This is a genomic window from Mycobacterium sp. P2_H7 (assembly GCF_056403275.1).
Genome location: NZ_JBFUFU010000006.1, coordinates 111,406 through 223,502 on the forward strand (window position 1 = coordinate 111,406; position 112,097 = coordinate 223,502).

General features: G+C 67.6%; 115 protein-coding genes, 2 tRNA genes, 1 other RNA gene and 1 pseudogene (2 of these 119 only partly in view). 61 read left to right on the forward strand and 58 right to left on the reverse strand.

Annotation, left to right across the window (positions count from 1 at the left end):
- Window positions 1-602: the 3' portion of an alpha/beta fold hydrolase gene (locus AC1DY7_RS09095; protein ID WP_477493345.1), read on the forward strand. 343 nt of this gene lie to the left of the window's left edge; 602 of the gene's 945 nt are visible here — the last part of the coding sequence; the start codon falls outside the window, past its left edge; the stop codon is at window positions 600-602.
- Here AC1DY7_RS09095 and marP read toward each other — a convergent pair.
- The 4 genes from marP to nth are packed head-to-tail and all read right to left on the reverse strand — an operon-like array spanning window position 599 to window position 3,865.
- A complete protein-coding gene (gene marP / locus AC1DY7_RS09100; RefSeq protein ID WP_477493346.1) occupies window positions 599-1,786 on the reverse strand; it encodes an acid resistance serine protease MarP in 1,188 nt (395 codons plus the stop codon). The two genes, AC1DY7_RS09095 and marP, sit on opposite strands and share 4 nt — an antisense overlap.
- Window positions 1,786-2,538 carry an NUDIX hydrolase gene (locus AC1DY7_RS09105; protein WP_477493347.1) on the reverse strand — a complete coding sequence of 251 codons (753 nt, stop codon included), beginning with the start codon at window positions 2,536-2,538 and terminating at the stop codon, window positions 1,786-1,788. The genes marP and AC1DY7_RS09105 overlap by 1 nt, the downstream gene beginning before the upstream one ends.
- Window positions 2,535-3,188, reverse strand: a complete 654-nt coding sequence (locus tag AC1DY7_RS09110; RefSeq protein ID WP_477493348.1) for a TlpA disulfide reductase family protein — start codon at window positions 3,186-3,188, stop codon at window positions 2,535-2,537. The genes AC1DY7_RS09105 and AC1DY7_RS09110 overlap by 4 nt, the downstream gene beginning before the upstream one ends.
- On the reverse strand, window positions 3,185-3,865 hold the full coding sequence (nth, locus tag AC1DY7_RS09115; RefSeq protein ID WP_477493502.1) for an endonuclease III: 681 nt from the start codon (window positions 3,863-3,865) through the stop codon (window positions 3,185-3,187). The genes AC1DY7_RS09110 and nth overlap by 4 nt, the downstream gene beginning before the upstream one ends.
- Before the next feature lie 202 nt (window positions 3,866-4,067).
- Between nth and AC1DY7_RS09120 the strand changes: the two genes are divergently transcribed.
- Complete coding sequence (locus tag AC1DY7_RS09120) at window positions 4,068-4,310, forward strand: hypothetical protein (RefSeq protein ID WP_477493349.1); 243 nt, start codon at window positions 4,068-4,070, stop codon at window positions 4,308-4,310.
- A 102-nt stretch (window positions 4,311-4,412) separates the two neighbouring features.
- Window positions 4,413-5,087, forward strand: a complete 675-nt coding sequence (gene crp, locus AC1DY7_RS09125) for a cAMP-activated global transcriptional regulator CRP (protein ID WP_019510750.1) — start codon at window positions 4,413-4,415, stop codon at window positions 5,085-5,087.
- Window positions 5,088-5,093: 6 nt separating this feature from the next.
- Here the strand turns inward: crp and AC1DY7_RS09130 are convergent, their stop codons facing one another.
- Genes AC1DY7_RS09130 through AC1DY7_RS09140 form a run of 3 tightly spaced genes read right to left on the reverse strand, consistent with a single transcriptional unit; the run spans window position 5,094 to window position 6,504 of the window.
- A complete protein-coding gene (locus tag AC1DY7_RS09130) occupies window positions 5,094-5,894 on the reverse strand; it encodes an MBL fold metallo-hydrolase (RefSeq protein ID WP_477493350.1) in 801 nt (266 codons plus the stop codon).
- Window positions 5,891-6,346: a RidA family protein gene (locus AC1DY7_RS09135; RefSeq protein ID WP_477493351.1), complete on the reverse strand. Its 456-nt coding sequence runs from the start codon at window positions 6,344-6,346 to the stop codon at window positions 5,891-5,893. Before AC1DY7_RS09135 ends, AC1DY7_RS09130 begins: the two co-directional genes overlap by 4 nt.
- Window positions 6,343-6,504: a DUF4177 domain-containing protein gene (locus AC1DY7_RS09140; protein ID WP_477493352.1), complete on the reverse strand. Its 162-nt coding sequence runs from the start codon at window positions 6,502-6,504 to the stop codon at window positions 6,343-6,345. Before AC1DY7_RS09140 ends, AC1DY7_RS09135 begins: the two co-directional genes overlap by 4 nt.
- Window positions 6,505-6,552: 48 nt before the next feature.
- Here AC1DY7_RS09140 and bagA point away from each other — a divergent pair, with 48 nt between their 5' ends.
- Window positions 6,553-7,572 (forward strand): ATPase BagA, encoded by a 1,020-nt coding sequence (gene bagA, locus AC1DY7_RS09145; RefSeq protein ID WP_477493353.1) that lies wholly within the window; start codon window positions 6,553-6,555, stop codon window positions 7,570-7,572.
- A 5-nt stretch (window positions 7,573-7,577) separates the two neighbouring features.
- Window positions 7,578-8,711 (forward strand): ATPase BagB, encoded by a 1,134-nt coding sequence (gene bagB, locus AC1DY7_RS09150; protein ID WP_477493354.1) that lies wholly within the window; start codon window positions 7,578-7,580, stop codon window positions 8,709-8,711.
- Window positions 8,712-8,766: 55 nt separating this feature from the next.
- On the opposite strand, the gene AC1DY7_RS09155 is transcribed toward bagB, so the two are convergent.
- Entirely contained in the window at window positions 8,767-9,093 is a 327-nt protein-coding gene (locus tag AC1DY7_RS09155) for a WhiB family transcriptional regulator (protein WP_477493355.1), read from the reverse strand.
- Between the two features lie 255 nt (window positions 9,094-9,348).
- Between AC1DY7_RS09155 and ponA2 the strand changes: the two genes are divergently transcribed.
- From ponA2 to AC1DY7_RS09200, 9 genes are all read left to right on the forward strand, one after another.
- Window positions 9,349-11,805 (forward strand): transglycosylase/D,D-transpeptidase PonA2, encoded by a 2,457-nt coding sequence (gene ponA2, locus AC1DY7_RS09160; protein ID WP_477493356.1) that lies wholly within the window; start codon window positions 9,349-9,351, stop codon window positions 11,803-11,805.
- A gap of 52 nt (window positions 11,806-11,857) precedes the next feature.
- Window positions 11,858-12,805, forward strand: a complete 948-nt coding sequence (locus tag AC1DY7_RS09165) for a metallophosphoesterase (RefSeq protein ID WP_477493357.1) — start codon at window positions 11,858-11,860, stop codon at window positions 12,803-12,805.
- Entirely contained in the window at window positions 12,802-13,905 is a 1,104-nt protein-coding gene (gene cds1 / locus AC1DY7_RS09170; protein ID WP_477493358.1) for an L-cysteine desulfhydrase Cds1, read from the forward strand. The genes AC1DY7_RS09165 and cds1 overlap by 4 nt, the downstream gene beginning before the upstream one ends.
- Before the next feature lie 274 nt (window positions 13,906-14,179).
- Window positions 14,180-14,253: transfer RNA gene (locus tag AC1DY7_RS09175), tRNA-Pro, on the forward strand.
- Window positions 14,254-14,363: 110 nt separating this feature from the next.
- A complete protein-coding gene (locus tag AC1DY7_RS09180) occupies window positions 14,364-14,519 on the forward strand; it encodes a hypothetical protein (RefSeq protein WP_477493359.1) in 156 nt (51 codons plus the stop codon).
- A 106-nt stretch (window positions 14,520-14,625) separates the two neighbouring features.
- Complete coding sequence (locus tag AC1DY7_RS09185) at window positions 14,626-15,519, forward strand: serine/threonine-protein kinase (protein ID WP_477493360.1); 894 nt, start codon at window positions 14,626-14,628, stop codon at window positions 15,517-15,519.
- Window positions 15,520-15,715: 196 nt separating this feature from the next.
- Window positions 15,716-17,197, forward strand: a complete 1,482-nt coding sequence (locus tag AC1DY7_RS09190) for an amino acid permease (protein ID WP_477493361.1) — start codon at window positions 15,716-15,718, stop codon at window positions 17,195-17,197.
- 44 nt (window positions 17,198-17,241) lie between these two features.
- Window positions 17,242-18,027: an acyl-CoA thioesterase gene (locus AC1DY7_RS09195; RefSeq protein ID WP_477493362.1), complete on the forward strand. Its 786-nt coding sequence runs from the start codon at window positions 17,242-17,244 to the stop codon at window positions 18,025-18,027.
- 74 nt (window positions 18,028-18,101) lie between these two features.
- Window positions 18,102-18,311, forward strand: coding sequence for a three-helix bundle dimerization domain-containing protein (locus AC1DY7_RS09200; protein WP_477493363.1), 210 nt, complete (start codon window positions 18,102-18,104; stop codon window positions 18,309-18,311).
- On the opposite strand, the gene AC1DY7_RS09205 is transcribed toward AC1DY7_RS09200, so the two are convergent.
- On the reverse strand, window positions 18,282-18,746 hold the full coding sequence (locus AC1DY7_RS09205; protein ID WP_477493364.1) for a GatB/YqeY domain-containing protein: 465 nt from the start codon (window positions 18,744-18,746) through the stop codon (window positions 18,282-18,284). The two genes, AC1DY7_RS09200 and AC1DY7_RS09205, sit on opposite strands and share 30 nt — an antisense overlap.
- A 73-nt stretch (window positions 18,747-18,819) precedes the next feature.
- Between AC1DY7_RS09205 and AC1DY7_RS09210 the strand changes: the two genes are divergently transcribed.
- Genes AC1DY7_RS09210 through AC1DY7_RS09230 form a run of 5 tightly spaced genes read left to right on the forward strand, consistent with a single transcriptional unit; the run spans window position 18,820 to window position 23,992 of the window.
- On the forward strand, window positions 18,820-19,962 hold the full coding sequence (locus tag AC1DY7_RS09210; RefSeq protein WP_477493503.1) for a hypothetical protein: 1,143 nt from the start codon (window positions 18,820-18,822) through the stop codon (window positions 19,960-19,962).
- A 1-nt stretch (window position 19,963) separates the two neighbouring features.
- On the forward strand, window positions 19,964-20,611 hold the full coding sequence (locus AC1DY7_RS09215) for a DUF4129 domain-containing protein (protein WP_477493365.1): 648 nt from the start codon (window positions 19,964-19,966) through the stop codon (window positions 20,609-20,611).
- Entirely contained in the window at window positions 20,608-21,711 is a 1,104-nt protein-coding gene (locus AC1DY7_RS09220) for a DUF4350 domain-containing protein (RefSeq protein ID WP_477493366.1), read from the forward strand. The genes AC1DY7_RS09215 and AC1DY7_RS09220 overlap by 4 nt, the downstream gene beginning before the upstream one ends.
- Window positions 21,708-22,670: an AAA family ATPase gene (locus AC1DY7_RS09225; RefSeq protein ID WP_477493367.1), complete on the forward strand. Its 963-nt coding sequence runs from the start codon at window positions 21,708-21,710 to the stop codon at window positions 22,668-22,670. Before AC1DY7_RS09220 ends, AC1DY7_RS09225 begins: the two co-directional genes overlap by 4 nt.
- Window positions 22,670-23,992: a DUF58 domain-containing protein gene (locus tag AC1DY7_RS09230; RefSeq protein WP_477493368.1), complete on the forward strand. Its 1,323-nt coding sequence runs from the start codon at window positions 22,670-22,672 to the stop codon at window positions 23,990-23,992. The genes AC1DY7_RS09225 and AC1DY7_RS09230 overlap by 1 nt, the downstream gene beginning before the upstream one ends.
- Here AC1DY7_RS09230 and AC1DY7_RS09235 read toward each other — a convergent pair.
- Window positions 23,989-24,981: a stage II sporulation protein M gene (locus AC1DY7_RS09235; RefSeq protein ID WP_477493369.1), complete on the reverse strand. Its 993-nt coding sequence runs from the start codon at window positions 24,979-24,981 to the stop codon at window positions 23,989-23,991. The two genes, AC1DY7_RS09230 and AC1DY7_RS09235, sit on opposite strands and share 4 nt — an antisense overlap.
- A 28-nt stretch (window positions 24,982-25,009) precedes the next feature.
- On the opposite strand from AC1DY7_RS09235, the gene AC1DY7_RS09240 reads away from it, so the two are divergent.
- The 3 genes from AC1DY7_RS09240 to lfrA are packed head-to-tail and all read left to right on the forward strand — an operon-like array spanning window position 25,010 to window position 28,053.
- The gene (locus AC1DY7_RS09240) at window positions 25,010-25,858 is read left to right on the forward strand and encodes an RDD family protein (protein ID WP_477493370.1); all 849 of its coding nucleotides are present in this window, start codon (window positions 25,010-25,012) and stop codon (window positions 25,856-25,858) included.
- Window positions 25,859-25,910: 52 nt separating this feature from the next.
- Window positions 25,911-26,492 carry a TetR/AcrR family transcriptional regulator gene (locus AC1DY7_RS09245; protein WP_477493371.1) on the forward strand — a complete coding sequence of 194 codons (582 nt, stop codon included), beginning with the start codon at window positions 25,911-25,913 and terminating at the stop codon, window positions 26,490-26,492.
- A gap of 10 nt (window positions 26,493-26,502) precedes the next feature.
- Window positions 26,503-28,053, forward strand: coding sequence for an efflux MFS transporter LfrA (gene lfrA, locus AC1DY7_RS09250; RefSeq protein WP_477493372.1), 1,551 nt, complete (start codon window positions 26,503-26,505; stop codon window positions 28,051-28,053).
- Here lfrA and AC1DY7_RS09255 read toward each other — a convergent pair.
- Together AC1DY7_RS09255 and AC1DY7_RS09260 are read right to left on the reverse strand one after the other, a co-directional pair.
- Entirely contained in the window at window positions 28,001-28,462 is a 462-nt protein-coding gene (locus AC1DY7_RS09255; RefSeq protein ID WP_477493373.1) for an anthrone oxygenase family protein, read from the reverse strand. The genes lfrA and AC1DY7_RS09255 overlap by 53 nt on opposite strands.
- A 123-nt stretch (window positions 28,463-28,585) precedes the next feature.
- Window positions 28,586-29,986, reverse strand: coding sequence for a hypothetical protein (locus AC1DY7_RS09260; protein WP_477493374.1), 1,401 nt, complete (start codon window positions 29,984-29,986; stop codon window positions 28,586-28,588).
- Window positions 29,987-30,483: 497 nt separating this feature from the next.
- Here AC1DY7_RS09260 and AC1DY7_RS09265 point away from each other — a divergent pair, with 497 nt between their 5' ends.
- Window positions 30,484-31,440: an AraC family transcriptional regulator gene (locus AC1DY7_RS09265; RefSeq protein ID WP_477493375.1), complete on the forward strand. Its 957-nt coding sequence runs from the start codon at window positions 30,484-30,486 to the stop codon at window positions 31,438-31,440.
- Here the strand turns inward: AC1DY7_RS09265 and AC1DY7_RS09270 are convergent.
- From AC1DY7_RS09270 to AC1DY7_RS09280, 3 genes are read right to left on the reverse strand one after another with little or no spacing between them, the layout of a single operon-like run.
- Window positions 31,413-32,567, reverse strand: coding sequence for a cation:proton antiporter (locus tag AC1DY7_RS09270; protein WP_477493376.1), 1,155 nt, complete (start codon window positions 32,565-32,567; stop codon window positions 31,413-31,415). The two genes, AC1DY7_RS09265 and AC1DY7_RS09270, sit on opposite strands and share 28 nt — an antisense overlap.
- 7 nt (window positions 32,568-32,574) lie before the next feature.
- Window positions 32,575-32,952, reverse strand: a complete 378-nt coding sequence (locus AC1DY7_RS09275) for a hypothetical protein (protein ID WP_477493377.1) — start codon at window positions 32,950-32,952, stop codon at window positions 32,575-32,577.
- 42 nt (window positions 32,953-32,994) lie between these two features.
- On the reverse strand, window positions 32,995-34,317 hold the full coding sequence (locus AC1DY7_RS09280) for a carotenoid oxygenase family protein (RefSeq protein WP_477493378.1): 1,323 nt from the start codon (window positions 34,315-34,317) through the stop codon (window positions 32,995-32,997).
- A 57-nt stretch (window positions 34,318-34,374) separates the two neighbouring features.
- Between AC1DY7_RS09280 and AC1DY7_RS09285 the strand changes: the two genes are divergently transcribed.
- The 7 genes from AC1DY7_RS09285 (at window position 34,375) to AC1DY7_RS09315 (ending at window position 40,269) form a co-directional block, all read left to right on the forward strand.
- Window positions 34,375-34,896: a PadR family transcriptional regulator gene (locus AC1DY7_RS09285; protein ID WP_477493379.1), complete on the forward strand. Its 522-nt coding sequence runs from the start codon at window positions 34,375-34,377 to the stop codon at window positions 34,894-34,896.
- 90 nt (window positions 34,897-34,986) lie between these two features.
- A complete protein-coding gene (locus tag AC1DY7_RS09290) occupies window positions 34,987-35,739 on the forward strand; it encodes a PadR family transcriptional regulator (protein ID WP_477493380.1) in 753 nt (250 codons plus the stop codon).
- 32 nt (window positions 35,740-35,771) lie between these two features.
- Window positions 35,772-36,656: an oxidoreductase gene (locus AC1DY7_RS09295; protein ID WP_477493381.1), complete on the forward strand. Its 885-nt coding sequence runs from the start codon at window positions 35,772-35,774 to the stop codon at window positions 36,654-36,656.
- Entirely contained in the window at window positions 36,653-37,330 is a 678-nt protein-coding gene (locus tag AC1DY7_RS09300; RefSeq protein ID WP_477493382.1) for a hypothetical protein, read from the forward strand. Before AC1DY7_RS09295 ends, AC1DY7_RS09300 begins: the two co-directional genes overlap by 4 nt.
- A gap of 38 nt (window positions 37,331-37,368) precedes the next feature.
- The gene (locus AC1DY7_RS09305) at window positions 37,369-38,085 is read left to right on the forward strand and encodes a class I SAM-dependent methyltransferase (RefSeq protein ID WP_477493504.1); all 717 of its coding nucleotides are present in this window, start codon (window positions 37,369-37,371) and stop codon (window positions 38,083-38,085) included.
- A 10-nt stretch (window positions 38,086-38,095) separates the two neighbouring features.
- On the forward strand, window positions 38,096-39,577 hold the full coding sequence (locus AC1DY7_RS09310; RefSeq protein ID WP_477493383.1) for a glutamate-cysteine ligase family protein: 1,482 nt from the start codon (window positions 38,096-38,098) through the stop codon (window positions 39,575-39,577).
- 20 nt (window positions 39,578-39,597) lie between these two features.
- Window positions 39,598-40,269 (forward strand): class I SAM-dependent methyltransferase, encoded by a 672-nt coding sequence (locus AC1DY7_RS09315; RefSeq protein WP_477493384.1) that lies wholly within the window; start codon window positions 39,598-39,600, stop codon window positions 40,267-40,269.
- A gap of 3 nt (window positions 40,270-40,272) precedes the next feature.
- On the opposite strand, the gene AC1DY7_RS09320 is transcribed toward AC1DY7_RS09315, so the two are convergent.
- From AC1DY7_RS09320 to AC1DY7_RS09380, 13 genes are all read right to left on the reverse strand, one after another.
- Entirely contained in the window at window positions 40,273-41,424 is a 1,152-nt protein-coding gene (locus tag AC1DY7_RS09320) for an acyl-CoA dehydrogenase family protein (RefSeq protein ID WP_477493385.1), read from the reverse strand.
- A gap of 9 nt (window positions 41,425-41,433) precedes the next feature.
- Window positions 41,434-42,513: an ergothioneine biosynthesis PLP-dependent enzyme EgtE gene (gene egtE / locus AC1DY7_RS09325; protein ID WP_477493386.1), complete on the reverse strand. Its 1,080-nt coding sequence runs from the start codon at window positions 42,511-42,513 to the stop codon at window positions 41,434-41,436.
- Window positions 42,510-43,448, reverse strand: a complete 939-nt coding sequence (egtD, locus tag AC1DY7_RS09330) for an L-histidine N(alpha)-methyltransferase (protein WP_477493387.1) — start codon at window positions 43,446-43,448, stop codon at window positions 42,510-42,512. The genes egtE and egtD overlap by 4 nt, the downstream gene beginning before the upstream one ends.
- Window positions 43,445-44,137, reverse strand: a complete 693-nt coding sequence (gene egtC, locus AC1DY7_RS09335) for an ergothioneine biosynthesis protein EgtC (RefSeq protein WP_477493388.1) — start codon at window positions 44,135-44,137, stop codon at window positions 43,445-43,447. The genes egtD and egtC overlap by 4 nt, the downstream gene beginning before the upstream one ends.
- Entirely contained in the window at window positions 44,130-45,416 is a 1,287-nt protein-coding gene (gene egtB / locus AC1DY7_RS09340; RefSeq protein ID WP_477493389.1) for an ergothioneine biosynthesis protein EgtB, read from the reverse strand. Before egtB ends, egtC begins: the two co-directional genes overlap by 8 nt.
- The gene (gene egtA, locus AC1DY7_RS09345) at window positions 45,413-46,666 is read right to left on the reverse strand and encodes an ergothioneine biosynthesis glutamate--cysteine ligase EgtA (protein WP_477493390.1); all 1,254 of its coding nucleotides are present in this window, start codon (window positions 46,664-46,666) and stop codon (window positions 45,413-45,415) included. The genes egtB and egtA overlap by 4 nt, the downstream gene beginning before the upstream one ends.
- Window positions 46,667-46,771: 105 nt before the next feature.
- On the reverse strand, window positions 46,772-47,410 hold the full coding sequence (locus tag AC1DY7_RS09350; protein ID WP_477493391.1) for a sensor domain-containing protein: 639 nt from the start codon (window positions 47,408-47,410) through the stop codon (window positions 46,772-46,774).
- 30 nt (window positions 47,411-47,440) lie between these two features.
- A complete protein-coding gene (locus AC1DY7_RS09355) occupies window positions 47,441-47,965 on the reverse strand; it encodes an LppU/SCO3897 family protein (protein WP_477493392.1) in 525 nt (174 codons plus the stop codon).
- A gap of 84 nt (window positions 47,966-48,049) precedes the next feature.
- Window positions 48,050-48,460 (reverse strand): hypothetical protein, encoded by a 411-nt coding sequence (locus tag AC1DY7_RS09360; RefSeq protein WP_477493393.1) that lies wholly within the window; start codon window positions 48,458-48,460, stop codon window positions 48,050-48,052.
- 53 nt (window positions 48,461-48,513) lie between these two features.
- Window positions 48,514-50,787, reverse strand: a complete 2,274-nt coding sequence (treS, locus tag AC1DY7_RS09365) for a maltose alpha-D-glucosyltransferase (RefSeq protein ID WP_477493394.1) — start codon at window positions 50,785-50,787, stop codon at window positions 48,514-48,516.
- A gap of 140 nt (window positions 50,788-50,927) precedes the next feature.
- A complete protein-coding gene (locus AC1DY7_RS09370) occupies window positions 50,928-52,007 on the reverse strand; it encodes a DUF4185 domain-containing protein (RefSeq protein ID WP_477493395.1) in 1,080 nt (359 codons plus the stop codon).
- 44 nt (window positions 52,008-52,051) lie between these two features.
- Entirely contained in the window at window positions 52,052-53,098 is a 1,047-nt protein-coding gene (locus AC1DY7_RS09375) for an aspartate-semialdehyde dehydrogenase (protein ID WP_477493396.1), read from the reverse strand.
- Window positions 53,099-54,364 carry an aspartate kinase gene (locus tag AC1DY7_RS09380; protein ID WP_477493397.1) on the reverse strand — a complete coding sequence of 422 codons (1,266 nt, stop codon included), beginning with the start codon at window positions 54,362-54,364 and terminating at the stop codon, window positions 53,099-53,101.
- A 93-nt stretch (window positions 54,365-54,457) separates the two neighbouring features.
- Between AC1DY7_RS09380 and AC1DY7_RS09385 the strand changes: the two genes are divergently transcribed.
- Window positions 54,458-55,036 (forward strand): nitroreductase family protein, encoded by a 579-nt coding sequence (locus AC1DY7_RS09385; RefSeq protein ID WP_477493398.1) that lies wholly within the window; start codon window positions 54,458-54,460, stop codon window positions 55,034-55,036.
- On the opposite strand, the gene AC1DY7_RS09390 is transcribed toward AC1DY7_RS09385, so the two are convergent.
- On the reverse strand, window positions 55,026-56,267 hold the full coding sequence (locus AC1DY7_RS09390; protein WP_477493399.1) for a glycosyl hydrolase family 28-related protein: 1,242 nt from the start codon (window positions 56,265-56,267) through the stop codon (window positions 55,026-55,028). The genes AC1DY7_RS09385 and AC1DY7_RS09390 overlap by 11 nt on opposite strands.
- A 123-nt stretch (window positions 56,268-56,390) precedes the next feature.
- Here AC1DY7_RS09390 and AC1DY7_RS09395 point away from each other — a divergent pair, with 123 nt between their 5' ends.
- The 7 genes from AC1DY7_RS09395 to AC1DY7_RS09425 all read left to right on the forward strand — a co-directional run bounded on the left by AC1DY7_RS09395 (window position 56,391) and on the right by AC1DY7_RS09425 (window position 63,794).
- Entirely contained in the window at window positions 56,391-57,644 is a 1,254-nt protein-coding gene (locus AC1DY7_RS09395) for an ammonium transporter (protein WP_477493400.1), read from the forward strand.
- 110 nt (window positions 57,645-57,754) lie between these two features.
- Window positions 57,755-59,068, forward strand: a complete 1,314-nt coding sequence (glnT, locus tag AC1DY7_RS09400; protein ID WP_477493401.1) for a type III glutamate--ammonia ligase — start codon at window positions 57,755-57,757, stop codon at window positions 59,066-59,068.
- 11 nt (window positions 59,069-59,079) lie between these two features.
- Window positions 59,080-59,949, forward strand: a complete 870-nt coding sequence (locus tag AC1DY7_RS09405; RefSeq protein WP_477493402.1) for a class II glutamine amidotransferase domain-containing protein — start codon at window positions 59,080-59,082, stop codon at window positions 59,947-59,949.
- A complete protein-coding gene (locus AC1DY7_RS09410; protein WP_477493403.1) occupies window positions 59,937-60,626 on the forward strand; it encodes a protein glxC in 690 nt (229 codons plus the stop codon). The genes AC1DY7_RS09405 and AC1DY7_RS09410 overlap by 13 nt, the downstream gene beginning before the upstream one ends.
- Before the next feature lies 1 nt (window position 60,627).
- Window positions 60,628-61,953: an FMN-binding glutamate synthase family protein gene (locus tag AC1DY7_RS09415; protein ID WP_477493404.1), complete on the forward strand. Its 1,326-nt coding sequence runs from the start codon at window positions 60,628-60,630 to the stop codon at window positions 61,951-61,953.
- A complete protein-coding gene (locus tag AC1DY7_RS09420; protein WP_477493405.1) occupies window positions 61,950-63,134 on the forward strand; it encodes an NAD(P)/FAD-dependent oxidoreductase in 1,185 nt (394 codons plus the stop codon). Before AC1DY7_RS09415 ends, AC1DY7_RS09420 begins: the two co-directional genes overlap by 4 nt.
- 15 nt (window positions 63,135-63,149) lie before the next feature.
- Window positions 63,150-63,794 carry a helix-turn-helix domain-containing protein gene (locus tag AC1DY7_RS09425; RefSeq protein WP_477493406.1) on the forward strand — a complete coding sequence of 215 codons (645 nt, stop codon included), beginning with the start codon at window positions 63,150-63,152 and terminating at the stop codon, window positions 63,792-63,794.
- On the opposite strand, the gene AC1DY7_RS09430 is transcribed toward AC1DY7_RS09425, so the two are convergent.
- Together AC1DY7_RS09430 and AC1DY7_RS09435 are read right to left on the reverse strand one after the other, a co-directional pair.
- Window positions 63,795-63,944, reverse strand: a complete 150-nt coding sequence (locus tag AC1DY7_RS09430) for a hypothetical protein (RefSeq protein WP_477493407.1) — start codon at window positions 63,942-63,944, stop codon at window positions 63,795-63,797. It abuts the gene before it with no gap.
- A 117-nt stretch (window positions 63,945-64,061) separates the two neighbouring features.
- Window positions 64,062-65,009: a hypothetical protein gene (locus AC1DY7_RS09435; RefSeq protein ID WP_477493408.1), complete on the reverse strand. Its 948-nt coding sequence runs from the start codon at window positions 65,007-65,009 to the stop codon at window positions 64,062-64,064.
- A 174-nt stretch (window positions 65,010-65,183) separates the two neighbouring features.
- Between AC1DY7_RS09435 and leuA the strand changes: the two genes are divergently transcribed.
- Complete coding sequence (gene leuA, locus AC1DY7_RS09440; protein ID WP_477493409.1) at window positions 65,184-66,980, forward strand: 2-isopropylmalate synthase; 1,797 nt, start codon at window positions 65,184-65,186, stop codon at window positions 66,978-66,980.
- Here the strand turns inward: leuA and AC1DY7_RS09445 are convergent.
- On the reverse strand, window positions 66,977-67,594 hold the full coding sequence (locus AC1DY7_RS09445; protein WP_477493410.1) for a class I SAM-dependent methyltransferase: 618 nt from the start codon (window positions 67,592-67,594) through the stop codon (window positions 66,977-66,979). The two genes, leuA and AC1DY7_RS09445, sit on opposite strands and share 4 nt — an antisense overlap.
- Before the next feature lie 72 nt (window positions 67,595-67,666).
- On the opposite strand from AC1DY7_RS09445, the gene AC1DY7_RS09450 reads away from it, so the two are divergent.
- The 3 genes from AC1DY7_RS09450 (at window position 67,667) to AC1DY7_RS09460 (ending at window position 71,143) form a co-directional block, all read left to right on the forward strand.
- A complete protein-coding gene (locus AC1DY7_RS09450) occupies window positions 67,667-68,533 on the forward strand; it encodes a helix-turn-helix transcriptional regulator (protein WP_477493411.1) in 867 nt (288 codons plus the stop codon).
- Window positions 68,534-68,892: 359 nt separating this feature from the next.
- Window positions 68,893-70,197, forward strand: a complete 1,305-nt coding sequence (locus AC1DY7_RS09455) for an AurF N-oxygenase family protein (protein WP_477493412.1) — start codon at window positions 68,893-68,895, stop codon at window positions 70,195-70,197.
- Window positions 70,198-70,237: 40 nt separating this feature from the next.
- Window positions 70,238-71,143, forward strand: a complete 906-nt coding sequence (locus AC1DY7_RS09460; protein WP_477493413.1) for a class I SAM-dependent methyltransferase — start codon at window positions 70,238-70,240, stop codon at window positions 71,141-71,143.
- A 6-nt stretch (window positions 71,144-71,149) separates the two neighbouring features.
- On the opposite strand, the gene AC1DY7_RS09465 is transcribed toward AC1DY7_RS09460, so the two are convergent.
- Window positions 71,150-72,139, reverse strand: a complete 990-nt coding sequence (locus AC1DY7_RS09465; protein WP_477493414.1) for a DEDDh family exonuclease — start codon at window positions 72,137-72,139, stop codon at window positions 71,150-71,152.
- Between the two features lie 74 nt (window positions 72,140-72,213).
- Between AC1DY7_RS09465 and AC1DY7_RS09470 the strand changes: the two genes are divergently transcribed.
- Window positions 72,214-73,500 carry a MurT ligase domain-containing protein gene (locus AC1DY7_RS09470; protein WP_477493415.1) on the forward strand — a complete coding sequence of 429 codons (1,287 nt, stop codon included), beginning with the start codon at window positions 72,214-72,216 and terminating at the stop codon, window positions 73,498-73,500.
- The gene (locus AC1DY7_RS09475; protein ID WP_477493416.1) at window positions 73,497-74,204 is read left to right on the forward strand and encodes a type 1 glutamine amidotransferase; all 708 of its coding nucleotides are present in this window, start codon (window positions 73,497-73,499) and stop codon (window positions 74,202-74,204) included. Before AC1DY7_RS09470 ends, AC1DY7_RS09475 begins: the two co-directional genes overlap by 4 nt.
- Before the next feature lie 10 nt (window positions 74,205-74,214).
- On the opposite strand, the gene recR is transcribed toward AC1DY7_RS09475, so the two are convergent.
- Both recR and AC1DY7_RS09485 read right to left on the reverse strand, forming a co-directional pair.
- Complete coding sequence (recR, locus tag AC1DY7_RS09480; protein ID WP_477493417.1) at window positions 74,215-74,826, reverse strand: recombination mediator RecR; 612 nt, start codon at window positions 74,824-74,826, stop codon at window positions 74,215-74,217.
- A gap of 1 nt (window position 74,827) precedes the next feature.
- Complete coding sequence (locus tag AC1DY7_RS09485; protein ID WP_477493418.1) at window positions 74,828-75,160, reverse strand: YbaB/EbfC family nucleoid-associated protein; 333 nt, start codon at window positions 75,158-75,160, stop codon at window positions 74,828-74,830.
- A 124-nt stretch (window positions 75,161-75,284) separates the two neighbouring features.
- Here AC1DY7_RS09485 and AC1DY7_RS09490 point away from each other — a divergent pair, with 124 nt between their 5' ends.
- On the forward strand, window positions 75,285-76,037 hold the full coding sequence (locus AC1DY7_RS09490) for an Rv3717 family N-acetylmuramoyl-L-alanine amidase (protein ID WP_477493419.1): 753 nt from the start codon (window positions 75,285-75,287) through the stop codon (window positions 76,035-76,037).
- On the opposite strand, the gene AC1DY7_RS09495 is transcribed toward AC1DY7_RS09490, so the two are convergent.
- Window positions 76,034-76,471 carry an SRPBCC family protein gene (locus tag AC1DY7_RS09495; protein ID WP_477493420.1) on the reverse strand — a complete coding sequence of 146 codons (438 nt, stop codon included), beginning with the start codon at window positions 76,469-76,471 and terminating at the stop codon, window positions 76,034-76,036. The genes AC1DY7_RS09490 and AC1DY7_RS09495 overlap by 4 nt on opposite strands.
- Window positions 76,472-76,554: 83 nt before the next feature.
- On the opposite strand from AC1DY7_RS09495, the gene AC1DY7_RS09500 reads away from it, so the two are divergent.
- Window positions 76,555-77,934 (forward strand): FAD-binding oxidoreductase, encoded by a 1,380-nt coding sequence (locus AC1DY7_RS09500; protein ID WP_477493421.1) that lies wholly within the window; start codon window positions 76,555-76,557, stop codon window positions 77,932-77,934.
- Complete coding sequence (locus AC1DY7_RS09505) at window positions 77,931-79,238, forward strand: class I SAM-dependent methyltransferase (protein ID WP_477493422.1); 1,308 nt, start codon at window positions 77,931-77,933, stop codon at window positions 79,236-79,238. The genes AC1DY7_RS09500 and AC1DY7_RS09505 overlap by 4 nt, the downstream gene beginning before the upstream one ends.
- On the opposite strand, the gene AC1DY7_RS09510 is transcribed toward AC1DY7_RS09505, so the two are convergent.
- The 4 genes from AC1DY7_RS09510 to ffs form a co-directional block, all read right to left on the reverse strand.
- Window positions 79,180-80,286: a GGDEF domain-containing protein gene (locus AC1DY7_RS09510; protein WP_477493423.1), complete on the reverse strand. Its 1,107-nt coding sequence runs from the start codon at window positions 80,284-80,286 to the stop codon at window positions 79,180-79,182. The two genes, AC1DY7_RS09505 and AC1DY7_RS09510, sit on opposite strands and share 59 nt — an antisense overlap.
- Window positions 80,287-80,407: 121 nt before the next feature.
- Window positions 80,408-82,315, reverse strand: a complete 1,908-nt coding sequence (locus tag AC1DY7_RS09515; RefSeq protein ID WP_477493424.1) for a DNA polymerase III subunits gamma/tau — start codon at window positions 82,313-82,315, stop codon at window positions 80,408-80,410.
- 27 nt (window positions 82,316-82,342) lie between these two features.
- On the reverse strand, window positions 82,343-83,623 hold the full coding sequence (locus AC1DY7_RS09520) for an aspartate aminotransferase type Ic (protein WP_477493425.1): 1,281 nt from the start codon (window positions 83,621-83,623) through the stop codon (window positions 82,343-82,345).
- A gap of 34 nt (window positions 83,624-83,657) precedes the next feature.
- Window positions 83,658-83,754, reverse strand: an RNA gene (gene ffs, locus AC1DY7_RS09525) — signal recognition particle sRNA small type.
- Between the two features lie 114 nt (window positions 83,755-83,868).
- Between ffs and AC1DY7_RS09530 the strand changes: the two genes are divergently transcribed.
- From AC1DY7_RS09530 to AC1DY7_RS09540, 3 genes are all read left to right on the forward strand, one after another.
- Window positions 83,869-83,954: transfer RNA gene (locus AC1DY7_RS09530), tRNA-Ser, on the forward strand.
- Window positions 83,955-84,036: 82 nt separating this feature from the next.
- The gene (gene lucA, locus AC1DY7_RS09535) at window positions 84,037-84,750 is read left to right on the forward strand and encodes a lipid uptake coordinator LucA (RefSeq protein ID WP_477493426.1); all 714 of its coding nucleotides are present in this window, start codon (window positions 84,037-84,039) and stop codon (window positions 84,748-84,750) included.
- A gap of 82 nt (window positions 84,751-84,832) precedes the next feature.
- Complete coding sequence (locus AC1DY7_RS09540; protein ID WP_477493427.1) at window positions 84,833-85,849, forward strand: S1C family serine protease; 1,017 nt, start codon at window positions 84,833-84,835, stop codon at window positions 85,847-85,849.
- Between the two features lie 353 nt (window positions 85,850-86,202).
- Here AC1DY7_RS09540 and AC1DY7_RS09545 read toward each other — a convergent pair whose 3' ends face one another.
- A complete protein-coding gene (locus AC1DY7_RS09545; RefSeq protein ID WP_477493428.1) occupies window positions 86,203-86,445 on the reverse strand; it encodes a hypothetical protein in 243 nt (80 codons plus the stop codon).
- A 357-nt stretch (window positions 86,446-86,802) separates the two neighbouring features.
- Between AC1DY7_RS09545 and AC1DY7_RS09550 the strand changes: the two genes are divergently transcribed.
- Window positions 86,803-87,075, forward strand: a complete 273-nt coding sequence (locus AC1DY7_RS09550; protein ID WP_477493429.1) for a hypothetical protein — start codon at window positions 86,803-86,805, stop codon at window positions 87,073-87,075.
- Here the strand turns inward: AC1DY7_RS09550 and ligD are convergent.
- From ligD to AC1DY7_RS09570, 4 genes are read right to left on the reverse strand one after another with little or no spacing between them, the layout of a single operon-like run.
- Window positions 87,072-88,121, reverse strand: coding sequence for a non-homologous end-joining DNA ligase (gene ligD, locus AC1DY7_RS09555; RefSeq protein ID WP_477493430.1), 1,050 nt, complete (start codon window positions 88,119-88,121; stop codon window positions 87,072-87,074). The genes AC1DY7_RS09550 and ligD overlap by 4 nt on opposite strands.
- Window positions 88,122-88,124: 3 nt before the next feature.
- Entirely contained in the window at window positions 88,125-89,207 is a 1,083-nt protein-coding gene (locus AC1DY7_RS09560) for an ATP-dependent DNA ligase (protein ID WP_477493505.1), read from the reverse strand.
- A 53-nt stretch (window positions 89,208-89,260) separates the two neighbouring features.
- Entirely contained in the window at window positions 89,261-92,158 is a 2,898-nt protein-coding gene (locus AC1DY7_RS09565) for an MMPL/RND family transporter (RefSeq protein ID WP_477493431.1), read from the reverse strand.
- Window positions 92,155-92,577 carry an MmpS family transport accessory protein gene (locus tag AC1DY7_RS09570; RefSeq protein ID WP_477493506.1) on the reverse strand — a complete coding sequence of 141 codons (423 nt, stop codon included), beginning with the start codon at window positions 92,575-92,577 and terminating at the stop codon, window positions 92,155-92,157. Before AC1DY7_RS09570 ends, AC1DY7_RS09565 begins: the two co-directional genes overlap by 4 nt.
- A gap of 129 nt (window positions 92,578-92,706) precedes the next feature.
- Here AC1DY7_RS09570 and AC1DY7_RS09575 point away from each other — a divergent pair, with 129 nt between their 5' ends.
- On the forward strand, window positions 92,707-93,363 hold the full coding sequence (locus AC1DY7_RS09575) for a TetR/AcrR family transcriptional regulator (protein ID WP_477493432.1): 657 nt from the start codon (window positions 92,707-92,709) through the stop codon (window positions 93,361-93,363).
- Here AC1DY7_RS09575 and AC1DY7_RS09580 read toward each other — a convergent pair.
- From AC1DY7_RS09580 to AC1DY7_RS09610, 7 genes are read right to left on the reverse strand one after another with little or no spacing between them, the layout of a single operon-like run.
- Window positions 93,360-94,430, reverse strand: coding sequence for an ATP-dependent DNA ligase (locus AC1DY7_RS09580; RefSeq protein ID WP_477493433.1), 1,071 nt, complete (start codon window positions 94,428-94,430; stop codon window positions 93,360-93,362). The genes AC1DY7_RS09575 and AC1DY7_RS09580 overlap by 4 nt on opposite strands.
- Before the next feature lie 10 nt (window positions 94,431-94,440).
- The gene (locus tag AC1DY7_RS09585; protein ID WP_477493434.1) at window positions 94,441-95,379 is read right to left on the reverse strand and encodes a TAXI family TRAP transporter solute-binding subunit; all 939 of its coding nucleotides are present in this window, start codon (window positions 95,377-95,379) and stop codon (window positions 94,441-94,443) included.
- On the reverse strand, window positions 95,376-96,470 hold the full coding sequence (locus AC1DY7_RS09590) for a sensor histidine kinase (RefSeq protein ID WP_477493435.1): 1,095 nt from the start codon (window positions 96,468-96,470) through the stop codon (window positions 95,376-95,378). The genes AC1DY7_RS09585 and AC1DY7_RS09590 overlap by 4 nt, the downstream gene beginning before the upstream one ends.
- Window positions 96,443-96,613, reverse strand: a complete 171-nt coding sequence (locus AC1DY7_RS09595; RefSeq protein ID WP_477493436.1) for a hypothetical protein — start codon at window positions 96,611-96,613, stop codon at window positions 96,443-96,445. The genes AC1DY7_RS09590 and AC1DY7_RS09595 overlap by 28 nt, the downstream gene beginning before the upstream one ends.
- Before the next feature lie 15 nt (window positions 96,614-96,628).
- Window positions 96,629-97,294, reverse strand: a complete 666-nt coding sequence (locus tag AC1DY7_RS09600) for a response regulator transcription factor (RefSeq protein WP_477493437.1) — start codon at window positions 97,292-97,294, stop codon at window positions 96,629-96,631.
- A gap of 22 nt (window positions 97,295-97,316) precedes the next feature.
- A complete protein-coding gene (locus AC1DY7_RS09605) occupies window positions 97,317-97,829 on the reverse strand; it encodes a glycine-rich domain-containing protein (RefSeq protein ID WP_477493507.1) in 513 nt (170 codons plus the stop codon).
- On the reverse strand, window positions 97,819-98,037 hold the full coding sequence (locus AC1DY7_RS09610) for a hypothetical protein (protein WP_477493438.1): 219 nt from the start codon (window positions 98,035-98,037) through the stop codon (window positions 97,819-97,821). The genes AC1DY7_RS09605 and AC1DY7_RS09610 overlap by 11 nt, the downstream gene beginning before the upstream one ends.
- A 182-nt stretch (window positions 98,038-98,219) precedes the next feature.
- On the opposite strand from AC1DY7_RS09610, the gene AC1DY7_RS09615 reads away from it, so the two are divergent.
- The 6 genes and pseudogenes from AC1DY7_RS09615 (at window position 98,220) to AC1DY7_RS09640 (ending at window position 103,708) form a co-directional block, all read left to right on the forward strand.
- Complete coding sequence (locus AC1DY7_RS09615; protein WP_477493439.1) at window positions 98,220-99,071, forward strand: aspartate/glutamate racemase family protein; 852 nt, start codon at window positions 98,220-98,222, stop codon at window positions 99,069-99,071.
- 98 nt (window positions 99,072-99,169) lie between these two features.
- The gene (locus AC1DY7_RS09620; RefSeq protein WP_477493440.1) at window positions 99,170-99,814 is read left to right on the forward strand and encodes an MBL fold metallo-hydrolase; all 645 of its coding nucleotides are present in this window, start codon (window positions 99,170-99,172) and stop codon (window positions 99,812-99,814) included.
- Between the two features lie 14 nt (window positions 99,815-99,828).
- On the forward strand, window positions 99,829-100,689 hold the full coding sequence (gene gluQRS / locus AC1DY7_RS09625; protein WP_477493441.1) for a tRNA glutamyl-Q(34) synthetase GluQRS: 861 nt from the start codon (window positions 99,829-99,831) through the stop codon (window positions 100,687-100,689).
- Window positions 100,690-100,799: 110 nt separating this feature from the next.
- Window positions 100,800-101,048: pseudogene (locus AC1DY7_RS09630) on the forward strand (transporter substrate-binding domain-containing protein); the annotation flags it as partial.
- 501 nt (window positions 101,049-101,549) lie between these two features.
- Complete coding sequence (locus AC1DY7_RS09635; RefSeq protein ID WP_477493508.1) at window positions 101,550-102,944, forward strand: ABC transporter permease subunit; 1,395 nt, start codon at window positions 101,550-101,552, stop codon at window positions 102,942-102,944.
- Between the two features lie 8 nt (window positions 102,945-102,952).
- Window positions 102,953-103,708, forward strand: a complete 756-nt coding sequence (locus AC1DY7_RS09640) for an amino acid ABC transporter ATP-binding protein (RefSeq protein WP_477493509.1) — start codon at window positions 102,953-102,955, stop codon at window positions 103,706-103,708.
- Here AC1DY7_RS09640 and AC1DY7_RS09645 read toward each other — a convergent pair.
- The 4 genes from AC1DY7_RS09645 to AC1DY7_RS09660 form a co-directional block, all read right to left on the reverse strand.
- Window positions 103,695-104,255 (reverse strand): TetR/AcrR family transcriptional regulator, encoded by a 561-nt coding sequence (locus AC1DY7_RS09645; RefSeq protein WP_477493442.1) that lies wholly within the window; start codon window positions 104,253-104,255, stop codon window positions 103,695-103,697. The two genes, AC1DY7_RS09640 and AC1DY7_RS09645, sit on opposite strands and share 14 nt — an antisense overlap.
- Entirely contained in the window at window positions 104,252-105,601 is a 1,350-nt protein-coding gene (gene hpnE, locus AC1DY7_RS09650) for a hydroxysqualene dehydroxylase HpnE (protein ID WP_477493443.1), read from the reverse strand. The genes AC1DY7_RS09645 and hpnE overlap by 4 nt, the downstream gene beginning before the upstream one ends.
- 29 nt (window positions 105,602-105,630) lie before the next feature.
- On the reverse strand, window positions 105,631-106,971 hold the full coding sequence (locus tag AC1DY7_RS09655; protein WP_477493444.1) for an acetyl-CoA hydrolase/transferase family protein: 1,341 nt from the start codon (window positions 106,969-106,971) through the stop codon (window positions 105,631-105,633).
- Window positions 106,972-107,074: 103 nt separating this feature from the next.
- The gene (locus AC1DY7_RS09660; RefSeq protein ID WP_477493445.1) at window positions 107,075-108,280 is read right to left on the reverse strand and encodes a saccharopine dehydrogenase family protein; all 1,206 of its coding nucleotides are present in this window, start codon (window positions 108,278-108,280) and stop codon (window positions 107,075-107,077) included.
- Between the two features lie 173 nt (window positions 108,281-108,453).
- Here AC1DY7_RS09660 and AC1DY7_RS09665 point away from each other — a divergent pair, with 173 nt between their 5' ends.
- Window positions 108,454-108,684 (forward strand): hypothetical protein, encoded by a 231-nt coding sequence (locus AC1DY7_RS09665; RefSeq protein ID WP_477493446.1) that lies wholly within the window; start codon window positions 108,454-108,456, stop codon window positions 108,682-108,684.
- Here AC1DY7_RS09665 and AC1DY7_RS09670 read toward each other — a convergent pair.
- Window positions 108,681-109,898: a cytochrome P450 gene (locus AC1DY7_RS09670; protein ID WP_477493447.1), complete on the reverse strand. Its 1,218-nt coding sequence runs from the start codon at window positions 109,896-109,898 to the stop codon at window positions 108,681-108,683. The two genes, AC1DY7_RS09665 and AC1DY7_RS09670, sit on opposite strands and share 4 nt — an antisense overlap.
- A 19-nt stretch (window positions 109,899-109,917) precedes the next feature.
- Entirely contained in the window at window positions 109,918-111,156 is a 1,239-nt protein-coding gene (gene tgt, locus AC1DY7_RS09675) for a tRNA guanosine(34) transglycosylase Tgt (RefSeq protein ID WP_477493448.1), read from the reverse strand.
- A gap of 62 nt (window positions 111,157-111,218) precedes the next feature.
- Here tgt and AC1DY7_RS09680 point away from each other — a divergent pair, with 62 nt between their 5' ends.
- Window positions 111,219-111,668, forward strand: a complete 450-nt coding sequence (locus AC1DY7_RS09680; RefSeq protein WP_477493449.1) for a lipoprotein LpqH — start codon at window positions 111,219-111,221, stop codon at window positions 111,666-111,668.
- A 136-nt stretch (window positions 111,669-111,804) separates the two neighbouring features.
- Window positions 111,805-112,097, forward strand: the 5' portion of a protein-coding gene (locus tag AC1DY7_RS09685; protein ID WP_477493450.1) for a lipoprotein LpqH. It continues 211 nt past the right edge of the window; the window shows 293 of its 504 coding nt (coding positions 1-293); its start codon is at window positions 111,805-111,807; its stop codon lies beyond the right edge, outside the window.

Consider the following 112,097-nt stretch of genomic DNA (forward strand, 5'->3'; position numbering starts at 1 on the left):
CCGACGGCGGCTTGGTCTGCTGGGCCACCTCGGTGCTGCACCCCCGCGCGGTGACGGCCATCGGACTGGTCAGCTCACCGCACCCGGTGGCGTTGCGCGCCTCCGCGCTGACCCGGCGCGACCAGAGCAAGGCGCTGCTGCCCTCGATGCTGCGATACCAGGTGCCGTTCTGGCCCGAGCGCGAACTCACCCGCCACGACGCGGCCGAGCTCGAACACCTGATCCGCGCCCGCGCCAGTGCGAAATGGCAAGCGTCGGAAGACTTCGCCGAAACCATCAGGCATGTGCGCACGGCCGCCAGGATTCCGGGCGCCACCCATTGCGCGCTGGAATACCAGCGCTGGGCGGTGCGCAGTCAGCTGCGCGCCGAGGGCCGCCGGTTCATGCGGTCGATGAAGCGGCCCCTGGCGATCCCCGTCCTGCACATGCGCGGTGACGCCGATCCGTACGTGCTGGCGGACGCGGTGCACCGCACCCGGCAGTACGCCCCGCACGGGCACTACGCATCGATCGAAGGCGCCGGGCACTTCGCGCACGAGGAGTGCCCAGATGCGGTCAACGCGCAGCTGACGCGGTTCCTGTCGCAGGTGTACCCGCGTTAAGAGATACACCGCCCGGTCGGCACCGGCGCGGTGTTGCCGACCTTGAGGCGCTGCTGCAGCACTTCCTCGGCGGTGAGCACGAATCCCGTATCGGCATCGTCGACGGCCGCACCGAACACCACACCCAGCACCTTGCCGTCAGTGTCGATCATCGGTCCGCCCGAATTGCCTTGTTTGACAGTGCCTCTGATGGTGTAAACGGTCCGGTTCACCGTGGTGGTGTGGTAGATGTCGGGTCCGTTGAGTTCGATGGTCTCGCGCACCCGCGACGGCGTCGCCGTGAAATCACCGCCGCCCGGGTAGCCCATCACCACGGCGTCGGTGCCCGGTTTGGCCTCCGCGTCATGAAAGAGCAGCGGCGGGGACGGCAGGTCCGGTACCGCGAGAATCGAGATGTCCTCGTTCGGGTCATAGGAGACGACGGTGGCGTCATAGGACGTGCCGTCCACCTCGACGGTGACGGTCTCGGCGCCCGCGACCACGTGCGCGTTGGACATCACCCGGTTCGGGGCGATGACGAAACCGCTTCCCTCCAGTACTTTCTGGCAGCTGGGCGCGACACCGCGGATCTTCACCACGCTGCTCCGGGCGGCCGTGACGTTGGGCGAGTCGACCACCGCGCCGTCGGGGGCGTCCACCGCGACGATCGGTGTACGCCCGAACGGCGGCAGCAGGTCGGGCAGGCCCGAGGTGTCCAGCAGGCCGGCCAGCCGGTTGGGCACCTTGCGCATCCATTCCGGCGCAAGGTTGTTGACCTCGGTGAGCACCCGCGAACCTCGGACCGCCGCACTCAACCCGGGTTGGCTCGACGAGGTGAGCGGCGCGGCCAGCAGCCAGGCCGCCAACAGCACCGCGACCAACTGCAGGCAGGCACCGACGAGCGAGTCCATCCCGCGCAGCAGGCGGTTGTGGATGGCGCCGCGCACGGCGCGGCCCAGCACCACGCCGGCGATCTCACCGATCACCACCAGCGCCAAGATCAGGAACAGTGTCGCGAACAACCGGGTGCGGGGGCCGTCGATGTGGCTGACGATGTGCGGCGCCAGCAGGACGCCCGCCACGGCACCGAGGACGACACCGACCAGTGACAGCAAGGAGCCGAGGGCGCCGGAGCGCAGACCCGACAGCGCGGCAACGACGGCGAAGGCGAGGATGACGAGGTCAAGCCATTGAGACGAGGTCATTATTGCTCTACACCGTACTGGCTGGCCTGCCCAACGAGCGCCATTGCCTCGTCGAGTTCACGCACGTCGCCGGCGTCCCACGGCTGGGCCCAGCCGGCGACATCCAGGATCGCCGAGATCACCTGACCCGTGAATCCCCACACCAACATCTGGTTGAGCAGAAACGCAGGCCCGGCGAAGCGGCTGGTGTTCTGCTGCCGGTACACCATCAGGCGGTTCTCCGGATTGATGAAGGCACGGACCGGCACCCGCGCCACGATCGCCGTCTCCGCGGGATCGACGACCTCGACCGGGCCGGGGTCGGGCGAATAGGCCAGCACCGGCACCACGTGAAAACCCGAGGGCGGGATGAACATCCGGTCCAGCGTGGCCAGTGGTGTCAGCCGGGAGGTGTCCACACCGGTCTCCTCCATGGCTTCGCGCAGGGCGGTCCCCACCGGCCCGCCGTCGCCGGGGTCGGCGGCCCCGCCCGGGAACGCGGCCTGGCCCGAATGGTTGCGCAGAGTGGAGGCGCGGACGGTGACCAAGAGGTCGGCGTCCTCGGGCAGCGCGCCGGCCGGTGCATCCTGCGGGCCGGAGAACAACACCAGGACCGCGGCATCGCGTTTGGTCCCCGAGCGCGTCGCCGATGTGTTGGCCTCCGCAATCGCGGCGAGCACGTCCTCGGGAACGCGGCGCCGATACGCGTCGGGCACCTGGGAGACGTCGTCGACGAGGCGGCGCAGCCACGGCGGGGCGGCTTCGGGATTCATCCCGGCACTCCTATCGATGGATTCACCGCGGCGGCGATGGCGTCGGCGTCGGCGAACGGCCGGGGCAGGATTTCGGCCACGCTACCGTCCGCCCGCAGCACCACGGTGGCAGGCATGACGTTGGGCACCTTGAGTGCGGCGGCGACCGATCGGCGGCCATCCTGCAGCATCGGCAGGTGCACCCCGAGCTCCGCCATCCGCAGCAGCCCGGCCGACTCGTTCTCGTCCTGGTGCACGGTCAGGACGGTCACCGCGGTGCCCATCCGTCGCTGGTATTCGGCCATGGCCGGCAGCTCGTCGGCACACGGCCCGCACCAGTAGGCCCACAGATTGAGCACCGTTGGGCGTCCGGCCAGCGCCGGGGCGAGGTCCACGGGGATGCCGTCGCCCGCGCATTCCAGGGTGATGCCACGGAGGGCGCCCGGACCGGGCTGGTCCGTCGGGGCGGGGCACTGCGGCAGGTCGGCCTCGGCGCGGGGTCCGCGCAGGGCGTCGGGGGTGTCGGCGTCGCGGTGATCACGGGCGGTGGACGCCGGATCCGACGGTCCGGCCGGTGTCGCGTCCTCGGCGCCGATCTCGCGCCACAGCGCGACGGCGAGTGCCGCGAAGATGATCAGCACCACCGCGGTCCAGCGTGCGGACCTGCTCACAGGCCTGCGAGCGCCAGCAGGTGTTCGGTCTCGGGGCCCTTGACCAGCGCCGCCGCCGTCATCGGATCGGTGGGGCCCTCCCCGAACGAGGGGCAGTCCTTGGCCAGTACGCACACCCCGCATGCCGGGCGCCGGGCGTGGCAGACGCGGCGGCCGTGAAAAATCACGCGGTGGCTCAACAACGTCCATTCGCGGCGTTCGATGAGCTCACCGACGATGTGTTCGACCTTCACCGGGTCCTGCTCGTCGGTCCAGCGCCAGCGCCTGACCAGCCGGCCGAAATGGGTGTCGACGGTGATGCCGGGAATCTCGAAGGCGTTGCCCAGCACCACGTTGGCGGTCTTGCGCCCCACGCCGGGCAGCGTCACCAGGTCCGCCAGATTTCCGGGGACCTCGCCGTCGAAGCGAGCCTCCAGTTCCTGGCCGAGGTTGATCAGAGAGTTGGTCTTGTTGCGGTAGAAGCCGGTGGGCCGGATCAGCTCTTCGAGTTCGGTGCGGTCGGCCTGGGCGTAGTCCAGCGCGGTGCGGTACTGCGCGAACAGTGCCGGGGTGGTCAAGTTGACCCGTTTATCGGTGCACTGCGCCGACAGGATGGTCGCCACGGTCAGCTCGAGCGGGTTGGTGAAATCCAATTCGCAGTAGACGTGCGGAAACGCCGTCTCCAGGGTGCGATTCATCCGGCGGGCCCGGCGCACCAGGCCGAGGTGGGTCTCGGCGTCCCACTTGGCTGTCGATTTGCTCCGGGCTGTCACCCGGATAAGCGTACTGACGTGCACCCATGGGCGAGCGGAGCGATGGGAGAGAATGCAGGTCAGCGTTGTGCCGACCGGTGACAAAACGTGATCTTGCTGAGACCTTGGCCGTGTTTACTCATGATTCGTGTCGTGGTTGCTGGTGGCGTTCGTTCCCGGGTTGCTGATGTTGGCAACCTTCGGTCTGGACCGGTTGGAAGCCAGCCTGCGTGAGGACACCGCGCCACCCCGCACCGAAGCGAATTTGCTGGACCGGGTGCCCCCACCGCGCCCGCTCGCGTTCGAGACCGCAGGCCTGCCGACCCGGGTTCAACCTCCAACCGGACTGAATCCGCAATTTCCGGCGACTCGCCAGCCCAATCGTGTGTAGCGTTGGCTCGTCGCGAACTGGTCAGCATCTAGACTGAATTCGCTCACCAGCCAGCGGTTGGTCGGCGCGTGTCATATCAACAATTAGCTTAAGAGGGGCAACGTGGACGAGATCCTGGCCAGGGCCGGAATCTTCCAAGGAGTCGAACCCACCGCGGTCGCGGCGCTGACCAAGCAGCTGCAGCCCGTCGACTTCCCGCGGGGACACACCGTGTTCGCCGAGGGCGAGCCCGGCGACCGTCTGTACATCATCACGTCCGGCAAGGTGAAGATCGGCCGCCGATCTCCCGACGGCCGCGAGAATCTGCTGACCATCATGGGCCCGTCGGACATGTTCGGTGAACTGTCGATCTTCGACCCGGGGCCGCGTACCTCGAGCGCCACCACCATCACCGAGGTGCGCGCGGTGTCGATGGACCGCGAGGCGCTGCGCGCCTGGATCGCCGACCGCCCCGAGATCGCCGAACAGCTGTTGCGCGTGTTGGCCCGTCGTCTGCGGCGCACCAACAACAACCTCGCCGACCTGATTTTCACCGACGTCCCGGGCCGGGTGGCCAAGCAACTGTTGCAGCTGGCCCAGCGGTTCGGCACCCAGGAGGGTGGCGCGCTGCGCGTCACGCACGACCTGACCCAGGAGGAGATCGCCCAGCTGGTCGGCGCCTCCCGCGAGACGGTCAACAAGGCGCTGGCCGACTTCGCCCACCGCGGCTGGATCCGGCTCGAAGGCAAGAGCGTGCTGATCAGCGACAGCGAAAGATTGGCGCGGCGAGCGCGCTGAAGCCCGTTAGGCGCGGAGGTAGTCGAGCTGCGCCTGGGTCGACTTCTCGGCGGCGTCCCACAGCTTTTTGTCGACATCGGTGTAAACGTGTTCGACGACCTGTCGTGCGGTGGCCTCTTCGCCCAGCACCCGTAGGGCCTCGCGGACCTGGTTCAGCCGGTCTTCCCGGTGCGCCAGGTATATGCCGCTGACCGCTTCGAGGTCGTCGAGATCGGGGCCGTGACCGGGCAGCACCCGTAGCCGCCCGAGGCCCTGCAGCCGGCGCAGCGATTCCAGATAGTCGGCGAGGCTGCCGTCGTCGGTGTCGATGACGGTGGTGCCGCGGCCCAGCACGGTGTCCGCGGTCAGCACGGCACCTCCCCCGTCGCTTCGCTCGCCCCTGGCATCGTCGACCAGAAACGAGAGCGAATCCGCGGTGTGCCCGGGTGTCGCCATCACCTTGATCCGGACGCCGGCCGCGTCGATCACCTCACCGTCGGTGAGCGGTCCGCCCAGGCCGCGCAGGAATCCGCTGCCGACCGAACGCACCACCGCACCCGTGCGCTCGACGATGGCATCGATGCCGCCGGTGTGGTCCTCGTGCTTGTGGCTGATCAGCACCAGCGGGATAGGGCCGAGGTCGGCGAGCCTGCCGATGTGGTCGGCGTCGTCGGGTCCCGGGTCGACGATCACCATCTCGTCGCTGCCCGGCCCGCGCAGCACCCAGGTGTTGGTGCCGTCCAGGGTCATGATGCCCGGGTTGTCGCACAGCAGTACCGAGGCCGTGTCGGTCACCGGCCGCAGCACGCCGTACGCGGGATGGGTCATGACACTTCTACGATGATTTCCACCTCGACCGGCGCATCCCGCGGCAGCTCGGACACCCCGACCGCGGACCGGGCGTGAGCGCCGGCTTCGCCGAAGATCTCCCCGAATAGTTCCGAAGCGCCGTTGATGACGCCCGGCTGCCCCGTGAATCCCGGTGCGGACGAAACGAATCCGACGACCTTGACCACCTTGACCACTGCGTCGATCCCGACGAGTGCGTGCACGGCGGCCAGCGCGTTCAGACCGCACACCCGGGCCAGGTCCTTCGCCTGCTCCGGGGTGATGTCGGCACCGACCTTGCCGGTCGCCAACAGTTCACCGTCGGTGATCGGCAGCTGGCCCGCGGTGTAGACCAGGTTCCCGGTGCGCGTCGCCGGCACATACGCCGCCAGCGGCGCGACCACCGCGGGCAGCTCGATGCCCAGCTCGGTCAGCCGTTGTGAGTGGCTCACTTGGGGCGCTTGAGGTACGCGACGTGCTGTTCACCGGTCGGGCCGGGCAGCACCGACACCAGTTCCCAACCGTCCGTGCCCCACTGATCCAGGATCTGCTTGGTGGCATGTGTCAGCAACGGGACGGTGGCGTACTCCCACCGGGTCAATTCGCTCATGCCCGAGAGCTTATCCGGAGCGTGGATGCTCACAGCTAGCATGCACTGGTGGACCCTGCACCCAACCCGGTCGGCTGGCCAACGCGCCTGACCGAGGCCCGCCTGCACTTCGTCTCGGGCAAAGGCGGAACCGGTAAATCGACGATCGCCGCCGCGCTTGCCCTGGCCCTGGCCTCGGGCGGGCGCAAGGTGCTGCTCGTGGAGGTCGAGGGACGTCAGGGCATCGCCCAACTCTTCGATGTGCCGCCGCTGCCCTACAAAGAGGTGAAGATCGCGACGGCCGAGGGAGGCGGTCAGGTCAACGCGCTGGCCATCGACACCGAGGCCGCGTTCCTGGAATACCTCGACATGTTCTACAACCTGGGCATCGCAGGCCGCGCGATGCGCCGGATCGGCGCGGTGGAGTTCGCGACCACCATCGCGCCCGGGCTCCGTGACGTTCTGCTCACGGGCAAGATCAAAGAGATCGTGGTTCGGAACGACAAGCCGCCGAAGAAAGACCAGATCGCCTACGACGCCATCGTCGTCGATGCCCCGCCCACCGGCCGGATCTCGCGCTTCCTCGACGTCACCAAGGCGGTGTCGGAGTTGGCCAAGGGCGGACCGGTCCATTCCCAGGCCGACGGCGTGGTCAAGATCCTGCACTCACCGCTGACCGCGGTGCACCTGGTGACCCTGTTGGAGGCGCTGCCCATCCAGGAGACCCTGGAGGCCATCGAAGATCTGCGGGCCCTCGAGCTGCCGATCGGCAGCGTCATCGTCAACCGCAACATCGAGAACCATCTACCCGCGGATGCGCTCGGTAAGGCCGCCGAGGGCGACATCGACGCCGACGCGGTCCGCGCCGGGCTGGAACAGGTCGGAATCACGTTGTCCGACAACGATTTCGCGGGCCTGCTCACCGAATCCATCCAGCACGCCACCCGGATCGCCGCCCGCGCCGAGAGCGCCGAGCAGCTCCACGAGCTCGACGTGGCCCGCCTGGACCTGCCCACCATCTCCGACGGAGTGGATCTGGGCAGCCTGTACGAACTCGCCGAGGCGCTCGCCCAACAGGGAGTGAGATAACACCCATGAGCACCACACCCGCCGCGCTCGATCTGGGCGCCATCCTGACCGACAAGGCCAATCGTGTCGTCGTGTGCTGTGGCGCAGGTGGTGTCGGCAAGACGACGACCGCCGCGGCGATGGCGCTGCGCGCCGCCGAGTACGGCCGCACCGTCGTGGTGCTGACCATCGACCCGGCCAAGCGGCTGGCGCAGGCCCTGGGCATCGAAAGCCTGGGCAACAGCCCGCAGCGGGTGCCGCTGGCCCCCGAGGTCACCGGTGAACTGCACGCCATGATGCTCGACATGCGCCGCACGTTCGACGAGATGGTGCTGCAGTACTCCTCCGACACCACGCGCGCAGAGGCGATTCTGGAGAACCAGTTCTACCAAACCGTCGCGACGTCGCTGGCCGGCACGCAGGAGTACATGGCGATGGAGAAGCTCGGTCAGCTGCTGGCCGAGGACAAGTGGGATCTCATCGTGGTCGACACCCCGCCGTCACGGAATGCGCTGGACTTCCTGGATGCGCCCAAACGCCTCGGCAGCTTCATGGACAGCCGTCTCTGGCGGCTGCTGCTGGCCCCCGGCCGCGGTATCGGCAAGCTCGTCACCGGCGCGGTCGGTTTGGCGATGAAGGCGCTCTCCACCGTGCTCGGGTCTCAGATGCTCTCCGATGCAGCCGGATTCGTGCAGGCCCTGGACGCCACCTTCGACGGATTCCGCCAGAAGGCCGACAAGACCTATGAGCTGCTCAAGCGCAGGGGCACCCAGTTCGTCGTGGTGTCGGCCGCCGAGCCGGACGCCCTGCGTGAGGCGTCCTTCTTCATCGATCGGCTCTCCCAGGAGCGCATGCCGCTGGCCGGGATGATCCTGAACCGGACGCACCCGACGCTGAGCAGCCTGGCCGGGGAGAAGGCCGCGGAGGCTGCCGACCAACTGGATGCGCAGGAGCCCGGCGGGGTGACCGCCGCGGTGCTGAGGATTCACGCCGCCCGGGCGACGACCGCCAAACGTGAGGTGCGACTGCTCGGCCGGTTCACCGGCGCCAACCCGCACGTCTCGATCGTCGGGGTGCCCTCGTTGCCGTTCGACGTGTCCGACCTGGAGGCCCTGCGGGCGATCGGCGATCAGCTCACGGGTGTCGCCGAGACTGCCTGAAAATGCGTTTACCCCACGATTCGTGGGGTAAACGGCGATCCGGGTAGAAGGTTTTTTAGACGGCGCTGCGGTGCTTGCGCTGTGCTGCGAAGAACTCGGCCCAGGACACCACCTCGGGATGCTGCTTGAGCAGGGCGCGGCGCTGACGCTCGGTCATGCCGCCCCACACTCCGAACTCCACCCGGTTGTCCAGGGCGTCGGCACCGCATTCGGCGATGACGGGGCAATGCCTGCAGATCACGGCCGCCTTGCGCTGGGCGGCGCCGCGGACGAACAGCTCATCCGGATCGGCCTGCCGGCAGCGGGCCTGCGATACCCACGCAATACGGGCTTCGGCTTCTGCGCTGGCTGTGGCACTGCCGGGTTGCTGGCCGGTGCCCAATTTGTGTACTGCAGTCGATGAAACTGACACCAGCAACCCTTTCGCTTCAACTGGCCAGACCACGAATGCGATCTACGCCACATTACGACCAATAGTGTTACCTGAATCGCATTGTGTGTTCAAGCTAGGTGGTCAGAGGGGTTTTACGCAACAGTCAGATCACGTTTTTTTGGGACGGGCGTGCCGCCAGGCCGTCCGAGGTACAAACGCACCGCTCGCAGGCCACCTTCGAAACGTCTGGTTAGTCTGTTACCCATGGCAGAGCAGGCCCCACCGCGCCCACCCGTTGCGGTGACGCTCATCAAGCTCGCGTGGTGCTGCCTGTTGGCCAGCGTGATCGCGGCCAGTTTGATGTTTCCCGTGGTCGGCGGCTTCGGACTGATGTCCAACCGGGCCTCCGACGTCGTGGCCAACGGTTCGGCCCAGCTGGTCGAGGGCGAGGTTCCGGCGGTCTCGACCATGACCGACGCCCGCGGCAACCCCATCGCCTGGCTCTACAGCCAGCGCCGGTTCGAGGTACCCAGCGAGCAGATCGCCAACACCATGAAGCTCGCGATCGTCTCGATCGAGGACAAACGATTCGCCGAACACAACGGGGTGGACTGGAAGGGCACGCTCACAGGTCTGGCCGGATACGCGTCCGGCGATATGGACACCCGCGGCGGCTCCACGCTCGAGCAGCAGTACGTGAAGAACTACCAGCTCCTGGTAATCGCGCAGACCGACGCCGAGAAGCGGGCCGCGATCGAGACCACCCCGGCCCGCAAGCTGCGTGAGATCCGGATGGCCCTGACCTTGGACAAGACGTTCACCAAGCCGGAGATCCTGACCCGATACCTGAACCTGGTGTCCTTCGGTAACGGTGCCTTCGGCATCCAGGACGCGGCCCAGACGTACTTCGGCGTCAACGCCGCCGACCTGAATTGGCAACAGTCCGCCCTGCTGGCCGGCATGGTCCAGTCGACCAGCGCACTGAACCCGTACACCAATCCCGACGGCGCGCTGGCCCGGCGAAACCTGGTGCTGGACACCATGATCGACAACATTCCGCAGGAAGCCGAGGCGCTGCGGGCCGCCAAGCAGCAGCCGCTGGGCATCCTCCCGCAGCCCAACGAACTGCCCCGCGGATGCATCGCCGCAGGGGATCGCGCGTTCTTCTGCGATTACGTCCTGGACTATCTGGCCCGGGCCGGCATCAGCAAGGAGCAGGTCGCCAAGGGCGGCTACATGATCCGCACCACGCTGGACCCCGACGTGCAGGGCAGCGTGAAATCGGCGGTCAACAGCATCGCGCCGGCGGACCTGGACGGCGTCGCGAGCGTGATGAGCGTGATCCGGCCCGGCAAAACCGCCCACCCGGTGGTGGCGATGGCCAGTAATCGCAACTACGGCCTGAACACCGACGCCGGCGAGACCATGCAGCCGCAGCCGTTCTCCCTCGTCGGCGACGGCGCGGGATCGATCTTCAAGGTGTTCACCACCGCCGCCGCCCTGGACATGGGCATGGGCATCAGCGCCACCCTCGACGCGCCCGCCCGGTTCGAGGCCAAGGGCCTGGGCAGTGGTGGCGCCAAGGGTTGCCCGGCCGCCACCTGGTGCGTTCAGAACGCCGGCAACTACCGCGGGCAGATGAGCGTCACCGACGCACTGGCCACCTCGCCGAACACCGCGTTCGCCAAACTGATCAGCCAGGTCGGCGTGCAGCGCACGGTGGACATGGCGGTCAAGCTGGGTCTGCGGTCCTACGCGCTGCCCGGTACCGCTCGGGATTACGACCCGGAGAGCAACGAGAGCCTCGCCGATTTCATCAAGCGCCAGAATCTCGGCTCGTTCACCCTGGGCCCCGTCGAGGTCAATGCGCTGGAACTGTCCAATGTCGCTGCGACGCTGGCCTCCTCGGGCACCTGGTGCCCACCCAACCCGGTCGACAAGGTCTATGACCGCCGCGGCCAGGAGGTGGCGGTCACCACCGAGACCTGCGAGCAGGTTGTGCCCGAAGGGCTGGCCAACACGCTGGCCAACGCGATGAGTAAGGACGATCAGGGCAGCGGTACCGCCTCCGGCTCGGCGGGCGCGGCGGGCTGGAACCTGCCGATGTCGGGCAAGACCGGCACCACCGAGGCCCACCGGTCATCCGGGTTCCTCGGTTTCACGGGCGCCTTCGCCGCCGCGAACTACATCTACGACGACTCCAGCACCCCCGGCGACCTGTGTTCTTTCCCACTTCGCCAGTGCGGGTCCGGTGACCTGTTCGGCGGCAACGAACCGGCCCGTACGTGGTTCACCGCCATGAAGCCGATCACCCCCGACACCGTGCAGTTGCCGCCGACCGATCCGCGGTTCGTCGACGGCGGTCCCGGCTCGAGGGTGCCCAGCGTCGCGGGCATGTCCCAGGACACCGCGCGACAGCGACTCAAGGACGCCGGATTCCAGGTCGCCGACCAGGCCAACCCCGTGAACAGCGTGTCTTCGGCGGGCACCGTGGTGGGTACGTCGCCGTCCGGGCAGACCATTCCGGGCTCGATCATCACCATCCAGATCAGCAACGGCATCCCGCCGCCACCGCCGCCGCCACCGGCAGGCATCCCGGGGCTGGATCCGCTCGCCCCGCCGCCACAGGTCGGGTCGACGGTCATCGAGATCCCCGGCCTGCCGCCGATCACGGTGCCGGTGCTCGGTCCGCCACCGCCGCCACCCCCACCGCCGCCGTAATCCACAGGTGATAGCCGGGTCGTCCTGCGTCACTCGCAGTAGTCTTTTGGGCATGCCGTACGTGAAAAACACCGCTGCCATCGCTGCAGGCACCCTGGCTGCCGGCATCGGCTATGCGTCGCTCATCGAGCGGAATGCGTTCGCACTGCGGGAGCTGACCATGCCGGTGCTGTCACCGGGCTCCACCCCGCTGCGCGTGCTGCACCTCAGCGATCTGCACATGCTGCCGCGGCAGCACCGCAAGCAGGCCTGGCTACGTGAGCTGGCGGCCCTGGAACCGGACTTCGTCGTCAACACCGGCGACAACCTGTCCCATCAGCGAGCGGTCCCGGCCGTCGTGCAGGCACTCGGCGACCTGCTATCGGTGCCCGGGGTGTTCGTGTTCGGCAGCAACGACTACTTCGCCCCCAGGCCGAAGAACCCGGCGAACTATCTGTTCAAGAAGCACAAGCGGATCCACGGCGCGCCGCTGCCCTGGCAGGACCTGCGGGCGGCCTTCACCGAGCGCGGCTGGCTGGACATGACGCACACCCGCCGGGAGTTCGACGTGGCCGGGCTGCGCATCGCGGCCGCCGGGGTCGACGATCCGCATCTCAAGCGCGACCGCTACGACGCCATCGCCGGCCCCGCCAGCGGCACCGCCAACCTGACGCTCGGTGTCACGCATTCGCCGGAGCCCCGCGTCCTGGACCGCTTCGCCGCCGACGGCTACCAGCTGGTGATGGCCGGGCACACGCACGGCGGCCAGCTGTGCGTGCCGTTCTACGGCGCGCTGGTCACCAATTGCGAACTGGACCGCTCCCGGGTGAAGGGTCCCTCCCAGTGGGGAGCGGACATGAAGCTGCACGTGTCGGCCGGCATCGGTACGTCGCCGTATGCACCGGTGCGGTTCTGCTGCCGCCCGGAGGCCACCTTGCTCACGCTCGTCGCCGCACCCACGGGCGGCGCAGTCCTGGGCGCTCGGGCCGGGCAGGCACACCCGACCGTCACGGCGCGGTGAGCCCGGGCAGGTCGGTCACCCGCAGCCAGCCACGGGAGTGGGTGGACAACGCGGTCCGGCTGATCGAGGCCGACGCGCGGCGCAGCGCCGACACCCATCTGTTGCGCTACCCGTTGCCCAGCGCATGGGCGGACGTCGTGGACGTGCAGCTGTATCTGAAGGACGAGACGACGCACATCACCGGGAGCCTCAAGCACCGGTTGGCGCGGTCGCTGTTCCTGTACGCGCTGTGCAACGGGTGGATCGGGGAACACACCACCGTCATCGAGGCGTCCTCGGGTTCGACGGCGGTCTCCGAGGCGTACTTCGCCGCGCTCCTCGGGTTGCCGTTCATCGCGGTGATGCCGTCGTCGACCAGCGCCACCAAGGTCAAGCTGATCGAAACACAGGGCGGCCGTTGCCATTTCGTCACAAAGTCGGCGCAGGTGTACGCCGAGGCCGAGCGGCTGGCGCGGGAGACCGGCGGTCATTATCTGGATCAGTTCACCAATGCCGAGCGGGCCACCGATTGGCGCGGCAACAACAACATCGCCGAATCGATCTTCGACCAGCTGCGCGATGAGACGCATCCCATTCCGGAGTGGGTCGTCGTCGGCGCGGGCACCGGCGGCACCAGCGCGACGATCGGCCGCTATCTGAGATACCGCCGCTACGCCACCCGGCTGTGCGTCGTGGACCCGGAGAACTCGGCGTTCTACCCCGCCTACGAGCAGGGTCGCGACGATATCGAGACGGGTGCGTCCTCACGGATCGAAGGAATCGGGCGTCCCCGCGTGGAACCGTCGTTCCTGCCCGGTGTGGTGGATCGCATGGTGACGGTCCCCGACGCCGCGTCAGTGGCCGCAGCACGCCACGTCAGCCGGGTGTTGGGCCGCCGGGTAGGTCCGTCGACGGGAACCAACATCTGGGGCGCGTTCGGCCTGCTGGCCGAGATGATCGCGCAGCGGCGCAGCGGGTCGGTGGTGACGCTGCTCGCCGACAGCGGCGATCGCTACGCGGATACCTACTTCGACAACGAATGGGTCACCAGCCAGGGGCTTGACCCCTCGGCACCGGCGGCGGCACTCAACGAATTCGAACTCTCGGGTCGCTGGGCCTGACGCTCCGCCCGGCCGGTCATGAACAGCCACAACGCGGCGACGGCGAAGAACCCGACGTAGACCAAAGCTCCCAGTCCTGTCATCTCTGCCTCCCTTGTCGCACGGGCTCGATGCCCTGATGGATGTAACGCCTGCGGTCCTCTAATTCTTTCCTAATCCGGGAAGTCGTAAACATCGCCACGCCGAGCGTCTCGGGCGACTCCCCGCAAAACCGGCTTTGAGCAGGCGTTTGGCTTCGCAGTGCCCCGGTGCGATACGCTGTCGTGGCTTCACGCGGGGTGTGGCGCAGCTTGGTAGCGTGCTTCGTTCGGGACGAAGAGGTCGTGGGTTCGAATCCCGCCACCCCGACAGCGTGAAGAGGGCCCTGACCTGGGATACCGGGTCGGGGCCTTCTTGCTGTCCGGGGCTGTCCCGGCGTCGCAGGTTTGGCCCCGACCGATTCCGGCGAATCTAGCTGGATGGAACAGAGCAGGACGCCGCCACCCACCCCGAGGGACGCCACCAAGGCCACCGCGGAACAGCGCGAGCTACAGGACCAGCTGGATCACCAGGACGAGGATCCCGACGCTCCCGCCCGTTCGCAGAGCCGACGCCAAGTGGCCGACGAGACCTGACGAATCACTGTGCCCGCGCATTCATCTCGCGTGGACACCATTCCGCTGAGCCGGGCGCGTCCGGTGTGCACTGCGCGGCGACCCCGGCACGCTTAATCTGTGCACTGTGTTCGAGGTCGGCAGTGTCGTCTCGGGATACCGCGTCGATGCGCGCCTGGGCGGCGGCGCGAGCGCCGTCGTCTACCGCGTGCATCCCGTCGGGCAGGCCACCCAGTTGGCCATGAAGGTGCTCCGCACCGACGCGGCGTCGCATGCCAAGGCGCGGGAGCGCTTCGCCCGGGAGTTCGGCATCGCGTCGCTCCTGCACCATCCACACATCGTCGCGGTGTATGCCAAAGGCGAGATCCCGGCCGAGCCGCCGGCGTGCCCGACGCTGTGGATGACGACGCAGTACGTCGACGGGCCGGACTCCGCGGTCCTCGTTCCCGCGCCGTCCGCGCAACCCGATGTCGCCGTTATCCTGTTGGTAGCCAAGCAGATCGCCGCTGCACTGGACTACGCCCATTCCGTCGATGTGCTCCACCGCGATGTCAAGCCGGCCAACATCTTGTTGTCCGCAGATCATCGCTTCGCCTATCTGACCGATTTCGGGATCGCCCAGTTGATAGACGACGTCAAGCCCTTGGCCAGCAACGGCCGCGTCCGGGGTTCCATCGCGTATGCGGCCCCCGAACTGTTGCAGGCACAGCAGCTGAGCCGGGCCACCGATCTCTATGCGTTGGCGTGCACCATGTTCGAATGGCTGACCGGGGCGCCACCGTTCCCTCGCAGCACCACGTTCGCCATCACCTATGCGCATCTGCATGACCCGGCGCCTCGGTTGACCAGACGCCGGCCGTGGTTGCCCGGGTCGCTGGACGCCGTGTTCGCAAAGGGTTTGGCCAAGAACGCCGGAGCGCGGTACGGCTCGTGCGCGGAGTTCGTCGACATCGTCACCAGGACCTTGCGCGATGTCCCGGTGCCTGAGGCGTTCCCGCATCGGCGCACGGGCCGCCCCTGAGACCCGGCCCCTGAGGCAATGACGTTGGCGTAGCGCAATGTTTACATTCCTCAACTTTCGCACCACCCACGGCAGGCTTACTGTCGAGCGAGTATGCACTTGCGGACGCAACAGGTTTGCGGCTGCCGAAAGAGTGCGTCTGCAGTAGCTTTTCGGGCCCCGGGGATGAGGCCCGCACCTAGCGGCGGGGAGCGGTATGACCACAGAATCGACGTACGACAACTCGGCCCTGGCTCACGAAGACGAGGGGTATCACAAGGCCCTCAAGCCGCGGCAGATCCAGATGATCGCCATCGGCGGAGCCATCGGCACCGGCCTGTTCATGGGCGCCGGCAGTCGAATGCACGACGCGGGGCCGGGTTTGTTCCTGGTCTACGCGTTCTGTGGCATCTTCGTCTTCTTCATCATGCGCGCCCTCGGCGAATTGGTCCTGCACCGGCCGTCATCGGGTTCGTTCGTCTCCTACGCTCGCGAATTCTTCGGCGAGAAGACAGCTTTCGTCACCGGCTGGCTCTACTTCTTCAACTGGGCAGCCACCGCCATCGTGGATGTCACCGCCGTCGCGCTCTACGTGCACTACTGGGGCATGTTCGAAGCCGTTCCGCAGTGGTTGATCGCGCTCATCGCGCTGGGCATCGTGCTGACCATGAACATCATCTCGGTGAAGCTGTTCGGCGAGATGGAATTCTGGGCGTCCATCATCAAGGTGACCGCGTTGATCACCTTCCTGGTGGTGGGCATCGTGTTCCTCGCCGGACGGTTCGACATCGAGGGCGCCTCAACCGGTTTCAGTGTCATCAGCGATAGCGGCGGACTCTTCCCGACCGGCCTCTTCTCGCTCGTCATCGTCACCTCGGGTGTCATTTTCGCTTATGCCGCAGTGGAACTCGTCGGCATCGCCGCGGGCGAGACGGCCGAACCGGCGAAGGTGATGCCACGAGCCATCAATTCGGTCGTCGTCCGTATCGCGGTGTTCTACGTCGGATCGCTGATCCTGCTCGCGCTGCTGCTGCCGTACACCTCATACCACAAGGGCGAGAGCCCATTCGTGACGTTCTTCTCCAAGATCGGGGTGCCCGCCGCCGGCGGCATCATGAACCTGGTGGTGCTCACCGCGGCCATGTCGAGCCTGAACGCCGGCCTGTACTCGACCGGCCGGATTCTGCGCTCGATGGCGATGAACGGGAGCGGGCCGGCCTTCACCGGCAAGATGAACCGTAACGGTGTCCCGTTCGGCGGTATCGCGCTGACCGGCGCCCTGACATTGCTCGGCGTCATCCTCAACCTGTTCGTACCCGAGGAAGCTTTCAACATCGCGCTGGACCTGTCGGCTCTGGGCATCATCTTCACCTGGGGCATGATCATGGCCTGCCAGATCCAGCTGTACCGATGGGAGCAGAAGGGCATCCTGGAGCGTCCCAAGTTCCGCCTCCCGGGCACCCCGTACACCAGCTACGCGACCATCGTGTTCCTCGTCGCCGTGACTGCCCTCATGTGTTACGAGAACTACTGGAACCTGATCGCCATCTTCGTCATCATCCCGATGCTGATTGCCGGCTGGTATGCGGTGCGGGGCAAGGTGTTGACCATCGCCACCGAACGGATCGGTTACACCGGCGAATACCCGGTGGTACCGCAGCCGCCGATCCCGGAGGGTCCGCGCGACAACAAGGACTGAGCCGGGTCCGCCCGCCCTACCAAGTAGTTGATAGGGTCACGGCGGTGACCGCAAAGAGCTGGATTGCCGGACTGCTCGAGTTCGACCGCGAGGGCGACCTGTTCATCGCACCGCAGTGGGCCGGCCCCGGCAACCGACTGTTCGGCGGCCTCATCGCCGCCCAGTCGCTCGGCGCCGCGGGTGCGACGGTCGACCCGGACAAACAACCGCAGTCCCTGCATGCCTACTTCGTGCGCGGCGGCCAGTACGGCATCGACGTGGAGCTGGAGGTGGAACGCACCCGCGACGGCAGGTCTTTCGACACCCGCCGGGTCACCGCCCGCCAAACCGGCAAGGTCATCCTGGAGATGATCGCGTCGTTCCACCTTCCCGAGGCCGGCCCGGACTGGCACCCCGCGCGCGGGCCGAGCGTCGAATTCGCCGACGCCATCCCGAAGCAGCCCGATTTGGAATCGGTGGACCGATTCGAACTGCGGTGCAATCCGGGCGATGATTCGCCGTTCGCGGTCCCGCCGTTCTGGATCCGGACCCGCGAGCCGATCGAGGACGACCCGCTGATCCGGGCCTGCACGCTGACCTACATGTCCGACATGGGTCCGGTGCCGGTGGCTCGCCCACCCGGTGCCGAGGTGGCGCCCGCCGAGGGTTTCGCCGCCAGCCTGGACCACGCGGTGTGGTTTCACCGGCCGTTCATCCCGGACCGCTGGCATCGCTACGAGGTCGACCCGCTGGGCAACAGCCACTCGCGCGGACTCGTCGCGGGTGGCATCTACGACAGCGCAGACCGGCTCATCGCGAACACCAGCCAGCAGGCCCTGTGGCGCTCTTGACGGGTGTCGAGAATCACGTTTGGGAGGCCGTCATCCAGTTGACCGGCTCAAGATCATCTTTCAGAATGTTTAGCGTGGGTAAACGAACGGAACAAGATCAGGTGAACGACGTGGAAACACGGCTGCTGCAGAAGTATCCCAGCCTGCCGTCGGAACACGTCACGGCCGCGGTCGCCGACGCCCACAAACATTTCATCGCCAGCACCGTGCGCGACTACATCGCCCTGCTGGTCGAACGCCGCGCCTCGGCGAATCTACAACCGCGCCTTCACGGCCGCGGATAGTCGCGAGCCCTCCGCCTTACCCGCGGCAATGGCGGTGGCCGCCTTCATGACCTGGCCCATCTGTCGCATGCCCGGCCGTTCCCCGAGCTCCTCGGCGATCTGCGCCATCGCCGTATCGACGACATCGGCGAGTTCGGCCTCGGTCAGCGGGGTCGGCAGATACTCGTCGATCACCCGGGCCTCGGCGTGTTCATTCGCGGCGAGCTCGCCGCGACCGTTCTGGGTGTAGATCTCCGCGGCCTCGGCACGCTTCCTGGCTTCGCGCGCAAGCACCTTGAGCACGTCGTCGTCGGAGAGTTCGCGCGTCTGCTTGCCGGACACCTCCTCGGCACCGACCGCCGCGATCAGCATGCGCAGGGTGGCCGTCCGCAGCTTGTCCTGAGCCTTCATCGCCGCGGTCAGGTCCGCCCGCAGCCGGGCTTTGAGTTCCGCCATGGTCCAGACGCTACGCCTGCCGACGCCCCGCGCAGGTCCACTTACGTTGTCAATCGGCCGAGTCGCCGACAGGATGGTGGCCATGCACAGCGACGGGGTCGTACGGGGTCCGGCCTATCCGCCGCCTGGGGGCTGGCCCGCCCCGCAGCCGGGTTACGGATACGGTCCGCCGCCCGGATACGGCGCCACCCCCGGCTATCCCCCGCCCGGCTATCCCCCACCGAGCTATGGTCCGCCCCCGGACCTCAAACCGGGCATCATCGCCTTGCGCCCGCTCAACCTGTCCGACATCTTCAACGGTGCGTTCGCCTATATCCGGGCCAACCCCAAGGCCACCCTCGGACTGACCACGATCGTCGTGGTCATCGCGCAGTTGTTCGCACTGGCGCTCCAGATCACGCCGCTCGCCTCGAGCGGTCAGTTGGACTCCATGTACACGGGCGAAGAGGCCCCCGCCGCGGCGCTCATCGGGTCCTCCCTCGGCACGGTGGCCGGCGCCGCGGCCACCTGGCTGTCGGGCATCGTGCTCAGTGGACTGCTCACCGTCATCGTCGGCCGTGCGGTGTTCGGCTCCGGCATCACCATCGGTGCGGCCTGGCACCGGCTGCGCAGCCGGATCTGGGCGCTCCTCGGTTTCACCGTGCTGGAGGGCCTGGGCGCGGTGCTGCTCATCGCGGTCGTCGTCGGCGCCACCCTCATCGCCGTCTTCGTCGGCGGCAGTGTGGCGGGTTTCCTCGTCGGCATCCCGCTGGCACTCGCAACGGTCATCCTCCTGGTGTACCTGAACACCATGCTCGGCTTCGTCCCGCCGCTGCTGGTGCTGGAACGCCTGCCCCTCATCGCGGCCGTCCGGCGGTCGTTCGCGTTGATCCGCAACGACTTCTGGCGGGTGTTCGGCATCCGGCTGCTGGCCACCGTGGTCGCGGGCATGATCGCCGGGGCGGTCGCCGTGCCCTTCAGCATCGGGGGCCAGGTCATGCTCTTCGCCTCTGAGACGGGCACCGCCGTGGTGCTCGGGTTGGTACTCGTCGCCGTGGGCGGCGCCATCGGGCAGATCCTCACCGCCCCCTTCACCGCCGGCGTCGTCGTCCTGCAGTACACCGACCGCCGGATCCGGGCCGAGGCCTTCGATCTGGTGCTTCGGACCGGTGCGGGTGCGGGTCCGGTGGGTGCCACGGACTTCGCCGACAACCTCTGGCTGACTCGCCACCCCTGACGTGTCCGGACTCGAAATCGACAGTGACGCCGCCCATGACGCGGCGCTACGCGAGCTGAGCAAACCCATCTACCCCAAGGCCTCGCTCACGGACCTGTTGGGCGCCTGGCTCGACGACCTGATCTTCCGGATATTCAACGCCGGATCCTCGGTGCCCGGCGGGTGGATCACCATCGGACTGCTCTCCCTGCTACTCGTCGTCGCTGCCGTGGTGGCGATACGCGTTGCCACTCGCACCATGCGCGCCCGGCGCGCCGGGGCCGTCGCGCTGTTCGACCACCACGAGCTCAGCTCTGCCGAGCATCGCGCGCTGGCCGAACAATCTGCCGCCCAAGGCGATTGGGCATCCGCCATCAAGCACCGGCTGCGCGCCGTGGCGCGCCGCCTGGAGGAGACGGCGGTGCTCGACCCGGTGCCGGGACGCACCGCCACCGAACTCGCCGACGACGCGGCCGCGGCGCTGCCCGGTCTCAAGGACGAATTACGGCAAGCCGCAACCATTTTCAATGACGTCGCCTACGGCGCCCGGGCCGCGACCGACACGGGCTACCTGGCCATCGCGGACCTCGACGATCATCTGCACCGCGCCGTCGCCACGCATGGAGACACACCGAGCCCCCCGGCCGACGACTGGGTGCCGGTGCGATGACCAGAACGCGCACCTGGATCGCCCTGGCCGTGGCCGCCGTGATCGCGGTCGCGGCGCTGACCACCCTCCTCACCGCACCTCGGCCCGGTGGTCTGATGGAGGCCGACTCCACCTCGCCCGACGGCGCCCGCGCGCTGGTCACCTTGCTTCGCGATCACGGGGTGGATGTGGTCGTCGCCGACGATCTCGACGCGGTCGTCCGCGCGGCGCGACCAGACACGCTGCTGGTGATGGCGCAGACCTTCTTCCTCTACGGCGACGACACACTGGCGGCGCTGGCCGATCTACCCGGCGACCGCCTGTTGGTGGCCCCGACCTCGAGTACCCGGGAACGGCTCGCTCCGGCGATCAGCCGCGACGGCGCCACCCCGTTCGGCGGTCCGCCGGGATGCGACCTACCGGAGGCGACGCGTTCGGGCCGCGCGGATCTCGGGGTGAGCGACACCTTCGAAGCCGCCGGCGACCACCCCTCGGTGACGCGGTGTTACGACGGGGCGCTGGTCCGCTACACCGATGCCGGTCGCACCGTGACCGTGGTCGGAAGCAACGAATTCATGACGAACGCGGGTCTGCTCGGCGACGGAAATGCCGCGCTGGCAATGAATCTGGCGGGTGCGCGCGACCGGGTGGTCTGGTACGCCCCACAACGCACCGAGGGCACGGCCGACGGCGCGCGGTCCATCACCGACCTGATCCCGGACCAGGTGTACTGGGCCGTCCTGCAGTTGTGCCTCGCCGTGGGGCTCATCGCGTGGTGGCGCGGACGACGGCTGGGCCCGCTGGTCGCCGAGGACCTACCCGTGGTGGTCCGGGCGTCGGAGACCGTGGAAGGCCGCGCACGGCTGTACCGGTCCCGCCGGGCCCGGGACCGGGCGGCCGCGGCGCTGCGCGCCGCCACCCTGACCCGCCTGCTCCCCCGCCTGGGCCTCGGCGCCTCGGCCACCGACGCCGCTGTCACCCAGGCCGTCAGCCGACGCGGGGACCAGGATCCGAATAGCCTGGCACACAGCCTGTTCGGCCCGGTGCCGAGCTCGGATGCCGAACTGCACACCCTTGCCCACCAGCTCGACGACATCGAAAGGCAGGTCGCTCAGTCGTGAGTCAGCCACCCCCCGAGGACACCGCACGCGATGCGCTGCTGGCCCTGCGCAACGAGATCGCCAAGGCCGTCGTGGGCCAGGAGGCCGTGGTCAGCGGCTTGGTGATCGCCTTGCTCTGCCAGGGACACGTGCTGCTCGAAGGTGTGCCCGGGGTGGCCAAGACGCTCCTGGTGCGCACCCTGGCCGCGGCTCTGCAGCTGGAGTTCAAACGGGTGCAGTTCACTCCGGACCTGATGCCCGGCGATGTCACCGGGTCGCTCGTATACGACGCGCGCACGGCGGAATTCGCGTTCCGGGCCGGACCGGTGTTCACCAACCTGCTGCTGGCCGACGAGATCAACCGCACCCCACCCAAAACCCAGGCCGCGCTGCTGGAGGCCATGGAGGAGCGGCAGGTCACCGTCGACGGCGAACCGCGGCCGCTGCCCGATCCGTTCATCGTCGCGGCCACGCAGAACCCCATCGAATACGAGGGCACCTACCAACTGCCCGAGGCCCAGCTCGACAGGTTCCTGCTGAAACTCAATGTGCCGCTACCGCCGCGGGACCAGGAAATCACCATCCTGGATCGCCACGCCCGTGGCTTCGATCCCCGCGATCTGTCGGCGGTGCGCCCCGTCGCGGGGCCTGCCGAGCTGGCCGCGGGCCGCGCAGAGGTACGCCGGGTACTGGTGGCCGACGACGTGCTCGGCTACATCGTCGATGTCGTCGGCGCCACGCGGCAATCGCCGTCCCTTGCGCTGGGCGTGTCCCCGCGTGGCGCGACGGCGCTCCTGGCGACCGCGCGCTCGTGGGCCTGGTTGTCCGGGCGCAACTACGTCACCCCTGACGATGTGAAGGCGATGGCCCGGCCCACCTTGCGGCACCGCATCGCCCTGCGGCCCGAAGCCGAGCTCGAAGGCGCCAGCCCGGACGGCGTACTGGATGGCATCCTGGCCTCCGTCCCGGTTCCCCGCTAGTGGTGCTGACCGGCCGCGCCGGGCTGATCGCCCTGATCAGCTCGGTGCCGGTCGTGTTCTCGCCCTGGCCCGCAGCAACTTTCGCCGCTCTCGCGGTGGCGCTGGCCGGCGCGGTGGGGCTCGACGTGATGCTCTCCGCGAACCCGCGCGCCGTGGAACTGAGCCGGTCGGGAGACACTGCCGCACGGCTCGGTCAGCCGGTGCGCACCGATGTGGTGGTGCACAACCGCGGCGGCCGACGCCTGCGGGGCCGGGTCCGCGACGCGTGGGCGCCCAGCGCGTGCGCCTCACCCCGCGAGACCGCGGTGGACATCCCGGCCGGACAACGTGTTCGCGTGGTCACCACATTGGCGCCCGCGCGCCGCGGCGACCAGCACTGCGCCCACGTCACGGTGCGTGCGATGGGCCCGCTCGGGCTGGCGGGGCGACAACGTACCCACTCGGTCGGCGGCGCGGTGCGCATCCTGCCGCCGTTCCTGTCGCGCAAACATCTTCCGTCCCGGCTGGCCAAGCTGCGTGAACTGGACGGCATGGTCCCGGTGCTGATTCGCGGCCAGGGCACCGAATTCGATTCGCTGCGTGAATACGTCGTCGGTGACGACGTGCGTTCCATCGACTGGCGTGCCACCGCCCGCCGCGCCGACGTGGTGGTCCGCACCTGGCGGCCGGAACGCGACCGCCGGGTGGTGATCGTGCTCGACACCGGCCGCACCTCGGCCGGGCGCATCGGTGTCGATCCGACGTCAGCGGACCCGAACGGCTGGCCCCGGCTGGACTGGTCCATGGATGCCGCACTCCTGTTGTCGGCGTTGGCCACCCGCGCCGGTGATCACGTGGATTTCCTCGCCCATGATCGTGTTCCGCGGGCCGCGTTGTTCAACGCCTCGCGTACCGAACTGCTGGCGCAACTGGTGGAGGCCATGGCGCCACTGCAGCCCGCCCTGGTGGAATCCGATGCCGCCGCGACTGTTTCGGCCGTGCAACGCCGGGTTCGGCGGCGGGCCCTGGTGGTGCTGCTCACCGACCTCAACGCCTCCGCTCTCGACGAAGGTCTGATGTCGGTGCTACCCCAGCTGGCCAATCGACACCAGGTGCTGATCGCGGCCGTGTCCGACCCGCGGGTGGACGAACTGGCCGCCGGCAGGGCGGACGCCGCGCAGGTCTATGACGCCGCGGCCGCTGAACGGTCCCGCAATGACCGCAGAGACATCGCGGCCCGGCTGCGCAAGCACGGCGTCGACGTCATCGACTCTCCCCCCGAGGAGTTGGCTCCGGCACTGGCCGACCGCTACCTGGCGATGAAGGCCACCGGCAAGCTCTAGCCGGTCGGCACCACGTCGGGTGCGTCGTCGATATCACCGGACTCGTTGGCCCGCACCGCCTTACCGCCGAAGTAGACGATGTAGCCCAGGAAAAGCGCCTCGGCGGCCACACCGATGCCGATCCGCAGGTAGGTCGGCATCGGCGAGGGCGTCACCAACGCCTCGATCAGTCCCGAGATCAGCAGCACCACCACCAGCCCCACCGCGACCGCGATCACCGCGCGGCCCTGCTCCGCCAGCACCTGGCCCCTCGGCCGGTTCCCCGGAGCGATCACCGTCCAGCCCAGCCTCATTCCCACCGCCGCAGCGAGGAACACCGCCGTCAGCTCGAGCAGGCCGTGCGGGATCAACAGGCCCAGCAGCACGTCGCCCTTGCCTGCGCCGAACATCAAACCGCCGGACACCCCGAGGTTGAGGGCGTTCTGGAACAAGATGTACGGGATCGGGATCCCCAGCAGGATGGCGAACCCGATGCACTGCGCCGCCACCCACGAGTTGTTCACCCAGACGCCCAGGCCGAACGATCCGGCGGGGTTCTCGCTGTAATACGAGGCGAAGTCATGGTTGATCAGTTGCTCGAGTTCGGCGGGCGTACCGATCGCGGCGCGGACATCCGGACTGCCGGCCACCCAGCCTCCGATGATGACGGTGACGATGAAGAACGCCACCGCCGTCCCCAGCCACCACCGCCACGATCGGTACGCGACGACGGGGAAGGACACCGTCCAGAAGCGGACGAGCTCACTCCACAGCGGGGCGTGCGCCCCCGTGACGACGGAGCGCGCCCGCGCGACCAGACCGGACAGCCTGCCGATGAGGACGGGATCAGCCGAGGAACTGCGCACCATCGACAGGTGGGTGGACACCCGCTGGTACAGATCGACCAGTTCGTCCACCTCGGCGCCGGTCATTGCGCGGCGACGTTTGAGCAGCTGTTCCAGCCGATCCCAGGACGCGCGGTGGGCCAGCACGAACGCGTCGACATCCATCGCGCCGATTTTAGTAGCGTTTACCCACATGGGCTCGCAGCCGGAACCGTTGGTGACAGGCGATGCCGTGGTGCTCGACGTGTCGATCGCTCAACTGCCGGTGCGCGCCGCCGCGGCGCTCATCGACCTCACGGTGATGCTGATCGGGTATGTCCTGGGCGTCACGCTGTGGGCGCTGACGCTGGATGACTTCGATTCGGCCCTCTCGGCGGCCGTGTTGATCATCTTCACCGTGCTGGTGCTGCTCGGGTATCCGGTGGTGTTCGAGACCGCGACGCGGGGACGCTCGCTGGGCAAGATGGTCCTGGGGTTGCGTGTCGTCTCCGATGACGGTGGTCCGGAACGTCTGCGCCAGGCGCTCTTTCGGGCGCTGGCCGGCGTCATCGAGATCTGGATGTTCACCGGCGCCCCGGCCGTCCTGTGCAGCATGGTGTCCACGAAGGCCAAGCGCATCGGCGATGTGTTCGCCGGCACGATCGTGATCAGTGAGCGCGCACCGAAATTGAGCCCGCCACCACTCATGCCACCGGCGCTGGCCTGGTGGGCGACATCGCTGCAGTTGTCCGGGCTCGGACCCGACCAGGCCGACATGGCACGTCAGTTCCTGTCCCGCGCCGCGCAGCTGGACCCGCGGACCCGCGAACAGATGGCGTACCGGATCGCCGGTGAGGTGGTGGCCCGCATCGCGCCTGCGCCACCACCGGGAACACCTCCCGAACCGGTGCTGGCCGCGGTGCTCGCCGAGCGGCACCGTCGCGAATTGGAGCGTCTGAAGGTCGGGCAACCCGTCGCCACCGCACCAGGGGCGCCGCCCTTACCGCCGGGGCCGCCTCTCCCGGCGACCCCTCCTAGCAGCGGTTTCACGCCTCCCAGCTAGGACTTGGGACATGTGTGTCCCATTTTGGCTCAAAACTGCTATATTTTGATACATGACCATGCCTGCCTGGACCGACAACGGGGCCACCAGCGGCCCTCGCGGGCGGACCCGTCGGGCCATCATCGATGCCGCCATCTCGGTCATCGCCACCAACCCGGCCGCCACCCTCGGTGACATCGCCGAGGCGGCCGGCGTCGGTCGCAGCACCCTGCACCGGCACTTCTCCGAGCGCGGCGACCTCATGCGTGCCGTCGCCCTGCATGTGCACGAGGTGAGCACCGCGGCCATCACCGCGGCCGACCCGACCTGCGGCCCCGTCGACGCGGCCCTGCGCCGCGTGGTGGAAAGCCAGCTCGACCTAGGCCCCATCGTGCTCTACATCTATACCGACCCGGCCCTGCTGGCCGATCCCGAACTCGCCGCCCATCTCGACTCCGGGGATGAGGCGATCGCCGAAGTGCTGGCCCGTGCGACGGCCGACGGTCCGGTCTATCCGCCCGGCTGGGCCCGCCGGGTGTTCTGGGCGCTACTGCTGATCGGCTACGACGCCATCAGACTGGACGGCACCCCCCGACACCAGGTCGTCGACGCCATCATGTCCAGCCTCACGCAGGGCACCATCACATCTCGTTAAAGGAAGTCCCATGTCCACCCGCCTCGACGCGCAGGCGTCGAAGTCCCCCGTCACCACCCCGCGCCGCGCATGGATTGCGCTCGCGGTGCTCGCACTACCCGTCTTGCTGATCGCCATCGACAACACGGTGCTGGCGTTCGCGCTACCCATGATCGCCGAGGATTTCCGTCCGGCCGCCGCCACCCAGTTGTGGATCGTCGACGTGTACTCCCTTGTGCTGGCGGCACTCCTGGTCGCGATGGGCAGCCTCGGCGACCGACTCGGCCGGCGCAAACTGCTGCTGATCGGCGCAACCGGCTTCATGGTGGTGTCCGTCGCCGCCGCCTTCGCGCCCAGCGCCGAGATGCTGGTACTGGCCCGTGCCGTACTCGGCGTGTTCGGCGCCATGCTGATGCCCTCGACGCTGTCGCTGATCCGCAACATCTTCATCGAGGCATCGGCACGACGGCTCGCGATCGCCATCTGGGCCTCCTGCTTCACCGCGGGCACCACCTTGGGACCCATCGTCGGCGGCGCACTGCTGCAGCACTTCCATTGGGGTGCCGTCTTTTTGGTGGCGGTGCCCGTTCTGCTGCCGCTGCTGGTGCTGGCACCCAAGCTGGTACCGGAATCGCGCGACCCGAATCCGGGCCCGCTGGACCTGACCAGCGTGGCGCTGTCGTTCGTCGCCATGCTGCCGTTGGTCTGGGCCATCAAGACCGCCGCCCATGACGGCCTGTCGGTCGCCGCGGTAGCGGCCTTCGCCGTCGGCATCACTGCGGGTGTGCTGTTCGTCCGGCGGCAGAACCGCAGCGCCACACCGATGCTCGATATGGAACTGTTCCGGTACGGCCCGTTCACCTCGTCCGTGCTGGCCAACTTCCTGTCCATCGTCGGCCTGATCGGGTTCATGTTCTTCACCTCGCAGCACCTGCAGTTGGTGCTCGGGTTGAGTCCGCTGGCCGCGGGCCTGGTGACGCTGCCCGGCGCCGTGGTCTCGATGATCGCGGGTATGGGCGTCGTGCGCGCCGCCAGGCGGTTCACCCCGCAGACGCTGATGATCGTCGGGTTGATCTTCGTGGCACTCGGTTTCACGCTGATCCTGCTGTTCCGGCATGACCTGACGGTCGCAGCGGTCATCGCGTCGTTCGTGGTGCTGGAGTTCGGCGTCGGCATATCTCAGACGGTGTCCAACGACACCATCGTGGCGTCCGTTCCGGCGGCCAAAGCCGGTGCCGCGTCTGCCGTGTCGGAGACCGCATACGAACTGGGCGCGGTGGTGGGCGCCGCGACGCTGGGCACCATCTTCAGCGCGTTCTATCGCTCCAATGTGGTGGTTCCGAGCGGGCTGACAGCCGAGCAGGCCGGTGCGGCCGGTGAGAGCATCGGCGGCGCCACGTCGGTGGCCCGTGAGCTTCCCGCCGCGCCCGCGGAGCTCCTACTCGACTCTGCGCGTACGGCTTTCGACTCCGGGATCGCACCGACCGCGGTAATTGCCATCGTGCTCACGCTGACCGCGGCGGCCATCGTCAGCGTGTCGTTCCGCCGGTCAGCAGGAGCGCCGCACCCAGCAGGGCTGTGACGGTGCGGACGTGGTTCCACGCCGTCCACGGGCCCAGGTAGGACTGCCAGTCCTGCCCGCCGTCCAGCTTGTCGTTGAGCGGCACGTTGAAGACGATCGTGATGACGGCGGGCAGCACGGCCAATACCGCACCTGCGACCAGAAGCCAGCTTCCAGGCCGGCCCCACTGCACGACGGCGATGGACCCGAGCACGAGGGCGAGCACCGTGGTGCCGAAGAACAGCGCCAAGAAGGGCGCATTGGCCTGGGCTTCGGCGTTGATGCCGCGCATGGCGGTGCCGGCGTCGGCGGGTCCGGTGCGGTCCAGACCGGGCATCACGAAGCTGGAGAACGCGTAGAAGATGCCTCCCACGGCGGCGCTGCCGAGGGTGGTTGCGGCGGTGAGCACGGCGACCGGGGTGTGTGACATGCCCTCAGTGAACTGCACTCACCTCAGACGATCTATGGCTCATCGTCTCGTCTGCATACGTGACCGTCTCGCCGCCGATGGCCTCCCCCGCAGCGCGGGGGAGGCCATCATCGTGTGTACGGCTTACTCGCTGGAGCTGCCCGCGCCCTCGCTCGAGGACTTCGCGCCCGCGCCGGCCTTGGCCGACTCGGCCGACCCGGTCTCCGACGCGCCGGCCGAACCCGCTGAGGCCTGGGTGCCGCCGGGCTTGGTGCCCGCCCCCGGCTCCGCCTTGACGCTGTCGCGGGTCACCGACCCCTTGCTGCCCTTGGCACCGTGCGTCCCCTTCGTGCCCTTGCCGCCCTTGGCCGTACCGGCGTCCTTCGTGGTCGAGGAAGTCGCGTCGGCGTCCTTCGGTGCGGACGCACCGGATTCGGTCGCCGCACCGTCGGTGGTGGCCTTGGTGTCCGTCGCGGTGGTGCTGTCGGCGACCTTCACCTGCGCGGCGGTCTCGGCGTCCTTGGCGGGCTCGGCCGCCTCGACGGGAGCGGCCTTGACGTCGGCGGCGGGGGCGGRCTCGGCCGGCGCCGTCGTGTCCGCCTCGGCAGCGGATCCCGTTGCCGTCGAATCCTTTTCGGCCTTGGCCGCGGGAGCGGCGCCCGATGCGTCGACCGCCAGGGTGACCGTGGTGGCGGTCGTCGCGGTCGGCAGCGCGGCGGCGGTCGTCGTGGCCGCCGCCGTCGTGGGCAGGCCGGTCCGCAGCGCCTTGAGGATCGCGGCCCCGACGTAGGGCAGAGTGCCCTCGGTGAACGCCTTGGCCTGCGTCACGGCGTTCTCCAGCACATCGGCGATGCCATGCTGCACGGCGTTGATCACGTTGATCGGGTTCAGCGTCTTCAGCGAGTTGAGCACCTTTTGTGTGCTGATGACGATCTGCTTGAGGAAAGGCTCTGTGCCGGTGTCGAACCCGATGCCGACGGTGGAGATGACGACCCCCACCAGCATGCTCAGGCCCGCGTCGTACAGCGCCGGGATCAGGGCTTGGGCGACCTTCAGCGGCCGCTCCAGTGCCGGCTGCAGGGCCGTCCACGGGGCGCTGAGCAGATTCAGGATCGGCTGCAGACCCGCGGAGATGAGGGCGTCGATGGCGCCGTTGACATCACCGGTGGCCAGTTGGGCCCCCACCGCCTTCAGCGCCGCGGGCAGTCCGGCGCCGAGCTGACCGAGCGCGGAACCTGCCGACTTCGCCGCGTCGAGCACCTGCCGCGCGGTGTAGAGCTGGTTGTCGACGATCTGGCGCAGGATCGGCAACGGGTTGGCCAGCACCGTGTGGACCGTCTCGTTCAGCCAGCCGCCGGCATCTTCGATCACCGGTTTGAACACGTTGATCGGGTTGTCGATCGACGAGGCGGTGAGCGAAACCTGCGGCATGTGCATCTGCGGCAGGTTGGGGTGCGCAGCGATGGGCGTCACCGCGATGACACTGGCTCCGACGAGCGCGACGCCCGCCGTGACGTAGGGGCGCATGGCCGATTGCATTGACATTCCTCGGGTCATCCCTTCATAGGATCTCTGGTTCCCCCCAGCCGGATGAGAACCTACTGGCCAGTAAGTTGTTGGCAAGGATTTTCGGCAAAGTTGCAGGCACTGCCAATTTTCACGATCTGCCAATCTGCGGATTCCTAGGTTTGCTAATCGGTTCGTCTGATTTCGATCGCAACAAAACTGGCAAATTGCGACCCCCGTGAAGTCGTTAGCGTTGCGCACGACATGGCGTCCGGACGCACCCGAGGTCCATCGGACGACCGTTGAGCTGCGTGATCGAGCCCACATCGCCCCGTGGTCATGAGGTGGGGCACATTCCCTGGCGAAGAGTCATTCACACGTTATCTGTCGAGCGATTGGACAATCAGCAACGAAATGTCGTCAGGGTCCGCCGCGTAGCCCGGCGCGGGTCGTCGCCTCACCCACCGCGTACCGCAACTGTCCATATGCTGAGATGTGCCTGAGCGCGTCCACGCCCGGCAGTAGGGTCCGCCGATATGGACGCGCTCTCGGGGTTGCTCGACGGGGTACGGGCTCGCGGAGCCTTCGTCCTGCGCCTGTCGCTGGATCCCCCGTGGTCGATGCGGATCCAGGACGGCGCCCTGACACTGATCTGTCAGACCGCGGGAAGCTCGGTGATCGTGACCGACGAAGGTGACGAATTCCCCTTGTCCCCAGGCGATATCGCGCTCGCGAGCGGGGCGTGCCACTACCTTTTCGCCTGCTCCCCCGAAGTCGCGCCACAATTGGTCATCCACCCGGGCCAGCGCTGCACCACCCTTGCGGGCGAGGACATGCGCTTCGCGCTCAGCGTGGGTGTGCGCACCTGGGGCAACAGCGCCGCGGGTGCCGACGGTGTCGTCATCGGCGCCTACGAGGGTCGCAGCGAGGTCAGCTCCCGGCTGCTGAGGGCTCTACCCCCGGTGCTCGTCGTGCACCCAGACAGGCCCGCCACGCTGATCGGATTGCTCGCGGCGGAGGCCGGATGTGAGCGCGTGGGACAGGAGGTGTATCTGGACCGCTTACTGGATCTGATGCTGATCGACACCTTGCGCAGCTGGTTCGACGGCGAAGGCGAAGCCCCGCCGTGGTGGGGCGCCGCCGACGACGCGATCGTCGGCCCGGCGTTGCGGCTGATCCACCACCATCCCCGACACGCCTGGACCGTGGCGAATCTCGCCGCGGCGGTGGGTGCCTCGCGTGCCGTGCTGGCCCGCCGGTTCACCGACCTGGTCGGCGAACCGCCCATCGCCTTTCTCACCGGCTGGCGTCTGGCGTTGGCCGCCGATCTGCTCCGGTCCGGTGACCGGACCATCGCCGCGGTCGCCGATCACGTCGGCTACGGCACACCGTTCGCCCTCAGCACGGCATTCAAACGCGCGTACGGGATGAGTCCGGCCGCGTACCGCGAGGCCCACACCGCCGATCAGGTGGCCGGCGCGGCGCCCGCCTGACGCCGCTTGGCGACGGCACCGGCTGCCGACGTCGCGGCGATGGCGATCAGCGCACCGAGGATGAGCGCCGCCGGTTCGCCCGGCGCGAGCAGGTTCTGCTCGGTACCCAGCGTGGCCGCCGCGACCGGGACCCCGAGTTGGGCGGCCGCCAGCACACTCAGCGCCAGCGGCTGCCCGAACAGCCTGCCCGTGGTGTGGGCGGCGACGGCGCCGACCCCCAATGCCACTCCGAGGCCGATGAATTGGGGATGGTCGGCAAGTTCACGCACCTGCAGGGACGCGCCGAGCCATACGAAGAACAGCGGCGCGAAGAAACCCTCGGTGATGCCGAACAACTGGCGGGCCAGCCGGCGCGGCTCACCGATCGCTGAGATCACCAGGCCGAGCGCGAAGCCCGCCAGCATGATCGACACATGCGTGGCGATCGCCAGAGCCCCCAGACCGAACAGGAGGATCAGACTGATCCGCAGCTCCAGCGCCAGCCGATGATCCTCGGAGTAGTGGTGTAGTCGTTTACGGGTGCCGCTGTGCTCGAAATGGCGCAGCACGACGAACATCACCACCGCGGCGATAGCGATCGCCGACGCACCCAGCGCCGCCCGCGCGGCATGACTGGGGTCGATCACCAAGGGCAGCAAAACAATCGAGGCAGCATCGGCGATCGCGATCTGCGCCGTCACCGAGAGCACCGGCGGCCCGGTCAGCCCGAGGGAGTCGATCACCGGCAAGGCCAGTGCCGCCGACGAGGATGCCATCAGCACCGCGTACAGCAGGGCGTGCCCGGTGCCGAATGCCGACGCGATCGCCACGCCCAGCAACGCGGCCACCGCTCCGACGGCCACCGCCCGCAGCGCCGCCATGCCCAGCGCGCCTCGCAACGCGGTATCGCGCACGGGCACATGCGTTCCGACGATGAACATCACCAACGCGAAGCCGATGTTGGCCAACAGCTTGAAGGTCGCATCGGTGTCGTCGACGATGCCGAACCCGGTTCTGCCGATGACGATCCCGGCCACCAGTTCACCGACGACGACCGGCAGGCGCAATCGCGGGATGGCGGCCAGCGCGGGACCGGCCAGCCCGATGATCGCCAGCAACGCCAAGGTGTCGAATCCGAAACCCGTCATCGCGCGACTACTGCTGCCACGACACCAGCCGGCACGGAATGGGCGTGTTCTCGTCGGTGAGGTAGCTCGCGCACACCCGGTGATAGCCGTCGGCGATCTGCATCGGCACGTTCTGGGCATACCGACCGCGCACCAACAGGATCGGGGACAGCCGCTTGCCGTCGCTGATCTTCGCGAGGTCGTTGCGGACGTGCTGGTTGTTGTCCGGGAGCAGGGCGAGTTGCGCGGCCCGCAGGATGTCTTTGGCCGCACGCTGCAAGGGTTTTGCCTGTTTCAGCGCCTCGACCGTGGCAGCCACCACCGCGGGTTCCGCCAGCATGCTGAGATAGTCGGCGGCCGCGTCGTAGTCGTGCTCTTCCGGCTCATCGAGCCACTTGACACCCATCCGGACACCCTAGTCCGGATGGGCTGGCATTCGGCTGGGAAATCAGGCGCCGATCCAGTTCCCGTGAAAGCCATAGGGAACGCGCTGCGGCAGATGGATCCTGGCGACGGGGTCGCCCCCGAAATCGGAGGCGTCCACGATCACCAGGTCGCTACCGTCTCGCTCCGGGTCGTACACGTAGCCCAGGTACCACCCGTTGTTCTCGTCGGCCGGTCCGGCGCCGGGCACGAACACCGCCTCCCCCGCGCCGCCGGTCCCCAGATCATGTCGCACCGAAGTTCCGGTGCTCAGGTCGTAACGGAGCCAGCCGTTTTCGCCGACTGCCACCGAATAGCGGGCCGGCAGACCGGCCAGCCGGTCATCGATACGTGGGAACTCCACCCCGTTGTCGTCGAGCTGGCGATCGCGCACGGTGCCTCCCGCAAGGTCGATCCGCCATTCCCACAGCACCCCGTCGGTGTCGAAGTCGCCGGCTCGACGCCACAGCTCCGGGTACCGGACCGCATGCAGCACAATCGAATCACCGTCGTCATGGGCGTTGGCGACGTGGAAGATGTAGCACGGGTCGATCTCGAACCAGCGGATGTCACCGAAAGGGTCGCTGCGGCGTAGCACGCCCAGTCGGGCTCCATAGGAGTCGCTCCAGCGGTAGGGCATGTCCCGTTCCCCGCTGACCGCGATGTCCATATCGAAGACGATGGGCAGGTCCAGGAAGACGACATGCTCTGCGGTCAAGGCGAAGTCGTGCATCATCGTCAGTGCGCCGACCTCGATGGGCCGGTTGATGATGAGCTCACCGGCAGCATCGGCGCGGTGATAGGTGACGTGCGGGGCGAAGATGCTGCCGTAGCCGAAGAAGTGCAATTCGCCGGTGGTGGGGCAGATCTTGGGGTGCGCGGTCATCGAATCGTTGAGCTTGCCGCCGAAGTCGTAGGCGCCGACGGTCTCCAGTTCGTCGGTGATTTCGTAGGGAAACGACGATTCGACCAGCGCAAGCGTCTTTCCCGCATGGTTGATGACGTGGGTGTTCGACGACGCGGCGCGCAGATTGCGGGTGCCGTCGCTGTTGTACAGCGGGAAATCCTCCTTGAAGCTGTCGGTGCGCACCCAGCGGTTGCGGTACCACTTGGCCGCGCCGCCCTCGACGCGCACGCCGTGGATCATGCCGTCGCCGATGAACCAGTGCGCCGATTCCTGGCGTGGATTGGGGCCGTTGCGCAGGTACCAGCCGTCGAGTTCGGGTGGGATGACGCCGTCGACGGGCAGGTCGTACTCGGTGAGTTCGTCGGCGACGGGCGCGTAGTTCTCCCGGCGGAAGAAGTCACCGGTGGTGGGCAGTCCGGTGGATGCGGTGGGCTGAGTCATAGCGCAACCCTGACATTCCACTAGTGACATGTCAATAGTGGAATGTAGAATTCGTGGATGAGCTTGCGAATCGCCGCGCTGGGCCTCCTGGTCCAGCACCCCGGCAGCGGATACGACCTACTCAGACGATTCGAGAAGTCGATGGCCAATGTGTGGCCGGCGACCCAGAGTCAGCTCTACGGCGAGCTGAACAAGCTGGCCGCAGCCGGCCTGATCGAGGTGGCCGATACTGGTCCGCGCGGCCGAAAGGTGTACCGCGCCACCGATTCCGGACGCGAGGAACTACGCCGTTGGCTGGTCAGCCCCCAGGACGACCCGCCGTATCGCAGCCCCGGACAACTGCGCATCTTCCTGCTCGGCGAGCTACCCCGCGACGGCGCCGCCGGGCACGTCCAAGCGCTGGCCGACCACGCCCGTACGGAGATCGGCCGCCTGGAGGCGCTGCGCGCGCAGCTGCACTGGGACGACTCCGACGAGTCCTTCTACGGATTGGCCGCCCTGGAACACGGGCTGCGCTACAACGCCATGCAGGCCGAGTGGGCCGAATGGCTGGTCAACGCCATCGTCGATCGAACTTGATAACTCGTGGTTGCATCGCGATAGTTTCCGATATATCGTTACTGCATCGGAAGCGCACACGGCGCTTCCCGCCAGAGAAAAGACACAGACATGAACACCCCATTCACACCCCCCAATCAGCCCTTCGGCTTCGGACCGGGCTTCGGTCCCGGCGGTTTCGGTCCCGGCGGTTTCGGTCCCGGTGACCGACGCGGCCTGCACGAGCATCGTCGCCAGGCACGCCGCGACTTCAGGGACCAGATCCGCGAACACGGCGGTCCGCAGGGTCCGTTCGGCCCCGGCTTCGGACGCGGCGGCTTCGGTCCCGGTTTCGGGCCGTCCTTCGGACCGGGTTTCGGTCCGGGATTCGGCCCTGGTGGCCCCAGAGGACGAAGCCGCGGTGGCCGTGGCGGACGCGGCGGCGGTCGAGGTAAGCGCGGCGACGTGCGTGCCGCGATCCTCACGCTGCTCTCCGAGCGGCCCATGCACGGGTACGAGATGACCCAGGAGATCGCCACCCGCAGCAACGATCTGTGGAAGCCGAGCCCCGGCTCGGTCTACCCCACGCTTCAGCTGCTGGTCGACGAAGGCCTGATCACCCCCGCCCAAAGTGAAGGCAGCAAGAAGACTTTCGAGCTGACCGACGAGGGCCGTGCCGCCGCCGAGAAGATCGAGACCGCACCGTGGGACGCCATCACCGAAGATGCCGACCCCAACGCGGTGAACCTGCGTGCCGCGCTCGGCCAACTGTTCGGTGCCGTCGCCCAAGCGGTGCACACCACCGGCGACGAGCAGCAGCAGCGCATCCTCGACATCGTCAACAACGCCCGCCGCGAGGTCTACCAGATCCTCGGCGAGGAGTGACTCCGACGGTGGGTCTGCATAACCTGAGGGGTATGCAGACCCACCCGCTCGGTCCGTTCGACGTCGCGCGCATCGGATTCGGCGCAATGCAATTGCCCGGCCCCGGCGTCTTCGGCCCACCAAAGGACCGCGATCAGGCACTCGCCGTACTGCATCGCGCCGTCGCCCTGGGCGTCAATCACATCGACACCTCCCAGTACTACGGCCCCGACGTCGCCAACGAACTCATCCACGAAGCCCTGCATCCCTACCCGGCCGACCTGGCCCTGGTCAGCAAGGTCGGGGCCCGCCGCGACGCCCGGGGCGGCTGGTTGCCCTACGACCAACCCGACGAGCTCCGGCGGGGCATCGAGGACAACCTGCGTGCCCTTCAGATCGATCGGCTGGCCGCGGTCAACCTGCGGATCATGCCGCCGGGCGACGCGCCCGACGAGATCGCCACGCTGGATCCGCAGACTTTAGGCCCTCAGCTCGACGCGATGATCACCGCGCGCGACGAGGGCCTCATCTCGGGGATCGGCCTGAGCAACATCGGGCTCGATCACCTCAAGTTCGCGCTGGAGCGCACCGAGATCGCCTGTGTGCAGAACGCTTTCAACCTGTTGGACCGCACTGCCCAGCCCGTGCTCGACCTGTGTTTCGAGCACGGCATCGCGTTCGTGCCGTTCTTCCCGCTGGGATCGGGCTTCAATCCGCAGAACCCGGTGCTGAACAACGAAATCGTCACCCACGCCGCCGCCGATCTCGGCCGCACCCCGGCCCAGATCGTGCTGGCGTGGACGCTGTCGGTGTCACCGCACGTACTGCTGATCCCGGGTACCTCCTCGGTGTCCCATCTGGAGCAGAATCTGGCGGTCGCCGAGATCGAACTGCCCGACGAGGTGAAGAGCCGCCTCGATAGCATCTCCGGACGATGAATATCGACGATCTCACCGGCTACGCGATCCCCGTGATCGTGGCCGTTCTCACCGGACTCGGCGGTGTGCTCGGCGTCAGCTTCCGTGACGCCGACGCCACCGAGCGCCGGCGTGGCATGTGGCTGTACATGCTGGTGCTGCTCACCGCGATCGCCACCTCCGCGGCGCTGAACTCGGCGTCCGGGTTCGGCAAGCCGCTCAGCGCCGTCCTGATGACCATCGCCGCGTGCGCCGTCGCCGTCGGCACGCACGTGCTGTGGCGCCGGATCGTGTTCGACGCCCCGGAACGCAACATGAAGATCGCCATGACTGCAGTGGGATTGGCTGTCGTCGTGATCATTTCGTCGGTGACCTACACCTACATCTCGGGCAAGGGCTGCCGGCAGGCGCAGACTCTGATCGCCACCAGCATGGCGCAGTCGGCGTTCGTCCTGCCGTCGTTCGCCAACCAGGGCCCGACCAGCGGCGACTTCCAGAAGTGGTCCCGCGACCTGCATGATCAAGCCGCACGGGTCACCGCGGGGGACATCACGCCACAGGTGAAGGATCTCGTCGACCTGGCCGACCAGATCACCGCGACGGTGCAGATCGGCGACACCGGCACCCACGCACTGCTCGGTGCCCGGTTCTACGACGTGCTGCGGGTGCTCCTGCAAAAGTGCCAGAACATCTGAAAACCGTGGCAGCCGACAAGTTCTCCGACATCGACAGCATGCCCCGCGGCGGGCCGGACGCCTCCTGCGTCGACCGGTTGCTACAGACCGACCGGCCCGAGTACCTCGACCGCGATGACGTGGACCCGCGCGTCAAGCGCAGCGTCATCGCCGCGTTGGACTGGACCGGACGGGTGTTCGGCAACCATGACCAGTTCGCCCGCATCGTCCTGGACGAGGTCGCCGACGTCGCGGATCCGCGGATCCTGGAACTCGGCGCCGGGCACGGCGCACTGTCGGCCGGCGTGTTGGAGCAGCATCCCACCGCACGGCTGACCGTCACCGACATCGAGGCGGACTCGGTGGCGGCGATGGGCGCCGGCGTCCTCGGCCATCATCCACGCGCCCAGGTGCGCGCGATGGATGCCACCGCGATCGACGCGGCCGACGGCGAGTTCGCCCTGGCGGTGTTCGCGCTGTCCTTCCACCATCTGCCGCCGGGCCTCGCGGCGCAGGTACTCGCCGAAGGCACCCGCGTGGCCGACAAACTGATCGTCATCGACCTACCACGGCCGCCGTCCCCAGTGCATCTGCTGCGGCTGGCGACGATGCTGCCGCTGGCCCCGTTCGTCCCGTTCGTGCACGACGGGGTGATCAGCTCGCTGCGCTGTTACAGCCCGTCGGCCATGCGGGCACTGGCCGCGCACGCCGGGGTGGACGTGACCGTGCGCGCAGGTCTGTTCGGTCCTCAGGTGTCGGTGGCCACCCGCGGCTAGGCTCGGGCCCGTGGGTGACGACGTCACACAGACCGACTTCAGCAGGGCCGAGCGCCGCGAGTACCGGCGCAAGGTACAGCTGTGCCTCGACGTCTTCGAAACCATGCTGTCGCAGTCCAGTTTCGAGTTCGACCGGCCGCTGACGGGCATGGAGATCGAGTGCAACCTGGTCGACAGCGCGTACCAACCGGCCCTGCGCAATGCCGAGGTCCTGGCGTCCATCGCCGACCCGGCCTACCAAACCGAATTGGGCGCCTACAACATCGAATTCAACGTCCCACCGCGCCCGCTTCCCGGTCGGGCGGCGCTGGACCTGGAGGAAGAGGTCCGGGTCAGCCTGAACGCCGCCGAGGCCAAGGCGGCCGAAGACGGCGCGCACATCGTGATGATCGGGATCCTTCCGACGTTGATGCCCGAACATCTGAGTGCGGACTGGATGAGTCCGTCGACGCGCTATCAAGCCCTCAACGATTCGATCTTCACCGCCCGCGGTGAGGACATCGACATCGACATCGCCGGGCCGGAGCGGCTGGCGGTGCAGTCGGCCGATATCGCCCCCGAATCTGCCTGCACCAGTGTGCAATTGCACCTTCAGGTATCGCCCGCCGACTTCGCCAAGAACTGGAACGCAGCCCAGGTGCTGGCCGGTCCGCAGTTGGCGCTGGGCGCCAATTCGCCGTATTTCTTCGGACACGAGCTGTGGGCCGAGACCCGTATCGAGCTGTTCACCCAGGCCACCGACACCCGCGCCGACGAACTGAAGACCCAGGGCGTGCGGCCCCGGGTGTGGTTCGGGGAACGCTGGATCACGTCCATCTTCGATCTGTTCGAGGAGAACGTCCGGTATTTCCCGTCGTTGCTGCCCGAGCTGTCCGACGAGGACCCGGTCGCCGAGCTCGCGGCCGGGCGTTCACCGCAGCTGGCCGAACTGCGGCTGCACAACGGCACCATCTACCGGTGGAACCGACCGGTCTACGACGTGGTCGACGGCCGCCCTCATCTGCGGGTGGAGAACCGGGTGCTACCCGCCGGACCGACGGTGGTCGACATGCTGGCCAACTCGGCGTTCTACTACGGGCTGTTGCGCACGCTGTCCGAGGAGGACCGCCCGGTGTGGACGAAGATGAGTTTCGCTGCGGCGCACCATAATTTCACCGCCGCAGCACGACGCGGCATGGACGCCCGGCTGTACTGGCCGGGCCTGGGCGAGGTGACTCCCGACGAGCTGGTGTTGCGCGAGTTGCTCCCACTGGCCGACGAGGGCCTGCGCCGGTGGAGCGTCGCCGCCGACGTACGGGACCGCTATCTGGGTGTCATCGAGGGCCGCGCGAAGACGGGGCGCAACGGCGCCGCCTGGCAGACCGCGACGGTGCACGCCCTGCAGGAGCGCGGCCTGACGCGACCCGAGGCGCTGGCGGAGATGCTGCGTCTGTACTGCGAGGCGATGCACAGCAACGCCCCCGTCCATACGTGGGAGACACCCGCCCCCTGACGCGGCGTACGTTGGATGCCATGGCATCTGAGGTTTTGGACTGGGACGGCGCATACCGGCAGGACGGCACCTTCGAGGGTCCGCCGCCGTGGAACATCGGCGAGCCGCAACCCGAACTGGCGGCCCTCATCGCGGGCGGAAAGGTCCGCAGCGACGTGCTCGACGCCGGCTGTGGACACGCTGAATTGTCACTGTCGCTGGCGGCGCAGGGCTACAACGTCGTCGGCCTGGATATTTCGCCGACTGCCATCGCCGCGGCGAATCGTGCAGCACAGGAACGCAATCTGAGCACCGCCGCGTTCGCTCAGGCGGACATCACGTCGTTCACGGGATACGACGGCCGGTTCAGCACCGTCATCGACTCGACGCTGTTCCACTCGATTCCCGTCGAGGCACGGGATGGCTACCTGCAGGCGGTGCACAGGGCTGCGGCGTCGGGGGCGTCGTACTTCGTGCTGGTGTTCGCCAAGGGCGCCTTCCCCGCCGAGCTGGAGCAGAAGCCGCACGAGGTCGCAGAGGACGAACTACGGGCCGCGGTGTCCAAGCACTGGACGGTCGACGACATCCGCCCGGCGTTCATCCATGCGAACGCCACCGCCATTCCCGACGAGGCACCGTTCGAGCTCACGCACGCTCTCGATGACAAGGGCCGGATCAAATTCCCGGCCTTCCTGCTCAGCGCGCACAAATAACGCTCAGATGCCGCCGCGGGACACCAGTTGTGCGGCGATGACGTTGCGTTGGATTTCGTTGGTACCCTCCCCGACGATCATCAGCGGGGCATCCCGGAAGTAGCGTTCCACGTCATACTCGGTGGAATAGCCGTAGCCACCATGGATGCGCACCGCGTTCAGGGCGATCTCCATCGCGGTCTCAGAAGCGAACAACTTCGCCATCCCGGCTTCCATGTCGCAGCGTTCGCCACTGTCGTACTTCTCGGCGGCGTACCAGGTGAGCTGGCGGGCTGCGGTCAGCTTGGTGGCCATATCGGCCAGATAGTTGCCGATCGACTGGTGCTTCCAGATCGGCTTACCGAAACTCTCGCGCTGCTGGGCGTAGGCCAGCGAATCCTCCAGCGCCGCGGTGGCCACCCCGAGCGCGCGCGAGGCCACCTGGATGCGTCCTGTCTCCAGGCCTTTCATCATCTGCGCGAAGCCCTTGCCTGGCTGCCCGCCCAGGATCGCCGCAGCGGGGATCCTGTACTCGTCGAAGGCCAGCTCACACGATTCCACACCCTTGTAGCCCAGCTTGGGCAGATCCCGCGACACCGTCAGCCCGGGGCCGTGTTCCACCAGCACAATGGAGATGCCCTTGTGCTGCGGTGTCGCGCTCGGGTCGGTTTTACACAACAGCGCGATCAGATCCGAGCGCCGCGCGTTCGAGATCCACGTCTTGGACCCGGTGATCACCAGATCGTCGCCCTCGGCTTTCGCGACGGTCGTCATCGCCTGCAAGTCCGAGCCGCCGCCCGGTTCGGTCAGCGCCATCGTCGCGCGCACCTCGCCGGTGGCCATCCTCGGCAGGTAGGACTGCTTCTGTTCCTCGGTGCCGAACAGGGTGAGCAACTTGGCCACCACGGTGTGCCCACCCATCGCCCCGGCCAGGCTCATCCAGCCCCGCGCCAACTCCTGGGTCACCTGCGCATAGCAGGGCATCGACACCGGGCTGCCGCCGTAACCCTCGGGCACCGCCAGACCGAAGATCCCGATCTGCTTCATCTGTTCGATCCAGCGCTCGGGGTATTCGTTGGCGTGCTCGACCTCTTGCACCGTGGGCTTGACCTCGCGGTCGACGAAGGCTCGCACGGTCTGGATCAGATAGGACTCTTCGTCGTTGAGCGCGGTCACCCGCTCACACTAACTACAGGCCACCAGCGCCTCGGCGAACTGCTCCAGCTCGGCTTCGGTGACGTCGACGTGCGGGGACACCCGCAGCACGGCACGCGCGAGTTCGTATGGTGCGCGCACCAGTTCGCACGCGGTGGTGACGATGCGATGCTCGGCGATCAGCCGGGACCGGACCCGCGCCGGGACGGCGTCCCCGGTCGGTTCCAGGGTGGTCAGGGCGGTGGGTTCGTCGACGGGTTCGACGACGCGCCAGCCGGGGATGTCGGCCAGCGCGGTCCGCGTCCAGCGGCCCACCTCGGCCAGTCGCGCCCGCACCGCCGGTGGCCCGGCGGCCAGGTGCTCGCCGACCGCCAGCGCGTACCCGACGCGCGCGGCGATATTGGCCTCGCCGCTCTCCAGCGGTGGCAGCCGGGGTGCGAGACCCCGCGCGAATGCGGGCTCCAGCGCCAGTACCCCGACACCGCGCGGGCCGGCGAGCCACTTACGCGACGAGGAGTACAGCACGTCCGCCCCCACCGCACAGTCGAGATGGCCGAATGCCTGGGCGGCGTCGATCACCAGCGGCACCCCGAGATCCCGGCACACCGCGGCCAGTTCCGCCTGTGGCTGCGCGACCCCGCGGTGGCTGCCCAGGGCGGTCAGGTGGACCAGCGCGGGCGGATCGGCCCGTAGGACGTCGGTGGCCCCATCCACCAGGAGACGCCCGAGGGGGTCGACGGGCAACGGTCGGACCGCGAAATCGTTCGCCGCCATGATCGCGAGATTGGGTCCGTACTCACCCGGCGGGCAGGCCAGCGTGCGCGCACCGGCCCAGCTGCTCAGCAGGAGATCCAACGCGTGGTTGGAACCCGTCGTGAAGACGACCTCGGCGTCCGGGATGGCGGCCAGCGCGCGTACCGCGTCACGGCCGGCGTCCAGCACCGGTGTGGCGGCTTCGGCGGCGACGTAACCACCCACCTCTGCTTCATGGCGGGCATGGGAGGACGTCGCGTCGATCACGGCGTTGCTCTGCCGGGAACAGGCCGCGCTGTCCAGATGCAGTCCCGCCACGGGGGGCCGGGCGTCGCGCCACAGCTGCGCGAGGGTCATTTGACCGCCAGCGAGAGCCCGAAATCGCCCGCCGGGTCCGTCCACCAGTGTGTCCGGCGCAGGCCGGCCGCTTCGAGTTCGGCAGCCACGCCCTCGGGCCGGAACTTGCAGGACACCTCGGTCAGCATCTCCTCGCCTGCCGCGAAGTCGACCGCCAATCCGAGTGCGCCGACGTGAACGCGCTGGGCCGGAACGGATTTCAGCCACATCTCGATGCGCTCCAGTTCGTCGTTCCACTTGGCGACGTGCTCGAAGGCGTCGAGGTCGAAGTCGGCGTCCAGCTCCCGGTTCACCACGGTCAGCACGTTGCGGTTGAAGGCCGCGGTGACACCGGCGCTGTCGTCGTAGGCGCGCACCAGCCGGTCGGTGTCCTTGACCAGATCGGTGCCCAGCAGAAGCGCATCACCCGGTCGCAGCGTATCTGCCAGTGCCGCAAGGAAATGGGCACGCGGCCCGGCGGTGAAATTGCCGATGGTCGAGCCCAGGAAGATCACCAGGCGCCGGCCCTGCTGCGGGATGGTGCCGAGATCCTGTTCGAAATCGCCGCATACGGTCTCGACCTCGACGCCCGGATATTCGGTGCGCAGCGCGGCGGCGGCATCGCTGAGCACACTGGGATCCACGTCGAACGGGATGAACCGGCGCAGCAGATCGCGACCGGTCCAGGCGTCGAGCAACAGCCTGGTCTTCTCGGAGGTGCCGCTGCCCAGCTCCACGAGCGTGTCCGCGCCGGAGGCCGCCGCGATCTCGGCCGCTCGGTCACGCAGGATCGACGCCTCGGTGCGGGTCGGGTAGTACTCCGGCAGTCGGGTGATGCGGTCGAACAGGTCGCTGCCGACGGCGTCGTAGAACCACTTGGGCGGCAACGTCTTCGGGGTCTGCTGCAATCCGTCGAGAACGTCGCGGCGCAGGGAGTTGGCCAACGAGAGGGTCATGGCGATCCTTCCAGAGAGGTGAGGGTGACCTGCCCGGCCGCCACCTGCACGAGGTGGCGGTCGGGAATGTCACGCCAGTCGGGGTCATCGTCAAAGGGTTCGCTGGCGAGCACCACGCCGTCGGCGCGCGCCAGCACCGACAGGGTGTCGCCCCACGTGGTGGCCAGCAGCCGGGAACCGTCAGCGGCCAGGATGTTCAGCCGCGCCCCGGGATCCGCCGCGCCGACCTCGGCGACCGTGGCGCCCAGCGCATCCAGGCCGCGGCTGAAGATGTGCGCGGCCAGCACGGCGCTGTCGACGGTGGACTCGGCGTCCCGAGCCGGCGGCAACACCCCGCGGTCGACGATGCCGTTGTGCGACAGCAACCAGGTGCCGTCGGTGAACGGCGCGGACGCCGACGGTTCGATGGGCATGCCGATGGTGGCCGACCGGACGGCGGCCACCACACAACCGCTGCGCAGCGCGGGCGCAACCGACGCGAAGGAGGCGTCCCCCCACAGCGGCTTGTCGCTGCGCCAGCGGTGCAGACCGCCACCGGAGAAGAAGCCGACGCCCCAGCCGTCCGCGTTCACCGTCCCGTGTTTCTGTCGGCGCGGCGAATAGGACTGCACCAGTAGACCTTCCGGCGGGTCGAGCACCAGTGCGGACACCGCCACCGGGGCGCCCAGCCACCCGAGATGCCTACACATCCCAGGCCAGTCTCACTCCGGAGAAGATCTGGCGCCGGATCGGGTGGTCCCAGTTGCGGAAGCTGGGCCGCACGATCCCGGCTCCCACCGCCCACGCCCCACCGCGCAGTACCCGGTAGTCACCCGCACCGGAGCCGTCGAAGAACGGTTCGCTGTACCGGTCGTAGATCATCGGGGTGAATCCGGGCCAGGGCCGCAACACGGAGCTGGTCCACTCCCACACGTCACCGAGCATCTGTTCGGCCCCATACGCCGACGCGCCGCCGGGGTAGGCACCCACCGGCGCCGGTCGCATGGCGGCACCACCGAGGTTGACCAGATCCGCGGTGGGTTCGGCTGCGCCCCAGGGGAACCGGCGGCGTGCGCCGCGAGCGGGATCCCAGGCGCAGGCCTTTTCCCACTCGATCTCGGTCGGCAGCCGGGCCCCCGCCCACGCCGCGTACGCCTCGGCTTCGAAGAAGCCGACATGCTGGACGGGTTCGTCAGCGGGGATCTCCTCGACGTGCCCGAACCGGGTGCGGGTGCCGTCCGGGTTCCAGAATGCCGGCGCCACCAGCCCTGCCTGCTGCCGGTGCTCCCACCCGCGCGGGGACCACCAGCGCGGCTGGTGGTATCCGCCGTCGTCGATGAACCCACGCCATTCCGCGACGGTGACCGGGACCCGGCCGATCCGGAACGCGTCGACATGGACCGTGTGGGCGGGCCGTTCGTTGTCGAGTGAGTACGGCTCGTCGGATGCGTTGACGCCCAAGGTGAATGACCCGGCCGGTACGGGCACCGAGGTGCCGGCGACGGCGGGGCGGCCGGCGGGCAGGGACGCCCCGGTTCCGAGGATCGGCGGCCCGGCGCGCAGGTTCAGCGCCTGCAGCATGGTTTCGTCGTGCTGATTCTCGTGGGAGACCACCAAACCGAAGCGGAACAGCTCGTCCTCGGTCCGGGCCGCATCGAGCGCATCGAGGGCGCGGTCCCGCACGGTGCGGCAGTACACCCGCGCGTCGGTGGGTGGCAGCAGGGGAAGCCGGACGCGGCTGGCGCGGGAATGCACGAACGCGTCGTAGAGCGCTTCGACGTCGGGGGCCAGCATGCCGGGCCGGTCTGGGTCGCCGTAGCGCAGCAGCCACAGTTCTTCCTGCTGTCCGATGTGGGCGAGGTCCCACACCAGCGGGCTCATCAGCGGGTCGTACTGGCGGTGCAGTTCGGCGTCGTCGAAGTCGACCAGTGCCAGGGTGCGTTCCCTGGCCCTGGTGAGCTCGGCGGCGAGCACCTCAGGTGACGTCACAAACCATCCTTCGCCAAGTGCGTGAGGACCGCGGGGATGCCGTCCGCGAGGACCCGATCGGAGAAGTCGTCGGCCGGGCTGCGGCCGGCCGTGACGTTCCGCAGTAACCGCTGCATCGGTTCGACCAGTTGCTCGGGTGCATGTTCTGCGGCGGCGCCCACACAGCGGACGGCGGCGGCCTGCAGGCGCGGGTCGGCCAGCCCCACCCTGGCGGCCAGATCCCATTCCGTGGCAACAGGTTCGGTGGCCTCGGCGGCGATCTGCGCGGCCGCCGGGTGGTCCATCAGCGTCGCCAGCGTGAAGGCGACCGCCGGCCACACATCGTCGGGCACGCTGTCCAGGTAGCGGATCTCCAGCCACTGCCGGGGCCGCACCGGCGGGAACAGCGTCGTCAGGTGGTAGTCGAGATCCGCGTCGGTGGGCGGCCTGCCACCCAGGGACGCGCGGCCGTCGGCCCAGTCGGCGAACGTCGCCCAGTCCGTCGCGGCCTCGGCCTGGCCGCCGCGGCCCTCGGCGCGCACCAGCATCACCGGGGCGCGTAGGGCATAGCGCGCCCAGTCCGCCCCGGGATCGTCACCGTTCTGGCCGAGCACCGGACCGCAGCGGGCGGCGTCGATCTGACCCCAGACACGCTGCCTGGTGCTGCGCCAGCCGGTGAACTGGCCACCGAGCAGCGGGGAGTTGGCCGACAGGGCGGTCATCACCGGTCCCAACGCATGGGCCAACCGCACCCGGTCGGCCCATTGCTCACGTGGGCCGGCTTCGATGTTCACCTGTATCGAGGCCGTCGAGGTCATCATCTCGGCGCCTGCGGTACCCGATCGGGCGAAGAAGCGCTCCATGGCCTGGTACCGGGCTCCGGGGTGGATGCGCTGTGCGGGGCGCAGCGGGTCCGTGCCCAGCAACACCAGGCCCAGCCCGCGGGCCGCGAACGCGCCCCGCAGCACGTCACGATCTGCGGTGATCGCCGTGATCGCGGCAGACACCCCGGCCGCTGGCGGGCCGGACAGCTCGACCGCACCGCCGGGCTCGACCGTGATGGTGCTGCCGCCCGGTAACGCAGGCACCGACTCGATGGCGTCACCGATCTCATCCCAGCCCGGCCTGCGGGTGGGGTCTCCGACGTCGTAACAATGCGCTTCGAGTTCCAGGCCGACCACACCGACCGGGCCGTCCCGCAGACAGTCCTCGGCGACGCGCGCAGCCATGACGCCGGAAGCGCAGTCGACATCCCACGCAGCGGTGGTCATGCGTGCCGTTCCTCCCCGGTGGTCTGGACGCTAAGGAGCCGTTCTCACTATCTACCCTTTATCTTCCAGAAGGGTCCGACATATTCCCAAGGCTTTTGCGCACAGCTACTGACCCAGCGAGTTCTGCATAGCCCCCGCAAGCACGTTGACCGCGGGCCCGCCGTTCCCAGATTGGCAGACCTTGGCCTGCAGCAAAACATTGTCCCGCAATCTGGTCTGCGTGAAGCACCGCCGGTCGGTGCCGGCTTCCTGCTTGACCCAGACCGCGTCGGCGGGTGCGGCGGGTCCGCCGGTGAAGGTCCACACCTCGGTCACGAAGTTGTCCAGATGCATCGGGGTTGTCTGCCCCGAGCAGCCCACGGTGCGGTCGGTGATGCGGTGAAAGGCCCTGGCGGCGGCGTCAGCGGTGGCGAAGACTCCGACGGCCTGCTTGACCAGGTGCGTGGTGTCGGTCGCCGAGGTCTGCGCCAGCGCGCTGTTGAACGATGCGAGGTCGGGATCGTCGTACACCTCGGGTAGGCCGATGTCGGCCCAGTTGTTGCACGCCGGGTTCTCGACGGAGAACGCCTGGATGGGGTCGGTGAAGTCGGCTCCCCATCCCAGCGGCGCGCCGATGATGTTGGCCACCGAGCCCTTGGGCAGCACCGCGTAGTTGACCACTCCGGGATCGGACGGCCTGGCCCACGCGGGGGCGGCCAGGATGACCGCCGCGCATACCCCGGCCGCAGCTGCTGTCAGGCGCATGGCATCGATCATGCCAGGGCGCAGAGTCCCCTAGAAAAGTGTCTGGGTGCAGTAAGTGCGGGCCGGTGCGGGATACGGCCAGGCGTAGGAGCCGACGACGGCGGGGCAGGCGGACTGGTCGCGGATGTCGAGTCGCTGGGTGATCTGGACGACCAGTGCCGATCCACGGTCGGCGCAGTCGGCCTTCTGTACGACGCCGATCGGCATCTCCATCGTGTAGCAGTGCTGGGCAACGAGATTGGGCACCAGGCACAGCCGGGCGGTGCCCGGTTCGGCCAACTGCGTTGACAGGTGCTGGTATTCGTTGCTCGGGCAGTTGCCGTTGGCGTCGGCGGTGGCACCCACGGTGTAGCTCGGATCGGCGGTGCACGGCGACTTGTCGGCACGGGCCTGCGAATCCGGGGTCGCCGAGGGGATCTGAACGCAATCACCCACCGCGAAGATCGTCGACGTCGCGATGTCGGCGGGCTGACCGCGGAATCCGCAGGAGGACAGGATCGCTGCTAATACCACAACGCCGACCATCAGCACGGTAGGCGACGGTCGGCGTGTCATGGTTAGCGACACTCTCACGAGTCGGCCGCTGCTGCCAAGCGGTCACGGGGATTCTCAGACCCCCGTGACCGTCCTCTTAAGGTCTCAGGGGCGCGGGGCGCCGGGACCCTGCTGTCCTCCCGGTCCGCCGGGGCCCTGCGGCCCACCTTGCTGACCACCCGAGCCGGGGCCGTCGCCGCGCTCTCCCGGGCCGCCCGGACCGCCGCGCTCACCCGGGCCACCCGGGAAGAACATGTGCGGCGGGCCCTCCCGGTGGAACATGCCCGCCTCGTGGTGCGGACCGCCGTGGTGACCACCGTCGGAGGTCTTACCCAGGTAGAACCCGGAGAAGAACACCACGGCGACGATGAAGGTGGCGCCGGCGGCGATACCGACCCAGGCCACCGCCTGGAACAGCTTGTTGTGACGTTTGCGCTCCACGACGACCGGCTCCGCGGGCGAAACGGTCGTCACCGGGGCGACGGGAGTGGTGGGGGTTTCGGCTTCTTCGCTCATGCTTTCCATGATGCCGACGTGCGGCAATGCGCCAGATAGCTCAGCAATATGAATCAGCTGTGAGATGGCGGCACGTCGTCGACCGGTGCGGTTTCCACGAGCAGCGACATCCCGTGGTGCGCGGGCATCTCGACGCCGAAGCTGTGCAGGTCGTCGACCGCGGCGATGACCTTGCCGCTGAACATGTCCGACACCACCGCGCTCGGCGGCAGGTGTTCGGAACGGACGGTGCCCGCGATGTCTTCGTTGGCGAAGTTCAGCACCGTCAACTGCAACTGGTTCGGATCGTCGAGTTGGTGGACCATGACCAGCATGCCGCGCTGGGACACCTCGGGGATGTCGATCTGCCTGCTGGTGGCGATACCGAAGTGCGTGCGTACCTTCAGGATCGCCTGGAGCTGACGCAGGAAGCTGGTCTCGTCGGCGAGTTGCTCCGGTATGGGTCCGTACAGGCTGACGCCGCGGGGCATCCCCGCGCCCGAGTGGGTGGCCTCCGGATTGACGCCCATCAGGTCGTGGGCGGCACGGTGGATCCACCGGGTGTCCCCGCCGCGCAACAACTCTCCGACCTGTTCGGACGGCAGCGTCAGCATTCCGCACAGGTCCCATCCCGACAGCGCGAACACACCAGGCTGCAGGGCGTTGAACATCGCCATCAGCAGATGTGCCCGACGGATGCGGTCGAGATCGCCGATGTCATCGAGATCCGTGACACCCAACGTTGCGGCGATGACCGTAGCCGTCGTGCAGGCGATCCCGTTGGTGGTGAACACCAGGTTGTAGGGCGCGCGCGGGCCGGTGAGCGCCTCGGTGAGGTCGGTCCTCACGGCATGGCCGAGTTCCTCACCGGTGACCTCCTGACCCTTGTAGGTGAAAACGTCGTCGCGGTGCCCGTTGGACCAGTGCACCAGTTCGTAGGTGAGCTCGTCGTGATTCTGCAGCGCATGCACCAGCGAGGCGGGGTCCACATCGGACTCCAGCGTGGTCCGCAGCGTCAGGCGCAGGAATTCGGTGTCCGCGGTGGCCAGCGCGTGCTGGTAGGCCGGCCGATTGATGAAGTCGTAGGACAGATCCGGGCCGGCGACGCTGTTGTCCCGGATGTCGTCGATGGTGAGGTTGAGCTCCTGGAAGGTGAACCCGCCGAGCTTGCGCACCATGCTGCCGATGAACTGATTCGCCGCCTGGGACAGTGGGTGGCCCTCGGACCAGCCCACGTCGTCCTCGGCCGACTTCTCCGCGCCGAGAAAGCCGTTGGCGTCCAGCCGCAATCCGCCGGTCCCCAGGTCCGACAGCGAATGGAGCGCGTCGCCGATCACCAGCCGCATCCCGGCGAAGCTGGGGTCCAGCCAGTTGATGGAGGGCTGACCGTCCTTGAAGTAATGCAGGTAGACCCAGCGCCGCTCGACGCCGTCGACGCCGACGATCGGACGCGTGACACTCCAGTTGGTCTCTTTGATGCCCTCGGCATAGAAGATGACGCGCTGCAGGCGGCCGATGATGTAGCCGGCCTTGTCCAGCCAATCCTCGGTGGCCGCATCGACATTCACCGAATCGGCCCCCGCGGGAACGGCGGGCAGGTTCTCCCAGTCCCGGGAGTCGATCTCGACCATGTGATAGATGCCGGGGTAGTCCGCGTACTTCATCTCGGCGAGCCGGAAGTCGGCGCCCTTACCGGTGTGCCCGGGCACGATGTCGTCGATGATGGTGCCGCCGTACCAGTTGGCCGTCCCGCACATCTCGCGGAACTCTTCCTCGGTCCCGAAGGCGGGGTCGATCTGGGTGCTGATCCGGTCGAAGTGACCGTCCACGCTGGGCGTCAGCTGCCAGCCGGAGATGCCTCCCGCGCGCTTCACCGGCCCCGTGTGGACAGCCTGAATACCTATTTGCGCAAAGGCTTTCCACAATTCCTTATCGGACATTGCCTTGAGGAACGACTCATCGGAACGCGTGATCAAGGACAGTGGATAGGCCGTGAACCACACCGAGGCGGTGTCGACGGCCGAGCGCGGGTTCGGCCGGGCGAAYGGGTTCTGCCACATCGACCCCTGCCCGGAGAACTGCTGGCTGATCTCGTTGGCGTCGGCCAGCATCGACTGTGACAGCAGCCAGGACACGTAAGCGGGGTTCTCCCCCGTCGGCGAACCATCCTGAGCCAGGGACCGCCGCACGAACGGGGTACGCACCCGGGGCCGCGACCGCAAGGTCTTGGGTCGCGCCGGGTGCAGGTACTCGTCGAAGGTGATCTCGGTGGGCTCGTTCGGCTGCTCGTCAGACGAACCAGCGGAAGCAGCGACCGGCTCCGGTGGTTCAGCTGTCTGCGACGACATCTGTCTCCTCCCTCACCTGGCATGACGGTGCTGCCCCGTTGGGCAGTATTACCGGACCCCGCCGTCTTGAAACCTGTGGACGCGCAGGGCTGACGCCGCCTCGATGCTACGCGAACGCCGCCCGCCGCAACGCCTGCGCGCTAACCCGTTGCGGCCCAGGGCTTCAGCGGATTCACCGCGAATTGGATCACCCGGTACGGGGCGTTGTCCGCCGGTGCGGTGTGCCACTGACTGACCAGGACCCGCAGTTCATCGAGCGTCGACGCAGGTGAGATGTAGCCGCCGTACGGCTGGGCCAGGCTGTTGTCCCCCGGTGCAGGCAGATCCTCCGGCGCATCCGGCCACGGCGAGCCGACGGCCACCGTCGTGACCGGCGCGCTGCCGAGGCGGGTGGGGTCGTCGGCTACCCGCACCTCCATGTTGCCGGTGGTGGAGTTGAAGTAGGACAGCACCGTCTTGCCGTCGATCTGGCGCACGCTGAGTTCACCGGTCTGGTCACCCCACAGCGGGGTGGGTGACTGACCCCAGCCCTGGGTCGCCGACCAACCCCGCCACCGGCCCCGGTCGGTGAATTCCTTCGGCGGGACGCGATACAGGTAGGCCGGGCTGCTGCGATCGAAATTGTTGGCCACGATGTACACCCAGCCGGTGGCCGAGTCGTGGGTGGGGACGGGGTCGTAGTATCCGCTGATCTGCGACTGCGCGCCCCCTGCATAGGTGGCGTCGCGCTGCGATTTCGGCACTGTCGGCCAGTTGGGTTGCGCCGCATCCGCTTTCACCAGGCGTGACGATTCGGGTTTGAGGTTGCGCGTGGTGGTGACCAGCAGATAGTTCTCGCGGTTGATCGACACGATGCCGGCAGGCAGCACCGACGCGCCGGGCGGCTTCGGGTCGGCCAGCAGCGGTGTCGACGCGCCGGTGACCCCGGTGACGCGGAGTTCGGTGGCGATCGAGTCGGGGTCGATGTGCAGCGCGACGGGCGAGTACCAATTCCCGAACCCCACCCCCTGGCCGGCGAAGCTGTCACCGCACACCTGCAGCGTCCGGCTGGGGAACTCCATGAACTCACACAGGTCGGTCGCGCCGATACCGTAATCGCCGGTGGCCGTGCCCGTTCCGGCCACCGGGCCGAGGCGGATCACCTGGCCGGGGGCCAGGCCCAGGTCGGCATGCACGGGTGGGGCGCACACCAGCGCCGAGATCGACGTAAGGGCACACACCACTCGCACTCTGGCGCCCACCTGTGCGATTCGGCGCAAGGGGATCAGAGCTGGGCGGCCAGCAGTTCGGCGATCTGAATGGTGTTCAGGGCGGCGCCTTTACGCAGGTTGTCGCCGGAGACGAACAGCGCCAGACCGCGACCGTCCGGCGCCCCGGGATCCTGGCGGATCCGGCCGACCAGTGACTCGTCGGCGCCCGCAGCCGCCAGCGGCGTCGGTACGTCCACCAGCTTCACCCCCGGCGCGCCCGCCAGCAGTTCGCGCGCCTGCGCAGGCGAAAGTGGTTCGGCGAACTCGGCATTGATCGACAGCGAGTGCCCGGTGAACACCGGAACCCGCACGCAGGTGCCGGACACCAGCAGCTCCGGGATGCCGAGGATCTTGCGGCTCTCGTTGCGCAGCTTCTGGTCCTCGTCGGTCTCACCCGAACCGTCGTCGACCAGTGCGCCGGCCAGCGGAACCACATTGAACGCAATGGGCGCAACGTATTTCACCGGCGCCGGGAAGTCGACGGCGCGCCCGTGGTGCACCAGTCCCTCGATGCCGCCGATGACGGCGCGCGCCTGGGTGGCCAGTTCTTCGACGCCGGCCAGGCCGGTACCGGACACCGCCTGGTAGCTCGACACGATCAGCCGGGTCAGGCCCGCGGCGTCGTGCAGCGGCTTGAGCACCGGCATCGCGGCCATGGTGGTGCAGTTCGGGTTGGCGATGATGCTTTTGGGAAGGGATCGAGCCCGGTTGGCGACATCTCTGGCGAAGTTGACCTCGCTGACCACCAGCGGGACCTCTGGGTCCTTCCGCCAAGCCGACGAGTTGTCCACGACGACGGCGCCGGCCGCGGCGAACCGCGGCGCCTGCACCCGTGACATGGTGGCGCCCGCGGAGAACAGCGCGATGTCCAGACCGGACGGGTCGGCGGTCTCCGCGTTCTCGACCTCGATCTCCTGGCCGCGGAACGTGAGCTTCTTGCCCTCTGAACGCGGCGACGCGAAGAACCGCACGGAGTCGGCCCGGAAGTCCCGTTCCTCCAGCAGTGCCCGCATCACTTGGCCGACCTGACCGGTCGCACCCACCACACCGATGTTCACCATTTAAATCCCACTCCCCGCGTACACGACAGCTTCCTCGTCGCCACCGAGACCGAAGGCCTCATGCAGCACGGCGACCGCCTTGTCCAACTCGGTGTCCTTGATCAGCACGGAGATCCGGATCTCGGAGGTGGAGATCAGGTCGATGTTGATGCCCGCGTCGGCCAGCGCCTCGCAGAACGTCGCGGTCACCCCGGGGTGGCTGCGCATACCCGCACCGACGAGGGACACCTTGCCGATGTGATCGTCGTAGAGCACGGCGCTGAAGCCGATCTCTTCCTTGAGTGCGGTCAGCTTCTCGACCGCGCCCGGGCCGCTCTCCCGCGAGCAGGTGAAGGTGATGTCGGTCTTGCCGTCCTCGACCTTCGAGATGTTCTGCAGCACCATGTCGATGTTCACATCGGCGTCGGCGACGGCACGAAAAACCTTGGCGGCGTAGCCCGGAACGTCGGGCAGCGCGACCACGGTGACCTTGGCCTCGCTGCGGTCGTGGGCAACTCCGGTCAGGATGGCGTCTTCCATGGGGATGTCCTCGATCGATCCTTTGACGATGGTTCCTGGCTTGTCCGAATACGACGAACGGACGTGAATCGGCACGTTGTAGCGGCGGGCGTATTCGACGCACCGCAACATCAGCACCTTGGCGCCTGCCGCGGCCATCTCCAGCATCTCCTCGAAGGAGACGGTGTCCAGATGCTTGGCGTTCGGCACGATGCGCGGGTCGGCGGTGAAGATGCCGTCGACGTCGGTGTAGATCTCGCAGACGTCGGCGTGCAAGGCGGCCGCCAGCGCGACGGCCGTGGTGTCGCTACCGCCGCGGCCCAGGGTGGTGACGTCCTTGCTGTCCTGGCTGACGCCCTGGAAGCCGGCGACCAGGACGATCTTGCCCTCGTCCAGGGCTTCACGCAGTCGCGTCGGGGTGACGTCGATGATCTTGGCGTTGCCGTGGGTGCCCGTGGTCACGACGCCGGCCTGCGAACCGGTGAACGACCGGGCCTGCGCGCCGAGCGACTCGATGGCCATGGCGACCAGCGCGTTGGAGATGCGCTCACCGGCGGTCAGCAGCATGTCCATCTCGCGGGCGGGCGGCGCCGGGGACACCTGGCGGGCCAGATCGAGCAGGTCATCGGTGGTGTCACCCATCGCGGAGACGACGACGACGACGTCGTTGCCGGCCTTCTTGGTTTCCACGATGCGCTCGGCGACGCGCCGAATCCGATCGGCGTCTGCCACCGATGATCCGCCGTATTTCTGCACGACGAGCGCCACTGTGTACCTCTCAACCGCCGGGAATGTCCACCCAAGGATAAAGGGTCGGCGCGATGGTTTTTACCCCTCCACCTGCCGGTAGCTTCAATAGTCATGAGTGATCGGTTCGCACGGACCAGTGTGCCCATCCATCCGCCGATCGCAGCCCGCTGGAGCCCGCGGGCATTCGATGCGAACGCGGTGCTCAGCCACGACGAGCTGACCGCCCTGTTGGAGGCCGCGCGCTGGTCGGCCACGTGGGGGCATCGCGAGCCGGTGCGCTACGTCGTCGGCATCCGCGGGGACGAGACGGGGACCAAGCTCGCGGACCTGCTCAAGCGGGGCAACAGCTACGCCCGCGCGGCGGGCGCGCTGATCCTGGTGTGCGCCGACGACGGGGAGGACGACCGCACGGCCCGCTATGCCGCCGTCGACGTCGGCGCGGCGATCGCTTCGCTGTCCATCGAGGCGGTCGCCCGCGGACTGATCGCGCATCCGATGGCGGGTTTCGACACCGACGGCGCGCAACAGGTCTTCGGTCTTGCAGGAGGGCTACGACCGTTCGCGATCGTCGCGGTCGGATCACTCGGTGACTACGCGCAGGCCGACGAGGCGATCGTGGAACGCGACAGCAGGCCGCGGGAACGGCTACCGCTGGAGCAGATCGTACTCAACTGGCCGCTCAGAGGGTGAACCATGCGGTGCCGTCGGAGACCAGGTCGATGACAGCACCGCGGCCGAGATCGACGTGGTCGAGCTCGTCGATCTTACCGTCTGGCGGGCTCACCCGCACGGTCCCGGCCACCGTGTTCTTGACGGTGTACCGGCCGGGACGACCCGACGGCAGCCACACCCGGGTGGCGCCGGCCAGCAGGTAGACGCCTTCCTCGCCCAGTGTCACGTCCGCGTCGGTCACGGTGAAAACGGCCGTTCGGTTCGCCGACGTGTTGCCGGCGATGCCGACGTGCTCACCCGCGGCGCGCACCGCGGCGACGGTGAAACCCCGGTTGTCCCACTGGTTTCCGGTGATCGCCAAGATGTCCACGAATTCCGCGTCGACGGCGTGCGACCACCCCGCGTCGTCGTCGGTGCAGGCGATGAAGTTACCGGTGATGCCGAACCCGGAGGTGCGGTGTTGCGCATCGCGCGAGTAGATCCCGATGGCCGGCCAGCGGCCGGCCTCCTCCTTGCCGCCGTTGGTGATGTTGTTGCCGACGATCTGCACCTGGGGCGCATCCTCGGCCAGCCAGTCCGGCATCGTGTAGATGATCGCCTCGCGGTGCGCGCCTTCGCAGATGTTGCCGATGATCGTCAGTGACTTGTTGCCGCGCAGTTCGATGTTGTGGCGCGGGGACCCGTTGAGGTGATTGGCCAGGATCCGCACCGGACCCGCCTCCACCGAGAGGTTCGGGCCGGTCGAGCCGACGTTGTTGTTGACGATCCACGAGTCGTAGAACCGGTAGGTGGTGTGGATGCCGGTGCCGTCACACTGCTCGACGAAGTTGTCGTCGATCCAGTTGAGCAAGCCGATGATGTTGGGGTTCAACGAGATTCCGAACCCCTGCCAGCGGCGCACCCAGCAGTGCCGCAGGTAGCTCTTGTCCAGATCGACGACGACACCCGCGCCGCCGTGGCCGCCCGCATCGATCGTCAGGTTCTCGATGCGGCACTCGGTCCACTTGCCGGTGATCACGGTCGACGGTCCGGTGGCCAGCAGAGTGGAGGCGCGGTCGTCGTCGCCGACGAGGAACACCTTCGCGAAGTCGCCGGACAGGGCGGCCGCCAGGGCGTAGGTGCCGGCGGGCAGGAACACCGTGCCGCCACCCCCGTCGTGCGCGGCCTGCAGAGCGGCCGTGATGGCCGGGTGGTCGTCGGTCCTGCCGTCCGCCGCAGCGCCGTACGCGCTGATATCGATCACCGCCATGCGTTCACGATATGGGCGGTCCAGCCGTAACGCGGCCGCAACAACAGGAACCTGTCCACGTAACAGAAACATCGTCTACTGCCAGTGATCGGCCAGGCGGCCGCACCCCCTCAGGAGATGCTTATGGATACCGGAACCACCGCGTTCATGCTGTGTTGCATCATCGGCCTCACGATGATGATCCCCGGACTGGCGCTGTTCTACGGCGGCATGGTCTCGGTGAAGAGCTCGACCAACATGATGATGATGACCTTCGGCGCAGTGGCACTGGTCGGTGTGCTGTGGGTGCTGTTCGGGTTCTCGATGACGTTCGGGACCTCGATGGGCGGATTCGTCGGCAACATCACCGAGTTCTTCGGCATGAAAGACCTCTTGGAGTCGCAGACCACCATCTCGGGCCTGCCGGTGAGCCTGTTCGCGTTGTTCCAGGCCCTGTTCGCGGCCATCACCGTCGCCCTGATCTCCGGCGCCGCCGCGGACCGGATGAAGTTCGGCGCCTGGATGGTCTTCGCCGGCCTGTGGGCCGTGCTGGTGTACTTCCCCGTCGCGCACTGGGTGTTCGCGTTCGACGGTGTCGTCACCGAGAACTCGGTCGGTGGCTGGATCGCCAACAACCTCAAGGCAATCGACTTCGCCGGTGGCACCGCGGTGCACATCAACGCCGGCGCGGCGGCCCTGGCCGTCGCGATCGTGCTCGGTAAGGCCGCCAACTGGGGCCAGCTGCGTAAGCCCCACAACGTGCCGCTGACCCTGCTGGGCGCCGGACTGCTCTGGGCCGGCTGGTACGCGTTCAACGGTGGGTCGGCGCTGGCCGCGGGCAACTCGGCGGCGATCGTCATGGTCACCACGTTCGTCGCGACCTGCGCGGCGACGCTGGCCTGGCTGGCGGTGGAGAAGTTCAAGGACGGTCACGTCACCGGTGTCGGCGCGGCAGCAGGCGCCATCACCGGCCTGGTCGCCATCACCCCCGCCTGCGGTGCGGTCACCCCGGTCGGCGCGATCATCCTCGGCCTGGTGGCCGGCGCGATCTGCCCGTTCGCCGTCAGCCTCAAGAACAAGTTCGGCTACGACGACTCCCTCGACGTGGTCGGCGTCCACCTCGTCGGCGGCATCATCGGAACGCTGATGATCGGTTTCCTGGCCAGCGACAGCATGCCCAATGCCACCAACGGCCTGTTCTACGGCGGCGGGTTCGACCAGCTGTGGCGCCAGGCCGTCGCGGCCGGTGCGGTGGTCATCTACTCGTTCGTGATCGCCTACATCATCGCGTTCGCCCTGAAGAAGACGATCGGCATCCGTATCTCGCCCGAAGAGGAGGAGAAGGGCATCGACACCCACGTCCACCGGGACGCGGCGTACGAGCTCGCACCCGCGTAGATCCGACCCGGCCCGGCCGGCGCAGCGTTCTGCGCCGGCSGGTCACCGGGCTTTCTTTGGCCCATTCGAGTTTCACCGTACGATACTCTGGTTCACATTAGGAGACTGACATGCCGCCTGACCTCGGCACCCTCGCCACCCGGTCCGACACCAAATTCGTCCTCGCGCTGTTCGTCGACCTGCGCGGAAAGCCTTGCGCCAAACTGGTTCCCGTCGAGGCGATCGACCAGCTGGCCACCGAGGGAGTCGGCTTCGCCGGCTACGCCGTCGGCGCCATGGGCCAGGAACCCAAAGACCCCGACCTGGTCGCGATCCCCGACCCGGCGTCCTTCACCCCGATCCCGTTCATCAAAGAGGGCCTGGCCCTGGTGCACTGCGACCCTCACGTGGAAGGCAAGCCGTGGCCGTATGCGCCGCGGGTCATTCTCAAGAGCCTCATCCAGCAGACCGCCGACGCCGGTTTCGAGCCGTGGGTCGGTGCCGAGGTGGAGTACTTCCTGCTGCGCCGCGACGCCGGCGGCAACCTGGTCACGGCCGACGCCGACGACAATGCCGCCCAACCCTGTTACGACGCACGGGGTGTCACCCGGATGTATGACCACCTCACCGCGATCTCCACGGCGATGAACGCGCTGGGCTGGTCCAACTACGCCAACGACCACGAAGACGGTAACGGGCAGTTCGAGCAGAACTTCGCGTTCGCCGATGCGCTGACCACCGCCGACCGAGTGATCACCCTGCGCTATCTGCTGTCGATGATCGCCGCCGAACGCGGCATGGTCGCCACGTTCATGCCCAAGCCCTTCGGTGATCGGACCGGAAACGGCCTGCACCTGCACATGTCGCTCACCAGCGCGGGCACCCCGGTGTTCCCCGCCGACTCCGAGGCTCCCGACGCACGCGGCCTCGGCCTGTCCGAGACCGCCTACGGATTCATCGGCGGTGTCCTGGACCACGCCTGCGCACTACAAGCCGTCGTCGCCCCAACCGTCAACTCTTACAAGAGGACCGGGGCCACCACCACCGCGTCGGGGGCCTCGTGGGCGCCACGCAAACCGAGCTATGGCGGCAACGATCGCACCCACTACATCCGGGTGCCGGACAACCAGCGGGTCGAACTGCGCGGCGGCGACGGCTCGGCCAATCCGTACCTGGCCATCGCGGCCGCGCTCGGGGCCGGCATCGACGGGATCAAACGCAGCCTCGACCCCGGTGACGTCGGGGCGCAGGGTCCGGCGACCTTGCCGCCCACCTTGCTGCACGCCATCGACGAACTCCAGGCCGACCCGGTGATCACCGGCGTACTCGACGCCGCAGGGGACGGCGTCTCGTCCTACTTCGCCGGTGTCAAACGTGACGAGTTCTTCGCCTACCACGGCACCGTGTCGCCGTGGGAAGTCGACCAATACCTGACCGCTTTCTAGAAAGGGACACCATGTGCGGGATCGTGGGGTTGCACCTGCGCACACCGGAGCTCTACCCCCGGCTGGGCGAACTGCTCACCGGAATGCTCTGTGAAATGTCGGACCGCGGTTCGGATTCGGCCGGGGTGGCCGTCTACGGCGACCCGGTCTGGTCACCGCCGGGCCGCGGTGCCGTGTCGGTCACCGATATCGCTGCGGCACCCGCCCTCGGACCGGATGTGACGGTGGTACAGGTCGATTCGACCTATGTCCTGACCGCCGACACCCCGTCGGAGGAACTGCTCGCGCGGGTGCGGGCGGCCTGCCCGGACGCGCTGATCTCCGGATTCGGTGCAGATCTGGCCGTGCTCAAGGGAGTCGGTGATCCGCGGGCCCTGACCGAGGGCTGGGGGCTGGCCAAGGCTCAGGGCTGGCAGGGCGTCGGGCATACCCGGATGGCCACCGAGTCGGCGGTGACCCCGTCGGGCTGCCATCCGTACACCGTCGGTCCGCAGCAATGCCTGGTGCACAATGGTTCCTTCGCCAATCACGCCACCATCCGGCGCGAACTGCGCAGGGCGGGTGTGCACTTCGACAGCGAAAACGACACCGAAGTGGGCGCGAGGTTCGTCGCGAAACAACTGGCCGACGGGCGCGACGTGGAGAGCGCGCTCAAGGAGCTGTGCGCCACCTTTGATGGCTTCTACACGCTGCTGGTGTCCGATCGTGATTCGTTCGCGGTGGTGCGGGACGCCATCGCCTGCAAGCCGGCGGTGATCGCCGAGACATCCGACTGGGTGGCGATGGCCAGCGAGTACCGCGCGCTGGCCGGGCTGCCCGGCGTCGACGAAGCCAAGATCTGGGAACCGGAACCGGAGGTTGTGTACGCATGGACCAGATGACCGTGACGCAATTCGATGTACGCACCACGCCGTTGCGTGAGGTGAACTCGACTCTGCACCAACCGGATGTCAACGGCGAGTTCGTCATCGCCCACCCGGACGGCGCACACAACGTCGCCGTCGGACTCAACGCGCCGGTGCGGGTGAGCATCGAGGGGCACGTCGGGTACTACGCCGCGGGCATGAACCAGCTCGCCGACGTCGTCATCGCGGGCAACGCCGGCACCGGCGTGGGCGAGAACATGATGAGCGGCACCGTGCGGGTCACGGGCAATGCCTCACAGTCGGCCGGTGCCACCGCGCACGGCGGGCTGCTGGTCATCGAGGGTGACGCGGCGGCACGCTGCGGGATCTCGATGAAGGGCGTCGACATCGTGGTCGGCGGCAGCATCGGCCACATGAGTGCCTTCATGGCCCAGGCCGGGCGCCTCGTCGTACGCGGCGATGCCGGTGAGGCACTGGGTGATTCGATCTACGAGGCACGGCTCTACGTGCGCGGCGAGGTCGCCTCCCTCGGCGCGGACTGCGTGGCCAAGCCGATGCGTCCCGAACACCACACGGAACTGGCCGAACTGCTGGCCGCGGCCGGCTACACCGATGACACCGCGGAGTACACCCGGTACGGATCGGCCCGAAACCTCTATCACTTCCACGTCGACAACTCTGCGAGCTACTGACATGACTTCTGTAGACGACCGGGCCCGGCTGGGCCTGCGTGAATCCGCCACCTTCGACCGCCCCACCATCGCCGCGATCCAGCGGGCTGCGGAGACGGGGATCTACGACATCCGCGGCTGGGGCGCCAAACGCGCCCTGCCGCATTTCGACGACCTGCTGTTCCTGGGCGCGTCGATGTCGCGCTACCCGCTGGAAGGGTACCGCGAGCGCTGCGGCACCGATGTCGTGCTCGGCGACCGGCATGCCAAACACCCACTGCACCTGGATATCCCGGTCACCATTGCGGGCATGAGCTTCGGCGCGCTGTCCGGGCCTGCCAAGGAGGCACTGGGCCGCGGCGCCAGCGCGGCCGGCACCTCCACCACCACCGGGGACGGCGGCATGACCCCCGAAGAACGCGGACAATCGAAGAACCTGGTGTACCAGTACCTTCCGTCGCGGTACGGGATGAATCCCGACGACCTGCGCAAGGCCGATGCCATCGAAGTGGTACTCGGCCAGGGCGCCAAGCCCGGTGGCGGCGGAATGCTGTTGGGGCAGAAGATCTCCCCGCGAGTCGCCGGGATGCGCACCCTGCCCGAGGGCATCGACCAGCGCAGCGCCTGCAGGCACCCGGACTGGACCGGACCCGATGACCTGACCATCAAGATCAACGAGCTGCGTGAGATCACCGACTGGGAGAAGCCGATCTACGTCAAGGTCGGGGCCACCCGCACCTATTACGACGTCAAGCTCGCCGTGCATGCAGGTGCCGACGTGGTGGTGGTCGACGGGATGCAGGGCGGCACCGCCGCGACGCAGGATGTGTTCATCGAGCACGTCGGCATCCCGACGCTGGCCGCTGTGCCGCAGGCAGTCCAAGCCCTGCAAGAACTCGACGTCCACCGGAAAGTTCAACTCATCGTGTCCGGCGGCATCCGCTCCGGTGCCGACGTCGCCAAGGCCCTGGCGTTGGGCGCCGACGCGGTGGCCATCGGCACGGCTGCACTGATCGCCCTGGGCGACAACCATCCCCGCTACGCCGCCGAGTACGAAAAGCTCGGCAGCGCAGCCGGTTTCTACGACGACTTCCAGGACGGCCGCGACCCCGCAGGCATCAGCACCCAGGACCCCGACCTGGCGGCGCGGTTCGACCCGATCGAGGGGGGCCGGCGGCTGGCCAACTACCTGCGGGTGCTCACCATGGAGGCCCAGACCATCGCCCGCGCCTGCGGTAAGGCGCACGTCACCCACCTCGAGCCCGAGGACCTGGTGGCCGTCACCATCGAAGCGGCCGCCATGGCCAGGGTGCCGCTGGCCGGCACGAACTGGATTCCCGGGACATGACCACCGCAGAGGTCGTGATCATCGGCGGCGGCTTGGAAGGCGCCGCGGCAGCCTGGGCCCTGAGCGGGCGCGGGATCAGCGATGTCTTTGTCGCCGAACGCAATACCGTCGGGTCCGGGATGACCGGTAAGTCCAGCGGTATCGTGCGGTGCCACTACGGCGTCAGCTCGCTGGCGGCGATGGCAGCGGTGGGACTGGAGGTTTTCGAGCAGGCGCAGGATATCTTCGGGACTGACATCGGCTTCCGGCAGACCGGTTACGTCGTCGGCGTCGGTGAACACAACGTGGACAGCATGCGCAGAAGCCTGGCTGCCCAACGTGAAGTCGGCGTGCAGACCGAGGAGATCGACGCGACCGAGGTCGCCGCGATGTGGCCGTGGGCCGACCTGGAACCGTTCGCTGCCTTCGGCTGGGAGGCCCGGGGCGGCTACGGCGACGCTTATCAGACCGCGCAGGCCTTCTCGGTGTCTGCGCGCGCGGCCGGGGTACGGGTCCGGCAGGGCACCGAGGTCACCGGGCTGATCATCCACGGCGACAAGGTCACCGGGGTGCGCCTGGCCGACGGCACGGAGGTGTCGGCAGGCACGGTCGTCGTCGCCACCGGGGTGTGGACCCGACCGTTCCTGGCACCCTACGGCGTCGACGTGCCCATCGAGGTGCACCGCGAACAGATCATGATGATCAAACCCGGCGTGGATGTCGGGCTGGTGCCGGTGTTCTCCGATCTGGTTTCCCTGCAATACATCCGGCCCGAACCGAACGGTGAGCTGCTGTTCGGGAACTCCGATCTGGTCGCGCTGGACATCGCAGATCCCGACGCGTACTCCAACCGCGCCGACGACGCGTTTGTCGACCTCACCGTCGACAAGATCAGCACCCGCTTCCCCGGGCTCACCGACGCCGCCATCGCCGGCAGCTATGCGGGTTGTTACGACGTCACGCCGGACTGGAATCCGGTGATCTCCCCCACGGGCATCGACGGGCTCATCGTGGCGGCCGGGTTCAGCGGTCACGGCTTCAAGATCGCCCCTGCCGTCGGTCGCCTCGTCGCTGATCTGGTCGTGGATGGGCGCAGCGCGGACCCGCGGATCCCGGAGGCCGATTTCCGGTTGTCCCGGTTCGCCGAGGAAGATCTACTCAGGAGCCCGTACCCGTACGTCGGTGCGGGCGAGATGCGGTAGGACAGGAGTGCCCAGGTGAGCGACCTTCCCCTGCTTCGCAATTCCGGCACGGCGCGGGACCGGGATCCGCAGGCGCCGGCCGACGACCTCGAGTTCGAGGCGGCGATCGGCCGCAATGTGCGCCAGTTGCGGCTGGCGCAGGGACTCACCGTCGCGGAGATGGCCGCGCGCGTCGGGATCTCCAAGGCGATGCTGTCCAAGATCGAGAACGCCCAGACATCCTGCAGCCTGTCCACGCTGGCATTGCTGGCCAAGGGCCTGGATGTGCCGGTGACCAGTCTGTTCCGCGGTGCCGACGTGGAACGCCCGGCCGCGTTCGTGAAATCGGGCACCGGGGCGCGCATCGTGCGTAACGGGACGAAGGAGGGGCACGAGTATCAGCTGTTGAGCTCGCTGCGCGGCGAGCACAAACGCCTGGAATGTCTGCACGTGACGCTGACCGAGAAGAGCCGTACCTATCCCCTGTTCCAGCATCCGGGCACCGAGTTCATCTTCATGCTCGAGGGTGTCATGGACTACAGCCACAGCCGGTCGGTGTACCGGTTGAGTCCCGGTGACTCGCTGCAGATGGACGGCGAAGGGGCGCACGGGCCGGTGGATCTGGTGCAGGTGCCGATCCGGTTTCTGTCGGTGATCGCGTTTCCGGATACCCAGGTGTGACTACTGCCCCTGGTAGGCGACGTGGGCGGTGCTCGAGGTCTCCAGACCGGACACTCCACCCGCGGCGCCGAAGAGACCGAGGGCGGCCACACCGAGAACGCCGGCGGCCAGGATGGGGGCGGCGAGGGCCTTGGCGATTTTGTTCATCATTCGAGTTCCTTTGTCTGCGTGTGCTGTTGACACAGACATTGCCGCGCATGTGACCGTCGGCCTGTCGGGTGACCGGTGGATGATCCGGACGAATCCGTCGTCCCCCGATCGGGGGAATCAGCCGAAGAGCTTGCCCGCGGCCACCGCGATGTCGCCGATGGTGTCGCATCGCGCCGGGACGCTCTCCACCATGACGGACGGGCGGATCACCACATCGGAGGGTCGTTGGTAGTCGCCACCGAGCAGCTTCCGGCGCATCGGAGCACCGACGAAGACGCTCGCCGCACAGAACTGGGTGTCGACGAACACGTCGACCCCGTCTCGGCTGTGCTGCGACCGGGTGTCGGTGTCCGGCTCGAACAGCTGCGGCGCCAAGGTGAGACGAACCGCCGTGCCATCGGTCAGCGTGACGGCACACAGGTGCGGCCGGGTCGCGCCGACATCCCACCGAGCCCCCGGCATCACCTGCAGGATCTCGCAGGGATCGCGCTCGGCGAGCGCGACCGGATAGGCCGACACACCGTCGCGGATGGGCGGCCGGTTCGCGTCCAGGATCGGCGCGGCCGACCGTCCGACCTGATCGGCGAACGCACAGGCCTGGTCGGTGATCGGAGAGATCCGGACCACCGGCTGCACCGGACCGGGCAGCGGCGGGGCGCCGGGCAGGCGGGTGAGCAACAGCGGCGCCACGTACTGGCATGCCGCCTGGTCCAAAGTGCCCAACTCGACCTCGACACTGAGATAGCGGCGGGCGCTGTCACCGGCCACCTTGATGTCCACATCGCATTCGCCGAATGCGAACATCGTTCCGACAGAACCGATTTCACCTACCCGGGCCAGCGCGGCGCGGGTCAGCAGGTCACACGGGTCGACGCGGCGCAGGGCCCGCAGATACGCGAGCCGGTGGCGTTGAGTCGGGCTGACCTGCTGACCGTAGGTGGGCACCGGGCCGGCGAAGAAGAAGGCAGGGTCGGGTGCCGCGGCGTGTGGTGTGACATCGAGGGCGCGGGCACATCCGGGGAGGCCCAGTGCCATCACCAGGAACAGGACCAGCACTGACAGCACAGAGCGGGGTTTTGGCGCCACAGCTATGCGGAGTACAGTAACCCACGTGCAGCGGGTGCTCCTTCTCGGACGCCGCGACGGGGTCTGACCAGACCGGCAACCCGTCGCGGGTGTTTGGTGATGCGCCGGTCTGAAATCCACGGGATTGATCCCAAAGACTCCGGAGCAGACATCATGAACAGCCCAGACGCTTACTCTTCCGCCCGCACCATCTCCACGCCCGCCGGTCCGCGCCGCGACGGCCAGCCCGCCTGGAACACCCAGCGCGCCTCCTCGATGCCCGTCAGCCGATATCGCACCTTCGCCGCCGAGGTCGAAGATGTCGCCCTGGCCGACCGCACCTGGCCCGACAAGGTCATCACTCACGCCCCCGGTTGGTGTGCGGTGGACCTGCGCGACGGCAATCAGGCCCTGATCGACCCCATGAGCCCGGAGCGCAAGCGCCGGATGTTCGACCTGCTGGTGCGGATGGGCTACAAGGAGATCGAAGTAGGTTTCCCGTCGGCCAGCCAGACCGACTTCGACTTCGTCCGCGAGATCATCGAACAGGGCGCCATCCCCGCGGATGTCACCATCCAGGTGCTGACCCAGTGCCGGCAGGAGCTGATCGAGCGCACTTTCGAGGCGTGTGCGGGTGCCCCGCAGGTCATCGTGCACTTCTACAACTCGACGTCGATACTGCAGCGCCGCGTGGTGTTCCGTGCCGACCGCGACGCCGTCAAGAAGATCGCCACCGACGGTGCCACGATGTGCGTCGGCGAGGCCGCCAAATACCCCGAGACCAACTGGCGTTTCGAGTACTCCCCGGAGTCCTACACGGGCACCGAACTGGAGTACGCCGTGGATGTCTGCAACGCGGTGGCCGACATCGTCAAGCCCACCCCGGAGTGGCCGCTGATCGTCAACCTGCCCGCCACCGTCGAGATGGCCACCCCGAACGTCTACGCGGACTCCATCGAGTGGATGAATCGCCACCTGGCCCCGCGGGACTCCATCATTCTGAGCCTGCACCCGCACAATGACCGCGGAACCGGTGTCGCCGCAGCCGAATTGGGCTATCAGGCCGGCGCGGACCGGATCGAGGGCTGCCTGTTCGGCAACGGTGAGCGCACCGGCAACGTCTGCCTGGTGACCCTGGGCCTGAACCTGTTCTCCCGCGGGGTGGATCCGCAGATCGACTTCTCCAACATCGACGAGATCCGCCGCACGGTCGAGTACTGCAACCAGCTGCCCGTACACGAGCGCCACCCCTACGGCGGCGACCTGGTGTACACCGCCTTCTCCGGCAGCCACCAGGACGCCATCAACAAGGGCCTGGACGCTATGAAGATCTCGGCCGACGAGCAGGACGCCGACATCGACGACATCCTGTGGCAGGTGCCCTACCTGCCCATCGACCCCAAGGATGTCGGGCGCACCTACGAGGCCGTCATCCGGGTCAACTCGCAGTCCGGCAAGGGTGGCGTGGCCTACATCCTGAAAGCCGATCACGGCCTGGTGCTGCCGCGCCGGCTGCAGGTCGAGTTCTCGAAGGCCATCCAGGCGATCACCGACGGTGAAGGCGGCGAGGTGTCGCCGAAGGCCATCTGGGATGTCTTCGCCGACGAGTACCTGGCACCGATCACCCCGCTGGAGCGGATCCGGCAGAAGGTGGACGCCGCCGAGGTCGACGGCGGCACCGACACCATCACCGCGACGGTGTTGATCAACGGGGAAGAGCGCGAGATCGTCGGCGCCGGGAACGGCCCGCTGGCCGCGTTCTGCGATGCCCTGGGCGCCATCGGTTTCGACGTCAACGTGCTGGACTACTCGGAGCACGCCATGTCCTCCGGCGAGGAGGCACAGGCCGCCGCCTACGTGGAGGCCTCGATCGCCGGCAAGACGGTGTGGGGCGTGGGCATCGCGACGTCGATCACCACGGCGTCACTGCGTGCGGTGGTCTCCGCGGTGAACCGGGCGGCCCGCGGCTAACCGCGGTCGGGGCGCGTGGCCCGGTAGAACGCCACCGGACCGAACAGCCGCAGGCGGTGCGACGGGAACGTCACGCAGTCGAAGCCGGTGCTGCGCAGCAGTCCCGGAAGCCGGTCCGGCAGGTGATGTCCGCCGACGACGTCGACGATGTGCAGGCTGCCGCCTGGGCACAACACCCGGAAAGCCTCGGCCACCGCGGTGTTGAGAACCTCCGGGTCCAGGTGGTGCAACATCATCGAGGACAGCACCCGATCGAACGTGGCGTCCGCGCAGGGCAACTCCTGCGCGTACCCGCGCTCGAACGTGACTTCCGGGGATTTCCTGAGCGCCCTGGCCAGTGCCCTGGGATCTGGATCGATCCCGGTCACCTGGGCGGTGGGTGCGGCGCGTCGTACCCTTGCGGTGAGATTTCCTGTACCGCAGCCGATTTCGAGCACCCGGACCCCGTCGAACAGTTCGGCCTGCGCCACCAGCGCATCGTAGGCCGGCGGCATACCGAGCACACGGGTGAGCAGGTCGTAGCCCGGCAACAGCAGATCGTGGCCGGCCGCGGGAATGTAGTCGTGGGTAGCGCGCCGGGACCATGACACCGGAGGCGGATGATCTTTTGTCATGTCTTCAGCATGCCGCCATCGTGAACTGCGGTGTTGGGTGATCTTGGGCAGTTTCAGGACTATCTTCGGTTCATGACGTCATCGGTCCGGCCGGCCCGGCACCGCGACGGTGTCCCGGTCTACGAGTACTCGACGGCCGCGCACACCGAACCCGTCGCCGTGGTCCGGCTGTCGTCGCCCGACACCCTGTTCGAGAAGCGCCGTCACATCCACGACTTCCCGCTGCTCACGTACCTGAGCGATAGCGGCTCGGTCTACGTCGTCGCCGCGGGCGAACCGATCGAGCCGGTCTTGGTCCAGGGCCGCCTCGACGCCATCGCCGTATTCTTCGACCCGGCCGCCCTCGGCGACGGCACGCGCTCGCCGTTGCCGACCTGGCGCAGCCATCCCCTGCTGTTCCCGTTTCTACACGGCGGCACGGGCGGACTTCTACACCTGCAGGTACCGCCTGATCGGAAGATGTTCTGGGTCAACGCCATCGACGCGGTCGAAGCGGAGTTGTCCACCCGCAGAGAAGGTTACCGGCAAGCCGCGCTCGCCCATCTGACCCTGTTGCTGATCGATCTGGCCCGCATGACCGACGATGTGGCCACGGATCTTCGGCGCAGTGGCGAGCCGTTGATCGCCGAGGTGTTCGCCCTGATCGAGCGCCGCATGGGCGAGCCACTGTCCCTGCGCGACGTGGCCGCCGAACTCGGGTTGACTCCCGGACATCTGACCACCGTGGTACGCCGGCGCACCGGGCGCACGGTGCAGGAGTGGATCGTCGAACGACGGATGACCGAAGCCCGCGCCCTGCTCGACGGGACCGGGCTGTCGGTCGCCGAGATCGCCCTCCGCATCGGGATCGGCGACCCCGCCTATTTCGCCCGAGTCTTCCGTCGCCACCACGGCCAGTCGCCACGGCGTTGGCGAGCCTTGCCCGACCACCAAATGTAGGGGCCCGGGTACGTCGGCGCCACTGCCCGTTGTGCCACGCCGCGACCTCTGCCGAAACCCGATTGCCCGGCAAGAGCTTTCGGCTCCGCTGGGGCCAGTAACGGGTCAGTGCGCAATGCATAACGACTTGATGCACTTGCGTACACAACGATACAAACGCTGGTACCAATTGCTGTAGCAACAAGCTGGATGGAGATCGGTATGCGATGGCATTGTCCGCCGGCACCGCGCGTCGAGACACCGGCGCCGGTCCGCATAGGTTCTGACCTGCAATGTCAGCGCCCACAGGCGGACTCCGGGCACGCCGGATGCCAACGGATCCCCGGTTCGGCACCGCGCGGCGTCAGATCGCGCAGCAAATGACATTACTTAGCCAGGCGGACGACACGTCCGGTGCCGACTACTCCGAGAGAGTCAGCGCACTCACCGACGCGATGTCCCGCCTCAGTTTCGATCCCTACGTCGACATCGACTGGGACGCACCAGAGAACGCCGTAGACGCGAATGATCCACGCTGGCAACTGGATCCGAGTGTGGCTCCGATCGCGGCAACGCGATGGCATGACGAACAGTCGCTGCAGCGCCGTACCGACATGGGCCGCTGGATGACCGCGAACATGCTCAAGGTCACCCTTCAGTTCGAGATGATGCTGATCCGTGGAGTGGTGCACTACGCCGGCTCACTGCCGAACGGCGCCAACATCTTCCGGTATCTGCTCCATGAACTGTCCGACGAGTGTCATCACATCCAGATGTTCCAGGAGTTCGTCAACCGCACGGGCGACGACGTTCCCGGTATGCGCCGCGCATCACGGATCATCGGGCCGATCTTCGCCTTCATCGGCGGCTACGCCAACATCTTCCTCTTCATCGGTGTGCTGTGCGGCGAACAGCCACTGCATTTCCAGCAGACGCTGCAGCATCGGGGCGCGGCGCAGGTGACCCCACTGCTCAACCGCATCACCTCGATTCACCTGGCCGAAGAAGCACGGCACATCACTTTCGCCGACATCCATCTGACGCAGCGCATCAAGAGCGCCGGGCGCCTGCGCCGAGCGTTCTACGCCATCACCTTTCCGTTCTTCCTGCGCTGGCTGATCGGCGAGATGCTGACTCCGCCAAGAGCATTCGTCCGCGAGTTCGGGATTCCGCGCCGGGTGTTCAAATCTGCGTACTGGCGCAGCGACTACTCACGCAAGCTGATGGCGGAATCCGCGTCCGACGTTCGCCGCCTCGCCGACGAACTCGGCCTGCGCACGACATGGTCGCGCTGGATCTGGCGGCTGTTGGGCATCGACGGGCGCATGCCGCGCTACCGCGGCGAACCGGATCGCAGGCCTGCGATCACCCTGGTCGACGAGCGTCGAGGGGTGGTCTGGGCCCGCTTCACGGCCGCGGTGCTGATGGCGGGGGTGGCCCTGCTCGCCACCCCGGACGGACTACGCATCATCGCCGTCGCCGCCGCGGGGACGGCCACCTGGGCGGTCTACCACACACTGCGGGAGCGACGAGGCGGCGTCGTGGGTAACCAGCCCTTCGAATGGCCGAGGTTTCTGGTCTGGGTTGCGTTGTGCGTCACCATGATTCCCGCCGGCGGCTTGATCGGCCTCGCCCTGGTGGTGCTCATGATCCTTGCGCTCGCCGAATGGACACCCACCGCATGACCGAACAGACACCGACCCTGGATCAACCGGAAAGGCTGAAATGACCCTCTCACCCACCACCGAGTTCGCGGAGACCACTGACATGGAAACCCTTTCGGCACAACTGCCGTCGAAGGTCGCGCTGCCCTACTTCGACCTGCTCATGGATGAGCGTCAGGACGGCGGCGAGACGGGCCAGCTCTGGGAGAACCAGGTGCACTGGGGTTATTGGGAGAACCCCAGGTCGGCGGAGGGCACCCGGGCCGACTACATGGCCGCCATGGAAGCGATGAACGGTGTGCTGTTCGAGGCAGGCAGGCTTGCCGACGGACAGACGTTGCTCGACGTGGGCTGCGGGTTCGGCGGAACCATCCAGCAGATCAACGGCACCTATTCGGGCATGGACCTCACCGGGCTGAACATCGACCCGCGCCAGCTCGCCGCCGCCGACGCCCAGACGACGCCCCGGCACGGGAACACCCTGCGCTGGATCGAGGCGGACGCGTGCGAGCTGCCCTTCGAGGACAACTCCTTCGACCGGATCCTGGCAGTCGAGTGCATCTTCCATTTCCCGTCGCGGCAGAAGTTTCTCGCCGAAGCCGCCCGGGTCCTCAAGCCCGGTGGGTGCCTGGCCGTGTCCGACTTCGTCCCGACCATGACGTTCTTCGGCAGGACCCCCATCTGGGCCGCGATCCGCCCGCGTGTCGCGAAGTCCTACGGGACGATCGGCGACATCCCCTTGAGGGGCTACAAGTCGATGGGCCGACGTGCCGGCCTCGACCTCGGCGCGCGCCGCAACATCCGGAAGAACACCATGCCGACCTACCCCTTCCTGCTGAAGTTCTTCCGCAAGCAGGCGTCCGAGGATGCCCAGAACACCATGGTCGTCGGCACCTTCTGGATGAAGTGGCTGTCCAAGCTGGGCCTTCTCCAGTACCAGGTGTACACGTTCGTCAAGCCGTCCTGAGGACGGTCAGAACAGCGTGAACTGATCGCCGTCGGCCGTGGTGTCGGTGAACGCCTCGACATCACGGCCACCGACGGTCTGCTCGATGAGCGCCATGAACTCGGTGTCGCTCATCAGCGGGATGCCGAGTTCGACCGCCTGGTAACCCCTGCCCTGCTCGGGTACCGGCTCGTTGCAGAGCACCACCGAGGTCTGCTGGTCGATGTTCTCGGTGTAGGCCAGCCCCGCATCGAGGATCCGTTCGATGACCTCTTCGTGGGTGCGCGTCATGTCGGCCGACAGGGCCACCCGCATGCCCTGCACCAGCGGGCGACCCGCCAGGAACGGGCCCGGATTCTGATACGGGCACGGCAACCGGGCGGCCAGCGCCTTCAGCGGCCGCAGCTCCTCGTGGGTGACCTGACCGCTGGGCCAGGTCTTGCGCGTCACCGACCGGATGGGCAGCCACGACTTGCGCTCGCGGGCGGCCACCAGCGTCGGCTTGAGGATCTGTGCCAGCACCAGGGCGTCGTCGAGCGCGTCGTGCGGGCGCATCTGGGTGACACCCCAGTGCGCGGCCAGGGTCTCCAGCCGGAGGTTCTCGGTGCCCAGCGCCAGCCGGCGGGCCAATTCCACCGTGCACATCACCGATTCGACCGGAAGCTCGGCACCGACCAGTTCGGCCTCGGCGGCCAGGAATGCGTAGTCGAACGCGACATTGTGGGCCACCAGCGTGCGGCCACGCAGGATCTCCATCAGCCGGGGTGCGACCTCGGCGAACGTGGGCTGGCCCTCGAGCATCTCCGCGGTCAGCCCGTGCACATGGGTGGGACCGGGATCCACGCCCGGGTTGAGCAGGCTGGAAACGCTGTGTTCAACGCTGCCGTCGTCACCGACTGCGAGCGCCGCCACACTGACCACCCTGGCCTCGCCGGGACGAAAACCCGTGGTCTCGACGTCGACGACGGCCCAGCCCGCGCCCGGCTCGACCGCCGGTCGTCCCCAGGTCTGGCTCATGGTTCGAGGATGACACGGTGGTCCGACAACACGCCGATCGCAGGCACGCGTGTCGGGCCCCTAAAATTCTCCTGATGGCCGTCACTACACGCGGAAAAATGGCGCTGGGCGCGGGTGCTGCCGCGCGCTGGGCGTCGCGGGTCACCGGCCGCGGCGCGGGTGCGATGATCGGCGGCCTCGTCGCGATGACACTGGATCCTTCGATCCTCGGCCAGCTCGGGGCCGGACGACGCTCGGTGGTGGTGACCGGCACCAACGGCAAATCCACCACCACCCGGATGACCGCGGCCGCGCTGGCCACCCTGGGTCCGGCAGAGCCGCGGCGGCGGCGACATCAGACAGTGGCCAGCAACTCCGAGGGCGCCAACATGGACGCCGGCCTGGTGGCCGCGTTGGCCGGCGCCCGGGACGCCGAGCTCGCCGCGCTGGAAGTCGACGAGATGCACGTGCCGCACGTCAGCGATGCCGTCGGGCCCGCGGTCGTGGTGCTGCTGAACCTGTCCCGGGATCAGCTGGACCGGGTCGGCGAGATCAACCACATCGAACGCACCCTGCGGGCGGGCCTGGCGCGCCATCCCGGCACCGTGATCGTCGCCAACTGTGACGACGTGCTGATGACCTCGGCCGCCTACGACAGCCCGAACGTGGTGTGGGTCGCGGCGGGCGGCGGCTGGGCCGGCGACTCGGTGAGCTGTCCGCGGTCGGGCGAGATCATCGTGCGCGACGGCATCGAATGGTATTCCACCGGAACCGATTTCAAGCGTCCGTCACCTCAATGGTGGTACGACGAGACCAATATCTATGGGCCGGATGGCTTTTCGCAGCCCATGCAACTGGCCCTGCCAGGCATGGTGAACCGCGGCAACGCCACCCAGGCGGTCGCGGCCGCCGTGGCGCTCGGAGCGGACCCGGCCAGGGCGGTGGCCGCGGTGGGCGGCGTCGACGAGGTCGCCGGCCGTTACCGGACCGTGCAGATCGGCGCACACACGGCCCGTCTGCTGCTCGCCAAGAATCCGGCCGGTTGGCAGGAGGCCCTGTCGATGGTCGACAAACACTCTGCGGGAGTGGTGATCTCGGTCAACGGGCAGGTTCCCGACGGCGAGGACCTGTCCTGGCTGTGGGATGTGAAGTTCGAACAGTTCGTCGATGAGCCGCTTGCGCGAAGAGCAGACAATCAAGGGACGCAGGTGGTCGCCGCAGGCGAGCGCGGAACGGACCTCGCGGTGCGACTCGGCTACGCGGGCGTGGAGCACACGCTGGTGCACGACACCGTCGCCGCGATCGCGTCCTGCCCGCCCGGGCACGTCGAAGTCATCTGCAACTACACCGCTTTCCTGCAACTGAGCCGGCGGGTCTCATGACCATTCAGATCGGGCTGGTGCTCCCCGACGTGATGGGCACCTATGGTGACGGCGGCAACGCGGTGGTGCTGCGGCAGCGGTTGCGGTTGCGTGGCATCGACGCCGAGATCGTCGACATCACGCTCGACGATCCGGTGCCCGACTCACTCGATCTCTACACCCTCGGTGGCGCAGAGGATTACGCGCAGCGGTTGGCCACCAAACACCTGATCCGCTATCCCGGCCTGCAGCGGGCGGCGGCCAACGGTGCGCCGGTGCTGGCCATCTGCGCGGCCATCCAGGTGCTGGGGCACTGGTATGAGACGTCGGCCGGGGAGCGCGTGGACGGGGTCGGCCTGCTCGACGTCACCACCTCCCCGCAGGAGGCCCGCACCATCGGTGAGGTGACGTCGGTTCCGCTGGTCGACGGTCTCACCGAGCCGCTGACCGGATTCGAAAATCACCGTGGCGGAACGGTTCTCGGTTCCTCAGCGCAGCCACTGGCCCGGGTGAGCAAGGGCGCGGGCAACCGCCTCGGTGACGGCATCGACGGCGCGGTACAGGGCAGCGTGGTGGCCACCTACCTGCACGGGCCGTGCCTGGCCCGCAATCCACAACTGGCCGACCACCTGCTGAGCCGTGTCGTCGGCGAGTTGGCGCCCCTGGACCTGCCCGAGGTCACCCGGCTGCGCACCGAACGACTGGCGGCCCCGCGCCGCGCTTAACGGGTTGTGCTCAGACCATGGCGCGGCGGCCGGCCAGGGCGCGGCCCAGGGTCAGCTCGTCGGCGAACTCCAGGTCCCCGCCCATCGGCAGGCCGGACGCGATCCGCGTGACCGACAGGCCCGGGATGTCGCGCAGCATGCGCATCAGATAGGTGGCGGTCGCCTCGCCCTCGGTGTTCGGGTCGGTGGCGATGATCACCTCGGCGACGTCGACACCGTCGACCCGCTCACCGATCCGGTTCAGCAACTCCCGGATCCGCAACTGATCCGGGCCGATTCCCGACAGCGGATCCAGCGCGCCACCCAGCACGTGATAGCGACCGCGGAACTCGCGGGTGCGCTCGACGGCCTGAATGTCCTTGGGCTCCTCCACCACACACACCAGCGAGGCGTCACGGCGCGCGTCGTTGCAGATCCGGCAGCGCTGCTCGTCGGAGACGTTGCCGCACACCGAGCAGAACGTGACACCGTCGCGGACCCGGCCCAGCACCGCGGTCAGCCGGTCGATGTCGGGCGGCTCGACGGACAACAGATGGAAAGCGATGCGCTGGGCGCTCTTCGGCCCGATCCCGGGCAGCTTGCCGAGCTCGTCGATCAGATCCTGGACCGGGCCTTCGAACAACTCAGAATCCCGGAATCTGCAAGCCGCTCATCCCGCCGGCCAGCGGACCCAACCGGGTCTGCGCCAAGATGGTGACCTGCTTGGAGGCATCCGCCAGCGCGCCGACGATGAGGTCCTGCAGGGTGTCGGGGTCCGCCGGGTCGATGACCTTGGGATCGATGGCCACCGCCGTCACCTCGCCGCTGCCCTTCATGGTGACCTGCACCAGTCCGCCGCCACCCTGGCCGTGCACCTCCGCGTTGGCCAGCGACTCCTGCGCCTCCATCAGCGCCTGCTGAACCTGCTGAGCCTGCGCGAGCAACGCGGACATATCGGGTGCGCCTTCGGGTTGCATGGCCTGTTCCTTTTCGAGTCTGACGCTGCGCGTTGATTGCGGCCCGGTCTCGACTTGGTTTCGCTCCCGAGCCGACGGCGGTTTGCCCTTCAAGACTAGTCTCCACCCCGGTTACGGTGGCGCCGTGCACGTCCCCAACAGCTTGCGTGTCGGCGCCACGGCACTGCTCATCGCCGCAACCCTGTCCGCCGCCGGCTCTGTCCCCGCTGCCGCCGCTCCGGCCAGCATCGCGGGCAAGATCGTCTTCCTCGACCCCGGTCACAACGGTGCCAACGACGCGTCGATCAGCCGGCAGGTGCCGACCGGACGGGGCGGCACCAAGGACTGCCAGGCCAGTGGTACCAGCAGCAACTCCGGCTATCCGGAACACAGCTTCACCTGGGACACCACCCTGCGGGTGCGGGCCGCGCTCACCCAACTCGGGGTGCGCACCGCGATGTCCCGGGGCAACGACGATGCGCTGGGCCCCTGCGTCGACGAACGCGCCGCGATGGCCAACGCGATCCGCCCCAACGCGATCGTCAGCATCCACGGCGACGGCGGGCCGGCCAACGGCCGCGGCTTCCACGTGTTGTATTCGTCGCCGCCGCTGAACACCGCCCAGGCCGGTCCCGCCATCCAGTTCGCGCAGGTGATGCGGGATCAGATCCAGGGATCGGGCATCCCGCCTGCCAACTACATCGGTTCCGGCGGCCTGGACGCGCGCTCGGACATCGCCGGGCTGAACCTGGCGCAGTACCCCTCGATCCTCGTCGAGTGCGGCAACATGAAGAACCCCGCCGACTCCGCCCAGATGGAGACGGAGTCCGGACGCCAGAAATACGCCGACGCCATCGTCCGCGGCATCGTCACCTACCTGGCGTCCGGTGTGAGTTAGCCCTCGATTTCCTTCTTCAGGTTGGCCAGCACCGCGTCCTGAATCTTGCGCAGGCCCAGCGGCGCGAACGTCTTCTCGAAGAATCCCTTGACGCCGCCCGCACCCTGCCACGAAGTCTTGACCGTCACCGTCGACCCGGTGCCCGCCGGTGCCACCGTCCAGCTGGTGACCAGTGTCGAGTTGGCGTCCTTCTCGATGACGGTCTTACCCGCCACGTCGACGGTCGCCTTGATGTCGCGCACGCGAGACTCGGTGGCCTGCAGCTTCCAGGTCACGACCGTGCCCGCCCCCTGGCCACCCTCGAGCACCTGGTAGTTGCTGTAGTGCGAGGAGAGGATCTTCGGCCGCACCGTCTGGTAGTCGGCGACGGCGGCGAGCACCGCTTCCGGCGTCGCTTCGATCAACACCGTGTTGGACGCGCTGACCTGTCCCATGTGAGAAACTCCCGTGTCATATAAGGGGCGTGCCCCCAGTGTGTGCGGTCGCGTCGTCGGCGACCGAGGACTAGCGTATATGTGTGTCTGTTGTTGTGACCGACGCACATGGGGCCCATGCTGCGGGGGTGCAGCGGCTGCTGGACAGTTACCGCGCCATCCCCGCGACAGCCACTGTGCGCCTTGGCAAGCCCACGTCCAACCTGTTCCGCTCGCGCGCGAAAAGCACGGCCAAAGGCCTGGACACCTCCGGCCTGACGGGCGTGATCGGCGTCGACGCGCAGGCGCGCACCGCCGACGTGTCCGGGATGTGCACGTATGAGGATCTGGTGGCGGCCACACTGCCGCACGGGTTGTCACCACTGGTCGTGCCGCAGCTCAAGACGATCACCCTCGGCGGCGCCGTCACCGGGCTGGGCATCGAGTCCGCCTCGTTCCGCAACGGGTTGCCGCACGAGTCCGTTCTGGAGCTCGACGTTCTGACCGGCGCAGGCGAAATCCTCACCGCGAGCAGAACTCGGTACCCCGATCTCTTTCATGCCTTCCCGAATTCCTATGGCACGCTGGGCTACTCGGTGCGCCTGAAGATCGAGCTCGAACCTGTGAAGCCGTTCGTCAGCCTGCGCCACCTGCGCTTCCACACCATCGAGGACCTCATTGCCGCCATGGAGCGGATCATCGACACCGGCGGGCACGACGGTGTGCCCGCCGACTACCTCGACGGCGTGGTCTTCAGCGCCGATGAGAGTTACCTGTGCCTCGGGGTGCAGACCGCCACCCCGGGACCGGTGAGCGACTACACCGGCCGGCACATCTACTACCGCTCCATCCAGCATCCGCGCGGCGAGCAACACGACCGACTGACCATCCATGACTACCTGTGGCGGTGGGACACCGACTGGTTCTGGTGTTCAAGGGCTTTCGGCGCCCAGCATCCGATCGCGCGCCGGGTATGGCCACGCCGCTATCGCCGCAGCAGTTTCTACTGGAAGCTCATCGGTTACGACCGCCGGTTCAACATCGCCGATCGCATCGAGAAGCGGCACGGCCGGCCGCCACTGGAGCGGGTGGTGCAGGACGTCGAGGTGCCCATCGGCCGGGCCGCGGAGTACCTGCGCTGGTTCCTGACACACGTGCCCATCGAACCGATCTGGTTGTGCCCACTACGTTTACGCGGCGACACCGGGTGGCCGCTGTATCCGATCCGCCCGCACCACACCTACCTCAACATCGGTTTCTGGTCCTCGGTGCCGGCCGGCGCGACCGAAGGGGAGACCAACAAGCTCATCGAACACAAGGTCGGCGAACTCGACGGGCATAAATCGCTGTACTCGGACGCTTTCTATTCGGTGGAGGACTTCGACGCACTCTACGGCGGCGCGGCGTACCGGACGGTGAAGAAGACCTACGACCCCGATTCCCGACTGCTCGACCTGTATGCGAAGGCGGTGCAACGAAAGTGACCACGTACAAGGACCGGTCAGCGGCATCCACCGGCCGATTCAGCTTGGCCGAGATCCTCGAAATCGTTGCTGCGGGCGAACTCCCATTGAAATTCACCGCGTACGACGGCAGCACGGCCGGCCCCGAGGACGCACCCGTCGGGCTGGATCTCAAGACGCCCCGGGGCACCACCTACCTGGCCACCTCACCCGGTGAGCTCGGATTGGCCCGCGCCTACGTGGCCGGCGACCTGGACATGCTGGGTGTGCATCCCGGCGATCCGTACCAGCTCCTCAGGGCACTAACCGACAAAATGCACTTCAAGCGGCCACCGGCACGGGTACTGGCCAACATCGTCGCCTCCATCGGTGTGGAGCATCTGTTGCCCATCGCCCCACCTCCGCAGGAGGCACTGCCCCGCTGGCGCCGGACGGTAGAGGGACTGCGGCACAGCAAGACCCGCGATGCCGAGGCAATCCACCACCACTACGACGTGTCGAATACGTTCTACGAGTGGGTACTCGGCCCCTCGATGACCTACACCTGCGCGTGCTATCCGGATGAGGGCGCCACCCTCGAACAGGCGCAGGACAACAAGTACCGCTTGGTGTTCGAGAAACTACGCCTGCAACCGGGCGACCGGTTGCTCGACGTGGGCTGCGGCTGGGGCGGGATGGTCCGCTACGCCGCCCGGCACGGGGTCAAGGTGCTGGGTGTGACGCTGTCGGCCGAACAAGCCTCGTGGGCGCAGAAAGCCGTCGTGGACCAGGGGCTGTCCGACCTCGCCGAGGTCCGCCACTGCGATTACCGCGACGTATCCGAATCGGACTTCGACGCGGTGTCCTCGATCGGGCTGACCGAACACATCGGCGTGGCCAACTACCAGTCGTACTTCCGGTTCCTGCAATCGAAGATGCGCCCGGGTGCGCTGCTGCTGAACCACTGCATCACCCGTCCGGACAACCGGACCGGTTCCAACGCAGGGGGATTCATCGACCGGTATGTCTTTCCCGACGGGGAACTCACCGGCTCGGGACGCCTCATCACCGAGGCACAGGACGTCGGGCTCGAAGTCGTGCACGAGGAGAATCTCCGCGAACACTACGCGATGACGCTGCGCGACTGGTGCCGCAACCTGGTCGAGCATTGGGACGAGGCGGTGGCCGAGGTCGGGCTGCCCACCGCCAAGGTGTGGGGCCTGTACATGGCCGGGTCACGCTGGGGCTTCGAATCGAATATCGTTCAGCTGCACCAGGTTCTGGCGGTCAAGCTGGACGATCGGGGCGGGAACGGCCTACCGCTGCGTCCGTGGTGGAATCCGTAGCGTAGACGACGCACGCCCCACCGCCCGACCGCTTGGCGTCGTACATCGCCGAATCCGCATGGCGGACCACATCATCGACCGCGAAGTGTTGCGCCGACGACGACATCGCGGCGACCCCGATACTGACGGTGAACTCTGCCCCGGCCGTCTGCACGCGGGTCAGCGGTGTCAGCCGGTCCACCAGTTGGGGTACGACGTCGAGGCCGTCGAGGAACGCCACCAGCACCAGTTCGTCACCACCAATCCGCCCGGTGATCTCGCCAGGCAGCGCCACGCTCTGCAACCGGTCGGCCAGGGCCACCAGCGCCGCATCCCCGAGGGCGTGCCCGCCGTCGTCGTTGAGCTGTTTGAACCGGTCGATATCGCAGACCGCCGTCACCACGACGACGGGTGCATCGCGCGCCAGCACGGTCCCGACCGCGGCATGCATGCCCCGCCTGTTCCGCAGTCCGGTGAGGGCGTCGCGGTGGGCCGAACGCACCGTGCGCACGATGGCACGCCTGCCGAGTTCGATCAGCACCGAACCGGCGAGCGGGATCACCACCACCCAGGTGAGTGCCGGCATGAAGTAGATGAACAGGCCGAACAGACTACGGTGTTCGAAGGCCACCGCCCAGGCGCTGATACCACCGATGAGGAGAGCACCGAACGCGCAGTGCGCCCGCAGGATTCGCACGCCGAGGATGAACCCGACGTACACGCCGATCAGCCCCAGGTACGGCGTGGCGCACAGCCGCGCTGACGGCGTGGACATGGTGATCGCCGTGGCCGCGACCGCGGCGTTCGCCCACACCACGAAGACAACCGCCTGACCGAACGTCGGCCACGGTCCGCGCAGCCAGCGCACCCCGACGGCGGCGGCGCTGACCATCACCGCGGCCTGCACCACCCGCGCCACGGTGCCGGACGGGCCGGCCGGGTGAAACTGAACGATGAATCCGAGTCCGGCCAGACCGAGGCACGACAGACCCACCACGGCCATGAAGACGCGCATGAAGCGGCCCTCGCGCAGCGAGCTGGTGGCGAACCGATATTCCCGTCTGCCCACACATGCTCCCAAGTCGTAGCTATAGCTAGGACACGACTCTAGCGTGCAGAGGGCAGGTACTGGCTAACAGAGCGGAGGCCGGCGCCATTCCAGGGAAGGGCTCACAGCAAAGTCGGAGACGTCAGCCCTTGTCGATGCGACGGGCGCCCAACTCGGTCTGCAGCAGTTCGATGGCCACCTCTTCCGGGTCGCGGCGAACCACCTCGGAGGTGTCGTTGCTGGCCTCGGCGAGCATGCGTTCCTCTTCGACCGCGGGATCGGCCGGCGCGGCGGCGGGCCCTGCGCCGGGGGCCGGTACCGCCTCACCGGTGTCCGGCACGCATTGGACCTGCCAGTCCACACCGAGCGCATCCTTGATCGATTCCCGGATGATCTCGGCGTTCTTCGACTCGGCGATGCGCTTCACCAGGCTGGGGGCCGGGTGGCTGAGCACCAGGGTGCCGCCGTCCACCGTGCGCACGATGGCGTCGGCGAGCATCGCGTTGAGCGCCTTGCTGCGGCCATTGACCTTCTCGCGCACCGTGTTCCACATGCTCCGGACCGCGGCCGCGTCGGGCTCACCGACCGCGACGGCCTCGGGGGTGGGTGCGGGCGGCACCACGGCCGCCGGGGCGGGCGCGGGAACCGGTTCGGGCACTACGGGCACCGGTTCGGGAGCCGGCGCCGGTTCGGGTACGGGCTCTGGCACCGGCTCGGGCCTGGGCACCGGTGCCGGCACCGGCGTCGGCTCGGGGACCGGTGGCGACGTGGGCTCGGGGACCGGAGCCGACTCGGCTTCGGGTGCGTGCGGTTCCTGGTCGGTACGACTGGGCCGGACGAACTGCCGGGTCACCGGAGCCGGTGGCGGCGGGTTCAGCTCACTGTTGGGGACCGACACATCCAGTCGCGTCTCGATGCGCTCGATCCGTTGCAGCAGAGCCGATTCGGTATCGCTGGCCGAGGGCAGCAGCAACCGGGCACAGACCACCTCGAGCAACAGCCGGGGCGCGGTCGCCCCGCGCATCTCGCCGAGCCCCGCGTGCACCACCTCCGCGTAGCGGGCCAGCGTCGCCGAACCCAGCCGGTGGGCCTGTTCGCGCATCCGCTCCAGCACATCGACCGGCGCATCGACGACACCGCGGTCGGCGGCATCGGGTACCGCCTGCAACACGATGAGGTCGCGGAACCGCTCCAGCAGATCGATCGCGAAGCGGCGCGGATCGTGGCCCGCATCGATGACCGATTCCACCGCGCCGAACAAGGCGGCGGCATCGCCCGCGGTGAGGGCGTCGACGGCGTCGTCGATCAACGCGACGTCGGTGGCGCCCAGCAGCGACAGGGCGCGCTGGTACACCACCCGATTGCCGTCGGCCCCGGCCACCAGCTGGTCGAGCACCGACAGGCTGTCGCGCGGGGATCCGCCGCCGGCCCGGATGACCAGCGGGTAGACGGCGTCATCCACCGTCACGCCCTCGTCGTGGCAGATGCGCTCCAGCAGGCCACGCATGGTCTTGGGCGCCAGCAGCCGGAACGGATAGTGGTGGGTGCGGGACCGGATGGTCGGCAGCACCTTCTCCGGTTCGGTCGTGGCGAAGACGAAGATCAGGTGGTCCGGCGGCTCCTCGACGATCTTGAGCAGCGCGTTGAATCCGGCGGTGGTGACCATGTGCGCTTCGTCGACGATGAAGATGCGGTAGCGCGATTGGGCCGGGGCATAGAAGGCCCGGTCCCGCAGCTCGCGGGTGTCGTCGACGCCACCGTGGCTGGCGGCGTCGAGCTCGACGACGTCCACGTTGCCCGGCCCGTTGGGCGCCAGCGCCACGCACGAGTCGCACACCCCGCAGGGCGTAGGGGTGGGGCCCTGTTCGCAGTTGAGCGAGCGGGCCAGGATGCGCGCCGACGACGTCTTGCCGCACCCACGCGGCCCCGAGAACAGGTAGGCGTGGTTGATGCGACCGGCCGACAGTGCCGTCGACAGCGGTGCGGTGACATGCTCCTGCCCGACGACCTCGGCGAAGCTTGCGGGTCGGTACTTCCGGTAGAGCGCCACGGTCAGCAGGCTACCGAGCGGGTGCGACTAATCACGAGTCAGCAGCGACTCGGTGGCCGCGAGCAGCGCGCACGTCGACAACCCGTCGATCGCTTCGCGCAGGTCGGACTCCCCGGGGAAGCTCGGGGCGATCCGAATGTTCTTGTCCTCGGGGTCTTTTCCGTACGGGAAGGCGGCCCCAGCGGCGGTCACGGCGATACCCGCGTCCTTGGCCAGCGTGATGGTGCGCTTCGCCGTTCCTGGCAGGACATCCAGGCTGACGAAGTAGCCGCCCTTGGGATCGGTCCACGAGGCGATCTTGGACTCCCCGAGGCGGTCCTCCAGGATCTCCGCGACCAGCGCGAACTTCGGGGCCAGCAAGGCGCGGTGCCGCTGCATCAGCAGGCGCACACCGTCGGCGTCGCCGAAGAACTTCAGGTGCCGCAGCTGGTTGACCTTGTCCGGGCCGATGGTCTTCTTCCCGGCGTGCTGCAGATACCAGGCGATGTTGCCGAGTGAGCCACCGAAGAAACTCACCCCGGCGCCGGCGAAGGTGATCTTCGACGTCGACGCGAATACCAACGGGCGGTTGGGGTTTCCGGCCGCCGCGGCCAGTCCGAGCACGTCGACCTGGCGGGTGAATTCGGTGGTGATGGTGTGCACGGCGTAGGCGTTGTCCCAGAACAGCCGGAAATCGGGGGCGGCCGTCTTCATCTGCACCAGCCGCCGGACGACCTCCCAGGAATAGGTGGCCCCGGTCGGGTTCGCGAACACCGGCACACACCACATGCCCTTGATCGCCGGGTCGGCGGCCACGAGTTCCTCGATGAGGTCGGCGTCCGGGCCGTCCTCACGCATCGGCACGGGAACCATCTCGATGCCGTAGCTCTCGGTGATCGCGAAGTGCCGGTCATAGCCGGGAGCCGGGCACAGGAATTTCACCACCGGCTCGTTCACCCACGGCATCGGGGAGTCCACGCCGCCGTGCAGCAGCGAGAACACCACCGCGTCGTGCATGAACTCCAGGCTGGCGTTGTTGCCGGCGATCAGGTTGGGCACCGCGATCCCGAGCAGTTCACCGAAGATCGCCCGCAGTTCCGGCAAGCCGTGCAGCCCGCCGTAGTTGCGGGTGTCCGTACCGTCCGCGTCACGGTAGGAATCGGGTCCCGGCAGCGACAGCAGGCCGTTGGACAGGTCCAACTGAGCGGGCGACGGCTTACCCCGAGTCAGGTCGAGGGCCAGCCCCTTGGCTTTCAGCGCGGCGTAATTCTGCTGCTGCAGGTCATGCTGGGCGGCCAGTTCGTCACGGCCGAGGGACTCAAACGACACTGCGGGCCTTTCAAAGCCGTCAAGACAAGTCGAGACAAAGGGGACCCCGCGCACCCGCCAGAGCCCATTGACCCTTGCTGCCTTCCGGCCCTGGGGGAGTTCACAGGATGGACGCCGCGCGGGGTCCGGTGAGTGAGTGTAGTCCCCTGCCAGGGGGTGGAGCGGAGCGACCGGGGGAACTAGCACAGAGTGCGCCGACCCTGGCGTGGTCGGGCCACTCCCGACGGTCGGCTACGATTGCCGACGGAGGATTCGCCTAGTGGCCTATGGCGCTCGCCTGGAACGCGGGTTGGGTTAATAGCCCTCAGGGGTTCAAATCCCCTATCCTCCGCGCTCGGTCCGGGGCGCGACCCGGCGATTGTCACCAGACGATCGACCTGGTCGCACCCCGGCCCACCGATTCAAGGAGGACCATGCGGCGCGGGATCGCGGTGCTGTGGCACGCCACGTCTCTTCTGCTCGCGGCGGCCCTGTATTTCTTCTTCGTACTGCCGCGCTGGTTCGAACTGACCGGCCAATTGCCGCACACCCTGGGCACCGCGATGCGCATCGTGTGCGGTGTGCTGGTCGCGTTGAGCGCCCTGCCCGTGTTCCTCACTTGGTCACGCACCCGTAAGCCCGGGCTCGGCACGCCCACCCTGGCCTTGTCGCTGCGCGTGTGGTCGATCGTCGCGCATGTGCTGGCCGGTGTGCTCATCGCCGGCGCCGGCATCAGCGAGATCTGGCTCAGCCTGGACAGCGCCGGCCAGTGGTTGTTCGGCATCTACGGCGCCGCTGCCGCGATCGCCCTATTGGGGGCGTTCGCCTTCTACCTCGCCTTCGTGGCCGAGCTGCCGCCGCCACCGCCGAAGCCGCTCAAGATCAAAGCGGAGAAGAACAGCCGCCGCGGCCAAGACGAGATTTCGGACACATCCGAGCCTGCCGACGCGCCGGACGAGACCGAAACCGCCGAGGTGGCCGCCGACGGCGACGCGACCGCGACGGATACGGAATCCGTCGCCGGTAACGAAGAAGCCGACGGTACCGATACCGAAACCGAGGCCGGTGGCAGCAAGCTGCGCAATCGCCGGCCTGCCGGAAAAGCACGGCGTGGCCGTACTCGTAGCGGGATAGCCGTCGAGGACTGAGCGCCTGCGTGTCGCTACGTCGACAGTTTCCGGTCGCACCGTCAATATTGAGGGACACCTCTGGCGCTCCGGAAGGCGGCGAATGGGCACGTTCCACTCCCGACGGTGGCTCACGGCCCTGATCGCGGTACTCGTGGCCGTTCTGCCGGCCGCCCCCGCCGCGGCCGCACCCGAAGATCTGTCCGGTGCCATCGCGACGGTCGAACCGTCCGTGGTGCGCATCGACACCACCAACGACTACCAGCATGTGATGGGCACCGGTACCGGCATCGTTCTCGACGCCAACGGCCAGGTGATGACCAACTATCACGTGATCCAGGGTGCGGACACCATCAATACGTCGGTCAACGGCCGGCCGTTCGCCGCGGACATCGTCGGCTTCGACCGCCGCCGGGATATCGCGGTGATCCAGCTGCGCGGCGCCGGCGGCCTGCCCGCCACCCCGCTGGGTGATTCGGCCCAGCTCGCCATCGGCGACCCCGTCGTCGCGCTCGGCAACGCACGCGGGTCCGGCTCCCCTCTGACCAGGGAAACCGGCACCATCAGCGCCTTCGGGCGCACCATCAGTGCCGAGGACGAGCTCACCGGGTCGGCGAATCAGATGACCGGCCTGTTCGAGATCGCCGCGCCGGTGCGGGCCGGCGACTCGGGCGGACCCGTGGTCAACAGCGCCGGGCAGGTCGTCGGCATCACCACCGCAGCGTCGGTGAACTTCCGGATGGGCCCCGGCGGGGAGGGATTCGCCATCCCCATCAACGACGCACTGGCCATCGCCAATCAGATCCGCGCCGCGGCGCCGTCCGACACCGTGCACATCGGTCCGCCGACGCTGCTGGGTGTCGGCGTCAGCACGGCCGAGCAGCACGAGGCCTTCCCCGGCGTCCTCGTGCACGAAGTGCTGCGCGGCGGGCCGGCCGAGCGGGCCGGACTCGCCAACGGCGACGTGCTCCTGACCCTCGACGGCATCCAGCTCGATTCCGCCACCACGCTGACCTCCGTGCTGGACCGGCACTACCCAGGTGACGTGATCGGGCTGACCTGGATCGACCGGGCAGGACAGCAGCAGGTCGGGAAAGCCACCCTGACGGCGGGCGACTGACCCGTCCGGGAGGCACGACACGCCCCCGCATGAGGCGTAGCCACGCCGTCGAAAAAAAATCTTTGTGAAATTTGCAGATGCGTCACCTGAGTGGGCCGTGCGTTGCTCGCGCAAGCATCGGCGACAAAATGTGACGTATTCGTCAAAATTGCCGTTGATCTCGCGGCCGACCCGATTCCTGTGGCACTGTAAAGCCGTCCATCCCCCGTCGGTGATTGACACCGCAATCACGAGCTCATCGATCGTCGCCGATCGCATGTGCCGGTGGCCGGTCGGCTTTCGACCGGCTGACCGAGCGTGCATAGCCGGCGCCGCTCATGGGCAAAGAATGGTTCCGCGGCAATCCGGGACCATCACCCGCGACGGCGTGCCGCGGGTGCGGCAGGCCTGGTGGCGACGGCGCTCAGACAGGCCGATGTGATCTTGAAATCGACACTGCCATAGGGCCTTTCGGCGACACCGCGGAACCGCTCACGCACGCTCGGCGACGCTGCGCCACAACCGAAGTCGGCGCCGGCCCAACACGGGCGCGCCGACCCGCCCAGCGCGCGAACTCCCAGCACGGCACGCGGCGGCACCGAGCGACTGTCCCGCACGCACCTCCGTCCGCTCGACGCGGCCCGCCGCGAAATTTGCCTGCCGCTCGGCACCGCACAGCGACATGAATTGACGCCCGCTCACATCACGGCGCCAGCACACCTCGACGCCACCCGCCAAACCCGGCCGACCCCGTTGAACTGATCGCCGACTCAACCGAAAGTAGTTGCCTGGGCAACAGCACATCCCGTTGCTGAATACTCACTGAAGGCCGCTGACCTGCTAATTGTCGCCTCTGAGTAGGCAGCGGAAGACTTTCCCACGCTGCGTCTCGGCGCTACATTTGGCGTAACGACCTGCGGCCCGCAGCTGTGCATGGATGCAACAGCCCGCCCCGCTGGCAAGGGGGAGACATCGTGGTCCAAACCGTCATTGCGGCCTATCTCGTCGGCTGGGCGCTCAGTGCTGTGGTCATCTATGTGGCCAGCCGGCACATCGGTTCCAAGCATGAGCCGGTGCCGTACCAGTTCGCGCTCAGCGCGGTGGCCGGGGCACTGTGGCCTCTGCTGCTGCTGGGCGCCGTCGAATTCAGCTCGGTGGCCGCGGCGTCCACCGTGCCGTCGCACCTGGACGCGCTGGACAGCGCTTCCCACCTGTTGGTTCCCGCGACGGTCGTGCCGCTGCGCTAGGCCCCGCCGGGCACGGGGTTCCCGTCGGCGTCCCAATGGGCCGCGACTTTCTTGCTGGGTTGTACCCGGGGCGGTTCACCGGGCATCTTCGGGTAACTCGGCGGGTACGGCAGATCCGCCAGGCCGGCTTCCTCGTCGACCCGCACCATCTCCAGTAGCGGCTCCAGTGAATGCGGCGTCTCCTCGATGCCCGCCCACGGGTCGTCGCGCTCGGCCACCAGCGCCGCCACCGTCGCGATGGTGTAGTCGTCAGGATCAGCGTCGGCCAGTTCGGCCCAGGTCAGTGGCATCGAGACCGTGGCGATCGGCGTTTTGCGCACCGAATAGGCCGACGCGAACGTGCGGTCCCGGGCGTTCTGGTTGTAGTCGATGAACAGCCGCTCGCCCCGCTCCTCCTTCCACCACGAGGTGGTGACGGCGTCGGGGGCGCGGCGTTCCACCTCGCGGGCCAGTGCGATGCCTGCGCGGCGTACCTCGATGAAGTCCCAATCCGGCTTGATCCGGATGAAGACGTGCACGCCCCTGCCACCCGAGGTCTTCGGATACCCGACGAAGCCCAGCTCATCGAGGACCGGTTTGAGCACGTCGACGGCGATACGGCGAGCATCGGCGAAGTCGGTACCCGGTTGCGGGTCGAGATCCACCCGCAACTCGTCGGGATGTTCGGTATCCGGGCAGCGGACCTGCCACGGATGCAGCGTCACCGTGCCCATCTGCGCGGCCCAGATGATCGCCGACGGGTGGGTGACCTTGAGGGCGTCCGCGGTCCGGCCGGATGGGAACGTCACCGTGCAGGTCTCCAGATAGTCCGGATGCTTCTGCGGCACCCGCTTCTGGTAGATCTCCTCCCCCTCGATGCCATCGGGGAAGCGCTGCAGATGCGTGGGCCGGTCCTTCAGCAGGGCGACCATCCGGTCGGCCACCGCCAGGTAATGGTCGACGACGTCGCGCTTGGTGTAGCCCGGCTGGGGAAAGTACACCTTGTCGGGGCTGGTCAGCCGGACGGCGACACCGTCGACGTCGAGTTCCTCCGCGGGTGTGGCCATCCGTCATCCTCTCCCTTCGCTGCGCTCGCCCGAGACGCCCTTCTCCAGGACGTCGAACAGGTCGTAGTGCAGGGGCGCATCGAGTTGGTCGAACGTGCAGCTGGCGGGGTCCCGGTCCGGCCGCCAGCGCAGGAACTTCACCGCGTGCCGGAACCGCTGCCCGTGGGCGGTACTGCCCTCCATCTGGTCATACGCCACCTCACATACCCGTTCCGGACGCACGGGGACCCACCGCTTGTCCGCCGCCGAGTTCCACCGACTCGGATCGCCGTCGCGGGCCTCGCCCTCACGCAGCGGTTCCAGGTCGGCCAAGAGGCTCGCCCGGGCCTTGACGGTGAACGAGGCGGCACCGCCGACCATCTGCAGTTCGCCGTCCTCGCGGTAGAGGCCCAACAGGATCGAGCCGAGCCCCTCACCGCTCTTGTGGATGCGATAGCCGATCGCCACGCAGTCGGCGTCGCGATGGTGTTTGACCTTCACCATCTCGCGCTTGCCCGGCAGATAGGGACCGTCGAGGCGTTTGGCGATCACGCCGTCCAGGCCTGCGCCTTCGAACGTGTCCAGCCACTGACCGCCGACGACGGGATCGGTGGTGGTGCGGGTGACGTGACACCACTTCTTCTCGGTGACAGCTCCGATGAGCGCAACGCGGCGGGTCCGGAACGGTTCGGCGAGCAGCGAACGGTCGCCGACGGCCAACGCATCGAAGCCGATGAAATGCGCGGGCGTCTGCTCGGCCAGCATCGCGATGCGGCTGGCGGCGGGATGGATCCGCTGACTCAGCGACTCCCAGTCCAGCCGAATCCTGCCGTCCACTTCCCGCGGCACCACCACTTCCCCGTCCAGCACGCAGCGGTCGGCGAGTTCGTCACGCATCGCGTCGAGCAGTTCGGGAAAGTACCGGCCGAGCTCCTTGCCGTTGCGCGACTGCAGGACCACGTCGTCGCCGTCCCGGAAGGCCAGCGCCCGGAAGCCGTCCCATTTCGGTTCGTAGGACCACACCCCGGGGTCATCGGGCAACTTGACGGCAGCCTTGGCGAGCATCGGGTCGACCGGTGGTGAGACGGGGAGATCCACGCAATCCATACTCACGTAGACCACCGACGCCGGGCAATGTCATCGCCGGCCCGACCGGCGATTCACCCTACGGCCGGATCCTGTGCGGTCACCCGCGGTTGGGGCCAGGGTTGCGGAACCGGGCGCGGGCGCACCCGCAGCGGCCACCAGAACCACCGGCCGAGCAGCGTCGCGATCGACGGGGTCATCAGCGACCGGACCACCAGGGTGTCGAACAGCAGCCCCAGGCCGATCGTGGTGCCGACCTGACCGATGATGACCAGGTCGCTGACCGCCATCGAGATCATCGTGAAGGCGAACACCAGACCGGCCGCGGTGACCACCGATCCGGTACCGGCCATCGACCGGATGAGCCCGGTGTGCAGACCCGCGTGGATCTCCTCCTTCATCCGGGACACCAGCAGCAGGTTGTAGTCCGCCCCGACGGCGAGTAGCACGATCACCGTCATCGGCAGCACCATCCAGTGCAACGGGATGCCGACGAGGTGCTGCCAGATCAGAACCGAAAGCCCAAAGGAGGCACCGAGACTGAGCACCACGGTTCCGACGATGACCGCGGCGGCCGCCACCGCGCGGGTGAGCACCACCATGATCAGGAAGATCAGGATCAACGAGGCGACGGCCGCGATGAGCAGGTCGTAGTCCGCGCCCGTCTGCATATCCTTGTACATGGCAGCGGTGCCACCGACGTACACCGTGGAACCTTCCAGCGGGGTGCTCTTGATGGCATCGGCCGCCGCCACCTTCAACGGCTCGATGTGTGAGGTGCCCTCCTCGGTCAACGGGTCACCCTGATGAAAGACGGTGAACCGCACGGCATGTCCGTCCGGCGACATGAACAGCTTGATGCCCCGCTGGAAGTCGGCCGTCTGGAACGCCTCCGGCGGAAGATAGAAGTTGTCGTCGTTGCGTGACGCGTCGAAGGCCTGCCCCATCGCCGTCTGGTTGTTCTGGTTGGCGATGTTCTGGTCCTGCTGCGCCTTCTGCGCCTGGTACTGGTTGAGCAGGTACTGCTTCTGGTTCTTCATCGTCTGGATCATCGCCGGCATCACGGCCGCCATCTGCGGTGTCAGCTCCGCCATCCGGTGCAGGTCCGGCACGATGTCCTGGAAATCATCGGACATCTGGCTGATGCCGTCCAGACTGTCGAAGATCGACCGCACCGACCAGCACATCGGGATGTCGTAGCAGTGCGGTTCCCAGTACAGGTAGTTGCGGATGGGCCGGAAGAAATCGTCGAAGTCGGCCAGATGATCACGCACGTCGCTCAGCGTCGCCGAGGTCTTGTCCATCTTGTCGGCCATGCTGCGGGTGACATCGGCCAGTTGCAGGGTGATGCCGTAGAGCTTCTCCTGCGAATCGATGCTGGTCTGCATCTCGTTGGCCTGCTTCAACGTGTTGTCCAGCACTGTCTGCTGGTAGTCGTTGTTCATGAGAGTGCCTGTGCCACTTTGGCTCATCGAGTACGCCAGGGACGCATGCTCGATCGGCTTGCCGTCCGGGCGGGTGATGGTCTGCACCTGGGCGATACCGTGCACGCGCACCATCGCCTTGGCGATCTTGTCGATGATCAAGAAGTCGGCCGGATTGCGCAGATCGTGATCGGCCTCCACCATCACCAGTTCCGGGTTCATCTTCGCCTCGGAGAAGTGCCGAGTGGCCGCGGCCATACCGACATTCGCCGGGATGTCGGCGGGCAGGAAGATCCGGTCGTTGTAGGTGGTGTGGTAGCCCGGCAGCGTCAGTAGCCCGACGAGAGCGAGCACCACGGCCATCACCAGGACCGCGCCGGGCCAGCGGACGATGGTCGCGCCGATGCGGCGCCAGCCGCGGGCGCGGTCCATGCGCTTGGGGTCCAACACCTTTCCGAAGCGGGTGACGATCGAGATGAGTGCAGGTCCCATGGTGAGGGCGGCGGCGACCACGATCGCCATGCCGATCGACAGCGGGATGCCCATGGTCTGGAAGTAGGGCAGCCGGGTGAAGTGCAGGCACAAGGTGGCACCGGCGATGGTCAGGCCGGAGGCCAGCACCACGTGGGCCGTGCCATGGAACATGGTGTAGTAGGCCGATTCCTTGTCCTCGCCGGCGCGCCGCGCCTCTTGATATCGGCCTATCAAGAAGATGGCGTAGTCGGTGGCCGCAGCGATCGCCAATGTCACCACCATGTTGGTGGCGAACGTGGTGAGCCCGAACACGTTGTGGTAGCCCAGGAATGCGATGATCCCGCGCGCCGAGGACAAACCGACGACCACCATGAACAACGTGATGAGCACGGTGACGATGGAGCGGTAGACGATCAGCAGCATCACCGTGATCACAGCGAACGTCAGCATCTCGATGGTTTCCATGCTGGCGTCGCCCACGGCGTTCTGGTCCGTGGTGGTGGCCGCCGGCCCGGTGACGTATGCCTTGACGCCGTCGGGCGCCTTGGTGTCGTTCACGACGTTGCGGACGGCCTCCACCGACTCGTTGGCCAGCGCCTCGCCCTGGTCGCCCGCGATGTACACCTGCACGTAGGCGGCTTTGCCGTCGATGCTCTGCGCACCGGCCGCGGTCAGGGTGTCACCCCAGAAATCCTGCACGTGCTGAATGTGTTTGGTGTCCGCGCGGAGCTTGCGGACCATCTCGTCATAGAACGCGTGGGCGTCCGGGCCCAGTTTGTCCTGGCCTTCCAGCACGATCATCACCGAGCTGCTGGTGTCGTACTCCTCGAACACCTTGCCGACGTGCTTGGTCGCGATCAACGCGGGGGCGTCGTTGGGGCTCATCGATACCGCCCGCATCTTGCCGACGTCTTCCAGCTGCGGCACAACGGTATTGAGCAGCCCGACGATGACCAGCCAGCCCAGCACGATCGGGATGGAGAAGGTCCGGAGCAAGCGCGGGAGCCAGGGACGGGCGGCGTGCCGCGCGGGCGGCAGTGCGTCGGTCGGGGTGTCGTCCGTGAGAATCGTCATGCTGCCTTCACCAGGCAGAATGTTGCAGCATTCACGCCGGTGGCCGTCCTTTCGTCTTTGACCTCGTCATCGACGGTGACGCGGCAGCCGATCGACTGGCCGTCACCCTGGGCGAGGAGATTGGGCTGGACGGACGGGATGGTCGTCTCCAGCCGTAGGGTCCAGGGCAGTGGCGCTTCGGTGCGCTGCGGGAGCCCCTGCAGGTCCATGTAGTTGATGGTTGCGGTCGATCCGGTCCCGAAAACCTCGTAGACGACCACCTTCGGGTTGAATTTGTCGGCGGTGTCCGATCCCACCGGGGTCACCACCGCGCCGTCGGAGCCGAAGACCGACCGCAGGTGGGACACGCTCACGACGCCGACCGCGAGAGCCACCACCATGAGGGCGGGCAGCCAGACGCGCTTGAGTACCGCAATCAAAAGAAGGCCTTTCATGATGTGACAACCACACAAATCAGCAGGCGGTCCAGCTAGTGAATCTAAGGGTATAAGTGGATAGGGTCAATCCATTTATTCCCGGGAGTAAGGCACGTCACTAAGGTGGTGCGAATGACGGATCAGCCACGGCGAGCGCTGCGCAAGGATGCGGAGCGCAATCGGCAACGTGTGCTCGAAGCGGCGCGCGAACTGTTCGCGGTCAAAGGCATGGAGGCCACCCTCAACGACGTGGCCCACCACGCGAACGTCGGCGTCGGCACCGTCTACCGCCGCTTCGCGACGAAAGAGGAGCTGGTCGACGCCATCTTCGAGGACGGCATCACCCAGGTGGTCGCCCTGGCGGAAGAAGCACTGCAACAGCAGGATTCATGGGACGGCTTCGTGTGGTTCGTCCAGCACATGTGTGAACTGACCGCCACCGACCGTGGCCTGCGGGAGATGGTCTACAGCACGGCCTACGGAGGCGACGGAGTCGGGTGCGCCCGCGACCGGCTGACCCCGCACATGACCAAACTCGTCGAACGCGCCCGCGACGACGGCTACCTGCGCCCGGACATCGAACACACGGACATGCCGATCGTCGGACTGCTGGCCGGCACCGTCAGCGAGTGGGCAGGCCACGTGGAGCCCGAGCTGTGGCGCCGGTACGTGGCGGTGCTGCTGGAGGGGATGCGCAATCGGGCCGACCGACACCCACTGGAGGTCGACGCGCTGAACCCCGATCAGATGGACGCGGCCATGCAGGGTTGGGATCCGGCGAGTGCCTAGGCCAAGCCCGCGATGATGCGGTCGAGGTTGATACCCGCCGGCTGCTCCAGCTGGCCGAACGTGCACGAGCGCGGATCACGGTCCGGCCGCCAGCGATTGAATTGCGCGGTGTGCCTGAATCTTTCGCCCTCCATGTAGTCATACCGCACCTCCACCACCCGCTCGGGCCGCAACGGGACGAAAGACAGGTCCTTACCCGCATTCCAGCGTGAACGTCCGCCGTAACGGCGCGCCAGGTCCGGGTCGGCCGCCGCCTGGGCCGCCCAGTTCCACGGATGATCATCGAATGTGGTTACCAGGGGCTGCAATTCGGTGATCAACTCCCGCCGCGTCACCATCGGGAATGCGCCGATCACGCCGACCGAGGCCAGCCGGCCGTCGTCGGTGTAGAGGCCGAGCAGCAGCGACCCGACCGCATCGGCGCCCGACTTGTGCAACCGGTAGCCGGCCACCACACAATCCGCGGTGCGCTGATGCTTGACCTTGAACATCACCCGCTTGTCCGGCAGATAGGCCAAGGTCGCCGGCTTGGCGATGATCCCGTCCAGACCCGCACCCTCGAACTCGGCGAACCATCGCTGCGCGGTGTCCGGGTCGGTGGTCGCCGGAGTCAGGTGGAATCGCGGGCCCGTCCCGGCCATCAGGTCCACCAGCCGCGCGCGGCGTTCCCCGAAGGGCCGGTCCATGAGGTTCTCCTGCCCCACGGCGAGCAGGTCGAACGCGATGAACGACGCCGTCGTCTTGACCGCCAGCATCTGGACCCGACTGTCCGCGGGATGGATACGCTGTTGCAGCGCTTCGAAATCGAGTCCGTCCTCGGTGGCGACGACGATCTCACCGTCGATCACGCAGCGCTCCGGAAGTTCGGCCTTCGCCGCCTCGACGAGCTCCGGGAAGTACCGGGTCAGCGGCTTCTCATTGCGGCTGCCGAATACGACGTCCGCCCCGTCCCGGAAGCAGATCGACCGGAAGCCGTCCCATTTCGGTTCGTAGATCGCGTCCGGTGGGATGGCCGTCACGGCCTTGGCCAGCATCGGCTTGATCGGCGGCAGCACCGGCGGCGACATCAGTCCATTCTCAGCCGTGCAGCTTCCGGTAGGCACCCACCGCGCCGGAATGCAAAGGAAGAAAACCGGTCTGGATCATCGACGGGGTGTCCAGGTACTGCAGCCCGCGCACGTAGGGCGGCACCAGTTTCATCCCATCGGTCGCCAGCACGTCGACGACGGCGCCGACCAGCCCGTCGGGCGTATCCGGGCGGCACAGCAGCAGGTCGGGCACCCCGATCGACAACACCCCCGGCGACACGTACCCGCAGGTCGGGACCCGCCGCACGATGTACGGGTACCCGGCGATCCGGCTCATCGGCGCGGCCCGCGCGCCGATGTCGAGAATCCGTAGCGGCAGTTGACCGTCCAGGTCGCTGATCGCCGGTGTCGGCACGCCGCCCGACCACAGCAGGGCCGCGATGTCACCGTCCGCCAGCCGGGACAGCGCCTCCTGCAGTCGGTAGTTCAGCATCTGCACGTGACCGCTGAGCCCGGCCGCCTCGAACAGCACCCGGCTACTCATCGCCCCGCCGGATCGGGCGGCCCCGATGGACACCCGCCGCCCTTGCAGATCGGCGAAGTCGCGGACGCCGTGGGCATCGCTGACGATCGCCTGCAGATAGTTCTCGTACACCCGGGCGACGGCCAGCGGTGCGGCCGCGTCGGTCTCCGACGTCCGGTCCTGCTCGGCGACGTCGGCCAGCGCCAGGCCCATGTCGACCTCGCCCGCCCGCAGCCTGGCCAGGTTGTCGACGGTGCCCTCGGTGGGGATGACCTCGATGTCGATGTCCGGGTACCGGGCGCGCAGCTGGGTGGCGAATACCTCGGCGAAGGCCAGGTACATGCCGCCGGGATCGCCGGCGGCCAGGCGCAGGCGCCCGCTCGGTCCACCCGGGATGGCGCAGGAGGCCGTCAGCGCTGCGGCCGCGAGAAGGAAAGTGCGCCTGGTCAACTGGTTGCGGATCACGGGTTGGCCTCACTCGCCGCGGGTAGGCGGTAGCGCACCAGTAGACCGCCCTCGGGCGCCGGCTCGACGGTGAGCAACCCGCCATGGCCCGCGACGATCTCGGCCGCGATGGCCAGCCCCAGGCCGGTCCCCGAGCCGTCGTCGGCGCCCCGCCAGAATCGTTGCGGGGCGCGGACCAGATCCTCCTCCGGCAGCCCGCAGCCGTCGTCACTCACCACCAACTCGACACCGGCACCGGTCGCTGTGGCCGCGACGGTGACGGTGGCACCCGCTCCGGCATAGCGTCGGGCGTTCTCCAGTGCGACGTCGAGCAACTGCTCGATGTCGTGACGCGGAACCTGAACTGCCGGAACGGGATCCGAACCGACCTGGAGTTTCTGCCCCTGGCCTTCCATCAGCGGCCGCCAGAATGCCTCGCGTTCGGTCATCACGTCGGCCAGGTCGGTGGCTTCGGCCGTACTGGCCAGGCCCACCTGGCGGCTGCCGCTGACCTCCTCGGCGCGGGCCAGCCGCAGCAGCTGCGCCAGCAGGTTCTCGAATCGGTCGAGTTCGGCGGTCATCGAGCTGTAGGTCGGCCAACCGGCTTGCTGCACATAGTCTTCGAGGGTGTCGGCCCGCAACCGCACCGCGGCCAGCGGATTACGCAACTGGTGCGAGGCGTCGGCGACGAGGCGGCGTTGCCGGTCCAGCGAGGCCCGCACCACGTGGGCCATGGTGTTGAACGCCGCGGTGAAATGGCGCAACTCCGGCGGGCCCGCGACGTGGGCGGGCGGACCCGACACCCCCTCGGTCATCTCCGCGACGGCGCGTTCCAGCCCGTCCAGCGGGCGCAGCACCCATCGGGTGAGCGCCCGGGCCACCACGGCCGCGACGACGAGCATGAACAGGCACCCCACCGCGACCCACAACCAGTCCCGGCCGACATCACGCGCGGCCGTGGCGGGATCGGCGGCCACGACGACGGCGCCGACCACTTCACCGTCGCGCCGGACACTGCTGGAGATCAGGACCGGGTCGGTACGCCAGGGCAGCACCCGCGGCCACTGCGGCGCGGGCGCATCGATCAACCCGCGGCCTGCTGCCGCCGCCACCGCCGGGTCGGCGGTTGGCGCCCCCGTTCGTCGGCCAGCACCGCGGTGCGCCGTGCCGCCGAACTCGACGCCAGCGGGATGGCCAGCGCCGCGGTTGCCAGCAGAGCGAGCACCACCAACACCACCCGGACGCGTAATCCCATCTCGGCCGCCCGACCTCAGCCGTCCAGCCGGAAACCGAAGCCGCGCACCGTCTGCAGCGGCACCCCGGTGAGTTTGGTGCGCAACTGCCCGATGAAGAAGTCCAGCGATCGCGACCGGCCGACCACCGCGGTCCCCCACACCTCCAGCATCAGCTCCTCCCGGCTGACCGCCTCGCCCTGCCGGGCCGCGAGCGTCGCCAGGATCTGGAACTCGGTTCTGGTGAGCGCACGCGCCTCGCCCGCCACAACGACCTCGCGGCGCTCCCGATCGATGGTGACGGGCCCCGCGATCACCGGGCCGGCCGTAGCGGTGAGCTCACCGGCGCCGCGTCGGAACCGGCGCATGACGGCGTCGATGCGGGCCAGCAGCACCGCCTTGCGGACCGGTTTCACCAGATAGTCGTCGGCTCCGGCCCGCAGTCCGAGTACCACGGCGCCGTCACTGTCCCGGGCGGTCATGATGATCACCGGCACCATGGTCGCCCGGCGCAGAGTGCGCAGCACCTCCAGACCGTCCATATCGGGCAGCCCCAGGTCGAGCAGGACCAGATCGCATCCCTTGACGCGGTGCAGGGCGTCGGACCCCCGGGCGGCATGCACGACGGCCGCGCCCGCGCGCTCGAGGAGTTCGACCAGGGCGGAGGCGACCCCCTCGTCATCCTCGACAAGCAGCACACGCATGTCCGACATCATCTCCGGAAAGTCACGGCGCGGCGAGGAGTTCGCCGACCGCGGCCCGGATCTTCGCCACGTAGCCGGACTCCAGCCCCCACGGCCGTTCGACGCCGACCCGCTCGTCCAGATCCCACAGCACGCACCGCTCCCCGGGCATCGCCACGAGTTCCCAAGCGATCACCGTCCGGCGCAGCTGCTCGGACATGGGCTCTTCCGCGGCGGGGCTGCACGCCGGCGCACCGCCGACCGGAGTGTGGTGCATGAACCGGCCATATGCGGCTGAGCAGAACGCCTGATACCGCATGGTGCACAGGATCAGCCCGTGCCAAGCCTCGTCGACGGCATGCGAGGGCATGCCGATCACCTGGTCATCGCGCAGGGCGACAGCACAGCACCGAAGCCACTGCCGCAGGCCGATCTCGATGAGTTCGCGCGGCTGCCAAGGACACGTCTTGAAAACCACTGGGGGAAGCTCCAGTTCGGCGACGGCGACCAGAGAGCGTCCGAGGTTGCCGGTGCGCAGCACCGGATCACCCACCACAACCGCAGCCACCGCAGCCTCCGCAGCTCGCGGCGATCGCCACCCACGCCGCGCCCTTCTTGCCTTTCGCGGCCCCGCCGTCGGATTCCGAACCGGCGTCCCAGAGATCGGTGGCGGGTTGCGGCTCCAGTTTCGCGTGAAGATGACACGCCGAGACGGTGAGTACGGCCAGCGCGAACAGTGCGGCCAGCCCGATTGCCAACTGCATGATGAACCCTCCTCTACTCCGGTTGCGGTCATCATGTGCCGGTGTCGGGCGGCCGGGGAAGAGCATCCCGATCGGTGCCGGGGTTTCCTTGCACGATCCACAGGTTGACGAGCTGTTCGAGATCCGGACATCCGCATACCGCCGCCCTGCCGACCCGATGAGCTGCGATTACAGTGTGGTCCATGGCATCCGATGCAGACCGCACTGCGCGGCCGTGTAACACGTTGGAAATCAACCCTTTCCGGCTCACCCGCTGGGCGGCGCGGAGCACCGTCGGGCGTCGGACGATGGCGGGGCTGTTCACCTTCGGCCTTCTGATCACCAGCTACGGGCAGGCCGAAGTCACTTCAACGGCAACCACACCCGCCAAGACGATCGTTCTCATCAACCCAAATTCCAGTGCAGGCGCGACCACCTCCATGGTTGATCTCGCCCAAACGCAAGCCGGCGACACCGCGAAGATCCTCGGGATCACCAACGACGGGGCTGCCGCTCTGTTGACGACGCCTCACGACATGGCCACCGCGGCGCAGGGCGTGGTGCAGCGCGGCGTGGCTGCCGCGAAAGATCCGAACGTTGCCGTCATCATCGTGGGAGCTTTCAGCGATCCGGGATTGGACGCATTGCGCGCTGCTGTGCAGATTCCGGTGCTCGGCATCGGCGAGGAAGCCTTCCACCAAGCCGCCCGGGGAGGCCGACAGTTCGGCATCGTGACGGTAACCCCGGATCCGGCACTGATCGAGTCCTTCCAGCAGAAGGCCGCGTCGTTGGGTTATCAGGATCTGTACCGCGGCGTCCGGGTCACGCCCGGTGACCCCACCGAACTGGTCGCGTCGCCGGACAAGCTCGACGCGGCACTGAGCGACGCCGTCCACGAGTCGATCGCGCTGGACGGTTCACGAGCGGTGATCATGGGCGGCGGCCCACTGTCGGCCTCTGGGCTCCGGATTGCGCCACAGTTCGACGTTCCCCTGGTGGTCGCCGTGAATGCAGCGGTCGATGCCGCGAAGAGGTTCATCGACGAGAGCGAGTAAACCTGCCGACCCCGCGCGGATTGTGCCCAGCGATAAATCGCTTGACCTCAACACAGGTTGATGTTGAAAGCTGTATCCAATCCAGTGAGGGGGCACTCATGCGACAGATCCGAGCCGACCTGTGGGAAACCAGTTCGGAACGCTCTTTTCCCGGCGTCACCACCCACGCGTACCTGTGGACCGGCGGTGAGGCAGGCAACGTGCTGTTCTACAGCACCGAGACCGACGACGCCTTCGGCGAGTTCGACGCGCTCGGCGGCGTGGCACACCAGTACCTGTCACATCTGCGCGAGGCAGGCCCGATGCTGCGCTCGATCAGCGAACGGTACGACAGCCAGCTGCACGCACCGGCAGCCGAACTGCTCGACATCGGGATGCACGCGCACGTCGACGTGCCCGTCGGCAGCCGACACGTCGACCGCAACGGCATCGAGGTGATCCCGACGCCGGGTCACTCGCCCGGCAGCACCTGCTATCTGGTGCCCGGCGCCTACGGGCAGAGTTACCTGTTCACCGGGGACACGATCATGCAGGATCCCGACGGCAACTGGATACCGGGCTATATCCCGTCGCTCAGCGAGGCGCGGTCACTGTCGCGGAGTCTGCAGGTGCTGGCCGGACTTCAGCCCGACCTGGTGATCACCAGTGCCTTCCCCGGCGAGTCGGGGGTGCACGCCCCCGGTGCGCGGCGATGGGCGCAGTGCGTCGAACAGGCCCGGGAACGGTTGGCCCTGGTCGCCTGATCTAGGTTGGCGACATGAGCGCTGCGGGGCGGTTCGCGCCCAGCCCGTCGGCCGACCTGCACATCGGCAATCTCCGCACGGCGATCCTGGCGTGGCTGTTCGCCCGCTCGACCGGACGGCGGTTCCTGCTGCGGGTGGAAGACCTCGACGACCGCACCTTCAGCGATGTGGCGGCCCGGCAAGTCGCCGACCTTGCGGCAGTCGGGGTGACCTGGGATGAACCGCCGGAACATCAGACGGCACATCAGGATCGGTACGACGCCGTCATCGCGGAGTTGTCCGACCGTAGCCTGGTATACGAATGCCATTGCAGCAGAAAGGACATCCTGCAGGCACCGCGCGCACCGCACGCGCCGGAGGGCGCCTATCCGGGGACATGCCGCGATCTGCCGCCCGGCTCGGGGCGGGGTGACCGCCCACCCGCGCTGCGGCTGCGCAGTGACGCCGCCGAATACACCGTCACCGACCTGCTCCAGGGCCGATACACCGGCGTGGTGGACGATTTCGTGTTGCGCCGCGGCGACGGCGTCCCCGCCTACAACCTGGCCGTGGTGGTCGACGACGCGGCGCAGGGCATCGACCAGGTGGTGCGCGGGGAGGACCTGTTGTCCTCGTCGCCGCGGCAGGCCTACCTCGGTGCACTCCTGGGCTATCCCCGCGCGGTATACGCACACGTGCCGCTGGTGCTCAACGCCGAAGGCAAGCGACTGGCCAAGCGTGACGGCGCGGTGACGCTCGCCGAGATCGGGGTGGGTCGTGCGCTCGCGCAGATCGCCGATTCGCTGCACCTGCCACCGGGCCCACCGCAAGCCATGCTCGCCCGGTTCGACCCCGCCGCGTTACCCACCCAACCCTGGATTTACCAGCCGGGTTGAGCGAAACCGTTGGGTATAGGCCGGCACGTTGCTAGGTTGCGCCGGTGAGCTTCCCCCTTCGACGATCCGGCAAGGCAAGCGCAGTGGTGCTGGTGATTGCCCTGCTCGCCATGCTGCTGACGGCCGGATGCGGAGCCAAAGGAGGCGGCGACAAGCCGATCGCATCTGCCGGTGTGCTGCGGGTGGGCACCGAAGGGGTGTACTCGCCGTTCAGCTACCACGACCCCAAAACCGGCGAGCTGACCGGTTATGACGTCGATGTGGCCAAGGCTGTCGGCGACAAGCTGGGCGTGAAGGTCGAGTTCGTCGAGACGCCGTGGGATTCGATCTTCGCGGGGCTGGAGGCCGACCGCTTCGACGTGGTGGCCAACGAGGTCACCATCAACCCTGAGCGCCAAGCCAAATACGATCTGTCGCAGCCCTATTCGGTGGGCGAAGGTGTCATCGTCACCCGGGCCGGCGACACGTCGATCAGGTCACTGGCCGATCTCAAGGGCAAGACCGCCGCCGAGAACGCCACCAGCAACTGGTCGGAGGTGGCCCGCAAGGCGGGCGCCAAGGTCGAGAGTGTGGAGGGCTTCGCGCAGGCCATCACCCTGCTCAACCAGGGCCGCGTCGACGTGGTGGTCAACGACAGCATCGCCGTCTACGCCTACCTCGCCGAGACCGGTGACAAGACCGTCAAGATCGCGGGCACCGTCGGCGAGAAGAGCGAGCAGGGCTTCGCCGCCCGCAAAGACAGCGGCTACCTTCCCGAACTCGACGGCGCCCTGAGCGCGTTGCGCGCCGACGGCACGCTGGCCAAGATCTCGCAGAAGTACCTCAAGACCGATGCGACCGGCGCCCCACCGGACACGCCGATCAGGTCGGCCGGGGTGCTGCGAGTCGGCACCGAGGGCACCTACTCGCCCTTCAGCTACCACGACACCAAGACCGGTGAGCTCACCGGCTATGACGTCGACGTCGCCAAGGCGGTCGGAGAGAAACTCGGTGTGCCAGTCGAGTTCGTCGAGACACCGTGGGATTCGATCTTCGCGGCACTGGAAGCAAAGCGATTCGACGTGGTGGCCAACGAGGTCACCATCAACCCGGAACGCCAAGCCAAATACGACCTCTCCCAACCATATTCCGTGGGCGAAGGGGTGATCGTCACCCGGGCGAACGACGATTCGATCAAATCCCTGGCCGACCTCAAGGGCAAGACAACCGCGCAGTCCAGCACCAGCAACTGGGCCCAGGTGGCCCGCGACTCGGGTGCCACCGTCGAAGCGGTGGAAGGATTCGCCCAAGCCATCACCCTGCTCAACCAGGGCCGCATCGATGCCACCGTCAACGACAGCATCGCGGTCTATGCCTACCTCGCCGAGACCGGCGACAAGACCGTCAAGATCGCCGCTCAGACCGGGGAGAAGAGCGATCAGGGCTTCGCCGCCCGCAAGGACAGCGGCTACCTACCCGAACTCAACGGGGCGCTCGACGAACTCCGCGCCGACGGCACCCTGGCCTCCATCTCGCAGAAATACCTCAAAGCCGACGCCACCGGCCAGGCCGCGGGCGCGCCTGCCGCACAAGGTGCGCAAGCGCCGCAGACCCGTTCCGGCTTCCAGCTGGTCCTGGACAATCTGTGGCCGCTGGCCAAGGCTGCGATCACCGCGACCATTCCGCTCACCATCATCAGCTTCGTGGTCGGTCTGGTCATCGCGCTGGCGGTGGCACTGGCCCGGCTGTCCTCGAATGTGGTGCTGACCAATCTGGCCCGGTTCTACATCTCGGTGATCCGCGGCACCCCGCTGCTGGTGCAGTTGGTGATCGTCTTCTACGGCCTACCCAAATTCGGGGTCACCCTGCCGGCCTTCACCGCCGCCGTCATCGCCTTCTCGCTGAACGTCGGCGGCTACTCCGCGGAGATCATCCGCTCCGCGATCCAGAGCATCCCCAAGGGCCAGTGGGAGGCGGCCGAGACCATCGGCCTGAACTACGCCGGGGCGCTGCGCCGGATCATCCTGCCGCAGGCCGCCCGGGTGGCGGTACCCCCGTTGTCCAACACGCTGATCTCACTGGTGAAGGACACCTCGCTGGCGTCGGCCATCCTGGTGACCGAACTGTTCCGGCAGGCGCAGATCATCGGGGCGCCGACGTTCGACTTCTTCTCGACCTACGTTGCCGCTGCTGTGTACTACTACGTGATCTGCCTGGTGTTGTCCTCCGGGCAGAACCGGCTGGAACGCCGACTCGAAAGGTATGTGGCGCGATGACCGAAGACGTGACCGAATACCGGGTGGTCGCCGAGGGCGTCGAGAAGGCGTTCGGCGACAACAAGGTACTCAAGGGCGTGTCGTTCACGGTGGCGCGCGGCACAGCCACGGCCATCATCGGGCCCTCCGGGTCGGGTAAGACGACCCTGTTGCGCACCCTCAATGCGCTCGACAGGGCCGACGCCGGCGTGATCCGGGTGGACGATGTCGAGATCGACTTCGCCACGCCGACACCGAAACCCGAGGTGCGGCGGTTCCAGTCACGCAGCGGGTTCGTCTTTCAGGGCCACAACCTGTTCCCGCACAAGACGGTGCTGCAGAACATCATCGAGGGACCGGTGATCGTGCAGAAGCGGCCGAAGGACGAGGCGGTCGCGGAGGCCGTCGCACTACTGGATCAGGTCGGGTTGGCCGCCAAACAGGACCAATACCCGTTCCAGTTGTCGGGTGGTCAGCAGCAGCGCGTCGGTATCGCCCGGGCACTGGCGCTGAAACCGAAACTGGTGCTCTTCGACGAGCCGACCTCGGCGCTGGATCCGGAACTGGTCGGCGAGGTGCTCTCCGTCATCAAGGATCTCGCGGTCGAAGGCTGGACGCTGGTGATCGTCACACACGAGATCCAGTTCGCCAGGCAGGTGTCCCAACAGGTGTTGTTCACCGACCAGGGCATCATCCTCGAGCGCGGCACCCCCGACGAGGTCATCGGGAACCCCACACAGGAGCGCACCCGGCAGTTCCTGGACCGGATTCTCAATCCGTTGTGACCGCGGCATCGGCCGCCCAAGCCACCAGCGAGCGCAGGTGAGTGCACACCATCTCGTCCGGGTACCGGTCCGGGTCCTCCAGGTGCAGCCGCGCCAGTTCCTCGATGGCGGCCAACAGGATTCGTAGCGGCGCACCATCGGGGTCGAGTCCGAGATGACGGGCGGCCACCCGGCGGGCGTAGGTGCGGCCGAGTTCGATCCGGACCCGCGCCTCGGGCGGGGCACCGTCGGGTGGGCGCAGGATGATCCCCCAACTCGCCGGTGCCGCATGCAGATACGCCAGGATGCCCGCGCCGAGCAGTTCGAGGCCGACGTCGGCGACGGTGCTCATCCCGGCGAAGGCGATCGCCGATTCGCGGTCCAGCAACGCGGTGGTCAGTCCCGCGAGGTCGGTGAACTGCTGATAGACCACGGTCCTGGTCACCCCGGACTGCCGGGCTACCTTGTCGATGGTGAGGCCGGTGAAGCCCTCCGCTGCAACGATTTCACGTGCGACATCGAGCAACTGATCGCGACGATCGGCCGAACTGAGGCGTCGTCTGGTCACTGCAGCAGAAGGTCGACGGCCACCGCCGCGCTCTGCACGGCGCTCTCCATGGTGGCCGACCAGTCGGTCGCGGTCCAGTCGCCTGCCAGCGCCAGCGTCGGCACCGAGGTGCGCTGTGGTGGCCTCAGCGCATCTGTCCCGACCACCTGGGAGAAGGTGGCCTTGGGCATTTTCACCACCTGCGCCTGGAGTACTTTCGCCTGCGCAGCGGCCGGATAGTAGCGGCGCAGCAGCTCCAGCTGTTCGGCGACGATCTCGTCGTTGGACTTGTGGATCTGTTCGTAGGCACCGCTGGTGGTCAGGCAGTACAGCCACGCCCGCTCGGTGCCACGGCCGTGCATGATCTGCCGGTCGAAGACCTCGTCGATGACGCCGGTACCGCCGATCAGCCCCTCGAAGGCGGACTCCGTGCCCAGCGGCCGGTCCAGGTACAGATTGGTGCTCACGATCGGCGTGTGGCCGAGTTTGTCTGCCGCCGCGTAGATCTCGGCGTGCTCGGGCAGGTCGTCGAGTAGGCCGGCGATGCTGGAGTTGGGGACCGCGCAGATCACCGCGTCGGCGGGGATCTCGGTGCCGTCGGCCAGGACGACAGCGCGCACGCTGCCGTCCTCGATCCGAACCCGGCGCGCGACGGTGCGGTAGCGCACGTCTACGCCCTGCTCTTCGAACACCTTGATCGCACCGGTGATGTACAGGGTGTCCAGATCGACGGTCGGATAGCCGATGGTCACCGGGGTGCGGTGTTTGATTCCCAGGCGGATGCCGGTGGCCAGGACGTCGGCGAACACCTTGGCCGACTCGCGCGCCACCGGTTCGGCGGCGATCCCCAGAGCGAGCCAGTCCCACAACGCTTCCCGCGCTTTGGCGGGCATCCCCACGCGCTGGAACCATTGCTCGGTACTCAGATCCGCGAGGTCGGCCGGCTGACGCAGGGCCTGCCAGCCCAGCAGCACGGTGGCGCGGGCGGCACGCAACCTCTCACCCCAGCCGGCGTCGGGATGCACACCGAACAACGTGCGGATGGCACCGGGACCTGTGGTGTGCATGGTGACGTGGCGCCCGTCGGGCCAGCGCAGGGTCGAGGACTTCGGGAACTCAATGTATTGCCGGGTACCGACACTTTCCAGGTACCGGTACAGGTGCTGATATCCGCTGGCGATGACGTGTTGGCCGTTGTCCGGCACATCGTCGACCGCATCCGCGTGCATGGCATGGGTGCGGCCGCCGAGGCTGCCGCGCCGTTCCAGCAGGGTGACGTACTTGCCCGCCTCGGCCAGCCAGACGGCCGAAGCCAGGCCTGCCAGGCCGCCACCGATCACCACAAAGTGCCGTGTGTCCTCAGCCATGTGGCCGACAATAACTTACATTTCGTAAGTTAGGCCAGGATGATGCGGTCCGCCACCGGCGAGCGGCCTTTGGCCGCACGCTCGGCCGCTTCCAGCAGCCCGTCCCGGAACTGCGGATCGGCGATAGCCGCGAGGGCCTCGCCCCTCTCGCGCACGGTCAGGCCTTCGAGTTCCGCGGTGCCGTGTTCGGTGACGATGACGTCGACATGATGCCGTGGCGTGGTGATCACAGCGCCGGGCCCGAACCACGGCACGATCCGCGAGTGCAGCACGCCGTCCCTGGTGTAGGTCGAGGGCAGGCAGATGAGTGAGCGGTCGGACAACTCGAGCCCTGCCCCCGCCACGAAATCCTCGGCGCCGCCGATCCCACTGAACTGACCGCCGGCAATGGTGTCGGCGACCACCTGACCGTGGATGTCGATGGCCAGCGCACCGTTGATGGTGACCATGCGGTCGTTCTCGGCGATCACGTCGGGGGCGTTGACGACCTCGACGGGCAGGAACGCGACCTCTCGGTTGCCGTCCAGCCACTCGTAGAGTTCAGCCGAACCGAACGCGAAGGTCGTCACACTGACGCCGTCGAACTGGCCCTTGCGGGCGTTGGTGATCTTGCCCGCCCGGTGCAGGCGCATACAGCCGTCGGTGAACATCTCGCTGTGCAAGCCGAAGTCGCCGGCATCGCCCTCGGCGAGCAGTGTCGCGATCTGGTTGGGGATCGAACCGATACCGGTCTGCAGGGTCACCCCCGGCGGCATGTACGCGACGGCGTTGTGCGCGATCGCCCGGTCGACGTCGCTCGGCGGCGTATCACCGCCGGGCAACTCCAACGGCGCCTCCGACGAACGCACCAGGATGTCGATCTCATCGATGTGCAGGGCGTGCCGGTACCCATCGCGCAGGCCGTAGGTCCGCGGGAAGGCGTCGGAAGCCTCGACGATCAGTAGCCGGTCGGGATCCGCTCCGGCACGGCGCAATTCGTCGACGGTCCCGCCGGCGTGCAGGGACAGCGAGCACCAGCCGTCGGCATCCGGTGCTGCCGTGACAGTCGTCATCACCCGCGGGGACTGCCGTCGCAGCAGCGGGCCGAAACGCCGGAAGTCCGCGGGCGTGAACTCGACATCGGCTCCGCCGTCGCGCAACGCCCGGTCCAGGGGTCCATAGAACCCGGACAGGTAGTGCACGCCGGTGCGGGTGAAGAGCTCGGTGAGCACTGCGAGCAGTGCGCCGTACACCCGCAGGTCGATCCAGTCGTCGCGGGCGCCCAGTGCGGCCAGGAAGGCGGGCGGCTGACCGGGCCCCAGCGGAATTCCCAAGGTATCGGTCGTCCGCAGTTGCGCGGCGGCTTGCTCGGCGGTGAGCTCGGTCGGCATGGACTCGACGCTACGTGTCCGCCAATCGCAATGTCACCCTGACAGCCTCGTCATGGATATATCTACGCGGCGGGGCTGTCAGCGTGACATTGCGAACGACCTCCTACAGTTCTTTGACTCCCCACGGTGACCCGTAGGCGGTCAGCAGGTCCAGGAAGGGCACCGGGTCGAACGCCTCGGGGCCGAGCACGCCGCTGCCCGACCATGTCCCATTCGCCAGAAGTTCCAATGCGACAACCGGATTGACCGCCGTCTGCCACACCACGCATTGGTGGCCGTACTCCACCATCGACCATTCGTTGTCCACCACGTGGTACAGGTAGGTCGACCGCGCTTCACCGTCGGTGCCGGTGCCGGTCACCCACAACCCGGCACACGTCTTGCCCGTCATCCGAGGGCCGAGAGTGGCGGGGTTGGGTAGGCAGGCCGCGACGACATCGCGGGGGCTGACCAGCTGGCCGCCCACCGACACCTTCTCCGTGCGGTCGAGGCCCAGCTTGTGCAGCGCCTTGAGCACGTCGATGAACTCGGCGCCCAATCCGTATTTGAAGGTGGCCCGCCGGCACTTCACCCAGCGCGGCATCAGCAGCACCTCTTCGTGCTCGACGTTGACACACTCGACCGGGCCGATACCGTCGGGAAAGTCGAAAACCTCTGGCTCGCTGAAGGGTTCGGTGGTGAACCAGCCCCGGTCGGCCTCCCAGATCACCGGGGGGTTCAGGCATTCCTCGATGGTGGTCCAGATGGAGAATGACGGCGCGAAGTCGTACCCCTCGACCGTCAGGTTGGAGCCGTCGCGGGTGCCGAGCTCATCGATCTCGGCGAACAGATGGTCGGCGGCATAGCGGGCGAACACATCGGACAGGCCCGGCTCCACGCCGATCCCGACCAGTGCCAGCCGGCCCGCGGCCTGCCAGTCAGCTTCGGCGGCGAACTGCTCGTCGCCGAGTTTGATCCCCGGGAGTTCGTAGGGCTGGTCCGGATGACGCTGCGACAGGCTCATCGCCATGTCCAGATAGTCGGCGCCGCCGGCGATCGCGCCGTTGAAGATCGGCATGACGAACCGGGGATCGACGGCGTTCATCACATGGGTGATGCCGTGCTCACGCACCAGTCCGGCGATCGCGTCGGCCGAACTCGCGTCGACGCGGGCCCCGCTGAACCTGTCATCACCGACGCCGTCGGCGACCCGCAGCGCCTGCGCCTCGTCGTAGTCGCACACGACGATTGCGTCGAAGAAGTCCCGTCGCGCAGCAATCGAACAGAACGCCGAACCGACACCGCCGGCACCCACCAGGAGAATCCGCATGAAGGCCACCCTAGTGCGGATTCATCTTGATTTCGCAAGAGTTTGTACGGAATGCAGACTGATCCGCAGGATCGACGACGAAATACGTATCCACCCGGTGGAGGGGTTAACCCCCGGAAAAGTGGAGGGCCACCACCGCTGTGCCGGGCGACCGACGCGGCGAAGGTGAGTTCATGCACACCACTTCAATAGCCATCGCCATCGCCACCGGATTGATCTCAGCCGCCATCGCCGCGGCCTCCCCCGCGGCTGCCGCGCCGTCAGGCCCGCCGTGCCGGCCCTCCGACACAGGTGCCACCGTCTGCCAGACCGCGGGTCACATCCGGGTCATCGCCACCCCGACGGTGAAAGCACCACCGGCCCACCAATTCAACGGCTGGGTCGGGATGGTCCACCACCCCTAGCCCAGTGGCAGTGACGCCAGTCCGCGCAGCGTGACGTTCGGCTTGTAGACCGGGCCGGCCGTCGGCCGAATGTCCGGGAACCGGCGTGCCAGTTCGGTCAACGCGATGCGGGCCTCCAACCGGGCCAAGGGCGCGCCGAGACAGAAGTGCGGACCCTTGCTGAAAGTCAAGTGCCGCAACCCTTCCCGGTCGGGGTCGAAGTCATCCGGCCGATCGAAGGCCTCCGGGTCGCGGTTCGCCGCGGCGATCAGCAGCAGGATGCTGTCACCCACCGGAACGGTGACCTCACCGATCTGCATCTCGGCTCCGGCGATCCGCATCACCAGCTGCACGGGCGGGTCGTAGCGCAGCGTCTCCTCGATGACCGCGCCCGCCCGGTCCGGGTCGGCCGCCAGCGCGGTCCACTGCGCCGGGTCCCGCATCATCGCCCGCACGGCATTGGCGATCAGGTTGACCGTCGTCTCGTGACCCGCGACGAGCAGCAGGTTGCAGGTCGCGACGATCTCGTCGGCGGTGAGCTGGTCGCCGTCCTCCTCCGCCGCGATGAGAGCGGAGATCATGTCCTCACGCGGGTCGGCGCGACGCTTCTCCACCAAGGCCCCGAGGTACTCACGCATCCATTCGCCGGCCTGCAGGCGTTCGTCGGCGGTCTCGGACGCTTGGCCCGTCAGCGTCATGATCGGGTCGAGCCCCTGCGCCAGCAGCGCCGCGGCCCGGCTGAACTGCGGTTCGTCCTCTAGCGGGACTCCGAGCATCCGGCAGATCACCGCGACCGGCAGCGGATACGCCAGGTCGGGCACCACGTCCAGGCGCCCGGACTCGGCGACCTTGTCCAGCAGTTCGGCGACCAGTGATTCGATTTCGGGTTCCAGTGCGCGTACCGCCTTGGGCGAGAACGCCTGCTGCGCCAGCTTGCGCAACCGGGTGTGGTCGGGCGGATCGAGGAACAGGAACCCGGGCGTCGCCGCACGCTGCGGGCTGATGCCCTCGGCGATCTGGCGCTGGACCACCGACGACTTCATCCCGTCACTGCACGACGACGGGTGCCGTAGGACCTCGTCGCAGTCCGCGAATCCCGCGAACACCACCATGTTGGCCTCGGGCAGCACCATCGGACCCAGCTCCCGGATCTGTCCGAACACCGGGTATGGGTCCGCGCGGACAGCCGGGTCGAGCATCTGGACCAGCAGCGTCTGCGCGTCGGCTGTAGTCATACCCTTATTGTGCACGCGTCTAAGAGGTGCGCAGGTCCGTCCCGTAGTAGTGCCCCAGCACATGCTCGCGCAGCTCGTCGAACTCGCCCGCGACGATCGCGGCGCGGATCTGGTCGACCAGCCGGATGATGAAGCGCTCGTTGTGGATGGTGCACAGCGTCGAGGACAACATCTCCTTGGCCTTGAACAGGTGGTGGATGTAGGCCCGGGTGTAGTGCGCACAGGTGTAGCAGTCGCAGTCGGCGTCGATCGGGGTGAAGTCGCGGCGGTAGCGCGCACCGGTGATGTTGTAGCGCCCGTTCACCGAGTACACCGCGGCATTGCGGGCGACCCGGGAGGGCGAGACGCAGTCGAAGGTGTCCGCGCCGGCCGCCACCGCGGCGAAAAGGTCGTCGGGCTCGCTGATCCCCAGCAGATGCCGGGGCTTGTCCGCGGGCAGTTCACTGGTGACCCAGCCGACGATGGTGGCCAGGTTCTGCTTCTCCAGCGCGCCGCCGATGCCATAGCCGTCGAAGCCGTTTCCGTCCTCGTCGGCGAGGGAGACCAGTCCGCGGGTCGCCTGGCGCCGCAGATCCTCGTACTGCGCCCCCTGCACCACCCCGAACAAGGCCTGGCGCGGCTTGTGCGCGCGTTCCAGGGTGAGCCTCCGATGTTCGGCCAGGCAGCGCACCGCCCAGTCGTGGGTGCGCCGCACCGACTGCTCCTGGTAGCCGCGGGTGTTCACCAGGGTGGTGAGTTCGTCGAAGGCGAAGATGATGTCGGCCCCGAGCTGATGCTGGATCCCGATGGACACCTCGGGGGTGAAGCGGTGCGTCGAGCCGTCCTTGTGCGACCGGAAGGTGACGCCGTCCTCGTCGACATGCGCCAGCCGCTCCTTGCCCTCGGCGATGATGTCATCGGCCTGGACCCGCGTCGCGTCCATCGCGAGGACTTTCTTGAATCCGACTCCGAGGGACAGCACCTGGAAGCCACCACTGTCGGTGAACGTCGGTCCGGGCCAGTTCATGAAGCTGCCCAAACCACCCGCCTCGTCCACGATGTCGGGTCCCGGCTGCAGATACAGGTGATAGGCATTGGCCAGAATAGCCTGCGCCCCAACCTCTTTCATGGACTCGGGCAGCACGGCCTTGACAGTGGCCGCTGTACCGACGGCGATGAACGCCGGGGTCTGGATATCACCATGCGGGGTGTGGATGACGCCCACCCGGCCCTGGCGCCCGGGCAACTCGGCCTGCACCTCGAAATACTGCTCACTCACGCGAACATTCAATCAACCGCGAAGTCCCCGTGCTCAGGCGCTCTCGGTCGTAGATTCACCACATGATGATGAGATCGCTGGCCGGCATCGCGGCACTGGCGGCCGTCGCGGCCACATCCGCCGCGTGCTCGTCGTCCCCGCAGGCCCCCGCACCGCCTCCGGGGGCGCTGACTCCCGGGACCGCCGAGATCACCATCGACGGTCGCGATGCAGGCACCACCCATGCGGTCAGCTGCTCGCCGGCCGGGTACCTCACCACCATCACCACCGGTGATGACGCCTCGGGAATCAGCGCCATGGTGTCCAACCGCGACGAGCTCACCGCGGAATCGATCAGCTTCCGCAATGTGGGAGGCTTCACCGGCAGTTACAACGCCGGTCTGGACAAACCGAGCGCGACGGTCAGCATGACCGGACGGACCTACGACATCTCCGGAACGGCGCAGGGCTTCCGCACGGACAACGCCAGCTTCAACGCGCAGAGCCGATTCACCGTGAAGGTGGCGTGCTGAACTGCGGTTTACCTGCAGGTAGCCCACAGTCAAGTATTTCGCGCATAACGGTATCTATGAGTCCGCTGAGCACCATACTGCTCAAGGATCATCAGGCGATCTTGAACCGGATCGCACAACAACAAGGAGATCAGTGGTGAAGCGTGAATTCGTGGTCGCCCTGGGCGGTGCGGCGATTGTCATCGCAGGACTGTCCGGCTGTTCGTCAGATGACAAGAAATCCTCCGGCGCCGGCTCGGAGAAGGCGACCTCCTCGGCCTCCGGAACGGCGACGGCCTCGCCGACGGCGGCTTCGGGCACCGGTGGCACCAAGGTCACCATCGACGGCAAGGATCAGGCCGTGAACGGCTCGGTCGTGTGCGCCTCCATGGGCGGCAATACGAATATCGCCATCGGCGAGGGCGCCACCGGTATCGCCGCCGTCGTCAG

What these genes read in the sequence shown, in the direction of transcription:
- marP (WP_477493346.1), bottom strand. Translation starts at nt 1,786, where the DNA reads ATGACCTCGTCTCAATGGCTTGACCTCGTCATCCTCGCCTTCGCCGTC.
- AC1DY7_RS09105 (WP_477493347.1), bottom strand. Translation starts at nt 2,538, where the DNA reads ATGAATCCCGAAGCCGCCCCGCCGTGGCTGCGCCGCCTCGTCGACGAC.
- nth (WP_477493502.1), bottom strand. Translation starts at nt 3,865, where the DNA reads ATGAATCGCACCCTGGAGACGGCGTTTCCGCACGTCTACTGCGAATTG.
- AC1DY7_RS09130 (WP_477493350.1), bottom strand. Translation starts at nt 5,894, where the DNA reads ATGACCCATCCCGCGTACGGCGTGCTGCGGCCGGTGACCGACACGGCC.
- AC1DY7_RS09140 (WP_477493352.1), bottom strand. Translation starts at nt 6,504, where the DNA reads ATGAGCGAATTGACCCGGTGGGAGTACGCCACCGTCCCGTTGCTGACA.
- bagB (WP_477493354.1), top strand. Translation starts at nt 7,578, where the DNA reads ATGAGCACCACACCCGCCGCGCTCGATCTGGGCGCCATCCTGACCGAC.
- ponA2 (WP_477493356.1), top strand. Translation starts at nt 9,349, where the DNA reads ATGGCAGAGCAGGCCCCACCGCGCCCACCCGTTGCGGTGACGCTCATC.
- AC1DY7_RS09165 (WP_477493357.1), top strand. Translation starts at nt 11,858, where the DNA reads ATGCCGTACGTGAAAAACACCGCTGCCATCGCTGCAGGCACCCTGGCT.
- AC1DY7_RS09180 (WP_477493359.1), top strand. Translation starts at nt 14,364, where the DNA reads ATGGAACAGAGCAGGACGCCGCCACCCACCCCGAGGGACGCCACCAAG.
- AC1DY7_RS09190 (WP_477493361.1), top strand. Translation starts at nt 15,716, where the DNA reads ATGACCACAGAATCGACGTACGACAACTCGGCCCTGGCTCACGAAGAC.
- AC1DY7_RS09205 (WP_477493364.1), bottom strand. Translation starts at nt 18,746, where the DNA reads ATGGCGGAACTCAAAGCCCGGCTGCGGGCGGACCTGACCGCGGCGATG.
- AC1DY7_RS09210 (WP_477493503.1), top strand. Translation starts at nt 18,820, where the DNA reads ATGGTGGCCATGCACAGCGACGGGGTCGTACGGGGTCCGGCCTATCCG.
- AC1DY7_RS09220 (WP_477493366.1), top strand. Translation starts at nt 20,608, where the DNA reads ATGACCAGAACGCGCACCTGGATCGCCCTGGCCGTGGCCGCCGTGATC.
- AC1DY7_RS09235 (WP_477493369.1), bottom strand. Translation starts at nt 24,981, where the DNA reads ATGGATGTCGACGCGTTCGTGCTGGCCCACCGCGCGTCCTGGGATCGG.
- AC1DY7_RS09240 (WP_477493370.1), top strand. Translation starts at nt 25,010, where the DNA reads ATGGGCTCGCAGCCGGAACCGTTGGTGACAGGCGATGCCGTGGTGCTC.
- AC1DY7_RS09245 (WP_477493371.1), top strand. Translation starts at nt 25,911, where the DNA reads ATGACCATGCCTGCCTGGACCGACAACGGGGCCACCAGCGGCCCTCGC.
- lfrA (WP_477493372.1), top strand. Translation starts at nt 26,503, where the DNA reads ATGTCCACCCGCCTCGACGCGCAGGCGTCGAAGTCCCCCGTCACCACC.
- AC1DY7_RS09255 (WP_477493373.1), bottom strand. Translation starts at nt 28,462, where the DNA reads ATGTCACACACCCCGGTCGCCGTGCTCACCGCCGCAACCACCCTCGGC.
- AC1DY7_RS09265 (WP_477493375.1), top strand. Translation starts at nt 30,484, where the DNA reads ATGGACGCGCTCTCGGGGTTGCTCGACGGGGTACGGGCTCGCGGAGCC.
- AC1DY7_RS09270 (WP_477493376.1), bottom strand. Translation starts at nt 32,567, where the DNA reads ATGACGGGTTTCGGATTCGACACCTTGGCGTTGCTGGCGATCATCGGG.
- AC1DY7_RS09275 (WP_477493377.1), bottom strand. Translation starts at nt 32,952, where the DNA reads ATGGGTGTCAAGTGGCTCGATGAGCCGGAAGAGCACGACTACGACGCG.
- AC1DY7_RS09280 (WP_477493378.1), bottom strand. Translation starts at nt 34,317, where the DNA reads ATGACTCAGCCCACCGCATCCACCGGACTGCCCACCACCGGTGACTTC.
- AC1DY7_RS09285 (WP_477493379.1), top strand. Translation starts at nt 34,375, where the DNA reads ATGAGCTTGCGAATCGCCGCGCTGGGCCTCCTGGTCCAGCACCCCGGC.
- AC1DY7_RS09290 (WP_477493380.1), top strand. Translation starts at nt 34,987, where the DNA reads ATGAACACCCCATTCACACCCCCCAATCAGCCCTTCGGCTTCGGACCG.
- AC1DY7_RS09295 (WP_477493381.1), top strand. Translation starts at nt 35,772, where the DNA reads ATGCAGACCCACCCGCTCGGTCCGTTCGACGTCGCGCGCATCGGATTC.
- AC1DY7_RS09300 (WP_477493382.1), top strand. Translation starts at nt 36,653, where the DNA reads ATGAATATCGACGATCTCACCGGCTACGCGATCCCCGTGATCGTGGCC.
- AC1DY7_RS09305 (WP_477493504.1), top strand. Translation starts at nt 37,369, where the DNA reads ATGCCCCGCGGCGGGCCGGACGCCTCCTGCGTCGACCGGTTGCTACAG.
- AC1DY7_RS09315 (WP_477493384.1), top strand. Translation starts at nt 39,598, where the DNA reads ATGGCATCTGAGGTTTTGGACTGGGACGGCGCATACCGGCAGGACGGC.
- egtE (WP_477493386.1), bottom strand. Translation starts at nt 42,513, where the DNA reads ATGACCCTCGCGCAGCTGTGGCGCGACGCCCGGCCCCCCGTGGCGGGA.
- egtD (WP_477493387.1), bottom strand. Translation starts at nt 43,448, where the DNA reads ATGACCCTCTCGTTGGCCAACTCCCTGCGCCGCGACGTTCTCGACGGA.
- egtC (WP_477493388.1), bottom strand. Translation starts at nt 44,137, where the DNA reads ATGTGTAGGCATCTCGGGTGGCTGGGCGCCCCGGTGGCGGTGTCCGCA.
- egtA (WP_477493390.1), bottom strand. Translation starts at nt 46,666, where the DNA reads ATGACCACCGCTGCGTGGGATGTCGACTGCGCTTCCGGCGTCATGGCT.
- AC1DY7_RS09350 (WP_477493391.1), bottom strand. Translation starts at nt 47,410, where the DNA reads ATGCGCCTGACAGCAGCTGCGGCCGGGGTATGCGCGGCGGTCATCCTG.
- AC1DY7_RS09355 (WP_477493392.1), bottom strand. Translation starts at nt 47,965, where the DNA reads ATGACACGCCGACCGTCGCCTACCGTGCTGATGGTCGGCGTTGTGGTA.
- AC1DY7_RS09360 (WP_477493393.1), bottom strand. Translation starts at nt 48,460, where the DNA reads ATGAGCGAAGAAGCCGAAACCCCCACCACTCCCGTCGCCCCGGTGACG.
- AC1DY7_RS09375 (WP_477493396.1), bottom strand. Translation starts at nt 53,098, where the DNA reads ATGGTGAACATCGGTGTGGTGGGTGCGACCGGTCAGGTCGGCCAAGTG.
- AC1DY7_RS09385 (WP_477493398.1), top strand. Translation starts at nt 54,458, where the DNA reads ATGAGTGATCGGTTCGCACGGACCAGTGTGCCCATCCATCCGCCGATC.
- AC1DY7_RS09390 (WP_477493399.1), bottom strand. Translation starts at nt 56,267, where the DNA reads ATGGCGGTGATCGATATCAGCGCGTACGGCGCTGCGGCGGACGGCAGG.
- AC1DY7_RS09395 (WP_477493400.1), top strand. Translation starts at nt 56,391, where the DNA reads ATGGATACCGGAACCACCGCGTTCATGCTGTGTTGCATCATCGGCCTC.
- glnT (WP_477493401.1), top strand. Translation starts at nt 57,755, where the DNA reads ATGCCGCCTGACCTCGGCACCCTCGCCACCCGGTCCGACACCAAATTC.
- AC1DY7_RS09405 (WP_477493402.1), top strand. Translation starts at nt 59,080, where the DNA reads ATGTGCGGGATCGTGGGGTTGCACCTGCGCACACCGGAGCTCTACCCC.
- AC1DY7_RS09410 (WP_477493403.1), top strand. Translation starts at nt 59,937, where the DNA reads ATGGACCAGATGACCGTGACGCAATTCGATGTACGCACCACGCCGTTG.
- AC1DY7_RS09415 (WP_477493404.1), top strand. Translation starts at nt 60,628, where the DNA reads ATGACTTCTGTAGACGACCGGGCCCGGCTGGGCCTGCGTGAATCCGCC.
- AC1DY7_RS09420 (WP_477493405.1), top strand. Translation starts at nt 61,950, where the DNA reads ATGACCACCGCAGAGGTCGTGATCATCGGCGGCGGCTTGGAAGGCGCC.
- AC1DY7_RS09430 (WP_477493407.1), bottom strand. Translation starts at nt 63,944, where the DNA reads ATGATGAACAAAATCGCCAAGGCCCTCGCCGCCCCCATCCTGGCCGCC.
- leuA (WP_477493409.1), top strand. Translation starts at nt 65,184, where the DNA reads ATGAACAGCCCAGACGCTTACTCTTCCGCCCGCACCATCTCCACGCCC.
- AC1DY7_RS09445 (WP_477493410.1), bottom strand. Translation starts at nt 67,594, where the DNA reads ATGACAAAAGATCATCCGCCTCCGGTGTCATGGTCCCGGCGCGCTACC.
- AC1DY7_RS09450 (WP_477493411.1), top strand. Translation starts at nt 67,667, where the DNA reads ATGACGTCATCGGTCCGGCCGGCCCGGCACCGCGACGGTGTCCCGGTC.
- AC1DY7_RS09455 (WP_477493412.1), top strand. Translation starts at nt 68,893, where the DNA reads ATGACATTACTTAGCCAGGCGGACGACACGTCCGGTGCCGACTACTCC.
- AC1DY7_RS09460 (WP_477493413.1), top strand. Translation starts at nt 70,238, where the DNA reads ATGACCCTCTCACCCACCACCGAGTTCGCGGAGACCACTGACATGGAA.
- AC1DY7_RS09465 (WP_477493414.1), bottom strand. Translation starts at nt 72,139, where the DNA reads ATGAGCCAGACCTGGGGACGACCGGCGGTCGAGCCGGGCGCGGGCTGG.
- AC1DY7_RS09470 (WP_477493415.1), top strand. Translation starts at nt 72,214, where the DNA reads ATGGCCGTCACTACACGCGGAAAAATGGCGCTGGGCGCGGGTGCTGCC.
- AC1DY7_RS09475 (WP_477493416.1), top strand. Translation starts at nt 73,497, where the DNA reads ATGACCATTCAGATCGGGCTGGTGCTCCCCGACGTGATGGGCACCTAT.
- AC1DY7_RS09485 (WP_477493418.1), bottom strand. Translation starts at nt 75,160, where the DNA reads ATGCAACCCGAAGGCGCACCCGATATGTCCGCGTTGCTCGCGCAGGCT.
- AC1DY7_RS09495 (WP_477493420.1), bottom strand. Translation starts at nt 76,471, where the DNA reads ATGGGACAGGTCAGCGCGTCCAACACGGTGTTGATCGAAGCGACGCCG.
- lucA (WP_477493426.1), top strand. Translation starts at nt 84,037, where the DNA reads ATGCGGCGCGGGATCGCGGTGCTGTGGCACGCCACGTCTCTTCTGCTC.
- AC1DY7_RS09540 (WP_477493427.1), top strand. Translation starts at nt 84,833, where the DNA reads ATGGGCACGTTCCACTCCCGACGGTGGCTCACGGCCCTGATCGCGGTA.
- ligD (WP_477493430.1), bottom strand. Translation starts at nt 88,121, where the DNA reads ATGGCCACACCCGCGGAGGAACTCGACGTCGACGGTGTCGCCGTCCGG.
- AC1DY7_RS09560 (WP_477493505.1), bottom strand. Translation starts at nt 89,207, where the DNA reads ATGGATTGCGTGGATCTCCCCGTCTCACCACCGGTCGACCCGATGCTC.
- AC1DY7_RS09565 (WP_477493431.1), bottom strand. Translation starts at nt 92,158, where the DNA reads ATGACGATTCTCACGGACGACACCCCGACCGACGCACTGCCGCCCGCG.
- AC1DY7_RS09575 (WP_477493432.1), top strand. Translation starts at nt 92,707, where the DNA reads ATGACGGATCAGCCACGGCGAGCGCTGCGCAAGGATGCGGAGCGCAAT.
- AC1DY7_RS09580 (WP_477493433.1), bottom strand. Translation starts at nt 94,430, where the DNA reads ATGTCGCCGCCGGTGCTGCCGCCGATCAAGCCGATGCTGGCCAAGGCC.
- AC1DY7_RS09595 (WP_477493436.1), bottom strand. Translation starts at nt 96,613, where the DNA reads ATGGGATTACGCGTCCGGGTGGTGTTGGTGGTGCTCGCTCTGCTGGCA.
- AC1DY7_RS09600 (WP_477493437.1), bottom strand. Translation starts at nt 97,294, where the DNA reads ATGCGTGTGCTGCTTGTCGAGGATGACGAGGGGGTCGCCTCCGCCCTG.
- AC1DY7_RS09610 (WP_477493438.1), bottom strand. Translation starts at nt 98,037, where the DNA reads ATGCAGTTGGCAATCGGGCTGGCCGCACTGTTCGCGCTGGCCGTACTC.
- AC1DY7_RS09615 (WP_477493439.1), top strand. Translation starts at nt 98,220, where the DNA reads ATGGCATCCGATGCAGACCGCACTGCGCGGCCGTGTAACACGTTGGAA.
- AC1DY7_RS09620 (WP_477493440.1), top strand. Translation starts at nt 99,170, where the DNA reads ATGCGACAGATCCGAGCCGACCTGTGGGAAACCAGTTCGGAACGCTCT.
- gluQRS (WP_477493441.1), top strand. Translation starts at nt 99,829, where the DNA reads ATGAGCGCTGCGGGGCGGTTCGCGCCCAGCCCGTCGGCCGACCTGCAC.
- hpnE (WP_477493443.1), bottom strand. Translation starts at nt 105,601, where the DNA reads ATGGCTGAGGACACACGGCACTTTGTGGTGATCGGTGGCGGCCTGGCA.
- AC1DY7_RS09655 (WP_477493444.1), bottom strand. Translation starts at nt 106,971, where the DNA reads ATGCCGACCGAGCTCACCGCCGAGCAAGCCGCCGCGCAACTGCGGACG.
- AC1DY7_RS09660 (WP_477493445.1), bottom strand. Translation starts at nt 108,280, where the DNA reads ATGCGGATTCTCCTGGTGGGTGCCGGCGGTGTCGGTTCGGCGTTCTGT.
- AC1DY7_RS09665 (WP_477493446.1), top strand. Translation starts at nt 108,454, where the DNA reads ATGCACACCACTTCAATAGCCATCGCCATCGCCACCGGATTGATCTCA.
- AC1DY7_RS09670 (WP_477493447.1), bottom strand. Translation starts at nt 109,898, where the DNA reads ATGACTACAGCCGACGCGCAGACGCTGCTGGTCCAGATGCTCGACCCG.
- AC1DY7_RS09680 (WP_477493449.1), top strand. Translation starts at nt 111,219, where the DNA reads ATGATGATGAGATCGCTGGCCGGCATCGCGGCACTGGCGGCCGTCGCG.